The 115,343-nt window shown below is 75.1% G+C and carries 74 protein-coding genes and 1 pseudogene (1 of these 75 running past the window's edge); 37 read left to right on the top strand and 38 right to left on the bottom strand.

Going from position 1 to position 115,343, the window contains the following annotated elements; genetic code table 11:
- Positions 1-872, top strand: partial view of a DHA2 family efflux MFS transporter permease subunit gene (locus C8054_RS09205; RefSeq protein ID WP_233219552.1) — the 3' portion only. Its footprint begins 598 nt before the window's first position; only the last 872 of its 1,470 coding nucleotides appear in the window; its start codon lies off the left edge, out of view; its stop codon occupies positions 870-872.
- A 78-nt stretch (positions 873-950) separates the two neighbouring features.
- Here the strand turns inward: C8054_RS09205 and C8054_RS09200 are convergent, their stop codons facing one another.
- Positions 951-1,913: a YafY family protein gene (locus C8054_RS09200; protein WP_107156325.1), complete on the bottom strand. Its 963-nt coding sequence runs from the start codon at positions 1,911-1,913 to the stop codon at positions 951-953.
- Between the two features lie 56 nt (positions 1,914-1,969).
- On the opposite strand from C8054_RS09200, the gene C8054_RS09195 reads away from it, so the two are divergent.
- The 8 genes and pseudogenes from C8054_RS09195 to C8054_RS09160 all read left to right on the top strand — a co-directional run bounded on the left by C8054_RS09195 (position 1,970) and on the right by C8054_RS09160 (position 18,446).
- A complete protein-coding gene (locus C8054_RS09195) occupies positions 1,970-2,713 on the top strand; it encodes an alpha/beta fold hydrolase (RefSeq protein WP_107156396.1) in 744 nt (247 codons plus the stop codon).
- A 546-nt stretch (positions 2,714-3,259) separates the two neighbouring features.
- Positions 3,260-4,309, top strand: coding sequence for a serine protease (locus C8054_RS09190; RefSeq protein ID WP_107156324.1), 1,050 nt, complete (start codon positions 3,260-3,262; stop codon positions 4,307-4,309).
- A 187-nt stretch (positions 4,310-4,496) separates the two neighbouring features.
- Positions 4,497-4,713: pseudogene (locus C8054_RS33190) on the top strand (hypothetical protein); the annotation flags it as partial.
- Positions 4,714-5,148: 435 nt separating this feature from the next.
- Positions 5,149-6,003, top strand: a complete 855-nt coding sequence (locus C8054_RS09180; protein WP_233219551.1) for an SMP-30/gluconolactonase/LRE family protein — start codon at positions 5,149-5,151, stop codon at positions 6,001-6,003.
- Positions 6,004-6,030: 27 nt separating this feature from the next.
- On the top strand, positions 6,031-7,761 hold the full coding sequence (locus C8054_RS09175) for a PQQ-dependent sugar dehydrogenase (RefSeq protein WP_107156322.1): 1,731 nt from the start codon (positions 6,031-6,033) through the stop codon (positions 7,759-7,761).
- A gap of 138 nt (positions 7,762-7,899) precedes the next feature.
- The gene (locus C8054_RS09170; RefSeq protein ID WP_158273825.1) at positions 7,900-8,682 is read left to right on the top strand and encodes an SDR family NAD(P)-dependent oxidoreductase; all 783 of its coding nucleotides are present in this window, start codon (positions 7,900-7,902) and stop codon (positions 8,680-8,682) included.
- Positions 8,683-8,695: 13 nt separating this feature from the next.
- Complete coding sequence (locus tag C8054_RS09165; protein ID WP_107156320.1) at positions 8,696-9,535, top strand: SDR family NAD(P)-dependent oxidoreductase; 840 nt, start codon at positions 8,696-8,698, stop codon at positions 9,533-9,535.
- Positions 9,536-9,587: 52 nt separating this feature from the next.
- Positions 9,588-18,446 (top strand): non-ribosomal peptide synthetase, encoded by an 8,859-nt coding sequence (locus C8054_RS09160; RefSeq protein ID WP_107156319.1) that lies wholly within the window; start codon positions 9,588-9,590, stop codon positions 18,444-18,446.
- A 124-nt stretch (positions 18,447-18,570) separates the two neighbouring features.
- Here the strand turns inward: C8054_RS09160 and C8054_RS09155 are convergent, their stop codons facing one another.
- Positions 18,571-19,509: a transketolase family protein gene (locus C8054_RS09155; protein ID WP_107156318.1), complete on the bottom strand. Its 939-nt coding sequence runs from the start codon at positions 19,507-19,509 to the stop codon at positions 18,571-18,573.
- A complete protein-coding gene (locus tag C8054_RS09150; RefSeq protein WP_107156395.1) occupies positions 19,506-20,333 on the bottom strand; it encodes a transketolase in 828 nt (275 codons plus the stop codon). The genes C8054_RS09155 and C8054_RS09150 overlap by 4 nt, the downstream gene beginning before the upstream one ends.
- A 194-nt stretch (positions 20,334-20,527) precedes the next feature.
- Here C8054_RS09150 and C8054_RS09145 point away from each other — a divergent pair, with 194 nt between their 5' ends.
- Complete coding sequence (locus C8054_RS09145; protein ID WP_107156317.1) at positions 20,528-20,986, top strand: cobalamin B12-binding domain-containing protein; 459 nt, start codon at positions 20,528-20,530, stop codon at positions 20,984-20,986.
- Positions 20,983-22,290 carry a methylaspartate mutase gene (locus C8054_RS09140; RefSeq protein WP_107156316.1) on the top strand — a complete coding sequence of 436 codons (1,308 nt, stop codon included), beginning with the start codon at positions 20,983-20,985 and terminating at the stop codon, positions 22,288-22,290. The genes C8054_RS09145 and C8054_RS09140 overlap by 4 nt, the downstream gene beginning before the upstream one ends.
- 65 nt (positions 22,291-22,355) lie before the next feature.
- Here C8054_RS09140 and argF read toward each other — a convergent pair whose 3' ends face one another.
- From argF to C8054_RS09110, 5 genes are read right to left on the bottom strand one after another with little or no spacing between them, the layout of a single operon-like run.
- On the bottom strand, positions 22,356-23,336 hold the full coding sequence (argF, locus tag C8054_RS09135) for an ornithine carbamoyltransferase (protein ID WP_199199629.1): 981 nt from the start codon (positions 23,334-23,336) through the stop codon (positions 22,356-22,358).
- A complete protein-coding gene (locus C8054_RS09130; protein ID WP_199199650.1) occupies positions 23,333-23,533 on the bottom strand; it encodes an MbtH family NRPS accessory protein in 201 nt (66 codons plus the stop codon). The genes argF and C8054_RS09130 overlap by 4 nt, the downstream gene beginning before the upstream one ends.
- Positions 23,534-23,558: 25 nt before the next feature.
- Positions 23,559-25,424: a non-ribosomal peptide synthetase gene (locus tag C8054_RS31700; protein ID WP_158273824.1), complete on the bottom strand. Its 1,866-nt coding sequence runs from the start codon at positions 25,422-25,424 to the stop codon at positions 23,559-23,561.
- 2 nt (positions 25,425-25,426) lie between these two features.
- A complete protein-coding gene (locus tag C8054_RS09115; protein ID WP_107156313.1) occupies positions 25,427-29,476 on the bottom strand; it encodes a non-ribosomal peptide synthetase in 4,050 nt (1,349 codons plus the stop codon).
- Positions 29,473-32,817 (bottom strand): non-ribosomal peptide synthetase, encoded by a 3,345-nt coding sequence (locus C8054_RS09110; RefSeq protein WP_107156312.1) that lies wholly within the window; start codon positions 32,815-32,817, stop codon positions 29,473-29,475. Before C8054_RS09110 ends, C8054_RS09115 begins: the two co-directional genes overlap by 4 nt.
- A 166-nt stretch (positions 32,818-32,983) precedes the next feature.
- Between C8054_RS09110 and C8054_RS31695 the strand changes: the two genes are divergently transcribed.
- From C8054_RS31695 to C8054_RS09035, 14 genes are read left to right on the top strand one after another with little or no spacing between them, the layout of a single operon-like run.
- Entirely contained in the window at positions 32,984-34,153 is a 1,170-nt protein-coding gene (locus C8054_RS31695; protein ID WP_158273822.1) for an acyl-CoA dehydrogenase family protein, read from the top strand.
- On the top strand, positions 34,153-35,217 hold the full coding sequence (locus C8054_RS09095; protein WP_107156311.1) for an acyl-CoA dehydrogenase family protein: 1,065 nt from the start codon (positions 34,153-34,155) through the stop codon (positions 35,215-35,217). Before C8054_RS31695 ends, C8054_RS09095 begins: the two co-directional genes overlap by 1 nt.
- Complete coding sequence (locus tag C8054_RS09090) at positions 35,214-36,482, top strand: MFS transporter (RefSeq protein WP_107156310.1); 1,269 nt, start codon at positions 35,214-35,216, stop codon at positions 36,480-36,482. Before C8054_RS09095 ends, C8054_RS09090 begins: the two co-directional genes overlap by 4 nt.
- Positions 36,483-36,505: 23 nt before the next feature.
- The gene (locus tag C8054_RS09085; protein ID WP_107156309.1) at positions 36,506-36,676 is read left to right on the top strand and encodes a lysine biosynthesis protein LysW; all 171 of its coding nucleotides are present in this window, start codon (positions 36,506-36,508) and stop codon (positions 36,674-36,676) included.
- Entirely contained in the window at positions 36,669-37,517 is an 849-nt protein-coding gene (gene lysX / locus C8054_RS09080) for a lysine biosynthesis protein LysX (RefSeq protein WP_107156308.1), read from the top strand. Before C8054_RS09085 ends, lysX begins: the two co-directional genes overlap by 8 nt.
- On the top strand, positions 37,517-38,539 hold the full coding sequence (gene argC, locus C8054_RS09075) for an N-acetyl-gamma-glutamyl-phosphate reductase (RefSeq protein ID WP_233219548.1): 1,023 nt from the start codon (positions 37,517-37,519) through the stop codon (positions 38,537-38,539). The genes lysX and argC overlap by 1 nt, the downstream gene beginning before the upstream one ends.
- Positions 38,536-39,387: an acetylglutamate kinase gene (gene argB, locus C8054_RS09070; RefSeq protein WP_199199627.1), complete on the top strand. Its 852-nt coding sequence runs from the start codon at positions 38,536-38,538 to the stop codon at positions 39,385-39,387. Before argC ends, argB begins: the two co-directional genes overlap by 4 nt.
- Entirely contained in the window at positions 39,384-40,460 is a 1,077-nt protein-coding gene (locus tag C8054_RS09065) for a [LysW]-lysine hydrolase (protein WP_107156306.1), read from the top strand. Before argB ends, C8054_RS09065 begins: the two co-directional genes overlap by 4 nt.
- A complete protein-coding gene (locus tag C8054_RS09060) occupies positions 40,457-41,305 on the top strand; it encodes a GNAT family N-acetyltransferase (RefSeq protein WP_107156305.1) in 849 nt (282 codons plus the stop codon). The genes C8054_RS09065 and C8054_RS09060 overlap by 4 nt, the downstream gene beginning before the upstream one ends.
- Positions 41,302-41,898, top strand: coding sequence for a hypothetical protein (locus C8054_RS09055; protein ID WP_107156304.1), 597 nt, complete (start codon positions 41,302-41,304; stop codon positions 41,896-41,898). The genes C8054_RS09060 and C8054_RS09055 overlap by 4 nt, the downstream gene beginning before the upstream one ends.
- Positions 41,889-42,908 (top strand): BtrH N-terminal domain-containing protein, encoded by a 1,020-nt coding sequence (locus C8054_RS09050; protein ID WP_107156303.1) that lies wholly within the window; start codon positions 41,889-41,891, stop codon positions 42,906-42,908. The genes C8054_RS09055 and C8054_RS09050 overlap by 10 nt, the downstream gene beginning before the upstream one ends.
- On the top strand, positions 42,889-44,238 hold the full coding sequence (locus C8054_RS09045) for a DegT/DnrJ/EryC1/StrS aminotransferase family protein (RefSeq protein ID WP_107156302.1): 1,350 nt from the start codon (positions 42,889-42,891) through the stop codon (positions 44,236-44,238). The genes C8054_RS09050 and C8054_RS09045 overlap by 20 nt, the downstream gene beginning before the upstream one ends.
- On the top strand, positions 44,235-45,308 hold the full coding sequence (gene gntD, locus C8054_RS09040) for a guanitoxin biosynthesis L-enduracididine beta-hydroxylase GntD (RefSeq protein ID WP_107156301.1): 1,074 nt from the start codon (positions 44,235-44,237) through the stop codon (positions 45,306-45,308). Before C8054_RS09045 ends, gntD begins: the two co-directional genes overlap by 4 nt.
- 12 nt (positions 45,309-45,320) lie before the next feature.
- Complete coding sequence (locus C8054_RS09035; RefSeq protein ID WP_107156300.1) at positions 45,321-48,413, top strand: non-ribosomal peptide synthetase; 3,093 nt, start codon at positions 45,321-45,323, stop codon at positions 48,411-48,413.
- Between the two features lie 42 nt (positions 48,414-48,455).
- On the opposite strand, the gene C8054_RS09030 is transcribed toward C8054_RS09035, so the two are convergent.
- Positions 48,456-49,928, bottom strand: a complete 1,473-nt coding sequence (locus C8054_RS09030; protein WP_199199625.1) for an amino acid adenylation domain-containing protein — start codon at positions 49,926-49,928, stop codon at positions 48,456-48,458.
- A gap of 130 nt (positions 49,929-50,058) precedes the next feature.
- Between C8054_RS09030 and C8054_RS09025 the strand changes: the two genes are divergently transcribed.
- Positions 50,059-50,799, top strand: a complete 741-nt coding sequence (locus C8054_RS09025; protein WP_107156298.1) for a sulfotransferase family protein — start codon at positions 50,059-50,061, stop codon at positions 50,797-50,799.
- A gap of 48 nt (positions 50,800-50,847) precedes the next feature.
- Here C8054_RS09025 and C8054_RS09020 read toward each other — a convergent pair whose 3' ends face one another.
- The 3 genes from C8054_RS09020 to C8054_RS31955 form a co-directional block, all read right to left on the bottom strand.
- Positions 50,848-51,735: a LysR family transcriptional regulator gene (locus tag C8054_RS09020; RefSeq protein ID WP_158273821.1), complete on the bottom strand. Its 888-nt coding sequence runs from the start codon at positions 51,733-51,735 to the stop codon at positions 50,848-50,850.
- Positions 51,736-51,907: 172 nt separating this feature from the next.
- Entirely contained in the window at positions 51,908-53,041 is a 1,134-nt protein-coding gene (locus tag C8054_RS09015; RefSeq protein WP_107156296.1) for a CdaR family transcriptional regulator, read from the bottom strand.
- Complete coding sequence (locus C8054_RS31955; RefSeq protein WP_158273820.1) at positions 53,038-53,778, bottom strand: CdaR family transcriptional regulator; 741 nt, start codon at positions 53,776-53,778, stop codon at positions 53,038-53,040. Before C8054_RS31955 ends, C8054_RS09015 begins: the two co-directional genes overlap by 4 nt.
- A 24-nt stretch (positions 53,779-53,802) precedes the next feature.
- On the opposite strand from C8054_RS31955, the gene C8054_RS31950 reads away from it, so the two are divergent.
- From C8054_RS31950 to C8054_RS08990, 5 genes are all read left to right on the top strand, one after another.
- A complete protein-coding gene (locus C8054_RS31950) occupies positions 53,803-54,141 on the top strand; it encodes a hypothetical protein (protein WP_158273819.1) in 339 nt (112 codons plus the stop codon).
- 255 nt (positions 54,142-54,396) lie between these two features.
- Positions 54,397-55,314: a hypothetical protein gene (locus C8054_RS09005; RefSeq protein WP_107156294.1), complete on the top strand. Its 918-nt coding sequence runs from the start codon at positions 54,397-54,399 to the stop codon at positions 55,312-55,314.
- Complete coding sequence (locus C8054_RS09000; RefSeq protein WP_146179892.1) at positions 55,311-56,228, top strand: hypothetical protein; 918 nt, start codon at positions 55,311-55,313, stop codon at positions 56,226-56,228. The genes C8054_RS09005 and C8054_RS09000 overlap by 4 nt, the downstream gene beginning before the upstream one ends.
- A gap of 55 nt (positions 56,229-56,283) precedes the next feature.
- Positions 56,284-57,123, top strand: coding sequence for a helix-turn-helix domain-containing protein (locus C8054_RS08995; protein WP_107156292.1), 840 nt, complete (start codon positions 56,284-56,286; stop codon positions 57,121-57,123).
- A 135-nt stretch (positions 57,124-57,258) separates the two neighbouring features.
- Positions 57,259-57,591: a hypothetical protein gene (locus C8054_RS08990; RefSeq protein ID WP_107156291.1), complete on the top strand. Its 333-nt coding sequence runs from the start codon at positions 57,259-57,261 to the stop codon at positions 57,589-57,591.
- Between the two features lie 35 nt (positions 57,592-57,626).
- On the opposite strand, the gene C8054_RS08985 is transcribed toward C8054_RS08990, so the two are convergent.
- On the bottom strand, positions 57,627-59,156 hold the full coding sequence (locus tag C8054_RS08985) for a hypothetical protein (protein WP_233219547.1): 1,530 nt from the start codon (positions 59,154-59,156) through the stop codon (positions 57,627-57,629).
- A gap of 133 nt (positions 59,157-59,289) precedes the next feature.
- Between C8054_RS08985 and C8054_RS08980 the strand changes: the two genes are divergently transcribed.
- A complete protein-coding gene (locus C8054_RS08980; RefSeq protein ID WP_233219546.1) occupies positions 59,290-59,673 on the top strand; it encodes a hypothetical protein in 384 nt (127 codons plus the stop codon).
- Here the strand turns inward: C8054_RS08980 and asd are convergent.
- The 3 genes from asd to C8054_RS08965 form a co-directional block, all read right to left on the bottom strand.
- Positions 59,663-60,511 carry an archaetidylserine decarboxylase gene (asd, locus tag C8054_RS08975; protein WP_158273818.1) on the bottom strand — a complete coding sequence of 283 codons (849 nt, stop codon included), beginning with the start codon at positions 60,509-60,511 and terminating at the stop codon, positions 59,663-59,665. The two genes, C8054_RS08980 and asd, sit on opposite strands and share 11 nt — an antisense overlap.
- 54 nt (positions 60,512-60,565) lie before the next feature.
- Complete coding sequence (locus tag C8054_RS08970; RefSeq protein ID WP_107156289.1) at positions 60,566-63,637, bottom strand: BTAD domain-containing putative transcriptional regulator; 3,072 nt, start codon at positions 63,635-63,637, stop codon at positions 60,566-60,568.
- 306 nt (positions 63,638-63,943) lie between these two features.
- Positions 63,944-64,534 carry a hypothetical protein gene (locus C8054_RS08965; RefSeq protein WP_107156288.1) on the bottom strand — a complete coding sequence of 197 codons (591 nt, stop codon included), beginning with the start codon at positions 64,532-64,534 and terminating at the stop codon, positions 63,944-63,946.
- A gap of 7 nt (positions 64,535-64,541) precedes the next feature.
- Between C8054_RS08965 and C8054_RS08960 the strand changes: the two genes are divergently transcribed.
- Positions 64,542-65,717 carry a hypothetical protein gene (locus C8054_RS08960; RefSeq protein WP_146179891.1) on the top strand — a complete coding sequence of 392 codons (1,176 nt, stop codon included), beginning with the start codon at positions 64,542-64,544 and terminating at the stop codon, positions 65,715-65,717.
- A gap of 141 nt (positions 65,718-65,858) precedes the next feature.
- On the top strand, positions 65,859-67,343 hold the full coding sequence (locus tag C8054_RS08955; RefSeq protein WP_199199623.1) for an NADP-dependent isocitrate dehydrogenase: 1,485 nt from the start codon (positions 65,859-65,861) through the stop codon (positions 67,341-67,343).
- A gap of 123 nt (positions 67,344-67,466) precedes the next feature.
- Here the strand turns inward: C8054_RS08955 and C8054_RS08950 are convergent, their stop codons facing one another.
- Positions 67,467-70,334 carry an AfsR/SARP family transcriptional regulator gene (locus C8054_RS08950; RefSeq protein ID WP_107156286.1) on the bottom strand — a complete coding sequence of 956 codons (2,868 nt, stop codon included), beginning with the start codon at positions 70,332-70,334 and terminating at the stop codon, positions 67,467-67,469.
- A 185-nt stretch (positions 70,335-70,519) separates the two neighbouring features.
- Between C8054_RS08950 and C8054_RS08945 the strand changes: the two genes are divergently transcribed.
- Positions 70,520-71,374 (top strand): hypothetical protein, encoded by an 855-nt coding sequence (locus C8054_RS08945; RefSeq protein ID WP_146179890.1) that lies wholly within the window; start codon positions 70,520-70,522, stop codon positions 71,372-71,374.
- 115 nt (positions 71,375-71,489) lie between these two features.
- Here C8054_RS08945 and C8054_RS08940 read toward each other — a convergent pair whose 3' ends face one another.
- From C8054_RS08940 to C8054_RS08915, 6 genes are all read right to left on the bottom strand, one after another.
- The gene (locus C8054_RS08940; RefSeq protein ID WP_107156284.1) at positions 71,490-72,467 is read right to left on the bottom strand and encodes a hypothetical protein; all 978 of its coding nucleotides are present in this window, start codon (positions 72,465-72,467) and stop codon (positions 71,490-71,492) included.
- 177 nt (positions 72,468-72,644) lie between these two features.
- Positions 72,645-75,590 carry a tetratricopeptide repeat protein gene (locus C8054_RS08935; protein WP_107156283.1) on the bottom strand — a complete coding sequence of 982 codons (2,946 nt, stop codon included), beginning with the start codon at positions 75,588-75,590 and terminating at the stop codon, positions 72,645-72,647.
- Positions 75,591-75,657: 67 nt separating this feature from the next.
- Positions 75,658-77,736: a 2-oxo acid dehydrogenase subunit E2 gene (locus C8054_RS08930; protein ID WP_107156282.1), complete on the bottom strand. Its 2,079-nt coding sequence runs from the start codon at positions 77,734-77,736 to the stop codon at positions 75,658-75,660.
- Complete coding sequence (locus C8054_RS08925) at positions 77,733-78,638, bottom strand: thiamine pyrophosphate-dependent dehydrogenase E1 component subunit alpha (protein WP_107156281.1); 906 nt, start codon at positions 78,636-78,638, stop codon at positions 77,733-77,735. Before C8054_RS08925 ends, C8054_RS08930 begins: the two co-directional genes overlap by 4 nt.
- A complete protein-coding gene (locus C8054_RS08920; protein ID WP_107156280.1) occupies positions 78,635-78,868 on the bottom strand; it encodes an acyl carrier protein in 234 nt (77 codons plus the stop codon). Before C8054_RS08920 ends, C8054_RS08925 begins: the two co-directional genes overlap by 4 nt.
- A gap of 71 nt (positions 78,869-78,939) precedes the next feature.
- Positions 78,940-79,950: a 3-oxoacyl-[acyl-carrier-protein] synthase III C-terminal domain-containing protein gene (locus tag C8054_RS08915; RefSeq protein ID WP_107156279.1), complete on the bottom strand. Its 1,011-nt coding sequence runs from the start codon at positions 79,948-79,950 to the stop codon at positions 78,940-78,942.
- A 46-nt stretch (positions 79,951-79,996) separates the two neighbouring features.
- On the opposite strand from C8054_RS08915, the gene C8054_RS08910 reads away from it, so the two are divergent.
- The gene (locus C8054_RS08910) at positions 79,997-82,312 is read left to right on the top strand and encodes a lantibiotic dehydratase (RefSeq protein ID WP_107156388.1); all 2,316 of its coding nucleotides are present in this window, start codon (positions 79,997-79,999) and stop codon (positions 82,310-82,312) included.
- Here the strand turns inward: C8054_RS08910 and C8054_RS08905 are convergent.
- The 11 genes from C8054_RS08905 to C8054_RS08855 form a co-directional block, all read right to left on the bottom strand.
- Complete coding sequence (locus C8054_RS08905; protein WP_107156278.1) at positions 82,280-87,595, bottom strand: non-ribosomal peptide synthetase/MFS transporter; 5,316 nt, start codon at positions 87,593-87,595, stop codon at positions 82,280-82,282. The two genes, C8054_RS08910 and C8054_RS08905, sit on opposite strands and share 33 nt — an antisense overlap.
- The gene (locus tag C8054_RS33185; protein ID WP_107156277.1) at positions 87,592-91,962 is read right to left on the bottom strand and encodes a type I polyketide synthase; all 4,371 of its coding nucleotides are present in this window, start codon (positions 91,960-91,962) and stop codon (positions 87,592-87,594) included. The genes C8054_RS08905 and C8054_RS33185 overlap by 4 nt, the downstream gene beginning before the upstream one ends.
- A complete protein-coding gene (locus C8054_RS08895; protein WP_107156276.1) occupies positions 91,959-94,262 on the bottom strand; it encodes a lantibiotic dehydratase in 2,304 nt (767 codons plus the stop codon). Before C8054_RS08895 ends, C8054_RS33185 begins: the two co-directional genes overlap by 4 nt.
- Positions 94,259-97,762 (bottom strand): non-ribosomal peptide synthetase, encoded by a 3,504-nt coding sequence (locus C8054_RS08890; protein WP_107156275.1) that lies wholly within the window; start codon positions 97,760-97,762, stop codon positions 94,259-94,261. The genes C8054_RS08895 and C8054_RS08890 overlap by 4 nt, the downstream gene beginning before the upstream one ends.
- The gene (locus tag C8054_RS08885; RefSeq protein WP_107156274.1) at positions 97,759-99,417 is read right to left on the bottom strand and encodes a polyketide synthase; all 1,659 of its coding nucleotides are present in this window, start codon (positions 99,415-99,417) and stop codon (positions 97,759-97,761) included. Before C8054_RS08885 ends, C8054_RS08890 begins: the two co-directional genes overlap by 4 nt.
- The gene (locus C8054_RS08880; protein ID WP_107156273.1) at positions 99,414-101,768 is read right to left on the bottom strand and encodes a non-ribosomal peptide synthetase; all 2,355 of its coding nucleotides are present in this window, start codon (positions 101,766-101,768) and stop codon (positions 99,414-99,416) included. Before C8054_RS08880 ends, C8054_RS08885 begins: the two co-directional genes overlap by 4 nt.
- Complete coding sequence (locus C8054_RS08875) at positions 101,765-103,126, bottom strand: DUF6002 family protein (RefSeq protein WP_107156272.1); 1,362 nt, start codon at positions 103,124-103,126, stop codon at positions 101,765-101,767. The genes C8054_RS08880 and C8054_RS08875 overlap by 4 nt, the downstream gene beginning before the upstream one ends.
- Positions 103,117-104,286 (bottom strand): potassium transporter TrkA, encoded by a 1,170-nt coding sequence (locus C8054_RS08870; protein ID WP_107156271.1) that lies wholly within the window; start codon positions 104,284-104,286, stop codon positions 103,117-103,119. The genes C8054_RS08875 and C8054_RS08870 overlap by 10 nt, the downstream gene beginning before the upstream one ends.
- Positions 104,267-106,891 carry an amino acid adenylation domain-containing protein gene (locus C8054_RS08865; RefSeq protein WP_107156387.1) on the bottom strand — a complete coding sequence of 875 codons (2,625 nt, stop codon included), beginning with the start codon at positions 106,889-106,891 and terminating at the stop codon, positions 104,267-104,269. The genes C8054_RS08870 and C8054_RS08865 overlap by 20 nt, the downstream gene beginning before the upstream one ends.
- Positions 106,892-106,896: 5 nt before the next feature.
- The gene (locus C8054_RS08860; protein WP_107156386.1) at positions 106,897-107,904 is read right to left on the bottom strand and encodes a class I SAM-dependent methyltransferase; all 1,008 of its coding nucleotides are present in this window, start codon (positions 107,902-107,904) and stop codon (positions 106,897-106,899) included.
- 142 nt (positions 107,905-108,046) lie between these two features.
- Positions 108,047-108,838, bottom strand: a complete 792-nt coding sequence (locus C8054_RS08855) for a thioesterase II family protein (RefSeq protein ID WP_233219545.1) — start codon at positions 108,836-108,838, stop codon at positions 108,047-108,049.
- A gap of 105 nt (positions 108,839-108,943) precedes the next feature.
- Between C8054_RS08855 and C8054_RS08850 the strand changes: the two genes are divergently transcribed.
- Positions 108,944-109,747 (top strand): DUF1206 domain-containing protein, encoded by an 804-nt coding sequence (locus tag C8054_RS08850; RefSeq protein ID WP_107156269.1) that lies wholly within the window; start codon positions 108,944-108,946, stop codon positions 109,745-109,747.
- A 233-nt stretch (positions 109,748-109,980) separates the two neighbouring features.
- Here the strand turns inward: C8054_RS08850 and C8054_RS33070 are convergent, their stop codons facing one another.
- The 4 genes from C8054_RS33070 to C8054_RS08835 all read right to left on the bottom strand — a co-directional run.
- A complete protein-coding gene (locus tag C8054_RS33070) occupies positions 109,981-110,115 on the bottom strand; it encodes a hypothetical protein (protein ID WP_255562982.1) in 135 nt (44 codons plus the stop codon).
- Positions 110,112-112,745 carry a class III lanthionine synthetase LanKC gene (gene lanKC, locus C8054_RS08845; protein ID WP_107156268.1) on the bottom strand — a complete coding sequence of 878 codons (2,634 nt, stop codon included), beginning with the start codon at positions 112,743-112,745 and terminating at the stop codon, positions 110,112-110,114. The genes C8054_RS33070 and lanKC overlap by 4 nt, the downstream gene beginning before the upstream one ends.
- Positions 112,746-112,976: 231 nt before the next feature.
- Positions 112,977-114,158: a glycosyl hydrolase family 18 protein gene (locus C8054_RS08840; protein WP_107156267.1), complete on the bottom strand. Its 1,182-nt coding sequence runs from the start codon at positions 114,156-114,158 to the stop codon at positions 112,977-112,979.
- Positions 114,159-114,177: 19 nt separating this feature from the next.
- The coding region (locus tag C8054_RS08835) for a chitinase (RefSeq protein WP_107156266.1) at positions 114,178-115,343 on the bottom strand (1,166 nt) is incomplete at its 5' end.

The following is a 115,343-nucleotide window of genomic DNA, read 5'->3' as shown; positions in this document are numbered from 1 at the left end:
GCCTGACCTACGGGCTGATCCAGGGGCCGAGCGCCGGCTGGACGCACCCCGTGGTGCTGGCCTCGGTGGTCGGTGGCGCGGCGGCGCTGGCCGGCTTCCTGGCCTGGGAACACCGCTCGGCGACGCCGATGCTGCCCCTCGGATTGTTCCGCTCGGTGCGGTTCAGTGCCACCAACGCGATCACCTTCATCGTCTACGGTGCGCTCGGCGGCGCCCTGTTCCTGCTGCCCATCCAGTTGCAGCAGGTGAGCGGGTACACGCCGTTGCAGTCCGGCATCGCGCTGCTGCCGGTCACGTTCATCATGCTGCTGTTGTCGGGGCGTTCCGGCGCGCTCGCGGCCCGCATCGGCCCGCGCGTGCAGATGAGCGTCGGCCCGGTGCTGGTCGGTGTCGGCCTGGCCCTGCTCGTGCGCGTCGGCCCCGGCGGCACGTACGCCGCCCAGGTCCTGCCGGCGGTGATCGTGTTCGGGTTGGGCCTGGCCACCACGGTGGCCCCGCTGACCGCGACCGCGCTCGACGCGGCGCCGGCCCACCAGGCCGGCATCGCCTCGGCGGTCAACAACGACGTCGCCCGTGCCGCCGGCTTGATCGCCGTCGCGGTACTGCCCGCGGCCGCCGGCATCACCGGCGGTGAGTGGCAACAGCCGGCCCGGTTCTCCGCCGGTTTCCACACGGCGGTGCTGATCTGCGCGACCCTGTGCCTGGCCGGTGGACTGCTCGCGGCGCTGACCATCCGCCGGACGACCGGCGCGGCCGGCGCGGTCCCGACCACGCACCTGGTGCACTGTGCGCTGGACACACCACCGACAGCACCGGTCGGCCGGCCGTCCGCGACCGGCGCCGGCCGTCGGCCCGGCAGCCGCCGCTGGTGAGCTTGCGCGGTACGCGCGCCTTCGCGTCGGACGCGGACGTGTGGCACCCGGAATCGACGCTTCACCGCCGGGAACTGTCTACCCTCCGGCGTTGGCGGCGGTGAGCAGTCGGGCGGCCAGCGCCCGCACCTTGTTCTTGAGTTCGTCCGGTCGGTCGATCGTGAAGGACCAGCCGAGCCCGGCGAGCATCTGTGCCGCACCGTCGAGCCGTTCGACCCGGGTGGTGAGGCGTACGCCGTCGGGCACCTCGGTGAGCGTGCCGACCGACGGTGGGATCCGTCGCTGTGCCTGCTCCAGACTGGTGTGCAGCAGCACGGACATCTCGTGCGCGTACGGCACGGCTGCCAGACCGGAAAGGACCTGTGTGGTGGGGTCGAAGCCGGCCGGAATGTCGAACCGGCCCTGGGTGGGGCGGGCCGTCCCGATGCGGTCGAGCCGGAACGTGCGTACCGCCCGGCGGTCGTGGTCGTGACCGGTGACGTACCACCGGCCGGCGTGGAAGACCAGCCCGTACGGGTCGAGCTGCCGCTCGCCGGCCCGGCCGTGCCAGCTGGTGTAGGTGATGCTCACCGGTTGCTGGTGTCGGGCCGCTTCGGCGAGCACCAGCAGCACCTCGATGCCGGGCGGGGCGGGCTTCCGGACCGGTGCGGTGAAGTCCACGGTGTCCAGCAGCGAGTCGATCCGCCGGGCGAGGACGGCCGGCAGTACCCGGCGGATCTTCGCGGTCGCGCTCTCGGCGGCCGCGCCTTCGGCGGTGACCAGCCCGGCCCGGGTCGCGGCGACGAGCCCGAGCACGACGGCGACCGCCTCCTCGTCGGTGAGCATGAGTGGCGGCAGCTTGTATCCGGGCGCGAGCCGGTACCCGCCGTAGCGACCGCGCCGGGCCTCGACCGGGATGCCGAGGTCGGCGAGGTGCGCGGCGTAGCGGCGGACCGTGCGCTCGTCGACGCCCAGCCGACCGGCCAGATCAGCGACGGTGAAGCCGCCGCCGGCCTGGAGGATCTCCAGCAACGCCAGGACACGGGCGGTGGGCCGGGTCAAAATCGACCTCCTCATCCGGGCGGAATCTGTCCGGTATTGATCGTAGCGTGCACGGCATGACGACATTCGTACTGGTTCCCGGGTTCTGGCTCGGCGCGTGGGCCTGGCGCCCGGTCACCACCGCGCTGCGTGGGTACGGCCACGAGGTGTACCCGCTGAGCCTGACCGGACTGGGCGAACGCGCCCACCTGGCCCGCCCGGACACCGACCTCGACGTCCACGTCACCGACGTGGTCAACCTGCTGCGTTACGAGGACCTGCACGACGTGGTCCTCGTCGGGCACAGCTACGCCGGCGCGGTCGTGACGACAGCCGCCGCTGACCGCATGACCGACCGGATCGCCCAACTGGTCTTCGTCGACACCGGCCCGCTGCCCGACGGGGCGGCGAACGACGACTTCAACCCACCCCAGGAGCGGGAACGCAACGCGGCGGTGGTCGCCGAACACGGCGACGGCTGGCGGCTGCCTCCCCCGCCCTGGGCCGACCTGGCGGCGGGAGCAGCAGATGTGGACGAATCGGTCGTCACACTGCTCCGTGAGCGGTCGGTGGCCCAACCGTGGGCGACCGCCACCACCCCGGTACGGCTCACCGGGGCGTGGGAGAAGCTGCCCCGCCTCGGCGTGCTGTCGAGCTTCACCGCCGAGCAGGCACGCGGGATGGCCGCCACCGTGCCGCTGTGCCGGCACCTGGCCGGCGACTCGTGGCGGTACGAGGAACTGCCGACGTGGCACTGGCCGATGCTCAGCCGACCGGCCGAGCTGGCCCAGATCCTGCACCAGGCCAGACCGGCCGCATAGCTCGCGGTGCCCGGGCGACCACGCACCGAGGCCACCCGGGCACCGTTTTTCGGCACCCTGCTCGCCCATGCCGGCCAACGGACCCGACTCGCCGCCGTTCTGATCCGTAGGCAGATGACCAGAATCAATGTGTTTATCAGACATCGGCGCCGGCACACGCAGCCGATGCTCAGTACTAACCCGATAACGACAAACACCACGCTGGTCGGGAATTGCGGCGTGCCGCCATCCCACGAAAGCCGATGCGGCGGCGGGGTCGACGGACACGCCAACCGCTTCAACTCGTCGGGATCGTCACGGCCGGCCAAGCACCACCGGAGACCCGCTCTATAACGGCTGATGACGTTGATATTAATTCTGCCCTGCTTTGTTTGGCGTAATGTCGGGAGTAGCACCGCTTCACCCAACTCAGTCATGCAGGTCAATGTTTGCTCGCTTGGCGACATCTTCCTCCAGGTGTCATCCGGCGCATTTTGATGACCGCTGTCACGCTTTTCCGTCGTATCTTTCTGTCTCCCCCACACCCCACCCGGAGAGGCAGGGAGAATGTCCCGGAGACTGCTGAGCGGCCTCGCGCTGCTCACCGCGTTGTCAGCGGTGACGCTCACCACCGCGGGCGCCGCCCAGGCGAAGCCCGACACGTCCGACAAGGGCGTCGTCGGCGTCGTCGCGCAACTGAGCCCCGAGGTCGCCCGCACCGCCCACGGCACCGGCGTCGACGCCCGCGCCGCCGCGCTGGCCGCCTACTGGACCCCGGATCGGATGCGCGCGGCGCTGCCGGAGAGCGAGATCCCGGCGGTGAAGAACGCTCGCCCCGGCCAGTTCACCGGCGCCGCGAGCCGTCCGCAGGGCGCGACGGGCCGGGTGGCGCCGGCGCCGCCCGCGACCACGCCCCGAGCTGACCTGCCCGAGATGGGCACCAACGCCTACGACCCGGCATACCCGGTCGGGCACCCGACCGCCCGGACCACCGGCAAGGTCTTCTTCACGCTCAGCGGCCTCAACTACGTCTGCTCGGCCGCGGTCGTGAACACCGAGGGCAAGTCCTCGGTGTGGAGCGCCGGGCACTGCATGACCGGCAACCTCCAGTGGGCCACGAACTGGGCCTTCGTCCCGAACTACGTCAACGGCTCGGCACCGTACGGCTACTGGTACGCCACGGGGCTCTGGACCACCAGCGCCTGGTACAACAACAACGCCGACTTCGCCAACGACGTCGGCTCGGCGGTCATCGGACGGGTCAACGGCTGGCGGATCACCGACTACCTCGGTGGCCAGGGCATCGCCTGGAACCAGGCGGTCGGCCAGTACGACTACGCCTTCGGATACCCGCAGGCCTCCCCGTTCAACGGGCAGACCCTCTGGGCCGAGAACGGTCCGACCTACGATGGTGGCGGTGGCACCATCTACATGACGAACTACATGACCGGTGGTTCCTCGGGTGGCCCCTGGCTCATGGCGTTCGACGGCAACTGGGGCCTCATCAACGGACACAACGACTTCAAGTACAACAACCTTCCGCAGTACATGTATTCGCCGTACTACGGCAACCAGGTGGCGAACCTCTACAACACCGTTCGCAACATCTCTGCCTGATCCTGCCGGAGCTGCCCGCCGGGTGCGTCGCCACGCACCCGGCGGGTGCCGTCGTCAAGGGGCTCATCGCCGATGAAGGTGGGCTGCGAGGACGCTGATCCGGGATTGGTGCGGCGCCGCGTCATTCTGGACGGACGTCGCCGTCACGCTGGCCTCTGCCGCGCATATTTGAAGTCCAGGATCAGGGTTGTCCTACGCCGACCTGGAAAATCCACCCGCCGGAGGTCCCGAGCGGTTTTCCATGGTGAACGGAATCCTGCCCGTCAACCCGGGAGCTGATCCATCACGGTGCCGAGATTTCCCTGCTGCGCGGCCTCTACCGCCGACAGGACGGAGTCCCGGCCGGTGCCGTCCGCACGGTCACGCCGGGCGGTGCCGGCGGCATCGCCCGGCGCACGTCGTAGCCGGTCACACCACCGCGGGCCCTCACCGACCCGGTCAGGCGCCATCGGGCGCCTTCGGGGCATGTGCCGAAGTGATCGTGGGGATCTGATGCGGGGCGCCGCTTTCTCGCCTAAGCTGCGTCACGTAAACATCGATGCATGTCAATAGCAGCCCTTGGTGATCGAGGCCGGCTCGCTGGCAACCACGGGCCTCGCATTCGCCGACACCGATGGGAGTACCCGATGAACTGGCGTCCAACCACCGCCACACTCGCCGGCCTGTGCCTCGCGCTCACCCCCGCACCGGGTCCCGTCGGTGCCGCACCCGCACCCTCGGCACCTCGGCGTGCCGTTCATGTTAACGTTCACACAAATCCGCTCGCCGGCCCACCCGGCGCGCCCTCCGGGGTCTGCCCGGGCGGCACCGGATACGGCTCGCCCCTGCCGGCCAGCTCCGTGTCCGCGACGAAGATCCAGAGCGGGTTCTCGTTCCTCGAAGGGCCGGTCTGGATCGCCGACGGCGGCTACCTGCTGATGTCCGACATGGCCGCGGGCACCGGGCCGAACAACGTGCAGCCCGCCACGATCCGCCGGTTCACCCCGCCGGCGACCTTCGACACCTTCATCGCCAACGCCGGCAGCAACGGCCTGGCGCTCAGCCCCGACGCCCAGCAGATCATCGCCGCCACCCACGACCAGCGGAACGTCTCCGCGTACCGGCTGAGCGACCAGGCCCGCAGCATCGTCGCCGCCGACTACCAGGGCCGGGCGTTCAACTCACCCAACGACGTCACGGTCCGTTCCGACGGTGTCGTCTACTTCACCGACCCCACCTTCCAGCGCGGCAACCGACCCGACCAGATGAGCGGACGTACCAGCGTCTTCCGCGTCTCCGGCGGACAGGTGTCGCTGGTGGACGACCGGCTGCGGCAACCCAACGGCATCGCGCTCTCCCCGGACGGCGGCACGCTCTACGTGGGCGCCTACTCCGAGAACAAGATCTACAAGTACGTCGTCCAGCCCGACGGCGGCACCGGCGCCCGCAGCGTCTTCGTGAACTACCTCGGCGGTCCCGACGGGGTCACCATCGACTGCGCCGGCAACGTGTACTGGGCCTCCGGCTCGGACGGGCTGATCCACGTCTACTCGCCCGCCGGCGCGCAGCTCGGCACGATCCGCGCCGGTGGTGCCGGCACCACAAACGCGGCGTTCGGCGGGCCCGACCGGCAGACCCTCTACATCACCTCCGGCCGGACGAACGACTCCGGCCTGTACAGCGTGCGACTCAACGTCCCCGGCTACCCGTACTGACCGAGAACCCCGGGAAGGAAAGCACCCGTGCGGATCATTCCTCACCAGCTCCCCCACCGCGTCCCACTCGCCCTGCTGATCTGCGCCGGCACCGTCCTGACCGGCGTACCGGCCAACGCCGCGCCGGTGACCGGGAGCCGGCCGGCGGCCCGGCTCGCCGCCGACACCAGCCCACCCACCCGGCCGACCGGCCTGCGCAGCACCCGGCTGACCTGTCAGTCCGTCACGCTCTCCTGGTACGCGTCCCGGGACAACGTCGGCGTCGCCTTCTACGACATCTACCACGACGGCCAGCTCGTCACCTCGGTCTCGGGACGGACGCTGACCGCCACGCTCAGCGTCGTGCAGGGTGTCACCTGGGGCTGGTACGTCAACGCCCGCGACGCCGCCGGCAACGTCTCGCAGGCCAGCTCCACGCTCCCGGTCACCCCGCCGTTCTGCCAACAGGACACGTCTCCGCCCAGCACGCCGACCATCCTGGCCGCGACGGTCAACGGCACGGACGTGACAGTCACCTGGTCGGCCTCCACCGACAACATCGCGGTCACCGGCTACACCATCCTGCGCAACGGTATGGCGGTCGGCTCCACCACCGGCACCGCCGGCAACCCGCCGGCGACCACGTTCACCGACACCGGGCTGACGTCCGACACCGACTACCGGTACACCGTGACCGCACGGGACGCCCAGGGCAACGTCTCGGGGGCGAGCGCCCCGGTCACCGCGCACACCGGCTCGGGCTGCACCAGCCCGATCTGCGGCGCCACGGTGGTCACCACCGAGAAGGACCTGCCCTGGGGCCTGGTGCAACTGCCCGACGGCACGGTCCTCTACGGCCGGCGCGACCTGTTCGACATCGTCGCCATGAACCCGGACGGCACCAACAAGCGCAGCATCGGCACCGTGCCGAACGTGGCCGGCACCAACGGTGAGGGCGGCGTGCTCGGGCTGGCCGTCTCGGCCACCTTCACCACCGACCACTGGCTGTACATCTACCACACCACCACGACCGACAACCGGATCGTGCGCATCCGCTACGACGGCACGCTGCAAACCGCCACCGAGCAGGTGCTCGTCACCGGAATCCCACGCAACAAGTACCACAACGGCGGCCGGCTGCGCTTCGGCCCCGACGGCAAGCTCTACGCCGCCGCCGGCGACGGGCAGGACCCGGACGTGGCCCAGGACACCGACAACCTGGGCGGCAAGGTGCTGCGGCTCAACCCCGACGGCACCGTGCCGGCGGACAACCCCTTCGGCAACCACGTGTGGAGCTACGGCCACCGCAACCCGCAGGGACTCGCCTTCGACTCCCAGGGCCGGCTCTTCGAGCAGGAGTTCGGCAACAACGTCATGGACGAGACCAACATCATCGTCAAGGGCGGCAACTACGGCTGGCCCGCCTGCGAGGGCACCTCCGGCGACTGCGCCAACCCGAACCTCAGGGCCCCGGTCCGGACGTACCCGGTGGCCGACGCCTCGTGCAGCGGCATCGCGATCGTCCGGGACGTGCTCTACATCGCCTGCCTGCGCGGTAACCGGATGTACCGGGCGGAGATCAGCGGCAACACGCTCACCAACCTCCAGCAGTACTTCGTCGGGACGTACTTCCGGCTGCGCACCGTCGAACCGACGGTCGACGGCAACCTGTGGCTGACCACGAGCACCGGCGGGGACAAGGACAGCATCCCGAACAACAGCAACGAGAAGATCCTCAAGGTGACCCTCGGTGGGGCGGTGTCCGGCCCCACGAGCTGAGGTCGAGCCGGGAATCCGGCACCCGGGCCGTCCATGGTGCACCGGTCCGGCGGCGTCCTCCCCCGCCGCCGGACGATGCCGGCGAGAACACGCCACCGTCCTTGTAGCGCCGTCGATCCGATACCTACCGTGACGGCCATGGGCATCACGGACCTGCTTACCGGACAACATGTCGTCGTCACCGGCGGCGGTAGCGGCATCGGTGACGGCATCGCCCGACTCTTCGCGGCGCAGGGCGCGCGGGTCAGCGTCACGGACCTGCGGGCCGAGGCGGCCGCGAAGACCGCCGCGGCGATCGAGGCCGACGGCGGCACGGCCACCGCGATCACGCTCGACGTCACCGACGAGGACAGCGTCACGGCCGGTCTGACCGCCGCCCGCGCCACCCACGGGCCGGTCGACGCGGTCGTCAACTCCGCCGGCGCGTGGATCGGCGGCAGCGTCACCGAGGTCTCGGTGTCCGACTGGGACACGGTGATGTCGGTCAACGTGCGCGGCGCGTTCCTCGTCGCCCGCGGCGTCCTGCCCGAGATGGTGGACCGGGGCTCGGGCCGCCTCGTCATGATCAGCTCGGTGGCCGGCCTCAAGGCCACCCGGCGGGCCGGCGCCTACAACCCGTCCAAGTCGGCCCTGCTGGCGCTCACCCGCAACATCGCCATCGACTACGCCGGCTCCGGGATCCGCGCCAACGCCATCTGCCCCGGCGTCATCGACGGCACCGGCATGGACCACACCGTGCGGGCGTTCCGCAACGGATACACCGAGGACTACCAGCGCTGGGTCACCGAGCTGCACCCCCTCGGCCGGCTGGGCACCCCGGAGGACGTCGCCCGCTGCGCCCTGTTCCTCGCCAGCGACCAGTCCTCCTGGATGACCGGCACCTCCGTCGTGGTCGACGGCGGCTGCATGACCGGCTACTGACGCGGAGGACCGCATGCGCACCGCACGCTTCACCGACCGGGTCGCCCTGGTGACCGGCTCGACAATGGGCATCGGCCTCGCCATCGCCGAGGCGCTGCACCGGGAGGGCGCCCGCGTGGTGCTCAACGGCCGCACCGCCGAGCGCACCGCGCAGGCCGCCAAGGAGCTCGCCGGGGACGGCGCCGACCGGGTGCTCGCCTGCCCCGGCGACGTCGCCGACGAGGACGCGGTCGGCCGGGTGGTCGACACGGTGGTGGACCGCTGGGGTCCGCCCGACATCCTGGTCAACAACGCCGGCATCCCGACCGTGGGACACAGCGAGCGGCTGAGCCTCGCCCGGTGGCAACGTTGCCTCGACGTCAACCTCACCGGCACGTTCCTGTTCTCCCGCGCGGTCGGCGCGGCCATGGTGGCCCGCGGCACCGGCGGCGCCATCGTCAACATCTCCTCCGTCGCCGGGATCGGCGGGCTGCCCTACCGGGCCGCCTACGGCGCCACGAAGAGCGCCCAGATCGGCCTGACGAGCACGCTCGCCGCCGAGTGGGGCCAGCACGGGATCCGGGTCAACGCGGTCGCGCCGGCGTTCATCCGTACCCCGATGACCGAGTTCATCGTCACCGAGGCCGCCGCGGCCGACACCCCTACCGGCGACTGGACGCTGGCCGGGATCGAGGGCCGCACCCCGCTGGGCCGGATGGGCGAGCCGGGCGAGGTCGCGGACGCGGTGCTGTTCCTCGCCTCCGACCAGGCCACCTTCATCAGCGGCGCCACCCTGCCGGTCGACGGCGGGTGGACGGCGTTCGGCGCGTGGCACCAGGCAAGCAGACCGATGCCGCCGGCTCACCTCGACTGACCGACGGCGCATCGGCCGCGCCGACGACCGGCGCGGCCAGGGAGGTTCGTGGATGAGCAGCGAGTTGAGTGCGGTCCCCACCACCACCGCGGACCGGGAGCGGCTGCGGTCGCTGCTGCTGCGCCGCGCGCCGCGCCGCGCCGAGGTCGACGACGGGCCGGCGCCGCTGTCGGCCGGACAGCGCCGGTTGTGGTTCCTCGACCGTCTCCTACCGGACTCCGCGTTGTACAACGCGCCCCTCGGCTTCCGCGTGCGCGGACCACTGGACGTCGACGCGCTGCGCGCGGCGCTGGCGACCGTCGTGGACCGGCACGAGGCGCTGCGCACCACCTTCACCGAACGCGACGGCCGCGCCGTACAGGTCGTGCACGACCGGGTGGAGGTGCCGTGGCGGTCGGCGGACCTCACCGGGCTGCCGGGCGGGCACCGCGACGACGAGGCGCGGCGGTTGAGCGTCGACTCGGCCCGGGAACCGTTCGACCTCTCGGCCGGGCCGCTGCTGCGACTGCTGCTCCTGCGCCTGGCCGAGGACGACCACGTGGTCGTGGTGACCGTGCACCACGCCGTCGTGGACGGCTGGTCGCTCGCGGTGCTCTTCACCGAACTCGGCGCGGCGTACGAGGCGCATCGGGCGGGGCGGGCGACGCACCTGGCCCCGCCCCGGACCACCTACCGTGCGTACGCGCGGGCCCAGGACGCCGCGCTGGCCGGCGAGGCCGCGGACGCGTTGGCCGCGCACTGGCGTACGGTGCTGGCCGGCGCGCCGCAGGAGGTGACCTTCCCGGCGGACCGTCCCCGTCGCGACGAGCCGTCGTACCGGGGCGGCCTGTGCGGGTTCTCGGTCTCGCCGGAGACCACGGCCGGGCTGCGGGCGCTGGCCCGGGCACACGACGCGACGCTGTTCATGGTGCTGCTGGCCGGGTTCGCGGTGCTGCTCGGCCGGTTCGCCCGGACCCGGGAGGTGGTGGTCGGCTCACCGGTCGCCGGGCGCGACCACCCCGACCTCGAAGGTCTGGTCGGCTTCTTCGTCAACTCGGTGGTACTGCGCACCGACCTGTCCGGGGCACCGACCGTGGCCGAGATGATCGCCCGGGTCCGGTCCACGGCGCTCGACGCCTACCAGCACCAGGGCCTGCCCTTCGAGCGGTTGGTCGACGAGCTGCGGCCGGAGCGGCGGCTGAGCATGCAGCCGCTGTTCCAGACCAGCTTCCAGGTCTTCGAGACCTCGGCGGCGACCCGGCCCGACCTCGCCGGCTGCGTCACCGAGGACTTCCCGGTGGACACCGGCACCGCGAAGTTCGACACGTCCTGGCTGCTGACCCCGGACGGGAACGGGCTCACCGGGCAGGTCGAGTTCGCGCGGGACAGCTACGACGAGGCGACCGTGTCGGCGTTCACCCGCGCGTACGTGCGGGTGCTCGACCAGCTCGCCGCGGACCCGGACCGGCCGGTCGCCGACCTCGACCTGCTGACCGCCGAGGACCGGGACCGGCTGCTGCGCACCTGGAACGACGACCGGGGGCACCGACCGCCCGAGGGGCGTCCCTTCGTCCACCAGGCGGTCCACGCGCGGGCGTCCGCCGACCCGGACGCGGTCGCCGTACGCGACACCGACGGCACCGACCTGACCTACGCCGGGCTGGCGTCGGCGGTCGACGGGCTGGCCCGGGCGCTGCGCGGCGCCGGCGTCGGTCGGGGTGACCGGGTGGGCGTCTGCCTGCCCAGGTCCGCGGATCTCGTGGTGGCGTTCCTGGCCGTCCTGCGCGCCGGGGCGGCCTACGTGCCGGTGGATCCGGCGCAACCGGCCCACCGGGTGCGGCAGTTGCTGACCGACGCCGGGCCGCGGCTGGTGGTCTCGGCCGGCGCCGCCGCCGACCCGTTGACCGGGCTGGACGTTCCGGTGCTGGGTCCGCGCGCCACGCTCGACGGTCCGCCGGTCGACGTCCCGCTGCTGCCGGACGACGCCGCCTACGTGATCTACACGTCGGGTTCCACCGGCCGACCCAAGGGGGTGGTGGTCACGCACGGCGGACTGGCCAACTACCTGCACTGGTGCGTGGGGCGGTACCTGGCCGCACCCGGCGGATCAGCGCTGCTCACCTCCTGCGCGTACGACCTGGTGACGCCCGCGCTCTACGCGCCGCTGCTGGTCGGGCAGCCCGTCGTCGTGCTCGATCCCGAGCTGGACCTGACCCGGCTGGGCGAGACGCTGGCGGAGACGGCGCCCTACTCGTTCCTCAAGCTGACCCCGGGCCACCTGGACCTGCTTGTCGACCAGCTCGGCGCGGAACGCGCCCGGGCGCTGGCGCGGGTGCTGGTCGTCGGCGGGGAGGACCTGACGACCGACACGGCGGCGCCGTGGCTGGGCGGGGACGGACCGGAGCTGCTCAACGAGTACGGGCCGACCGAGGCGACGGTGGCCAACTGCACCCACCTGGCCACGCCGGCGGACCGGGGCGCGTCGGTCCCGATCGGCGTGCCGATCCCGCACACCACCCAGTACGTCCTGGACGAGCGGCTGCGACCGCTGCCGCCGGGCGCCGTGGGTGAACTGCACATCGGCGGCGTCGGGGTGGCGCGGGGCTATCTCGACCAGCCCGGCCCGACGGCGGCGGCGTTCCCGCCCGACCCGTTCTCCGGCCGGCCCGGCGCGCGGTTGTACCGCACCGGGGACCTGGTGCGGCAGCGACCCGACGGCGTAATGGAGTACCTGGGTCGACGCGACGACCAGGTGAAGATCAACGGCCACCGGGTGGAGCCCCGCGAGGTCGCCGCCCAGCTGCGGGAGCACCCGGCGGTACGGGACGCGGTCGTCACCGTCCGGCGGGACCGGGACACTCCGGCGCTCGTGGCCTACCTGGTGCCGGAGACCGGCGACGGCGGCGGGACGACCGCCGCCGCGGCGCAGCAGCAGCGCACCTGGCGCGAGGTGTTCGACACCTCCTACTCGGGTACGGGCGGAGCCGCCGACGACGCCTCCGACCTGGCCGGTTGGACGAGCAGCTTCACCGGTGAGCCGGTGGACGAGGCGGCCATGCGGGAGTGGGTCGCCGCCAGCGTCGACCGGATCCGGGCGCTGCGACCGCGTCGGATCCTGGAGATCGGCTGCGGCACCGGGCTGCTGCTGCGCGCGCTGGCCCCGGACGCGGAACGCTACCTGGGGCTGGACTTCTCCGCGGAGGCGTTGGCGCACGTGCACGACCGGATGACCCGGGCCGGCGAGCGGACCGACCACGTGGCGCTGCGGCAGCTCGCCGCGGACGAACTCGACCGGGTCGAGGAACGGTTCGACGTGGTGGTGGTCAACTCGGTGGCCCAGTACTTCCCGTCCGGGGACTACCTGCGCGACGTGCTGACCGCGGCGGTGGCGCGCACCGTCGACGGCGGCGCGGTGTTCGTCGGCGACGTGCGCGACCTGGGCGTGGCCGGTGTGGAGGCGACCGCGGTGGAGCTGTTCCGCGCCGCCGACGACGTGCCCGCCGACGAGGTGCTGCACCGCGTCCGCGCCCGGCTCGCCCGGGAGAGCGAGCTGCTGGTCGACCCGCGGTTCTTCACCCGGCTGGCGGCGGAGCTGCCCCGACTGCGCGACGCCGCCGCCGCGCCCCGACGCGGCCGGCTCGACTCGGAGATGACCCGGTTCCGCTACGACGTGGTGCTGCGGGTCGGCGCGGACGCCGACGACGACCGGCCCGACGACGGGCCACGGTGGACCGACTGGACCCGCGACGGTTGGTCACTGCGCCGGCTGGCCGCGGTCCTGGGCGCCGCCGACCCGCCCGCGCTGGCCGTCGCCGACGTGCCGAACGCCCGCACCGCCGACGCGGCGCAGGCGCTGGCCACCCTGGAGTCCGGCGTGGCGGCGCGCGCCGGCGACCTGCGGCACCCGGTCACGGCGGTGTCCCCGCAGGACGTGTACGACCTGGCCGCCGCGCACGGCGTCGAGGTGGAGCTGCGCTGCTCCCCGGGCTCGGGTGGCCGGTTCCACCTCCTGGTCGGCTGTCCGGGGCTGGCGCCGCCGCCGGCCGGCGGCCCGGTCGGCGCGCTGACCAACGACCCGCTGCGCGGCGCCGTGTCCCGCCGCTACGCCGAGCTGGTGCGGCCCTACCTGGCCGACCGGCTGCCGCCGGCCATGGTCCCGGCCACCTACGTGGTGCTGGACCGGATCCCGCTGACCGCCAACGGCAAGCTCGACCGCGCGGCCCTGCCGGCGCCGGCCGACTCCGGGGCGGGCCAGCGGTCGGTGCTCGCCCCACGCACCCCGGTCGAGGCGGCGCTGGCGCAGATCTGGTGCGAGGTCCTCGACCTGGCCGTGGTCGGGGTGCACGACAACTTCTTCGAGCTGGGCGGGGACTCCATCCAGGGCATCCGGGTGGTGTCCCGGGCGGTCGCCGCCGGCCACCCGATCACCCCGAAAATGATCTTCCAGTATCCGACGGTCGCCGAGCTGGCGCAGGCGGTCGGCTCCATCGCCCGAGTCGACGCCGAGCAGGGCCGCGTGGTCGGGCCGGTGCCGCCGACCCCGATCACCGACTGGTTCCTCGGCCACGGCGACCCGCGCGCCGACCTGGTCGTACAGCACGTCACCGTGCCGCTGCCCGCCGGCGCCGACACCGCGACCGTCGCGGACGCGGTGGCCCGGCTGCTCGACCGGCACGACGCCCTCCGGATGCGACTGACCCCGCACGGCCTCGACATCCCCGACGACAACCCGGTCACCGTGACCACGACCCCGGCGGCCCCCGACAGCCCGCACTGGCCCGACGTGGTCGCCGCCGCCTGCGCCGGGATCGACGTGTCCACCGGCCCGCTCCTCGCCGCCGTGCACGGCGACGGCGCGGTGCTGCTCGCCGCGCACCACCTGGCCGTCGACGCGGTGTCCTGGTCGGTGCTGGTGGAGGACTTCGCCCACGCCTACCGGGGCGCGCCACCCCCCGGCGCGAAGACGGTGTCGGTGCGGCAGTGGGCGGCGCACCTCGCGGACGCGGTCACCGACGGCGACTTCGACGCCGAGATCCCGCACTGGCGGGCGGTGGCCGGCGCGGCGGCGATCTCGCTGACCGGCGACGCCGGCACCTACGGCAGCGCCGCCGTGCACCGGTCCACGCTGCCCGCCACCGAGACCGCCGATCTGATCGAGAAGGTGCCCCGCGCCTACCGCACGCGGATCACCGAGGTGCTGCTGGCCACCCTGGCCCGCGTGCTGCGCGGATGGGCCGGCGGCGACGTGCTCATCGACGCCGAGGGACACGGCCGCGACGCCACCGACCTCGACCTGTCCCGCACCGTGGGCTGGTTCACCACGCTCTACCCGGCGCTGGTCCCGGTCGACGACCCCGGCGACCTGCGCGCGGCGCTGCTGGCCGCGAAGGAACACCTGCGCTCCAGCCCGTCCCGAGGGCTCGCCTACGGGGTCCTGCACCGGCTGGCCGGCGTCGACGGGCTCGCCGCGACCCCCCGGGTACGGTTCAACTACCTGGGCCGGCTGGGATCGGCCTCGGCGATCGGCGCCGAGCCGTTCACCGTGACCGCGCCCGGCACCTGGGTCTCCCCCACCCGGCCGCGACCGCACCTGCTGGAGGTCGACGCGGCGGTCATCGACGGCGAGCTGCTGATCAACTGGACGCATCACCCGCAGGCCCAGCCGACCGCCGAGATCGCCGCGCTCGCCACGCGCTTCGTCACCGAACTGCGGGCCACCGTCGCGCACTGCCTCGACCCGGCCAACCACGGCCGGACGCCCTCGGACTTCCCGCTCGCGGGCCTCGACCAGGCCACCATCGACCGCTACTTCCGCGACCGCGACATCGAGGACGTCTACCCGCTCACCCCGACCCAGGAGGGCATGGTCTTCGAGTCGGTCACCGCCACCGAGCCCGGCATGTACCTGGAGCAGGTCGGCTGGCGCATGCGTGACCTCGACGAGGCGCGTTTCGTCCGCGCCTGGGAGCAGACCGCCACCCGGCACGAGGTGCTGCGCACCGGCCTGGTCACCACCGGCGAGCGCACCTTCCAGGTGGTCCGCCGACGCGCGACGGTGCCGGTCACGGTGGTCGACCTGACCGGTGACCCCGACCCGGGGCGGGCCCTGGCCGACCTGCACGAACGGGACCGCGCCCGGGGGGTCGACCTGTCCGGCGGCGGCCCGCTGCTGCGGCTCACCCTCGCCCGGCTCGGCGGCGAGCACCACGTCCTCGTCACCAACCACCACGTCGTGCTCGACGGGTGGAGTTCCGCGCTGGTGTTCACCGAGGTGCTGCGCCGCTACGGCGGCACCTGGTCCGAGCCGGGCCAGCCGCCGCCCTACCGGCGCTACGTGGCCGACGTCCTCGCCCAGGCGGCCCGGCCGTCCCCCGCCGACGTCGACCACTGGCGCACCGAACTCGGCGACGTCCGACCCCGGTCGCTGGACCTGGGGGAACCCGATCCGGGCGCGACCGGCACCGGGGCGGTCGACGTCGACCTGCCGGCCGGACTCGCCGACCGGGTCGCCGACCTGGCCGGGAGGCTGCGGCTGACCGCCGGCACCGTCGTGCGCGGCGCCTGGGCGCTGCTGCTGTCCCGCTACCTGGCCAGCACCGACGTGGTCTGCGGGGTGACCGTCTCGGGTCGGGCCGGACTGGCCGACCCGGAGGGCATGGTCGGACTGTTCATCAACACCGTGCCCGCGCGCATCGGCGTGCCGGGCGGGGCGCGCGCGGACCGCTGGCTCGCCGACCTGCACGCCGCGTCGGGCCGCCGGCCCGAGGTCCACTCCGTCACCGACATCCGCTCCTGGGTGGGCCTGGACCCCACCGTCGCGCTGTTCGACACGGTGCTGGTGGTGGAGAACTATCCGATGGACGCCGGCCTGCGCGACACCCTCGCCGGGCCGGAGGGCGCCATGGCGGTCACCGACCGCACCAACTACCCGCTCACCGTGGCCGTGGAGCTGGGACGCGCCGCCGCGGTGCGGCTGCTGTTCGACCGCGAACGGCACCCGGAGGCGGCGGTGACGACCCTGGCCGCGCGGCTGGTGCGTACCCTCGTCACGCTGGTCGAGCAGCCGCACCTGCCGCTGTGGCGGATCGCCGTCGACGAGCCCGCCGACGCGCCGGGCCACCGGGCCCCCACCGCGCCCGACCGGCGGGCCGGCACGGCCGCGCGGGACTGCGTACCGGTGGTGCTGGAGCACGCCCGGCGGGCGCCGACGCACCCGGCGGTGGTGGCCGGCGACGCCACGGTCGACTACGCCACAGTGGTGTCCCGGGCCGCGGCGCTGGCCGGTGACCTCGCCCGCGCCGGCGCCGGCCCGGACGTGCCGGTCGCGGTGCTGGTACCGAAGTCCGTCGACCTGGTGGTGGCGCAACTGGCGGTGTGGTGGGCCGGCGCGGCCTACCTGCCGCTGGACCCGGACCAGCCGGACCGGCTCCGCCGCCAGGTCCTGACCCGCGCCGGCTGCACGCTCGGCGTGGGCGCGGTCGACTCGCCCACCCCGCGCGACGGGGTGACGTGGTTGCCGGCGGGCACGGTCGCGGACGCGTTCCCCGACGCGCCGGCCGTGCCGCACCCCGGGACGACGGCGTACGTGCTGCACACCTCCGGCTCCACCGGCGTGCCCAAGGGCGTCGCCGTGCCCCGGGGGGTGCTCGCCGCCCACCTGGAGGTGATCGTCGACCGGCTCGGCCTGCGCCCGGAGGACCGGGTGCTGCACCTGTCCCCGCCGACCTTCGACATCGCCGTCGAGCAGGTCCTCGGCACGCTCGTCGCCGGCGCCACCGTGGTGCTCGGCGATCCCCGGTCGTGGACGCCCCGGGAGTTCCTGACCCGGGCGGCCGGCCAGGGGGTGACCGTGGCGAACCTCGCCGCGCCGTACTGGCACCAGGTGGTCGAGGAGCTCGACGCGGACGGCGGGACGCCCGACGCGCTGCCCCTGCGCGCGTTGCTCCTCGGGGCGGACAAGGTGCACGGGGACGCGGTGGCCCGCTGGACGGGACGGTTCGGCGACCGGGTGGCCCTCTGGCACGGCTACGGCGTCACCGAGGCGGTGATCACGTCGACGCTCGGCCGGATCGACCCGGACCGGACGGGGACCCTCGCGGGCATCGGCGAGCCGCTGCCGTTGCGCTCGCTGGAGGTGCGGGACGTGCACGGCAACCGCGCTCCGGTCGGCGTACCCGGGGAGGTGTTCCTGTCGGGTCCGGCGCTGGCCCGCGGCTATCTGGCCGCGCCCGCCGCGACGGCGGCCGCGTTCGTGCCGGACCCCGACGGCGGGCCCGGCGCCCGGGCCTACCGCACCGGCGACCTGGGCCGGCGGCGCCCCGACGGCACCCTCGACCTGCTCGGCCGGATCGACGACCAGGTCAAGGTGCGCGGCCTACGGGTCGAGCCGGGCCAGGTGGAGTACGCGCTGCGCGACCACCCGGACGTCACCGGCGCGGCCGTGGTGGTGCACGCCGACCGGCTCGTCGCGTTCGTCACCGGCGTCGCCGACACCGCGGCGGTGCGGGAGCACTGCGCGCAGGTGCTGCCCGGCGCGCTGGTGCCGGACGTGGTGCTGGCCGTGGACGCGATGCCGCTGACCGCCAACGGCAAACTCGACCGGGACGCGCTGCGCCGGCGGGCCGCGCGGGCGGGCGCCCCGCGCGACGACAGCGCACCGGTGGGTGTCATCGAAAACCTGGTCGCCGACGTGTGGCGGGAGGTCCTCAAGGTGGACCGGGTCGCCCGCCGGGACGACTTCTTCCGGCTCGGCGGTCACTCGCTGCGGGCCATGTCCGTCGCGACCCGCCTCCGCGAGGCGCTGGGGGTGGAGATACCGGTGCGGTCCGTGCTGCGGCATCCCACCCTTGTGGACTTCGCCGCCGCGCTGACGGCCCACGTGTGCGCGGAGACCGGCATCGCCGACCTGGAGGCCGCCCTGTCCGGCGCGTGACCCCCGGCAGCGGCCCGCGCACGCAGGCGCGCGGGCCGCGCGGGCCGGCGCGGTCGGACCGCGGCGCGCCCGCGCGACGACGCCGCCGGCGTCAGGCCGGCGGCGTCGCAGGGTCGAACCCGGATCAGCGGCGCGCGAGCGCCCCCCGGATCGTGGTGGCCAACGACGCGGCGCTGACGCCCACCCGGGACAGAAGTTCCTCGTGCCCGCCCACCCCGCCGGCCGGCGGGCTGGCCACGCCCGCGCGCACCACCCGGCACGGCGCCAGCTCCGCCACGGTCTCGGCGACTGCCGAGCCGAGGCCGCCGACGGTGGAATGGTCCTCGACGGTGACCAGCAGCCGGCTGCGCACCGCCGCGTCGACCACCGCCGCGGTGTCCAGGGGCGCCACCGTGTGCACGTCCAGCACACCCGCGCCGACCCCGTCCGCGGCGAGCGCCCGGTGTGCGGCGAGGGCGACCTGCACCGGCACCGGCCCGGAGGCCAGCACCGTGACGTCGTCGCCGGGGGCCAGCCGCACCGCCTCGCCGATGCGCAGGACCGCGTCCCGCGGGTACACCGACGGCACGGCCTTGCGCCCCAACCGCAGGTACGCCGGCCCGGGGTGGTCGACCAGCGCGGCGACCAGCAGGCCGGTGGACACCGCGTCGGCCGGGGTCAGCACCGTGAGGCCGGGCAGCGCGCGCAGCGCCGCCACGTCCTCGCACACATGGTGGCTGCTGCCGTAGTGCCCGGCGGACAGACCGGAGTGGGTGGCGACCACCCGCACCGGCAGGCCCGGCGCCACCACGTCCAGCTTCAGCTGCTCGAACGCGCGGACGGCCGCGAACCCGGCCAGGGAGTGCGCGAACGGCATCTGCCCGGTGGCGGCCAGCCCACCCGCCGCGCCGATCATCGTCGCCTCGGCGATGCCGAAGTCCCGGTAGCGGTCGGGGAACCGTTCGCCAAGCGTCGTCCGGTAGCCCCCCACGTCGGAGTCCAGGCACCACACGTCGTCCCGGCCGGCCATCACCGCGCCGAGCGCCGCGATGTGCGCGTCCTTCTGCGACGGCGCGGCGCTCATCGGCCGGCCGTCAGTTGACGCAACGCCCGTGAGTGCAGCGCCTCGGTCAGCCGGACGTGGTGGCTGCGCGCCTGGCCCTGCATGAACCGGACCCCCTTGCCCTTGACCGTCCGCGCCACCACCGCCCGCGGCCCGGCGTCCGGGCCGCGCAGCGCCTCCCGCAACGCGGCGTGGTCGTGACCGTCCACGATCTCCGTCCGCCACCCGCACGCCGCCCACCGGGCGGCGATCCGGTCGGCGTCGCCGTCGGGCACCGTGCCGTTGATCTGGAGGCCGTTGCAGTCGGTGATCGCGAGCAGGCCGGGGGACGCCATCCGGCCGGCCGCCGCGGCGGCCTCCCACACCGAGCCCTCCTGCTGCTCGCCGTCGCCGAGCAGCACCACCGTCCGCTGGTCGGTGCCGGCCCGCTGCGCGGCCAGGGCGAACCCGAGGCCGACGGCGAGCCCGTGCCCGAGCGACCCGGTGGCGAAGTCCACCCCGGGCAGCTCCCACGGCGGATGGCCGGTGAGCCGGCTGCCGTCGCGACCGAAGCCGGCCAGCTCCGCCACCGGGAAGAAGCCGCGCAGCGCCAGCACCGCGTACAGGCCGACCGCCGCGTGTCCCTTGCTGAGGACGAACCGGTCCCGGTCGGGGGCCGCCGGGGCGCGCGGGTCGACCCGCAGGATCCCGCCGTAGAGGCAGGCGAGGATGTCGGCGCTGGACAGCGCGCCGCCGACGTGCGCGCCCTCGGGGCCGCACGCCATCTGGAGCACCTGCTCGCGGACCGCCGCCGCCAGGGCGACCGTGTCGGGGCAGGTGGGTGGTGCGAGGTGTGACCTGGACATGGTGCCCTCCACCCGTCGATGACCCCTTCCTATCACGGGATTCGTCGCGTTCCGGCTTCGTGCGTCACACCCTGACAATGCCGGCGACTGTTCGCGATCAGCGTTGAGACGGTCACGGTCGTCGATCGCGCCCTACCGTGGAAGCACGTCGACCGTGCCGTCCGGCAGACCGCTCGTCGGCGCGAGGAGGACCCATGATGAGACGTCCGCTCCCACCGGCCGAACGCACCGCCGGCCCTGTGGTCGTCAGCGGGGTGTCGTCGGACGCGCACACCTGGAACCTGGTGTTCCTGCATCTGCTCATCGAGGAGTGCGGGCACGCCGTCCGCAACCTCGGGCCGTGCGTGCCGCCGGACCTGCTGGTGTCGGCCTGCCTCGACGCCGTGCCGTCGCTGATCGTGCTGAGCAGCGTCAACGGGCACGGCCATCGCGACGGGCTCGACTCGATCCGGGCGGTGCGCGCCGAACCGCGCCTGGCCGGCGTGCCCGTGGTGATCGGCGGCAAGCTCGACGTCACCGGCGAGCTGGCGCCCGAGCGGACGCGCCGCCTGCTCGACGCCGGCGCGGACGCGGTCTGCACCGACGACACCGGGGTGCACCGGCTGCGCGCGATCCTCGCGAGCCGGCCGGCCCACACCCCGCTGGCAGCGTGACCGCCCACCCGTCCGCCATCCGGGCGCCGGACTTCGGCCCCCACGTGCGGGCCGTCGCCCGCACCGGAGGGACGGTCGTGCAGCCCCGCATGGGATTCACCGACCCGGCCCGGATGCGGGCCGGCCTACGGGCCGTGCGGGCCTGCCGGGCGGCCACCGTCGGCACCATCACGGTGGACAGCTACACCCGGGTCGGCGACCTCGCCGCCGCCGCGGCGGCGGTGGGCGACGACACCGAACTCAACGGCTATCCGCTGCTCACCCACCCGCTGCCGGTGACCCGGGCGGTCCTGGCCGACGTCGCGGGCATGCCGGTGCAGGTGCGGCACGGATGCGCCACCCCGGAGGCGATCGTCGCCGGGTTGGTGGCCGCCGGGCTGAGCGCCACCGAGGGCGGTCCGGTCTCCTACTGCCTGCCGTACGGGCGGACGCCGCTGACCGAGTCGGTCGAGGCGTGGCGGCGCTCCTGCGCGCGGCTGGCCCGGCTGCGCGACGACGGGGTGCGGCCGCACCTGGAAACATTCGGCGGCTGCCTGCTCGGGCAGCTGTGCCCGCCGTCGCTGCTGGTGGCGATGAGCGTGCTGGAGGCGTTGTTCTTCTGCCAGCACGGCGTCGACAGCGTGTCGGTGAGCTACGCACAGCAGGTGGACCACGCCCAGGACGTCGCCGCGGTCCGGGCGCTGCGCCGGCTGGCGCACGAACTGCTCCCGACCGAGGACCAGCACGTGGTGGTGTACGCCTACATGGGAGTCTTCCCCACCACCCGCCACGGGGCCCGCCGGGTGCTCACCGACGCGGCCCGGCTCGCCGCCGCCGCCCGCGCCGAACGGCTGATCGTCAAGACGGAGGCGGAGGCCTTCCGGATCCCCACGATCGCCGAGAACGTCGCGGCGCTGGAGGCCGCCGCCGACGCGGCGGTCGGGCCCGGCGACCCGGTCGTCGACGTCGACGAGGAGCACCGGATCCACCGTGAGGCCGCCACCATCGTGGCGGCCGTACGGGACCTCGCCGACGACGTCGGCACGGCGCTGCTGCGCGCCTTCCGGCGGGGCTACCTCGACATCCCGTACTGCCTGCACCCGGACAACGCCGGCGGCACCCGGGGCTACGTCGACGACCGGGGGCGGCTCGCCTGGGACCGGATCGGTCGGTTGCCCCTGGGCGGGCTGGTGCGGCCACGGCAGGGCCGACGGCCGACGGCGGCGAGCCTGCTGCGCGACCTCAACCGGGTCCGCGACCGGGCCGACGGGCCCGACGCGGCCGGGCTGCCCCCGGCCCGCCCCGGCGACGCGCTCGGCGACTGACCGGGCCGGAACCGTCAGGTGACGACCCGGCCGCGCCCCGCGGGGCGCGGCCGGGTCGGGCCCGGTCAGGTGTAGGAGCCGGCGAGCAGCAGGTGCAGGACCGCCTGCGCGGTCGGGAGCCGGTTCGCCGCCTGCTGCCAGACCACCGAGCGGGGCCCGTCCAGGACCTGCGCCGACACCTCCCGGCCCCGGTAGGCCGGCAGGCAGTGCAGCAACACCGCGTCCGGGCCGGCGAGCGCCATCTCGGCGTCGCCCACCCGGTAGCGCCGCAGGTCGGCCTCCCGCTCGGCGCGCAGGTGCTCCTTGTCCATCGGCACCCAGATCTCCGGATAGACGGCGTGGGCGTCGCGCAGCGCCTCCGCCGGGTCCTCCACCACGGTCACGGTGCCCTCCCCGCCGGCGGCCCGGGCACCGGCCAGCACGGCCGGGTCGGGGTGGTACGCGGCGGGCGCCGCGATCGTCAGCCGCATCCCGGTCATCACCGCCACCTCGATCAGGGAGTGGCAGATGTTGCTGTAGGCGTCGCCCACGTAGGCGACGCGCAGCCCGGCCAACCGTCCGAAGTGCTCGCGAAGGGTCAGCGCGTCGGCGAGCGCCTGGCACGGGTGGTGGTCGTCGGAGAGCGCGTTGACCACCGGCACGCTCGCGGCGCCGGCCAGCCGGGACAGGGTCTCGTGCGCGTGGGTGCGGATGACGATGGCGTCGGCGTAGGCGGACAGCACCCGGCCGGTGTCCTCGATCGTCTCGCCCCGCGACAGCTGGCTGTCCTCGCGACTGACCAGGACCGGCAGCAGCCCTAGCCGGTGCGCGGCGACCGCGGTGGAGACCCGGGTGCGGGTGGACGGCTTGTCGAACAGGCAGACCACCGTCCCGCCGGCGTGCCGGCCGCGCCACACCTCGGGCCGGGCCTTCACGTCCGCCGCGGCGTCGAGCACGGCGTGCAACCCGTCCCGGCCGAGGTCGAGCACCCGGAGGAAGTCCTCCGGGGTGGCCCGGTCCACCGTCGCCGCGCCGGACTGCGCGACCACAGTCGTCGGCGCGCTCACCGCGCCGCCTCCATCGCCCGCCGCAGACTCAGCGGCCGCATGTCCGTCCACACCCGGTCGATGTGGTCCAGGCACTCCTGCCGGGTGCCCTCGGTGCCGTCGGGCGTCCAGCCGGCCGGCAGTTCCCGGTCCGCCGGCCAGATCGAGTACTGCTCCTCGTGGTTGCGTACGACCCGGAACACGGTCTCGTCCATGATCCCTCCTGGTTGGGCTGGTGGATGGTCAGTTGGTGGCGTCGGTGCCGCTGTCCTGCCGGCTCAGCAGTTCCCCCACCTCGTCGGGCGACAAGGCGTCGACCATGAGGTGGATGCGGGCGATCTCGGTCAGCTCGTCGGGCGCCGGGTGGCGGTCACGGACCAGCTCGGCGAGGTCGGCGACGGTCTGCGCGTCGAACATCGCGCGCCCGGGGATGTCGAGGTCGAACGCGCTGCCGATGCGGCCGGTGACCTGGCCGGCGACCAGCGAGTGCCCGCCCAGGTCGAAGAAGTTGTCGTGCCGGGACGGCTCCACCCCCAGCACGGACGCCCACACCCCGGCGATGAACTCCTCCAGCGCGTCGACGGGCGCCGCGCCGCCGACGTCGGGCAGCGGCAGCGCCGCCACGTCGACCTTGCCGTTCGCGGTCAGCGGCACCGAGTCCACCAGGAGCCAGCTCGTCGGCACCATGTAGGCGGGCAGCTCGGCGCGGACCACGTCGGCGACCCGATCGGTGAGCCCGTCCCGGTCGGCGTCCGCGGCGGGCACGACGTAGCCGATGAGCACCTGCTCGCCGGAGGCCGCGGGGCGGACCGCGGCCACCGCGTTGGCCACGCCGGGCGTACGCAGCATGCCCACCTCGACCTCGGAGAGTTCCACCCGGTTGCCCCGGATCTGCACCTGACGGTCGGCCCGGCCGACGAAGGCGTACTCGCCGTGCTCGTCGCGGCGCATCAGGTCGCCGGTGCGGTACACCCGGCCGCCCTCGACGCCCGGGCGCGGGTCGGGCAGGAACGCCGCGGCGGTCAGCGCCGGCCGGTTGAGGTAGCCCCGGGCCACCGGCGCCCCACCGACGAGCAGCTCACCGACCTGGCCGGGCCCGACCGGCTCGCCGTCGGCGTCGACCAGGGACAGCCGCGCCTCGGCCAGCGGGTGGCCCACCGGCGGGGGAAGCGGCCCGGCCGGCGTCACCTCGCCCATGGTCACCGCGACGGTGGCCTCGGTCGGCCCGTAGGCGTTCCAGACGGCGTACGGGTGCCCCGGCAGCGGCCGCGACCGCAGCCGGTCACCGCCGGTCACCAGCACCCGCAACGCCAGCTCCGCCGGATCGGGCAACGCCATGATCCGCTCCGACACCGGCGTCGGGACGAACGCCACCGTGATCCCGATGGCGGCGAACCACTCCAGCAGGGCCGGCGCGTCGGTGCGTACCGGCTCCGGGGCCAGGTGCAGGGCCGCGCCGGCAGCCAGTGCCGGCCAGGTCTCCCAGACCGTGGCGTCGAAGGCCAGCCCGGCGAGGTGACTGGTCCGCTCACCCGGGCCCAGCTTGGTGGCGGCGAGGTAGGCGTCGGTCAGCCCGGCGAGGCTGCCGTGCTCCACCGCGACCCCCTTGGGCCGGCCGGTCGAACCGGAGGTGTAGATGACGTAGGCCAGGTCCCGGGCGTGCGGGCGGTGCCGGGCGGGCGGGTGCGGCGCGGGCTCGACGCCGGTCAGGTCGACCACCGCGACGCCGTCGGGCAGTTCCGCGGCGAGCGGGACGGCCACCGGATCGGTGAGGACGGCGGCCACGGCGGCGTCCTCGAGCATGAAGCGCAGCCGCTGGGGCGGGCACGCCGGGTCCACCGGCAGGTAGCAGGCGCCCACCCACCAGGCCGCGAGCGCGCCGGCGACCAGGTCGGGCACCCGGGGCAGCAGGATCGCCACCACGTCGCCCCGGCCGACGCCGACGGCCCGCAGGACGGCGGCGATCGCGGCGGCCCGGTCCCGCAGGTCACCGTGCCGCCACGGCGCGGCGCCCGGGTCGGCCGGATACACCGCCTCCTCGGTCTCCGGTTGGGTGGCGATCCGCTCCGGCAGCAGGATCGGGTGGGCGAAGTCCGGTTGCTCGTGCACGGTCACTCCTCGGGGTCGTCGCGCCCGACGAGGCGGGCGTGCAGCAGGTCGGCCAGTCGGTCGACCGTGGGCGGACGGAGCAGCGAGTAGTGCGTCCCGGGAAGCACCACCCGCTCGTGGTCCGGCGGCAGGTACGGCGTCCAGCCGGGCGCCTTGTCGCCGGAGTGGTCCGCCTGCACCAGCAGCGTCGGCCGCCGGTGCCGGGACGGGATGTAGGTGACGATGGCGGTGACGTGGTCGGCGAACACCGCTCGGCGGCGGGCCAGGTCGGCCAGCTCGAACCCGGCCGGCAGCGCGCCGGCGTCGAGCAGGAACCGGTGCAGGACGGCGTCGTGCTCGGCCGGGTCGAGCCGGGCGAACTCCTCGACGGTGGGCGTCGGCACGTCCAGTCCCAGGGAGGCCACCACGTCGCCGGCGAACATGGCGCTGATCTCGCCGGGGGCCGGGCCGGCCGACCGGGCCGGGCGCACCCCGGAGTCGATCAGCACGATGCCGCGTACCCGTGGGTCCCCCTGCCGGGCGACGGCGGCCATCTCGTGCGCCACCAGGCCCCCCATCGACCAGCCGGCCAACAGCAGCGGGCCGGTGTGCCCGGCGGCGCCCAGCACGTCCAGGTAGTGCCGGGCGAGCCGGCCGACACTGCGCATCGGCGGGCCGTCGTCGTCGATCCCGGGTGCGACGAGCGCGGCCAGGCGCGTGTCGCCGCGGGCCCGCATCACCCGGGCCAGGTCGGTGTAGCAACCGGCGGTGCCCGCGACGGCCGGCAGCAGCACCAGGTCCGCGACGCCGGCACGGCCGAACGTGATGATCGACCGGGCGGCGGTACGCGCCCGCCCGGCGGCGGCCGTCGAGTCGACCATGCCGGCCAGCCCGGCGAGGGTCGAGTGGGTGAACACGTCCCGCAGCGACACCCGCAGTCCGAGGGTGTCGCCGATCCGGTTGACCAGGCGGGTGGCGAGCAGGGAGTGGCCGCCGAGAGCGAAGAAGTCGTCCCGGCGGCCGACCCGGTCCCGGCCCAGCAGGTCGCGCCAGATGCCGGCGAGGGCACGTTCGGTCTCCCCGGCCGGCTCCTCGAACACCGCGACGGTCACGTCGTCGCCGGCGGGGGTGGGCAGGCGACGCCGGTCGAGCTTGCCCTGAGCGGTGCGCGGCAACGCGTCCAGCACCACGACGGCGGCGGGCACCATGTGCGTGGGCAGCCGGGCGGCGGTGTGCGCGATCAGATCGGCGCGGCCGACCGGCTCGGCGAGCACCACGTAACCGGTGAGCGTCGTGTCCCCGCCCGCCCCGGTCGCGTGCACGACCGCCTCACGCACCGCCGGGTGGTCGCCGAGCACGGCCGCGACCTCGTGCAGCTCCACCCGGTTGCCCCGGATCCGCACCTGGTGGTCGACCCGGCCGAGGAAGTCGACGCTGCCGTCGGGCATCCGGCGGGCGCGGTCCCCGGTGCGGTAGAGGCGGGCGCCCGGCGGGCCGTACGGGTCGGGCAGGAAACGGTCCGCGGTCGCCGCCGGCGCCCGCACGTAACCCAGCGAGACCTGCGGGCCACCGATGTAGATCTGCCCCGGGGCCAGCGGCGGCACCGGTCGCAGCGCGTCGTCCAGGACGTGCACGACGCAGTTGGCGAGCACGGTGGACAGCGGCACGACCGAGCGGTGCGTCAGCGGGTCGTCCGGGTCGACCCGGTGCACCAGCACCCCGACCGTCGTCTCGGTGGGGCCGTAGTTGTTGTACACGGCCACGTCCCGGTGCGCCGCGGCCAGTGCGCGCGCCCACTGCGGCGAGAACGCCTCGCCGCCGAGGATCAGCACCCGGGCCGGCACCGGCGCGGCCGACGTGTCGCCGCTGGTCAGCGCCGCCAGGTGGGAGGGGGCGAGCTTGAACTGCTCGGGCCGGTCGGCGGCGAACCGCGAGGCGAGTTCGGGGCCGTCCAGCGCGGTGTCCTTGTCCAGCACCAGGAGCGTGCCGCCGGTCGCCAACCCGCCGTACAGGAAGGTGACCGAGGAGTCGACGGAGAACGGCTGCACCGCGGCGTACCGGTGGCCGGGGGCGAAACCCCACAGGTCCGCCGTGGCGGCGACGTGGTGGCGCAGCGCGCCGTGCCCGACGGCCACGCCCTTGGGCGTACCGGTCGACCCGGAGGTGTAGATGACGTAGGCCCGGTCGTGGTCGGTGAGCGGGACCACCGGCAACGGCCCCGGGTCGGGGCCGTCCAGCACCGCCGGGTCCGGCAGCACCAGCGCCTCGACGCCGGGCAGCGCGCTGTCCGGATCGGTGACCAGCAGCGCGGCGCCGGCGTCGGCCAGGATGAGCCGCACCCGCTCCGCGGGCAGGTCCGCCTCCAGCGGGATCGGTGCGGCGCCGACGCGCCCGACGGCCAGCAGCACCGCCACCACCGGCGCCCCCCGGCGCATCCGCACCGCCACCAGGTCACCTCGACCGACGCCCCGCCGGCGCAGCGCGTGGCCCACCCGGCGGACCGCCCGGTCCAGCGCGGCGTGGTCGAGCCGGCGCCGGTCGTCGACCACGGCCAGCTCGTCGCGGCGCGCCGCGTGCTGGGCCGCGATCCGGGCCGGCACCGGCTCCGCCGGCACGGCGAGGTGCGGGCCCCGGCCCCGGGCGAGCGTCTCGGCGGCCTCCGCCGGGTCCAGCAGCGGCAGGTCACCGATGCGGGTCGTCGGGTCGGCGACCACGGCGTCGAGCAGCGTCAGCAGGTGCCGGGTGAACCGGACGATGTCGTCGGTGTCGAGCAGCTCGTCCCGGTAGGCCCAGACGGCGGCCGGCCGGTCGTCGGCGTCGGTGCCGATGGACAGTTGCAGGTCCAGCTTGGTGGTGCCCACGTCGATGTCGAGCCACCGGGCGCGCAGTCCGGCGAAGTCGATGTCGGGCTCCGGGGTGTTGTGCATGCTGAACATGAACTGGGTGAACGGTTGCCGGCCGGGTGAGCGGGGCGGGCGCAGTTCCTCCACCACCCGCTCGTAGGGGACGTCCTGGTGCGAGTAGGCGGCCAGGGCGGTGGCGCGGACCTGGGCGAGCAGGTCGACGAAGCGCTGGCCACCGTCGACGTCGGCCCGGACGACCAGCGTGTGCGCGAACAGGCCCACCGTGTCCTCCGACTCGGTGGTGGTGCGCCCGGCGACCGGGGTGAGCACCGCCAGGTCGGTGGCGCCGGTGTAGCGGTGCAGGAACGCGAAGTAGACCGTCAGGAACGCGATGAACGGGGTGGCCCGCTGCGCGCGGGCGATCTCCGTCATCCGCTCGGCCAGCCGCGTCGGCAGCGCGAACACGTACCGGGAGCCGCGCCAGGACGGCTCCGCGGACCGGCGTCGCGAGCTGGGCACGTCCGGGTCGGCGAGCCCGGCGAGCTGCGCACGCCAGTACTCGATCTGGTCGTGCAGCCGGGCCCGCGGCTCCGCGTCGTCGTCGACCGCGGTGACCGCCGCGTACTGCGGTGGGTCCGGGGGCAGGTCGGAGGGTACGCCGGCCCGGTGCGCGGCGTACGCGGCGACGAGTTCCCGGAAGAAGACCGCCCGGGACCACGCGTCGAACACCGTGTGGTGCACGGTCACCTGGAACACGTGCACCTGCTCGGCCAGCCGCAGCACGCTGGCCCGGAAGATCGGCCCGTGGTTGAGGTCGGCGGGCACGTCGCTCTCGGCGCGCATCGCGCGGGCCAGGGCCGCCTCGCGCGCCTCGGCGTCGCCCGCGCCGGACAGGTCGGTCAGCGGCATGGGGACCTCGGCCGGCGGCGCGACCCGTTGCACCAGTTCGTCGCCGAGCATGGCGAACGTGGTGCGCAGGGCGTCGTGGCGGCCGACCACCTCGGTGACCGCCGCGCGCAGGGCGGCCAGGTCCAGCGGGCCCTCCAACCGCAGGGCGAAGTAGATGTTGAAGACCGGGGACCCGGGCACGAGCTGGTCGGCCAGCCAGAGCGTCCGTTGGGTCGGCGTGGCGGGCGGGTGGGCGGCGCGGCCGGCGCGTTCGCGCAGCAGGCGCACCAGCAGCGCCCGCTTGTCCTCGGCCGACAGGGTGGGGTTCGGGACCGTGGTCATCCTTTCTCCTCCAGCATCCGGGTCAGCAGGGCGTCGACCTCGTCGTCGGGCAGGTCGGCGATCCGGTCGAGCAGGTCACCCTCCTCGCCGCGGGTGGCGGCCTCCTCCCGCCGTACGGCGTCGGCGGCCTGCCGTCGCGCGGCAGCCCGGGCGACGATCTCGGCCAGGCCCGCCGGGGTGGGGTTCTCGAACAGCGCCTGCAACGGGATGTCGATGCCGAGGCGGCTGCGCAGTCGGGAGATCAGCTGGGTGGCCTGGAGGGAGTTGCCGCCGAGGGCGAAGAAGTCGTCCGTCGGGGCGACCGCGCCGAGGCCCAGCACCTCGGCGAAGATCTCCCCCGCCGGGCCCGTCGCAGCCGGGTCGCCGCGCTCGTCGCCGGGCTCCGGCGGAGCGGGCAGCGCGGCGTGGTCGACCTTGCCGCTGGGCGACAGCGGCAGCGCGTCGAGCACCACGAGCTGCGCCGGCACCATGGTCCGCGGCAGGAACCGGGCCAGGGCGGCGCGGACCTCCGCCGGGTCGACGGTGACGCCGTCGGCCGGCACCAGGTAGCCGACGAGCCGGCGGGCGTCCCCCTCGCCCCGGGTGGTGACGGTCGCGGCGCGGACCCGGGGGTCACGACGCAGCGCCGCCTCGATCTCCCCCGGCTCGATCCGCAGGCCCCGAAGCTGGATCTGGGCGTCGACCCGACCCACGAACACCAGTTCGCCGTCCGCGCGCACCCGCACCAGGTCGCCGGTGCGGTAGAGCCGCGCTCCGGGCCGGTCGCCGACGTGGTCGGGCACGAACCGGTCGGCGGTGAGGCCGGGCCGGCGCAGGTAGCCTCGGGCCAGACCGAGCCCGCCGAGGTACAGCTCGCCGATTCCGCCGACCGGGGTGAGCGCGCCGTGCGGGTCGAGCACGTAGGCGCGCTGGTCGGGCATCGGCCGCCCGATCGGCGGGGACACCGGCTGCGGGCCGGTGCAGTCGTGCATCAGGCTCGCGCAGGTGGCCTCCGTCGGGCCGTACCCGTTGACGAAGCGCCGGCCGCCGGTGAGCCACCGCTCCACCAGGGACCCCGGGTACGCCTCCCCGCCGACGAACAGCAGCCGCAGGGACGGCAGCGCGTCGGCGTCCATCACCGACAGCATGGCCGGCGGCAGGTCGGCGACGGTGACCCGCTCGGCGCGCATGAGCGCGGTCAGCGCGCCCGGATCGAGCAGGGTGTCCTGGTCGGCGAGGCACAGCGCGGCGCCGGCGGTGAGGGTGGTGAAGATGTCGAACACGGAGACGTCGAAGTTCAGCGAGGAGAACTGCACGAGCACGTCGTCGGGCCGGAACGCGAAGCACCGGGCGCAGGTGGTGACGAACGCGGTCGCGCTGCGGTGCGAGACCAGCACCCCCTTGGGGGTGCCGGTGGAGCCCGAGGTGTAGAGCAGGTAGGCCGGGTTGTCGGGGTGTACGACGGGCAGGTCACCGGCACCGGTTTCCGCCGGCGTCGGGGCGAGCAGCTCCTGCGGGCTCAGCACCCGTACGCCCGGCGGCACCGGGGCGGGCGCGCCGATCACCAGCCGGGTGCCGGAGTCGGCGACCATGAACGCGAGCCGGTCGGCCGGGTAGGCCGGGTCCAGCGGCAGGTAGGCGGCGCCGGCCCGCAGGATGCCCAGCACCAACGCCACCTGGTCGGGGCCGCGGGGCACGCCGATCGCGACGACGTCCTCGGGTGCGACGCCGAGGGCTCGCAGGCGGCGGGCCACCGTGTCGGCGCGCTCGCCGAGGTCGCGGTAGGTGTGCGAGCCGCCGCGCCAGCGCAGGGCCACCGCATCGGGTTGCCGGGCGGTGGTCTCGGCGACCAGGTCGGCGAGACCGACCTCGGGGCGGTCCCCGGCCGGCCACGGTGAGCCGGCGGTGAGCAGCGCGTGTTCGGCGGGGCCGATCATCCGCAGCTCCGACAGGCGGGTGTGGGGCGCCTCGGCGGCGTGGTCGAGCAGCCGGGTGAGGTGGTCGAGGACCCGACGCACCGTCGCCTCGTCGAACAGGTCGGTGTCGTAGTCCGAGGCGAGTCGCAGGCCGTTCTCGTCGTCGGCGGCGAGCACGCTCAGGTCGAACCGCGACGTCTTGACGTCCAGGTCGACGGCAACGGCGTCCAGGCCGGGGAACGCGGGGGCGACGGCGGGGGCGTTCTGAAATGTCAAACTCACGGAGAAAACCGGATTTCGGCTCGTGTCACGCGGCAGTCGCAGACTCTCGACGACCCGTTCGAAAGGGACGTCGAGATGATCCTGCGCCGCCAGCGCCTTGTCCCGCAAGGCGTGCAGCAGTTCTTTATAGGTCGGGTTTCCCGAACAATCGGAGCGGTAGACGACGGTATTGAGGAAAAGACCGACCAGTGGTTCCAACTCGGCCCGGCCGCGAATGGCCGACGGCGCGCCGGTGAGAATGTCGGTGTGACCGGTGTGCCGGTGCAGCACCGCGTGCAGGCCGGCGAGCACGACCATGAACATGGTCGCCCCCTCCCCGGCCGCCAGGCTCCGCAGCCGGGCCGCGGTCGCCACCGGCACCGGGTGCTGCACCACCGCGCCCCGTCCGCCCGGCACCGGCGGCCGGGGCCGGTCGGTGGGGAACTCGACGCGCGGCAGCTCGCCGGCCAGCTCGCGCAACCAGTGGCCCAGGTGCGGGTCGTCGCTGCCCTCGGGCAGGCGCGCCCGCTGCCAGGCGGCGTAGTCGCCGTAGCGGCAGGGCAGTGGCGCGAGCGTGGACGGCCGGCCGTCGAGTTGGTCCCGGTAGGCGGTGGCGAGTTCGTCCAGGAGCAGGCCGCAGGACCAGCCGTCGGCCGCGATGTGGTGCACCAGCAGTACGAACAGGTGCTCGTCCGGGCCGTAGCCGATCAGGTGGGCCCGCACCGGGATCTCCCGGTCCAGCGCGAACGGGCGGTGCGCGAGGGTCACCGCCAGATCGGCGGCCGACGCGGCGTCGGCGGCCTGGTGGCGGGACAGCCGGCCGTCGACGGCGGCGGCCAGACGCGCCCGCGGACCGTCGGCGTCGGCATCGACCAGGGTGCGCAGCGGCTCGTGGCGGGAAATCACCAGGCTCAGCGCCCGGTCGAGCCGGGCCACGTCGACCGGGCCGCGCAGCCGCACGGCGACCGGGATGGTGTAGGCCGCGGTGCCCGGACGCATGCGGTCCATCACCCACATGCGCTCCTGGGCGAACGACAGCGGCAGCACCCCGGCGGGCCGGGGCGGAACTGGCGAGAATTCGCCAGGATCTGCCGACCCGGCCGCTGTCGTCAATGTTTTCGGATGCCCGGCGGCCGCCCGCAGCGAGTCGATGCGTTCCCGCAGTTCAGCTCGCGCGACCGGCATCCGCGGACGCGGATCAATTGTGTTCCTGCCGTCCTCAGCCACATTGTCTCCAGATTGGTGCGAGGGGTTGACACCACTTCTCACGAACCTAGATAGTCATTTTCGTCGCCATGTTGTCAAGCCCAACGCGAATCAGCGGGCGAAGCATTCGATGAGCGAGGAGTCCATGGAATTCCGAATAGACGCGGCCCAGCGGAACTTCCGCGACGAGGTGTGCCGGCTGCTGCGCTCGGAACGGTCGGCGAAGATCATCGGCAGCACCGGCCGGTTCGCCGACGGCGGTGACGCGCTGGCCTGGGAGCTCTACCAGGACCTGGGCGAGCGAGGGTGGCTCGCCGCCAACTGGCCGGAGCACCTCGGCGGCGTCGACCGGACCGTCCTCGACGCGGCGGCGGTCACCGAGGAGTTGCACTGGCACGGCGTGCACGACACCCTGCACGTGGTCACGGTGGACTTCGTCGGCTACTTCCTGCTGCTCGCCGGCACGCCGGAGCAGCGCGAGCGCCACCTGCCGGCGATGGCGGCCGGCCGCTCCTTCGCCTGCACCCTGCACAGCGAGCCGGAGGCGGGCTCCGACCTGGCCGCCCTGCGCACCACGGCGGTGCCGCAGCCCGACGGCGGTTTCCTGCTGACCGGCACCAAGCTGTGGAGCCTGTGGACCGACCGCTGCGACGTGGCGCTGTGTTCGGCCCGCGTGCCCACGCCCGGGGTGGAGCCGACCGGCGCTGACGGCATCACGCTGTTCCTGGTGTCGATGTCGGCCCCGGGCGTGCTGGTCGACCCCGTCGCGACCACCGCCGACGAGCAGTTCGCCGAGGTGCGGCTGCGCGACGTGCGCGTCGACGCCGCCGACGTGGTCGGGCAGGTCGGGCACGGCTGGGCGCTGCTCACCTCCGTGCTGGCCATCGAACGCACCGGCCTGGAGCAGTCCGCCAAGATCCGTCACTGGCTCGACGTGGTGGTCGCGCACGCCCGCGCCACCGGCGCGCTGGCCGACCCGGCGGTCGCCGACACCGTCGCCGCCCTCGACGCGGAGGTGGAGGCGGCCCGGTTGATGAGCTGGCGCTGCCTGAGCGACCTCCACCACGGCGCCCTCGACCCGGCCTACTCGGCCATGGCCAAGTACGTCGCCAGCGAACTGGCCGAACGCATCGCCGACCTGGCCGCCGACCTGGCCGGGGCGGACGTGGCCGTGCCCCGGTCGGCGGGCGCCACCGACGGCGGCTTCGCCGAGTGGATCCGCCGGGAGGCGCCCGGGGTGAGCATCTCGGCCGGCACCTCGGAGATGATGTTGCAGATCGTCGCGGCGTCCCGCGGCACGGGCGCGGTGGCGTGATGGACCTGACCGACACCGAGCGGGAACGCCGGCGGGCCCGCGCCCGGCAGGCGGTGCTGGCCCGGGCGGGCCACGAACCCGACACCTCGCCGCGCTACGCCGCGAGCGCGCGGTGGCGGCTGCTCGCCGCCGCGGGACTGCTTGATCCGAGTGACCCGGTCCCGGTCGACGCGCCCGGCGCGGAGGCGGTCGGCGCGGCCCTGCCGGGCTCACCGTACCTGGACGTGCTGTTCGCCGTGGACCTGCTGTCCGCCGCCGGGGACGAGCGGGCGGCGGCCCGGGTGCGGGCCGGCGTCGCCGGAGCGGCGGTGGCCGTCGACGAACGGCTCGCCGCCACGCCGGGCACCACCACCGGCACCGTCACCGTCGACGACACCCTGACCGGGCTGCTGCGCCACGTCCGCCACGCCGACCGGGCCGACCTGCTGGTCGTGGTCACGCCGGGCCGCGACGGCGCGGCGCGGATCGCCACCGTGCCCACGTGCGCGGCCGGGCTCACCGTGCCCGGCGGCCCGGCCGCCGAGGTGCGCCTGACCGCCGTGGCGGCCCGGCAGCGCGCGCTCGCCCCGTCCACCTGGCCGCGGCTGCTCGCCGCCGCCCGGGTCCGGCTCGCCGCGTACCTCGTCGGCATCGCCGAGACCGCCGTCGTCACCGCCGAACGGCACGCCGCCCGCCGTCGCCAGTTCGGCGCCCCGCTGGCCTCCTTCCAGGCGGTGTCCTTCCCCCTCGCCGCGGCGGCGGCGCGCACCGAGGGCGCCCGGATGCTCAGCCGGTACGCCGCCTCGACGGTGCACCGGGACCTGCCCGGGCACGAGGTGCAGCGGATCGCCGCCCAGGCGCTCGCCACCGCCGCACGGGTGGCCCGGACCGCGACCGCGCTCGCGTTGCACGTCCACGGCTCGGTCGGCCTCACCGACCGGGCGGACGTCGCCGACCTGCACCGCCACGTCCACGTGGACGCGCTGCGGCTGGGCACCCCGCGCGGCCTCGACCGGCTGGCCGGCGCGGCGTTGGCTGCGCACGACGGGCTCCCCCACCGCTTCTTCGGGGCGGATGACCGATGACCTGGGACGGATGGCAGCGACTGCGCCGGCCGCTGCGGCGCCCCGAGTTCCGGGTGCTGTGGTTCGGCGAGGTCAGCGCCGTGCTCGCCGGGGCCGCGCAACTGGCCGTGCTGTCCTGGCTCACCCTGGAACTGACCGGCTCGGGCCTCGCCCTCGGCGTCACGCTGCTCGTTGGCGGGCTCCCCCGGCTGGTGCTGATCCTGCTCGGCGGCGCGCTGACCGACCGGTTCGACCCGCGCTGGGTGATGGTGGCGTCCTACGGCGTCCGGGCCTCGGTCACCGCACTGCTCGCCGTGCCGGTGGCGCTGGGCACGGTGCAGCTGTGGCACATCCTGCTGGCCCGGTTGCTCTCCGGCGCGGTCGACGCGCTGTTCCTGCCCGCCGTGTCGACGATGGTGCCGTTGAGCGTGGAGCCCGACGAGGTCACCGCCGCCAACAGCGCCCACCGGACGGTCTTCAGCATCGGCACCATCGTCGGGCCGGCCGTCGCCGGGGTGTTCATCGGTGGGCTGGGCAGCCTGCCGCCGCTGCTGCTGTGCGCGGCGCTGTTCGCGGTGGCGGCGCTGCTGGCGCTACGGGTACGCCCCCGCCGGCCGAGGGAGGTCCCCCCGGCCAGCACCGGGCTGCTGCGCGCGGTCGCCGCCGGCAGCGGCTACGTCTGGCGCACCGGCGAGATCCGGGTGCTGGTCGTCCTGCTGCTGGTGCTCAACCTGGCGCTGACCGGGCCGATGAACGTGGGGGTGCCGGGCCTGGCCCGGGAGGTCTACGACAGCCCGCAGATGATGGGCTGGCTGTTCGCCGCCTTCGGTGTCGGCACCCTGGTCGGCAGCATGGCCGCCGGTGTCCTGCCCGCCGCGCCCCGCCCGGGGGTGCGCCTGGCGCTGCTCGGCGGGCTCAACGGCGCCGCCGTCATCGGCATCGGGATCGCCCCGGGCGCCCTCACCGGGCTCGCCTTCGCCACCACCGTCGGCGTCACCGGCGGCCTCGCCGCCGTACTCACCGCCGCCGCCCTCCAGTCCGCCGCCGCGCCGGAGTACCTCGGCCGGGTCATGTCCTGGTACGCGCTCACCGGCTACGGCACGGCACCCCTGTCCGCACTGCTCACCGGCGTCCTGCTCGATGTGTCGGCGGCCACCGCGTTCGTGGTCTGCGGTCTGCTCGCGCTCGCCGCCTCGGTCGCGAGCGCCGCCACGCCGGCGCTGCGCGGCGTACGCAGACGCGAGGAAGCCCCGACGGTGACCGCCCAGCGATCGACCGCACCCTGACCCTACCCACCCAAGGAGGAGACATGTCCACAGTCGCCTGCCCGGACTGCGCGGCCAGCGTGCCGGTGCCCGGGGAAGCCCTGGTCAGCGAGATCCTCGTCTGTCGCGAGTGCGACAGCGAACTGGAGGTGGTCGGCGTCGACCCGCCGTTGCTGGCGCGGGCGCCCGAGGTGGAGGAGGACTGGGGTGAGTGACGTCGACGTCGTGCTGGTCGCCTCGCGGATCCGGGCCGAGGAGCGCGCGCTGCTGGAGGCGCTGCGCGGCCGGGGCGTGCGGCACCACGTGCTGGACCCCCGCGAGCTGATCATCGAACCGACCCAGTCGCCGATCGTGGACGGCGTCGCCCTGATCCGGGAGATCTCGCTGACCTCGGCCCGCTACACCGCCCGCGCCCTGGAGGCGACCGGCTCCGTCACCGTGAACAACTCGTCGGTCATCGAGATGTGTGGCGACAAGGCGCTCACCGCGCTGGCCTTCGCCCGGCACGGCGTCGCCACCCCCCGTACCCTGGTGACCCTCTCCGAGCCCGCCGCCGTGCAGGCGTGCGACGAGATCGGCTACCCGGCCGTGATCAAACCGGTGGTCGGCTCGTGGGGCCGGCTCGTGGCCCGGGTGCCCGACCAGGAGACCGCCACGAACCTCCTGGAGCACCGCAGCCAACTGCCCGGCCCCCAGCACCGGGTGACCTGCGTGCAGGACTGGGTCGACAAGCCCGGCCGCGACATCCGGGTCCTGATCGTCGGGGACCAGCCGGTGGCCGCCATGTACCGCCGCTCGGAGCACTGGCGCACCAACGCCGCGCTCGGCGCCGAACCCGCGCCGTGCCGGCTCACCCCGGATCTCGCCAAGCTCGCCACCGACGCCGCCCGCGCGGTCGGCAGCGGGGTGCTCGGGGTGGACGTCGTGGAGGACAACGATGGCCGGCTCATGGCGCTGGAGGTCAACCACGGCACCGAGTTCCGGGCCCTCCAGTCGGTGACCGACGTCGATCTCGCCGACGCCATCGTCGAGCACGTGCTGGGGCTGGTCGAGTGATGCGGGCGACGGTGCTCGGGGCGGGCGGCTTCATCGGGGGTGAACTCGTGCGCCTGCTCCTCGACCACCCCCACCTCGACCTCGCCCAGGTGACCTCGACCCGGTTCGCCGGCCGGCCGGTCACCCGCACCAACCCGAACCTGCGCGGGCTGACCGACCTGACCTTCGTCGCGCACGACGAGATCGACGACTGCGACGTGCTGTTCTGCGCCGCCCCGCACCGCACCGCGATGTCGGTGCTGCCCGGCCTGCTCGGCCGGGCCAAGCAGGTGGTCGACCTCAGCGGGGACTTCCGGCTGCGCGACGGGGACCGCTACCGGGACCACTACGGGGTGGCGCACGGCGCGCCGGAACTGCTGGACACGTTCACCCCGGCGGTGCCGGAGCTGTACCGGGACCGGCTGCGCACCGCCGACCGGATGAGCGTGCCCGGCTGCATGGCGACCGCGGCGATCCTCGGGCTCGCCCCGCTGGCCGAGGCGGGACTGATCGACGGCACGGTGCTTGTCGACGCGCGCACCGGGTCGTCCGGCTCCGGGGCGAGCGCGTCGGACGCCGGCCACCATCCGGTCCGCAGCGGCGCCATGCGGGTCTTCGCGCCGGCCGGGCACCGGCACGAGGCGGAGATAGCCCAGGTGGTGGGCGTGCCGGTGGAGATGACCGCCACCGGTGTCGAGGCGGTGCGCGGCGTGCAGGTGGTGTGCCGGGTGCCGCTGGCCGGCCGGCCCGACGACCGGGCCGTGCGCGCGGTCTACCGGGACTTCTACCGGGACAGCCCGTTCGTCCGGGTGGTCGCCCAGCGCACCGGCGCGGTCCGCCTCCCGGAGCCGAAGATCCTCACCGGCACCAACCGCTGCGACGTCGGCTTCGCGCTGCGCCCCGACGGCGGACGGGCGACCGTCGTGGCGGCGCTGGACAACCTGGTCAAGGGCGGGGCCGGCGCCGCGGTGCAGGCGCTCAACGTCCGGCACGGTTGGCCCGAGACGACCGGGCTGGGTTTCCCCGGCCTGTTCCCGGTGTGACCGCCGTGCGTCCGCTCGTCGTCGTCAAGTCCGGGGGCAACGCCGGAGTGGACCCGGTCGGCATCTGCGCCGACGCCGCGGCCCTCACCGCCACCCACCGGGTGGTGCTCGTGCACGGCGGATCCGCCGCCACCGAGGCGCTGGCGGCGCAACTCGGCGTGCCGCAGCGCTTCCACACCTCGGCGTCGGGGGTGCGGTTCCGGCACACCGACGCCGCCAGCCTGGACGTGCTCACCATGGCGATGGTCGGGCGGGTCAAGCCGACGCTGGTGACCGAACTCGACCGGCACGGAGTTCCCGCGGTCGGGTTGACCGGACTCGACGGCGGGCTGCTGCGCGCCGCGCTCAAACGCGACCAGGTCGCGGTCGTCGCCGGTCGCCGGATGCTGCTGCGGGGCGGGCGCGGTGGGCGGATCACCGAGGTCCGCGCCGATCTGCTGCACCGTCTGCTCGCCGGCGGCTACCTGCCGGTGGTCTCACCCCCGGCGCTCGGCGCGGACGGCGCGCCGGTGAACGTCAACGCGGACCGGGTGGCCGGCGCCCTCGCCGCCACCCTGCGCGCCACCGCGCTCGTGCTGCTGACCGGCGCCCCCGGCGTGCTCGCCCGCCCGGAGGACACCGAACCGCTGCCCGAGGTCCTGCTGCCGCCGGGCGACGGGGCGGTCACGCTGCCCGGCGTACGCGTGGAGGGCGGCATGGGCCTGAAGCTGATCGCGGCGCGCGAGGCGCTCCGCGGCGGGGTCGCCACCGTGCTGGTGGCCCACGGCGGCGTCGACCGCCCGGTGCGGCGGGCGCTCGACGGCGCCGGCACCCGGGTCCGCCTCGCCCACCCGGAGGTGACCGCGTGAGCCCCGACATCGACCCGGTCGGCCTGCTGCACGGCATGCTCGCGATCCCGTCCCCCTCCGGCGCGGAGACCACCCTGGCCTGGTTCCTGCGCGACCAGATGCACGCCGCCGGCCTGTCCGCGCGGGTGGACGACGTGGGCAACCTGGTGCTGCGTACCGGGACCGGCGAGGGTCCCACCGTCCTGCTGCTCGGACACCTGGACACCGTCCGCGACGAGATCGCCGGCCCGGTGCCGGTGCGCCGCCAGCACGGCGTGCTGCACGGCCGGGGCGCGGTGGACGCCAAGTCGCCGCTGGCGGCGATGCTCTGCGCGGCCGCCGCCCGGCGCGCGTTCCCGGGCACGCTGCTGGTGGTCGGCGCGGTCGGCGAGGAGACCGAGGAGTCCCCCGGCGCGTGGCACCTGACCCGCACGCTCGCGGCGCCGCAGGTGGTCGTCATCGGCGAGCCCAGCGGCTGGTCCGGCATCACCCTGGGCTACAAGGGACAGCTGATGGTCGAGTACGAGGTGACCTGCCCGTCGGCGCACTCGGCCCACCCGGGGGCCAAGGCGGCGCACCTGGCGGGCGAGTTCTGGCAGGCGGTGGCGGAGCGGTTCCCCGCCGTCGACCCCGGCGAGGGGCTGTTCCACCACACCACCGCGACGTTGCTGCGGGCCAGCGGCACGATCACCCACGCGCGGCTGCGGGTGGACCTGCGCACCGCCCCGGGCACCGACCCGGACGGCCTGCTCGCGTGGCTGACCGAGCGGGCCCACCCGGGCAAGGTCCGCGCCACGAGCAGCGTGCCGGCCGTGGTGGGCCGGCGGTCCACCCCGCTGGCGCGGGCGTTCGCCGCCGCGGTGCGGGAACACGGCGGCACCCCGACGTTCAAGGTGAAGACCGGCACCTCGGACATGAACGTGGTGGCCGGGAGCTGGCCGGTGCCCATGGTGGCGTACGGGCCCGGCGACAGCTCGCTCGACCACGCCCCGAACGAGCAGGTCTCCGAGCGGGAGTACCTGCGCGGGATCCAGGTGCTCGGCAGCGCGCTGGACGCGCTGCCGGGCCTGCTCGACACCGGCGGTGGCCGATGACCCTCACCCTCACCCCCGCCCCGGGCACCGCCGCGTGCGTGACGCTGGTCGCGGAGCTGACCCGGGCCGCGTACACCGGCTCCGATCCGGTCGACGGGCTGCCGGTCCCCGACGGCGCGCGGGACACCGCGGCGTCGGTGGCGGCGCAGGTCGACGCCGGTTGCCGGCTGTGGCTGGCCCGGCTCGACGGGCGCCCGGTCGGCGCGTTGCGCAGCAGGCCCGTCCCCGACGCGGTGTCGCCGACGCACCGCGTCGAGCGGATCAGCGTCCTGCCGGCCTGGCGTGGCCGGGCGGTCGCCGCCCGGGCGCTCGCCCTGCTGGAGGACGCGCTGGCGGCCGAGGGGATCCACCGCACCGAGGTGCACGCGGTGGTCGAACGGGGCCTGGCCCCGGTCTATCCCCCGCTGGGCTACCTGCCGGTCGCGCACTGGCCCAGCCCGGACAAGCCGTTGAGCGAGGTCACCCTGCGCCGCGAGCTGCGGCAGCCGCGTACCCCGGCGGTGGCCCGACCCGCCCGGGAGCCGGCGATCGGCTGGCCGGTGTCCTGGTTCGCCGGCCCGGCGGGCTTCCCGACACTGGCGGTCTGCACCGGGCGGGGACCGGTGGCGACGCGAACGGCGGCGCACCGCCGGCTCGCCCGGGCGGTGGCGGGCGACGCCGCCTGGCGCGGGGTGGACGTGTGGCCGGTGGACCCGGCCCCGCTGCTGACCGCTCCCGTCCGGGCCGCCGCGGTGGCGCTCTGGCCCGCCGCGCCGGCCACCGTCCGGGCCCATCTGATGCCCCGGGACCTGCACCCCGACGCGCTCGCGCTGTGGCGCAGGATCAGGAAGGAGACGACAGGATGACAGTGGCCGCCGGCACCGGACGGCATCGCGTGCTCGACCTCACCGACCACCTCGACTCCACCGGTTTCACCCGACCCGACGCGACCGACGCCGGGGCGCTCAACATCTGGGGCAACACCTTCGCCACCGGGGACCTGCCCGCCGGGCATCCCCACTGGCTGGTCGACGGCGTCCCGTTCCGCACCGCCGAGGCCGGCGGCCCGGACCACCTGCGCTGCCGCGGGCAGTACCTGGAGGTGCCGATCGGCCGCTACGACTGGCTGCACCTGCTCGCCACCGCGGAGCGGCGCACCGAGGACCCGGTGCTGCTGCACTTCGCCGACGGCGCGGTCGACCCGGAGTGGCTGCGGGTGTCCGACCTGTGGCCGGGCGGGCAGGCGCACTTCGGTGAGGCGCCGGCCCTGCGCGGCTCGCGGCTGCACTACCCGCGGCACGTACAGGCCGACATGCGCCCCACGCTGTGGGCCCAGCGGGTCGCGGTGCCCCGGCGGGCGCCGCTGGTGGGCCTGCGACTGCCGGAGAACCCGGCCCTGCACGTGTTCGCCGTCACCCTCGAACGTCCGCCCGAGTCGCCGGAGGCGTCATGCGCGTAACGCTGGACGGGTACGAGCCCTGGTGGTTCGAGCTCGGAAACTGTCTGCACTCGTCCGTGGCCGCGGTGCTGCGGGCACGGGGCGTCGCACCGCTGCCGGTGCTCGGCGCCCACTGGGGCTTCCGCTACCGGCTGGGCGACGCCCGGCGGGAGGAGTACTACCTTCCGCTGCCGCGCTGCCGGTCGCTGGTCGGCGCCCTGCTCCCCTACCATCCGGTCCGCTCCACCTGGCACGAGCCCGACGACGAACAGCAGGCGTGGGAGCAGATCCGCGAGCAGATCCGCGGCGGCGGCGCGGCGGTGGTGGCGGTGGACAACTTCCACCTGCCGTTCCGCCCCGCCTACCACGACGTGCACTCCAACCACCTGGTGGTGGTGCACGGCTTCGACGACAGCACCAACCAGGCGCTCGTCCTCGACGCCGTGCCGCCGGTGTTCCACGACTGGCTGGACCTCAAGCACCTCGACGCCGCCCGCGGCTCCACGAACGTCGGCGTGCACCAGCGGGACATGTTCTTCGCCGACGTCCCGGTCGGCCGTCGCTGGTTCGACATCGCCGTCGACGGCCCGATCCGCGACGACCCGGCCCGGGACGTACCGGAGTCGTTGCGGCGCAACGTGGCCGGCTTCGCCGCCGAGGACCCGTTCGGCGAGCAGGTGGGCATCGCCGGGCTGTCGGCCTTCCTGGCCGACTCGGCCGACCGGCACGAGGCCGGGGTCGCCGGTGTGGTGGACGAACTCTTCACCGTCGCCGGCCCGCACCTGGCTTCCACCGCGCTGCACGCCGCCTACCTGCGCCGGGCCGGCCGGGCGCGGGAGGAGCCGCGCTGGCGGGAACTCGCCCGGCGCGTCGACCGGGTGGCCCACCACTGGTCCGCGCTGCGGATCACCGCCGCGGCGGCGCGGGGCGAACCCGGGCAGGCGCCGCTGCTGCGCAGACGTGCCCGAGCCCTCGTGTCCGACCTGACGATCGCCGTGGAGGAGTGCGCCGATGTCGCCCGCGCCCAGTGACCTGGCCATGTTGGGTGGCGCACCGGCGGTCCCGCGCGGGCTGCCAGCGCCCCGCTGGCCGGTGGTGACCGACGCCGACGAGGCCGCGGTCCTCGATGTCCTGCGCGACGGCGCGCTGACGTCGGTGGGCAGGGGCGACAACGAGGTCGCCCGGCTGGAACGGGAGTGGGCCGCCTACTGCGGGGTCGGGCACGCGGTGGCCACCAGCAACGGCACCACCGCGCTCGCGCTGGCACTGGCGGCCCTCGGGGTGGGGCCGGGCGACGAGGTCGTCGTCCCCGCGTTGAGCTTCGTCGCGTCCGCGCTCGCCCCGACGCACGTCGGCGCGGTGCCGGTCTTCGCCGACATCGACCCGGAGCACTACCTGGTCGACCCGGCGGCGGTACGGGCCGCGGTGACCCCCCGCACCGCGGCGATCATGCCGGTCCACCTGCACGGCCTGCCCGCCGACATGGCCGAGCTGACGGCCGTGGCCGGCGGGCACGGGCTCGCCGTGGTCGAGGACGCCGCCCAGGCGCACGGCGCCCGCTACCGGGACACCCCCGTGGGCGGGCTGGGCGACCTGGGGGTGTTCAGCCTGAACGCCAGCAAGAACCTGCCCACCTGCGGCGAGGGCGGCCTGATCACCACCGACCGGCCGGAGCTGGGCCGGCGGGCGTTGCTGCTGCGACAGTTCGGGGAGGACCTGAACACCGACGAGCGCGCCTACGTGTCGGCGACCGCCGGGTTCAACGCGAAGCTCAGCGCCGTCCAGGCGGCCTTCACCCGCTCGCAACTGGCCCGCTTCGAGGCGACGGCGGCCGGCCGCGAACGGGCGGTGCGCCGGTTCCTCGACCGGCTGGGTGCCCTGCCCGGGCTCGTGCCGCCGCGCGCGCTCGCCGACCGTACGCACGCCTGGCACCTGCTCCGGTTCCGGATCGACCCGGCCGCCGCCGGTCTGGACGTGCCGGCGCCGCGACTGCGGGCCGCCCTGCAACGGGCCCTGCGGGCCGAGGGCGTGCCGGTGGGCCCCTACCAGGTCGCGCCGCTGCCGGCGCAGCCCCTGTTCGCCGACGGCGGCGGATGGCGTCCCGCGTTTCCGCCGGTGCCGGTGCTGGACCCGGCCGCCACGCCGGTGGCGGCCCGAACGATCGAGGAGACGTTCGTGTTGCAGAAGGTGCATCTCGACCCGGGCAACGACGGGTTGCTCGACCGCTACGCCACCGCGGCCGAGAAGGTGTGGGAACACCTGACGGTGCTCGCCGAATACGCCGACCGCATGGAGTACCGGCCGCCCTGGGCGCGGCCGGCGGGCCGGCGCGTCCGGCCGGTCGCGGAGGGGGCCCGATGACCGCCGCGACGACCGCGCCGGGGCCGGGCACGTCCACCGCCCCGTACGTGGTGCGCCTGTCGGCACGGGACGTCACCGCCGTCGACGCGCTGCTCGACGAGCTGACCCGCCGCCACGACTCGGTGGAACGCGACGAGGTGCTGGACAGCGCCGCCGTGTGGGCCGCCGAGCTGCCCCGGGGCCTGCGCGCCGGGCTGCGGGAGTTCCGCCTCGCCGAGCCGGCGGGCGTGTGCCTGGTCCGCGGCTACCCGCTCGACCAGGCGGCGATCGGCCCCACGCCACGGCACTGGCGGGACCTGCCCGACGTGCGGAGCACCCGGCGCGAGGAGCTGTTCCTGCTGCTGTGCGCCAGCCTGCTCGGTGAGCCGTTCGGGTGGGCCAGCACCCAGCGGGCCCGGGTGGTGCAGGACGTGCTGCCGATCGCCGGCGACGAGAACGCTCAGCTCGGCTCCTCCAGCGAGACGGAGCTGACCTGGCACGTCGAGGACGGGTTCCACCCTTACCGGCCGGACCACGTCGGGCTGATGTGCCTGCGCAATCCCGACGCGGTGCCGACCACTTACGCCGGGGTGCGGGACCTGCCGCTGCACGAGCTGCCGGTGCGGGTGCTGCGCGAGCCCCGGTTCGTCATCCGGCCCGACGAGTCGCACGTGCTCGACCCGGACGACCCGGACCTGCGCGACAGGGCGCCCCGGTCGCTGCTCGAACGCTCCCGGGACCGGCTCGCCCGGCTGCACGCCGCACCCACCCCGGTGCCGGTGCTGTTCGGGGACCCCGACGAGCCGTACCTGCTGATCAACTCCTACTACATGCGGGCGGTGCCGGGCGACGAGGAGGCGGCGGCGGCCCTGGCCCGGGTCGTCGACCTGCTGGGCCGGCGGATGGTCGGGGTCCCCCTGGCCCCCGGCGACGTCTGCTTCCTGGACAACTACCAGGTGGTGCACGGCCGGGCCGCCTTCACCGCCCGGTTCGACGGCAGCGACCGCTGGCTCAAGCGGGTCAACGTCACCAGCGACCTGCGCAAGTCCCGGGACAGCCGCACCAGCGCGCGCTCCCGGATCGTGTACTGAGAGGAGGCTGCTGTGCGGACCGCGACCACCCCCGCCGTCCCGACCGGCACCGGCCCGGGATACCCGCGCGGCGACACGCTGACCGCGCTCGTCGACCGCTGGGTGCGGGACACCCCGACGGCGCTCGCGCTCGTCGACGGCGACGTGCGGCTCGACTACGCCGACCTCGACCGCGCCGCCGAGGTGACCGCCGGGCTGCTGCACCGTCACGGCGTCCGTGCCGGGCACCGGGTGCCGGTGCTGCTGCCCCGCAGCGCCGCCTTCGTGGTGACCGCGCTGGCGGTGATGCGCCTGGGCGCGGCGTACGCCGGCGCGGACCGGCACTGGCCGGCGCCGCGACTGTGCCGGGTGCTCGACGTGCTCGACTGCCCGGTCGTGGTGGGTGACGACGTGCCCGCCGAGGTCCTCGGGCCGCACCGGCGGCTGGTACCGGTCCCGCAGCCGCCCGACGCGGCCCGGTCCACGCCGGACCCGCGGCCGCCGGTGCGTGTCCGAGGCACCGACGCGTGCGCGGTCACGTTCACGTCGGGGAGCACCGGGGAGCCCAAGTGCATCCCGCAACCGCACCGGGGCATCGTACGGATGGTCGACGTCACCCCGCTGCCGCCCGGCCCGGCACCGGTCAGCCTGCACAGTTGCGCGCTGCCCTGGGACCCGTCGCTGCTGGAGATCTGGAGCGCCCTCACCCGGGGCGGCACCTGCGTGGTGCTACGCGACCCCTACCTGACGCCGGACGGGCTGCGAGCCGTCACGCGGGCGCACGGGGTGGACACCATCGTCGCGCCGACGTCGGTGTTCCACCTGCTGGTCGACGAGGCCGTGGACTGCTTCGCCGGTCTGCGCACCGTGCAGGTCGGCGGCGAGGCGATGTCGCCGCTGCGTGCGGGACGGTTCCTCGCCGCGCACCCCGGCACCGTGCTGCTCAACCTCTACGGCCCGACCGAGTCGTCGGTGGTCACCACCGCCCGGCAGGTGACGCCGGAGGACTGCGCCGACGCCGAGGGGGTGCCGATCGGCGTCCCGATCGCGCACACCGGGGCGCACGTGCGCGCCGACGACCGCTGGTGCGGGCCGGACGAACCGGGTGAGCTGCTGATCAGCGGCGACGGGCTGGCGCACGGCTACCTCGGTGCGCCGGAGGCGGAGTCGGCCGTGTTCGTCGAGCTGGACCTGCCCGACGGGCGGCGGCACCGCGTCTACCGCACCGGCGACCTGGTGCGCAGGTCCGCCGACGGGGTCCTGCGCTACCTGGGCCGGCTCGACCGCCAGGTGAAGATCCGCGGATTCCGGGTCGAGCCGGCCGAGATCGAGCGGGCCGCCGCCACGCTCGACGGCGTCGCCTCCAGCGTGGTGGTGCCGCGACCGCACCCCGACGGCGGCTACCGGGACACCGTGCTCTGCTACGTCCCCCACGCCGGCGGCGGACCGGAGCCCGACGCGGTCCGCGCGCACCTGGCCGCGCAGTTGCCCGCGCACCTGGTGCCGGGCGCGGTGGTCGTGGTCGACCACTATCCGCTGACCCCGATCGGCAAGGTCGACGAGGCGGCGGTGCTGGCCCTCGCCGTCGCCCCCGTCCGCCCCGACGACGGCCCCGCGCTGGACGAGACCGGTGAACTGGTCGGCCGCATCGTCGCCGAGGTGCTCGCCCGGCCCGCCGCGCCGGCGGACGAGAGCCTGTTCGCCCTCGGCGCCACGTCGCTGGACGTGGCGCGGATCTGCGCCCGGCTCACCGACCGCACCGGGGTGACGCTCGCGCCGTCGCAGGCGATGCGCACCCCGACCGTACGCGGCCTGGCGGCCCAGCTCACCGACCCGGCACGGCGGACACCGCCGCCGTCCACCCCGGCGCCGCCGCGGCAGCCGACCCCCGAGGTGGCGCTGACCGGCGCCCAGACCGGGTTCGTCCTGCTGCACGACTGGGACCCCACCGATCCCGGGCCGCTGTGCCCGACGGTGTGGACGCTGACCGGCCCGCTCGACGCCGCCGCCCTCCGCGACGCCGTGGCCGACCTGCACCACCGGCACGACGCGCTGCGCCACGCGTACCGTCTGGTGGGCGGGCGCGGCGTCGCGGAGCCGGTCGACGCGCCGGCCCCCGAGCCGCGGCACCTTCCCCCGGCGGCGGACCTCGACGGCGCCCTCGCGGCCCTCACGCCGGCGCTCACCGCGCCGCTGGACCCGCCGAGCGGTGTGCTGTGGCGGGTGGTCCACGCCCCGTGCGGGGACGGGACCGCGCTGCTCGGTGTGTGCGTGCACCACGTCGCCTACGACGGCTGGTCGCACAGCGTCCTGGTCGACGAGCTGGGCGCCGCGTACGCGGCGCGGCGGCGCGGCGCGGCACCCGACTTCGACCGGCCGGTGCTGGACCTGCCCGGGCAGCTGGCCGCCATCGCCGGCCGCACCGCCGGCGCGGACCTGGACCGGCAACGCGCCGACGCCGCCCGGGCGCTGCGGGACCTCCCGGAGCTGCCGCTGCCCCGGCCGCCGGCCGGTCGGCGCCGCGACGTGCGGGCCGCGGTGCGCGAACTGCCGCCGGAGACGCCGGCCGCGGTGGGCCGGGCCGCGCGGGACGCGGGGGTGGCGCCGCTGGCGGTCTGGCTCTCGGCGTACGCGCGGACGCTGGCCGCGCTGACCGGCGCCACCGACTTCGGCGTCGGCATCCCGGTGGTGCACCGGACCGGGGCCGCCCTGGAGAACTGCGTCGGCTGCGCGATCGGAACGGTGTGCGTGCGGGTGCGGGGCGGCTCGGACGCGTCACTGCGGCACACCGGCGACGCCGTGCGGGCCGCGTTGTCCTGCCAGGACGTGCCGTTCGACGAGGTGGTGCGGTTGGTCAACCCGCGACGGACGGCCCGCCCGCCGCTCTACCAGACGGTGTTCGCGTTGCAGAACGTGCCGTACCGGGACCTTCGCCTGCCCGGCGTGACGGTCGAGCCGTACCTGACCCCGTTGGTGCCGCCGATGATGGAGCTGGAGACCGAGGTGCGGATCGCCGGGCGCCGGGCGCACGTGGTGGTCAACGGCCATCCCGACGCGGTCACCGGCGAGTTCGTCACCGACCTGGCCGAGCGGTTCGCGGCCGAGCTGACCGCCACCCGGCGCTGAGCGTGCCGGCCCGGCCGGAGGGCCGGGCCGGGCGGTGCCGGGTCAGCGGCGGGTCGCCGCGGGGGCGTCCAACGCGGCCCGGTCCACCTTGCCGCTGGCGGTCACCGGGAACGTCTCGTGGGCGAGGAACCGGGACGGAACCAGATGCGCCGGGAGCACCGCCGCGGTGTGGGCGCGCAGGTCCGCCGCCGAGGCGGGCATCCCCTCCGCGAGCTGCACGTGCGCCACGAGGATCCGGGCCTCGCCGCGGCTCGGCGCGGTCACCACGCACGCGTTGACCGCGGGGTGGCTGCGCACCGCCGCCGCCACCTCGCCGAGTTCCACCCGGTAGCCGCGAACCTGCACCTGGTCGTCCTGTCGCCCGAGGTGGTACAGCGTGCCGTCGGCGGCCCGGACGGCCCAGTCGCCGCTGCGGTACCGGTCCCCGCCGGGGAAACGCGTCGCGGTCAGCGCCGGGTTGCCGAGGTACCCGTACGCGACGCCGGCGCCGTGGACCACCATCTCGCCCGGCGTGCCGTCCGGCACCGGCCGCCGGTCCTCGTCGACGAGTTCGACGGCCAGGTGGGGCAGTGGCCGACCGATCGGGGTGGCCCCCGGCAGCGGGGGCACCTCGTCGCCGGTCAGGAACGTGTGCGTGACGTGCACAGTGGTCTCGGTGATGCCGTACATGTTGGAGACCCGGCAGCGCGGGGCGTGGCCCTGCCGCCGCCAGTCCGCGACGACGGCCAGGTCGGCGGGCTCCCCGCCGAGCACCAGGTGCCGCAGCGCCGGCAGGGTGCTCCCCTGCCGGCGGGCCGCGTCGACCAGGTAGCGGAACGGGGTGGGCACCTGGCTGCACACGGTGACCCGTTCCCGGTCCAGCAGCGCGAGCAGCCGCCCCGGGTCGTAGGCGGCGGCCTCGGGAACGATCACCGCCCGGCCGCCGTGCAGCAGCGCGCCCCAGATCTCCCAGACGCTGAAGTCGAAGCTCGTCGAGTGGAAGACGCTCCACACGTCCCGGTCGTCCACCTCGAAGATCGGTACGCAGGCAGCGAACAGGGCGAGCACCTGCCGGTGGCCGACCATCACCCCCTTGGGCTGCCCGGTGGAACCGGAGGTGTGGATGACGTACGCGGTGCCCGGCGGCAGGGCGCGCGGAGGCGGGCCGCCGTCCCGCGTCACCACGCGCAGGTCGGTCCCGTGCTGGGTCACCGAGTGGCGCACGGCGGTGTCGGCGAGCAGGAACGCCTGTCGGGCCTCGGGGTAGGCCGGGTCGACGGGCACGTAGGCGCAGCCGGCGCCGAGGATGCCGAGGATGCCGACGACGGCGTCCGGACCACGACCGACGCGCAGGGCCACCGGTTCGCCGGCGCCCACCCCCGCGGCCCGTAGCCGCGCGGTCAGCCGCGCGGCGCGGGCGGCCAGCTCGGCGTAGCTCGTCGTGGCCCCGTCGCCGCCGAGGGCGATCGCGTCCGGGTGTCGGCGGGCGGTGGCGGTGAACGTGTCGTGCAGGGTGTCCGCGTAACGAAGGTCCACGGTTCCATCCCACCAGCGCGGGTGCCGGCGCGGCAGGTTCCACGGCGAGGCTGGCGACATGTCGTCAGCCAACGGCGGCCCGCGACGCCGGGACCGCACACTGGACGCCACCGCAGGAGGGGAGTCCACAATGGGAGCGGAGCCCGACCAGAGGCTGATCGCGTTGTGGAGCGCGCCGCGCTGCCGGTCGACCGCGTTCTACCGGATGGTGGCCGAGCGAGGTGACCTGCGGGTGGTGCACGAGCCGTTCTCCTACCGGGCCGAGTTCGGCACGGTGGAGGTCGGTGGGCGCAGCGCGCGGACCGAACCCGAGGTCCTGGCCGCTCTGCGCGCGTTGGCCACCGGCGGGCGGGTGTTCTTCAAGGACACCACGGACGAGCGTTACCCGGCCGTGCTCGCCGACCGGGCGTTCCTCGCCACCGCCACGCACGTCTTCCTGATCCGGCACCCCGCCCGCACCATCGCCTCGTACCACGCGGTGAACCCGGAGGTGACGCTGGACCAGATCGGCTTCGGGCACCTGCGGGAGCTGCACGACGCGGTGGCCGCGGCCGGCGACCGGCCGCCGCTGGTCATCGACGCCGACGAGATGGTCGCCGACCCGGCGGCGGCCAGCGAGCTGTTCTGCGCCCGGGCCGGTCTGCCGTCCCGGCCGGATGCGTTGAGCTGGTCGGCGGGGCACCGCGCCGACTGGGCGCCGACCGAACGGTGGCACGCCGGGGTGGCGTCGAGCACCGGCTTCCACCGGCGCGACGGGGACTACGGCGACGTGGTGCGCACCGATGCCCGCCTGCGCGCCTACCTCGACCACCACGAGCCCCACTACCGGGCGTTGTACGAGCGACGGGCGCGGCTGGTCCGGCGGCGGTGACCGCGTCCCGGCCGCACCGTCGCGCGGCCGGTCCCGACGGTGGCCCGTTCAGGTGCTGACGCGGTCGACGAGTTGGTCGGCGAGGGCCTCGCACCGGGCGGCGGCGGCGCCGTCGCGCTGCCACCGCAGATAGGTCCGCAGGCTGAGGTCGTCCTCCACCGCGCGCCGGACCGTGCCGGTGGGGGTCGGGGCCCCGGCGACGGTGAGACCGACGGCGGTGCCGAACCGTTGCAGTGCGGCCGCCTCGTCGTAGGTGGCGAGCTGGTGCAGGAAACGGGGGGTGTAGCCGGCGACCGCGGCGACCGCGGCGGCGGCGCTGTCCGCCTCGTTCCGCGACGGTGGGGTGATCCACCGCTCGCCGGCGAGCTCCCGCAGGGTGAGCGCGCCCCGACGGGCGAGCCGGTGCTGGGAGCCCATGCTCACCTGGGCGGCGGTGGTGGTCATCGGCAGGGCGCGGATCGACGGGTCGGTGCTCGGGCCGGGGTCGGCGGTGCCCTCCCAGCGCGAGTGCACGAGCAGGTCGATCTCGCCGGTGCGTAGTCCCTCGGCGGCGGTGGCCGAGTCCGCCGTCCAGCGCACCGAGAGCAGGGCGGTGTCGACGCGGTCGAGCAGCGTCACCGTGGCGGGGGTGACGGTCCCCACCATGCCGACCCGCACGGTGGGCCGGTCGGCGGGCTCGACGGCCTCGGAGATCTCCTGGCAGGCCGATTCGAGCGACTCGGTGAGGTCGTCGACGCGCAGCAGGAACCGGCGTCCCAGTTCGGTGAGGGTGACGTTACGGGTGTCCCGGCGCAACAACTGGACGCCGAGGCCACGCTCCAACCTCTTGACCCGCGCCGACACCACGGGCTTGCTGATGTGCAGGCGTTGCGCTGCCCGGGTGAAGGACAGGTCGGTCGCCACCGCCCGGAACGTGACCAGGTCTTCCCACTGCATCCAAGACTCCCTTCCCGGCCCTACGTCTGCCGGTTGCACGCGGGAGGCCCTCCGTCGACTCACCTTTCGGAGGGGCCTCACTGACCGATCGGCTGATCCAGTATCAGCCGATCCATCAATTAGCATCCATCCGCAGATTGTTGGCACCGGCGCGGCGCATCTCGGCACTTGCTCAACGGCCGCGTCCGCCCGGCACGCCCAGGGCCCGGTCGAGGTGCAGGGCCGCCGAGAGCAGGCGGATCCCGAGCACACCGGTCGGCGCGATGCCGGTGAGCTCGTTGATCCGCTTCAACCGGTCGGTCAGCGTGCCGCGGTGGATGTGCAGCGCGGCGGCCGTGCTCCCCCGATCCAGGTCGTTGTCGAAGAGCACGACCAGCGTGCGCAGCAGCTGCGGTTCCGCGCGTAGCGGGGCGAGCCGGGCCCGCAGTTGCGCGACGAGGTCCTGGTCGTCCTCGTAGGAGAGTGCGAGCAGCAGCTCACCGCTGCGCCGCACCGGCCCGAGGTAGCGGCTCGACCGGGGCCGGCGGGCCCGTTCCGCCTCCAGCAACGCCGTCGGTATCTCCTCGACCCGGCGGGCGTGGGCGCAGCCGGCGGTCCGACCGACGACCAGCCCACCCAACTCGGAGACCAGGCCGGCGACCGATTGTTCCGCGCCGCGTCGCGCCCCGGCGGTGCCGTCCGCCAGCGGCAGCATCACCACCACGTAGTTGCCCGACGGCTCGTACCGGGCGTAGGCCTCGCCCCGGTCGGCCACGCCCAGCAGCCGCTCGACGACCTGCGGCCCGTCGCCGACCAGGCCCACCGACGCGACCAGGTAACCGCCGGGCGCGTCCCGCCGGTCCGGGGGCAACCGGCCGGCCAGCAGGTCCAACGCCCCGGCGCGGTGGTCCACGATGGCCCGCCGCCGGTTCGCCGGGTGGTAGACCTCGGCGAAGACGGCCCCGACGCGCCGGTGGATCCCGAGGATCCGCAGGGTGAGCCGCTGCGCCGCGTCCGCGTGCCCGGGCGGGCACCGGGTCCACACCTCGGCGAGCAGCGACTCGACGACGGTCCGGCTCGCCTCGACCAGACTGGCCAGCGGCACCAGCGCCCGCACGCAGTGCAGCGCCACCCTCGTCGCATGGCGGCGCAGGTGAGCCGTGATCGGATCGATCGCGGCGGCGGCCAGGAGCAGGACCGCGCGGAGCATCTCCGGATCCGTGCGGGACACGTCGGCCAGGAGTGGCACCCGCTCGCCGGCCCGCCGCAGCGCGAGGTGGTGGGCGGGGTCGACGCCGTGCCGTACCAGTCGGCGAAGGTCGGTCACGGCCGGGAGTCCTCCGCCTCGGCCGCCAGCGCGGCGGCGAGCACGGCAACGCCCCGGACCGAGAGCGGGTCCACGCCGGTCAGTTCCCGGATCCGGTTCAACCGGTACGTCAGCGTCTGCCGGTGCACCCCGAGCAGTTCCGCCGCGCGGGCCCGGTGCAGGTCGACCCGGTACAACGTCCGCAACGTCCGCCGCAGCTCGGTGCCGGCCCCGAGCGGGGTCAGGACCGCGCGCAGGCCGGCGGCGACCTCCGGCAGCCGCGCCACACCGCGGTCGACCGCCAGGTCCTCCGGGGCGTGCAGGACCTCCGCCAGGTCGGCGGCGACGGCGAACGGCCGCAGCCGCCGGGACTCGCGCACCGCGTCGGCCACCTGGCGCTGGGGGCGGAACACCCCGACGGCGGGCACGCCGACCATCGGCAGCAGCGCCCGCAGGGCGTCGCTGATCCGGCTGCGGGCCGCGTCGACACCTGCCGCCGCGCCGGTCACCGGGGTGAGCAGGACCAGCTCACCGCGATCGTGGTGCCAGAGCAGGTCCCGCCGGCCGCGCTCGGCGAGCGGGCCCACCACCTCGGGCACGCCCGGCAGCGCGGCCACGAGGTAGCCGTCGACCGGCTGAGGAAGACCGCAGGCGGCCGCGAGGTTCGGCGTCAGCGACCCGTCGAGCAACGCCCGGGCGACCTGCGCCGCGGCCGGCACACCGGACCGGACGGCCGACTCGTCGAGAAAGAGACCCAACAGTTCCGGGGAAAGATCCCGCCAATGTCGGCCGGCCCGATGGAGCGTTTTCACGAACGCGTCCGGTCTGGTCAGATCGGCATCGCGGCAGCGGATCGCCACCGCACGACTGGCGCACATTTCCTGACAACGGATGAATTCGGCCAGGGACAAACCTGCGGCGGCCAAAGCGCGGACCCCCGCACGGATGCGATCCACATCGGCAGGCGTCAGCGGGGTCGGGTCCATGGCGAGCAGGCGCATTCCCGTCGCCACGGCGGCCAGCAGATCTCGCCGCGCCGGCTCCGGGAGCTGGGCGATTGCCGCGATCTCACCGGCGACGGCGGCGGTGACCCGCGCACTCGAAGCAAAAGTGGGATGTGACATCCCTGATTGCGACCCTCGGCCCGACAACCATTCCGGCACGGCACACTCCCGCATGTCCGCGTGACACCTGGCGACATCGGGTCACGAGTCCGGTGTCAGTTAACCCGGCACGCACGGCGAACGAAGGCACAACGGTGCCAGTGGCAGAGACCTGCCGGAAACCGGGCCGGACCGAACGATGTCGACGCAGGTCAACCACGTATGTCGAATGACCGCTTGCACAGGCGCGAGAACGGCACTCATAGTTGGTGCGTGAGGGGTGACGAGGGAACCGGATCGGCGCCCGTCTTCGACGTCTCGCCGTCCGCCGAGGTCTGGTACGAAGCCCTCCTGGGCAGCACTGTCCACCTCGACCCGCCGGCCGAGCCCGTCGACCTCCTCGACGCGGGGCTGATCGACCCGGCGACCGGGCGGCCCCGGGACACCGGCCAGGCGGTGACCGCGGCCCGGATGCGCGCGGCGGCCGCCGTCCGCGGTGCGCAGACAACGGTACTGGAGGCGTTCGCGCGGTCGGTACGGCCAGCAGCCGACGAGCCCGTCCTCGTCCGGCGGGTCCATCCCTCCCACGCGGTACGCGTCGCCGTCGCCCGCAGCCACCACGCCCGGCGGCAGGTGCGGTTGATGGACGGCCCGCCCGGCGCACCGACGACCGCGGCGCGGATCCGTATGATCACCCGCCTGCCGGTCGGCCGGTTCCGCGTCCTGCACCGGGGTCGCCATCCGTTCGCGGGAACCCGGTCGTCGTCGGGCCTGGCGGCGCCCGCCCGGTTCGGCAGCCCCTCCCCGATCCGTTTTCTGCTCCTCGACGATCCCGTTCCGACCGCCTGGCTGTGGCACGAGCCGCCGGTCGCGCCGGCGTCCGCGCGGTCGTCCACCGGGCCGGACCCGGCAGCGGAGATGCTCTGCACGACCTCCGCGCCGGTCCTGCGGATGCTGCGGACGCTGTTCGACAAGCGCTGGGAGGAGGCCGCGGGCACCCCGGCCCGGCGAGGCCGCACGACCGACGAGGACGTCCTGGCCGCGCTCGCCGTGCATCCCAGCGACGACGACGCCGCCCTCGCACTGGGCATCTCGGTACGCACGTTCGCCCGGCGGGTCCACGACCTGATGCGCCTGCACGGCTGCGCGACCCGGTTCCAGCTCGCGCTGACCGTGGGCGGAACGCCGTGACCCATTCCGTGGAACACGCCCTGCGGGTGCTCGGCGTCTCCGGCGCGGCGGCGCGCAGCTATCCCGCGCTGCTCGACCGGCACCGGATCCCGCTCGACGAGGTCGACCCGGAGCAGCGCGGCGCCCTGACGGAGCTGGTGGACGCCGGCCTGGCCGTCGAGTCCGGTGGCGTCGTCACCCCACGCAATCCCACCGCGTCGGTGAAGGTGCTGGTCGACGAGCGGCTCGCCGGCATCGACCGGGCCGCGCGACGCCTCACCGACCTCTACGAGCAGTTCGGGCGGGCCCCCGGGCCGGGCGAGCACGGCGTGGAGCTGGTCGACACCGCGACGGCGTCGACCCGCCTGCGCGCCGCCGTCCGCCGCGCCGGCCGGCACGTCCGGGTCCTCGACAACGAGCCCTTCGTGGACCTCGAACCGGCCCCCGTGCCGATCTCCGTGGTGCACACCGCCCAGTCGTTCGGGCGGCGGTACCGGGCGTTCGCGCCGTGGCAGGCCGGCAGCGCGCACGACGGCCGGGCCCGCCGGTTCGAGGGCCGGCTGCTGGACACGCTGCCGATCCGGCTGCACCTGGTGGACGACGAGACGGGCTTCGTGGCCGGCCCGGCGGGCGCGTTCGTCGTCACCGGGCGGACGCCGGTGCTCGACGCCCTGACGAACGTGTTCCTGGTCTGCTGGAACCTGGCCGCGCCGGTGTCGGCGGACGCGCCGGAGGACCCCCGGGCCCCGCTGCGCGCCACCGACCGGCGGCTGCTGCTGATGCTCAACGGCGGCCTGTCCGACGACGCGATCTGCGACGCCCTGGGGATGGGCCGACGCACGCTGTACCGACGTCTCGGTGTGCTGCGGGCGAAGACCGGGGCCCGCAACCGCTTCCAACTGGCCACCCGGGCGGTACGCGAGGGATGGATCTGATGTCGCCGCGCGCCTCCCCGCCAGGGCACGGCCCGTCCCGCCGGACGAGCCACCGGTGACCGTGACCGCCGGCCGGGACGCACCGGAGCCGCCCGCCGTCGACCGGCCGACGCCCGGACCGGCGCGGCACCCGGAGGCGATCGCCGCGGTGCGGCTGGCACAGCGGCGGGCCACCGACGCGGTCACGGTGGCGGGCCGCACGGTGCTCGACGCCTTCGACGCGTTCGCCGCCACCGAGGAGCGGGCGCGGCAACCCACCACACCGGTCTCGCCGACCGAGATGCTCGGCATGCTCTCGCCCGGCAGGGGCACCCACCTGCGGGTGCTGGAGGCCACCCCGTACGACCCGACGTGCGGCGACCACCGGCTGGAGATGAAGCTGCACCTGCTGGCCGGCGGTACCCGGGTCGATGCCCTCTACGCCGGCACCGCGCTCGACGAGCAGCGGCTGCGCGCCGAGATCCGGCCGCTGCGCGCCGCCGGCGCACGGGTCCGCACGCTGCCCACGCTGCCGGCCACCGTACTGATCTTCGACGAGGTCGCGTTCCTGGTCCATCCGGACAACGACCGTGGCGGCGGACCGACCCGCGGGGTGCAGGCACTGTGGCCGGGGCCGCTGCACTCCGCCGTCGACGACCTCTTTCAGGCGCTCTGGCGCCGCTCGGCGGTCGTGCGCGATCCCCATCTCGGGCCGGAGGAGCCGGCCCCGGAGACCGTCCTGCTGCTGCGCCTGCTCGCCGAGGGGTTGTCCGACCAGAAGGTGGCCGCACGGCTGGGCATCTCACCGCGTACGCTGCACCGGCGGCTGCACCGGCTCATGGCGGTGACCGGCACCACCACCCGGTTCCAGCTCGGGCTCCAGGTGGCCCGCCTCGGGTGGCTCACCACCACGTGACCGCCGCGCGGCGGGCCCGACGCGGCCGATCGCGAACAGTGGGGTCGTACTGTTCGTCAATCCCGGCCGCCGATCATCCGAGCGACGACTACCGTCGATGGCAGGAACGGTTCGGTCGATCCGGGGAGGGATCGCATGGATCTGGTCTTGTCACAACGCATCGGCCACCCGGTCGGCGCCTCGTCGCCGCGCCCGGTTCCGCCCCGACGGGCGCCGGTGCCCGAGCACCTGGTGCCGGTGCTGGCCCAGCTGCTGACCGGCGCCCCCGACACCTCGGCGTGCCGCAAGCTGAACATGTCCCCGCGCACGTTCAGCCGCCGGGTCGCCGAGCTCCTGGACCACATCGGTGTGGAGAGCCGCTTCCAGGCCGGGGTGGAGGCGGTGCGCCGCGGGTGGATTCCGCAGATCCTCGACCACTCACAGCGGACGGCCGCTGCCGGCGTGCGGCGCACGCCGGCCCGGCGATGAGGGCCGGGCCCGCCCGCCATCTCGGTGGTCCGGTGCTAGCCCTCGGTGGGGCTGTCCAGGATGTGTTGTATGTGATCGACCGTCAGGGCCGGGTTGGCCGCGGCTGCCTCGGCCAGTTCGGGATCGTTGAGAAGCGCGGTGACCCGCGGTGCCGGCAGGCGTGGGCTGCCTGCCATCGCCTGTCGCACGGCGGCGTCCGGGTCGGTGCTGAGTCGGTCGACGAGTTCGGGGTCGGCGTGCGGGTCGAGGGCGACGAGCCGTCGTACCGCCGGGTCCGGGTTGTCGGCGAAGCGGGCCAGTCCCTCGGTGGGGAACTGTGGTAGCTCGCTGAGCCGGTCCCGGCCGCAGCAGTGGTACTCCAGGTGGCAGCGCAACAGCAACGTCGGCGGCGCGGCCGGGTGGTGCTGGGCGAGCAGGACCCGTACGCCCAGGTCGGTGTCGTCGGCGAGCATGGTGACGACGTCCGCCGGCAACTCGGCGTTGCGGGCCGCTCGTCGGCGCAGCAGCGGATTGACCGAACGGGCCCACCGCAGCGCGTCGGTGATCTTCTGCGCGGCGTCGTCGGGATACGGGACCCACCGGCAGCGGACGTCCGCGGAGCCGAAGTGGCCATCGTCCGGCACAGTGGTCACGTCGATGTCGATGCCGGCCCGCTGCCGCTCGGTGAGGCCGGGATGGGTGGAGACAGCGGTGCGGACCTCGACCGCTGGGTCGGCGGCGAGCCTGACGAGGTGGTCTCCGGTCAGGTCGGCGCGACCGGTGACTCCCTGCCGGACCGACGGGTCGGGGTGGCGCAGCAGCGTTTCGACCACGTCCGGCGGGACGCTCGGGTTCCCGCCCATCACCCGCAGCGCAGCCGTGTCGCCGCTGGCCAGCACCTGATCGATCAGCGCCCGGGACAGTGGACGCTGAAGCACGGACCAGAATGCGTGACAGTGCTGATCCGGCAGATCCGCAGGCTCCATCACCCGCTGCCAGAACGCGACGGACGCCACCGCGGCCGCCCGTACGTCGGGCACCTCATCCTCCAGCAGCGCCTGGCGCGACCGCTCGTCCAGCCGGTACCAGGAACCGGCCGCGAACCGGCGCACACCCGGCCGGGGGTGCGCGGCGGCCAGCCGGAACAGACGCCGGTCATACCCGGTCGCCTCGAACAACTCGCCGATCAGTTCCGCTCGGCTGAACGGCATGTCGGAGGGCGGGGCGTCGAGCTCGGTCAACAACCTGACCAGCACGTCGTCGGGCAGCGGCTCCTGACCGGGTCGGCCGAACGCGCGCGTTCGCACCCGCCACGCCGGGTCGGCCAGCAGCGTGGCGCGTGCCAGGGCGTCGACTTGCGGATGGGCAGCCAGCGCTCCACGGATCCTGGGCGAGGGATGGTGCAGCATCGCATCCCGCACCGGCGGCGGCAGCTCACGGCGGCGGCGTAGCCCATCGCACACCTGCTCCGGCCACGAATCCACCAGCCGCAACAACACGTCGACCGGCGCTGCCGGGTTCCTCGCCAGCCCTCGCAGCAGGGGTGCCGCAGACGCACACCGATCCAACCAGGCATCACCGATCATCGACTGCACCTTACGCCCACGCTTCTGGTCGAGGCATCCGCTCGTCGGCAGATCCACGCCACTCAACGGCAGATCAGGGCATCTGGTCATCGTCTACAGTGGCCGAGATTCGAGACATGGCGGGAGCGTGGGGATGAGCCTCGACATCTCGGTATGGATACCGGACGACGACGCCTACGCCGGCCGGAACGTCGTCGTGGATCCGCCGGGCACCAGCACCGAGGTGGGAGCTGAGAGCTTTCGCCATGAGCTGTGGGGCTCCGCAGCCGCACGGCGTCTCGGCGCGACGTTCCTGCCGCAACTCGCTGACATCACGGTCGAGAACCGTGGGAATCTCCAGGTCCCGCCCGGCCGACTCGACGCCTTCGAGCAGGAATGCGTACTCCTGGCCGAGCACGTCGAGCTACTGGCCGCCGCGACTGGATACGACGCGGATCGCATTCTCCGTCACCTGGCCAACGTGCGGCACGCTGTGGAGCGTGCCAAGGCGGTGAACGGCGGCGTCATCATCTGGTAGCGGCATCAGCGGCGGCCGGCGCACCGAGTCGCTCACCCATCCGTACGGTCGCGCCGATCGGCAGCGGCTCGATGGTCCCGGCGTCCCGAGAGCAGGCCAGGACGACCGTGGACCCGAACTCGAAGTGCCCCAGCTCGGCGCCGGCCGACGCGGGAAGCGCCGGATCGTAGCGACGACGGCGCACCTCGCGCCGTCGGGCGTTGGTGTGCAGGTCGTCGAAGGCCAGACGGGTCATCCCCACCATGGTGGCGCCGACGGCGACGATCGCCATCCGCCCGCCGCGCTCGCCGTCGACCTCGATGACGATGCGCTCGTTCACCGCGAAGAGGTTCGCCACGTTGGCCACGGCGGCGACGTTGACCGGCCAGAGCTCACCGGGGATGTAGGTGGCCGCGGTGACCTTTCCGGACAACGGAAAATGAATGCGGTGGTAGTCCTTCGGCGAAAGGTAGAACGTGGCGTACGTGCCTCCGTCGAATCTGTCCGCCAACTCGCGGTCACCGAGCAGCGCGGTGAGGGAATAATTGCGTCCCTTGGCCTGCACGAGCGTGTCGGACTCGATGACTCCGTATGCTCCGACGGTGGCGTCGACCGGGGAGACAATGGCGTCGGCCGCGAGCGGACGTGATCCCGGCCGGAGCGTACGGGTGAAGAACGCGTTGACGGACGGGTACTGCTCAAGGGGGAGAGCCGCCTCCTCCGGCCGGGCACCGAAGACACGGCTGTAGGTGCGGTACGCCGGGCCGCGCCACCGGACCGGAACGGTGCGGGTGGCGAGCCATCCCGCGCCGCGACTGATCGCGTGCTTCGGGATGACCGAGAGGACAAGAATGAGCATTCGGCCGAGCATCGCGGAACTCTAACACGACACCAATTGTCGAGATCGGGTGCGTCAACCCGGAATGGTGTCGACGGGCTCGGACCCATTGTGCGTATTCAGCTGGCCGACGCCGGCCGCCCGATCTGCGTCGGGCTGCGGCCCGCGCACCGCCAACGCGGCCTTCTCCAACAGCTCGTAGCCGTACTCGCGGGAGATGGCCAGGGCCCGCGACGCGTACGCCCGCGCCTCGTCGTCCCCGGTCCCCCCGCGCAACCGGTGGGCCCGAGCCAGACCGATCAACGCCTGCGCCTCGGCGTGCCGGGCCCCGTCGCCCCGGGCCAGGGCGAGGACCTGCCCCAGGCGGTCGATCGCCGGATCGGCGTCGCCGGCCCGCAGGTCGAGGTCGGCGCGGGCGAGCAGGGCGTGCGCCTCGACCCACCGGTCACCGACCTCGCGGGCGATCCGCAGCGCCTCGACCGCGTCGCGTCGCGCCCGGTCGAGGTCACCGGTGGCCCCGTGCACCGCCGCCAGCAGCCGCAGGGTGTCGGCCTCGCAGCTACGGGCGCCGGCCCGCCGGTGCGTGGCCAACGCCCGCCCCAGATGGACCGACGCCTCGTCGTAGCGGCCGAGCAGCAGGTGGGCCTCGCCCAGGCAGCCATGCGCCGTGCCCTGCCCGTGCCACTCGTCGACCCGGCTCTCCAACTCGATGACCTGCTCGCAGTAGGTGACGGCGTCGGCCAGCCGACCCTGCTGGAGACGGATGTTGCCGAGATTGGCCAACCGCGCCAGACGGCCGGCGAACCGGCCGATCCGGGTGTCGATCTCCAACGCCTCAAGGCTGTAGCGGGCGGCCAGGTCCAGCCGGCCGGTCTCGAACGACACGTGGGCCAGATTGCTCAAGGCGCTGCCCTCGCCCTCGGCCCAGCCACCGCGTCGGGCGAACCCGAGCGCCCGCCGGAAGTCGTCGAGCGCGTCGGCGTACCGGCTGGTGGCCAGCAGGACGGTGGCCCGGCTCAGATGGGCGGCGGCCTGCCCCAGCGGATGGTCGTCCGCCCGCGCGTACGCCAGAGCGGCCTCGGTGACCGGCAGCCACTCCGCCGACGGCGAGGTGAAGTCGAGGTGCCAGCGCAGGTGGTCGGTGAGTCGCCAGGCGGCCGTCCGGTGCTCCGGCCCGGCGGCCATGACGGCGGCGATCATGTTGTCCCGCTCGGCCTCCACCCAACTCCGCGCCTCGGCCGCGGTGGAGAACCCGACCCGGTGCCGTGCGCTCACGCCGGACGGCAGTGGCAGCCGCACGACACTCGGATAGAGCAGGCCGGCGGCGACGTCCATGGTGGACAGATAGTGGTCGTACAGTCGGTCGAGCGCGGCCCCCCGGTCGGTGTCCTCGACCGAGCCGCGTCGCCGGGCGTAGAGGCGCACCAGGTCGTGCCAGCGGTAGCGGGCGGGAGCGGACTGCTCCAACAGGTGGGCCCGGGCGAGGGCGTCGAGCAGCGGCTCCACCTCGGCCACCGGCACGTCGGCCAGGGCCGCGGCGGCCGGCGGGGTGACGACATCTCCCGGAGCGGCGCCCAGCAGCCGGAACACCCGGCGGGCAGCCGCCGGCTGCGCCTCGTACGACAGGTCGAAGGCGGCCACGGTGGCGGTCGTGGTGTCGCCGGGAACACCGAGCACCGCCAGCCGGTCACCGGCGGCGAGCCGCTGGTTGTACTGGCCGATCGGGGTCAGCTCGGCCCGCAGGTTGGCGGCTGCGATGCGCATGGCCAGAGGAAGGTAGCCGCACAGTCGGGCGAGTTCCGCCGTGTCCCGCCCGGCCGCCCCGGGCAGCAGCATGGCCAGCAGGTCGTCGGCCTCGTCCGGGGAGAGCACGTCCAACCGGAGCCGGGCCGCGCCCTCCCGGGCGGTCAGGCCACGCAGTTGCTCGCGGCTGGTCACCAGCACCACGCACCCGGCTCCCCCGGGCAGCAGCGGACGGACCTGGTCGGCGTCGGCGGCGTTGTCGAGCACGACGAGGATCCGCCGCAGGGCGGTCACGCTGCGGTAGAGCCCGACCGCCTCGTCCGGCTCCGCCGGGATCTGCTCCGCCGGTACGCCCAGCGCCTGGAGGAAGTGGACGAGCGCGGCCATCGGTGTCACCGGCGGCCGTGGTGAGCTGCCGCGCAGGTCGACGTAGAGCTGACCGTCGGGAAACCGGTCCCGCTCCGCGTGCCCCCAGCGGACGGCCAGAGCCGTCTTGCCGACCCCGGCCAGCCCCGTGACGACCACCGGCGGCGTGGGCCGCTGGCCGGCGAGGGCGTCCAGGGCCGCCAGCGGATCGCGGCGGCCGGCGAAGTGCGTGGCCACGGCCGGCAACTGCGCCGGGGCCACCGGCCGGACGGCGGGCGCGGCGAGGCTCCGGTCGTCGGTGAGCACGGCGCGTTCCACGTCCCGCAGCTCCGGGCCGGGCTCGATCCCGGTCTCGTCGACGAGCACGTCACGGACCCGGCGGTACGCCTCCAGCGCCTCGGCCCGCCGCCCGCAGCGGTACAGCGAGACCATCAGGTGTCGGCAGAGCCGCTCGCGCATCGGATGCGCGTCCGCGAGCGCGGCCAGTTCCTCGACGATCTCCGCGTGCTGGCCCAACTCCAGTTGCGCGGCGAAGCGTTCCTCGTACGCCGCCAGTCGGAGCTGCTCCAGGCGGGCCGACGCCGCCGAGACGGTGAGCGTCTCGGGCACGTCGGCCAGCGCCGGGCCGCGCCACAGCGCCAGGCCACCGGACAACTGGCGTACCCCGTCGGCGACGCGGCCCTCGGCGACCTCCCGCTTCCCGGCGCGCGCCATCCGCTCGAACACCTGGACGTCGATCGTGTCCTCGCCGGTCACCAGCTCGTAGCCGGCAGCACGGCTGACCACGTCGCCGGCCCCACCGGCCCGCAGCAACCGGCGCAGACGCATGACGTACCCGTTGACGGCGCTGGCCGCCGTCCGGGTGGGACGGTCACCCCAGATCTCGTCGACCAGTCGATCCCGGCTCACCGGTTGCCCGGCCTCGGCCAGCAGCACGGCCAGCACGACGCGGTGGTGCGGCGCCGTGACCGGCGCCCACTGCGCGCCGTCCCAGATCCGCACCGGCCCCAGCGCTCGTATCCGCACGACCAGTCCCACCGCCTCATCGCGGATTCATCGACGAATTATCACCCGTGGCTACGTTCCACGCGAGGCGTAGGAGCACCGACCGGCGTCGTGCGCCCGCGCCGGCCGACCGTACGAGAGGAGACGCCAGCTCATGACATCCGCGTTGCACCGAAGGGCGAGGGCATCGGGCGCCGTCACCGCCGCCCTGGCGACGGTGGCCGTTCTCGGCCTCACCCTGGGGATCGGCGTCCACGTCACCCCTCCCGAGCCACTGACCGTCCGTCCGGTGGCGGCCCAGGCCGGCGCCGACCCGGGGATCTGCACCCGCGACATCACCTACCGGGGCGTGCTCACCCGCTGGACCTTCGACCCCTGTGTCCCGGACGGGGAACCGCTGCCCGCCGACGTGCACCGGGCGTTGGTGGAGGACTGGCAGGAGGTGAACGGCTGTCCGTCGGCGACCCCGACCACGACGGCGACCCCGGTACGGCGGACCGTGACCGCGGAGCCGGCCCTCGCCGGGACGACGGCGTCGGCCTCCCCGAGCGGTTCCACCGGCAGCCCGAGCGCACCGGCGAGCACCAGCGCGAGCGCGAGCCCGAGCAGCAGCTCCTCGCCGTGCGCCAGCTCGTCGCCGGGATCGAGTGGCAGCCCGAGCGGTTCCCCGTCGGGCAGCCCCAGCGGGTCGCCGTCGACCAGCCCCAGCGGGTCGACCAGCCCCAGCGGGTCCCCGTCCACCAGCCCCAGCGGATCCACCAGCCCCAGCGCCTCACCGTCGACCAGCCCCAGCGGGTCGACCAGCCCCAGCGGGTCCCCATCCACCAGCCCCAGCGGGTCCCCGTCCACCAGCCCCAGCGGATCCACCAGCCCCAGCGGATCGCCGACGAACAGTCCGCCGCCCACCGGCCCGCCCACCGGCCCGCCCACCGGCCCGGTGGATCCGCCGCCCAGCCCGACACCCGGTCCGCCGTGTCCGGGCAACGCGGCCGACGAGAGGCTGGGCGAGGCGCGCAAGGACCGCTACTGCCCGCCGAACCGCAACCCCGCTCAGCCGGTGGTGCTGGTGGCCACCGGAGACTCGGTCACCTCCGCCCACCTGCAGTTCATGAACGCCTTCCCGATGGGCGCCTGCGTGGGCAACACGAGAGCCGACTTCCGCGGCATGCCCGGCAACGACATGCTGTTCAGCTACGCCGGCAAGTACGCCGTCAATCGCAACCAACGGGTGGTCGAGTACTACAACTTCGCCCGCACCGGCTACGGCACCCAGCAGATTCTCGGCGCGGCCCCGGGACACCAGGACGCCTGCCAGAACCCCTGGGCCCGGAACTGGCCCCCCGTCGACCTGGCCACCCGGGCCATCCGGCAGGCCAAGACCGACCGGAAGGCCGCCTACTTCGTCAGCACCGGCGGGGTGAACAACACCACGTGGACGGGGCTGCTCAAGGCCCTTGCCAGTTGCGGGCTGATGGACCACTACCGCGAACTGATGCAGCGGTACTTCACCGAGCACAAGCTGCCGTTGCAGGCGCAGATGGACTGGTTCGACCGGGCGGGCAACTACACCGCGAAGGCCAGGGTCATCGACGGCGGCGCGTGTCACGGCAAGATCGTCGGTGACGTCACCGGGATCAGGTACATCCACCACCGGATCGAGGTTCCCACCTGGGACGGCCCGGCCCTCTACCAGCAGATCAAGACGGACGTCGAGGAGATCGTCGAGGAGGTGCTCGGCGCCGGCGCCGACAAGGTGGTGTGGATGGGCTACTACGACATCAGCCCGGCCCGGTTCGACGTCGGCCGGCTCGCCGAGCAGTACCGGGTGAACCTCGCCCAGGAGCTGCACGGCTACCTGCCGGGTCAGATCCCCTCCCAGGAACGGGACCTGATCGACGACCCGGGCTGGAAGGCGACCGTCGCGCAGTGGACGAACCAGCTCAATCTGGTGATCCGCACCGGGCTACCGGCGGACAACCCGAGGGTGCGGTTCGCCCCGGCTCCGGCCCTCGGGGTCAACGACCTCCAGAAGACCGCCTTCGGCGGATCCCCTCACCCCAACGAGTCGGGTCACGACAAGCTGGCCGCGGCGCTGGACGCGACCTTCAACTGACCGTTGTGCCGACCCGGTCGGGGCCCGTCACCACCAGGTGGCGGGCCCCGACCGGGAGGTGGCCCGACGACAGCCTCCCCCAACATGCGTAAAGTTTTTCGTGTATAGTGCTTCGCATATTAAGCGTGAGGGGGTCGGACAGTGACGACGCTGGAGCAGGGAACCGGCCACGGCTCGGGCGCGGCACCCGCCGTGCCGGTGACGGTGGCCCGCGGGGACGGGATCGGTCCGGAGATCATGGCGGCCACCCTGCGGGTGCTCGACGCGGCCGGGGCCCGCCTGGCCGTGGAGGAGATCCAGATCGGCGAGGCGGTGTACGACCGCGGCCACACCGCCGGCATCGACGCGCACGCCTGGGAGTCGCTGCGCCGGACCAAGGTGTTCCTCAAGGCGCCGATCACCACTCCGCAGGGCGGCGGGTTCAAGTCGCTGAACGTGACGATCCGCAAGTCACTGGGGCTGTTCGCCAACGTCCGCCCATGCGTGGCGTACGCGCCCTTCGTGCCGACCCGCCACCCCAAGATGGATGTGGTGATCGTGCGGGAGAACGAGGAGGACCTCTACGCCGGCATCGAGCACCGCCAGACCAACGAGGTGACGCAGTGCCTCAAGTTGATGTCCCGACCGGGATGTGAGCGGATCGTCCGCCACGCGTTCGACTACGCCCGGCGTCACGGCCGGTCCAAGGTCACCTGCCTGACCAAGGACAACATCATGAAGCTCACCGACGGCCTGTTCCACCGGGTCTTCGACGAGGTGGCCACCGAGTTCCCCGACCTCCTCACCGAACACCTGATCGTCGACATCGGCGCGGCTCGGCTCGCCGACACCCCCGAGGCGTTCGACGTCATCGTCACCCCCAACCTCTACGGTGACGTGCTCTCCGACGTCGCCGCGCAGATCGCCGGCTCGGTCGGCCTGGCCGGCTCGGCCAACATCGGCGAACACGCGGCGATGTTCGAGGCCATCCACGGCTCCGCGCCGACGCTGGCCGGCCGGGACGTCGCCAATCCGTCCGGCCTCCTGCTCGGCGCGGTCATGATGCTGGTGCACATCGGCCAGGCCGACGTCGCCGAAACCGTCCACAACGCCTGGCTGGCCACCCTGGAGGACGGCGTCGTCACCGCCGACATCGCCGGGCCGGAGCGCGCGCCGGTCGGTACGAGAGCATTCGCCGACGCGGTCATCGCGCGGCTCGGCCGGCAACCGGCGGCCCTGCCCTCGGTCACCTATCCCGCCGGGTCGCCGCGGCCCACCGGCACGGCCACCGCGCCCCGCCCGGCTCCGGTGAAGACGATGGACGGCGTCGACGTCTTCCTGCACCACGAGGACCGCGATCCGGCAGCTCTCGCCGCCCTGCTCCGATCGGCCGCCGAAGGCGCCCGACTGCACCTCCAGATGATCACCAACCGGGGTGTGAAGGTGTGGCCGGACGGCATCCCCGAAACCTTCTGCACCGACCACTGGCGGGTGCGCTTCCAGTCCCCTCGGCCCGGCGCCGCCGGCCGCCGCGACGTGGTGGACCTGCTCGACCGGCTCGACCGCGCCGGGCTCGACTTCGTCAAGACCGAGGGCCTCTACCGCTTCGACGACGAGCCCGGCTACTCCTTGGGCCAGGGCCAGTGACGACCAGGCCGGGCCGGGAGATGAGCCGGTCGGCCGGACCGCCGGGACGGGCCGGCCCACCACCGCGTCCACCCGACACGGCCGGGTTCGGGCACCACGGCCCGCGGTGACGACGCGGCGGCGCTAGCGTTCGCCGACGCCCGCCGAGGCCACCGGGACGGCCGGCGCGGCCAGCTTCGCCCGGGGTCGGTCGGCGTCCGGATGGCGCAGCTCATCGAAGATCGTCAGCGCCTCCCGCCACGCCCGGCGGGCGGCGTCGAGGTCTCCGGCGGCCCGCAGGCTGTCGCCCAGGTTGTCCAACACCTCCGCCTCGTCGTACCGGTCGCCGAGTTCCCGGTGCAGCGCCAACGCCCGCCGGTAGCAGTCCGCGGCCCGGTCATGGTCGCCCAGGCCGTGCCGGACGTAGCCGAGGCTGTCCCAGGTCAGCGCCGCGCCGTGCCGGTCGCCGTTCTTCTCGTGCAGCCGCAGGGCGGCCCGGCAGCAGCGCAGCGCCGGCCCCGGCTCGTCGAGCCGGGCGTGCATCCAACCCAGGTTGTTGAGCGCCTTCGCCTGCCCGACCCGGTAGTCGGCGGCCCGGTACAGGTCGAGGGCCAGCCGGGTCTCGTCGAGGGCCGCCCGCAGCCGGCCCTGCCGCGCGAGCACCCAGCTCACCCCGAGGTGCGTGTGCGCCCGGCCGGTGTCGTCGCCCAACTCGTGGTAGAGCTCGAGGTCGCGACGGTAGTGCCGGTGCGCCGCCTCGTGCTCGCCCGACCAGGTGCAGGCGATGGCGAGTCCCCGGTGTGCCAGGGCCTGACCGGCCAGGTCGTCCCGGCGCACCGCCGCCGCCAGAGCGGTCCGCTGCGCGGCGGCCAGCTCGGGCCAGTGTCCACTGCGGTCGAGATAGGTGGTGAGGGCCGCCGCCAGCGTCCACGCGTGCCGGTCCAGGCCGATGCTCGCCGCCTGCTCCACGCACGCCAGCAGGACGTGGTGCTCGGCGGCGAACCACGCGGTCGCCCACGCGTGCTCCGGCCGGTCACCCACCGTCACCCCCGGGTCGGGCGGCGGCAGTGCGGCCGGCCGCGCCAGCCGGTACGGGTCGAGCAGGTGGTCGGCCGCGTGCGAGGCGTGCAGGTAGTGGTCGAACAGGCGACGCCGGGCCGCCTCCCGCTCGGCGGCCGGGTCGGTGTCGTGACACAGCTCCGAGGCGTACGCGCGGAGCAGGTCGTGCATCGCGTACCGGCCGGCGGCGCGTTCGGTGAGCAGGTTCGCCCGGGTGAGCCCGGCCAGCAGCGGGCCGACCCGGGCCGGGGGCAGCCCGGCGAGGCTGGCCACCGCCGCCCGGCCGGCGTCCGGGCCGGGGTGCAGCCCGAGCAGCCGGAACAGCCGGGCCGAGTCGGCGTCCAACGCGCGGTACGACCAGGAGAAGACCGCCCGTACGTCGGTCGCGGGGTCGCCGGTGGCCAGCGCGGTGAGCCGGTCCGGGTCGGTGTCCCGCAACTCGGTGGCGAGCGCCGCCAGCGGCACGTCGGGCTGCCCGACGGCGCGGGCCGCGACGACGGCGAGGGCCAGGGGCAGACCGGCGCAGCGGCCCACGATCTCGTCCAGCGCGGTGGGGTCGCGCCCGGCCCGGCCGCGACCGAGCCGACCGGCCAGCAGCTCCCGGGCCTCGGCCGGCGGGAGCAGGTCCAGCGTCACCGGATGGGCCCCGTCGCTGACCACCAGCCCGGTGAGCCGGTTGCGGCTGGTCACCACCACCAGGCTGCCCCTCGATCCCGGCAGCAGCGGTCGCACCTGCTCGTCGTCGCGGGCGTTGTCGAGCAGCACCAGGACCCGGCGGTCGGCGAGCAGGGTCCGGAACAGCGCGGCCTGCCCGGCCAGATCGGTGGGCACCCGCTGGGGCGACACGTGCAGCGCCTCCAGGAAGCCACGCAGCGCCTCGCCCGGCGGCACGGCCCGCCCGTCCAGGTCGAACCCGCGCAGGTTGACGTAGAGCTGCCCGTCCGGGTAGCGGTGCGCGACCCGGTGGGCCCAGTGCACCGCCAGGGTGGTCTTGCCGACCCCGGCGGTGCCGGCGATCGCGGAGATGACCACCGCCCGACCCGGCGCGCGCTCACCACCGTCCGGGGTCGCCCCCGACGGTTCGGCGGGCAGCAACGCGTCCAGTCGGCGCAGCGCCGCCGTCCGGCCGGTGAACCAGGCGGGGTCGCCCGGAAGCTGCGCCGGGGGCGGGCCGGCGGGCGGCGCGGGTACGGGTTCGGGTGCCGGCCCGGCCGGGGTCTCCCCCCGCAGCACCCGCAGGTGGGCCCCACTCAACTCGGGGCCCGGCTCCACACCCAACTCGTCGACCAGCTGGCGGCGGGTCTCGGCGAAGACCCGCAGCGCGGCGGCCCGCTGGCCGCAGCCGGCCAGGGCGAGCAGGTAGCCGGCCACCAGTGGCTCCCGCAGCGGATGCTCGACCACCAGGGGACGCAACACACGCGCGGTCGCGGCGAACCGGCCGAGGCCGAGTTCCACGGCGGCGAGCCGCTCGTACGCGAGCAGCCGCTGCTCGTCCAGGCCGGCGACGGCGTCGTCGACGAAGACGCCGGCCGCACCGGCCAACGCCGGCCCGCGCCACAACGCCAGCCCGTCGCGCAGCAGCCGCGCCGCCTCCGCCCGCCGGCCGGCCGTCTCCTCGGCGCGGGCCCGTTCGACCGCCGCGGTGAACTCGGCGAGGTCCAGCTCGGTCCCGCGCACGGTGAGCCGGTAGCCGCCGCCCTGCGTCGCCAGCAGGTCGGCCGCGCCCGCGTCCCGCAGGGCCGCCCGGATCCGGGAGACGCAGACCTGCACCTGGGTCCGGGCGCTGGCCGGCGGATCGTCGCCCCAGAGTGCCGACACGAGCTGCCCGAGGGGCACCAGCCGGCCGGCGTTGAGGAGCAGCAGCGCGAGCACCGCGCGTTGCTGAGGGCGGTCGATGGGAAGGACCCGCCCACCGGCGGTCACCTGGACGGGACCGAGGAGGGACCACCGCATGGCTTTCCCCGTCAGTCGTGGTCGGACGAACCCAGTCTATGGACGGCTCGGCCGGCGTGGCCGGCGACAAGCGGTCGGATAGCGGACGGCAAGCGGCCCCGCCCAGGCTTTCCCCAGCCGCCGGCCCACGGGTCCGGCGGGAGGCGGGCCGGCGCGACGCCGGCCGAGACGACAGGGAGAGCGAGATGCGGGTAACCAAGGGACGGGGCGCGCTGACGGTTGTCGTGTCGACGGCTGCCGTGGTGGCCGGCCTGGGCTGGGCGGCGCCGGCCTCGGCGACGCCGGCGGGGTTGGCGACGGTCACCCAGTCGGTGGCCGAGAGCAGCGCGGACAAGTCGGCGCTCGCGTCCTGCCCGGCCGGCAAAGTGGTCACCGGCGGCGGTGGCTTCCTCACCGCCGGCTCGTCGGCCGCCGGACGGGTCGGGCTGGACCGGCTGGAGCCACTGTCGAACGGCACCGGGTTCATCGCGACGATGCGGGAGGTGGGCCCGGTCAACTTCGTCGGCGACTGGGGACTCCAGGGCCTCGCCCAGTGCGCCACCGCACCGGCCGGCTACCAGGTCGTGGCCACGACCGGGGCGGTCGGGACGGCGCTCGTCACGGCGAGCTGCGGGACGAAGAAGGTCATCGGGATGGGCGGGCGGATCAACAGCGGCCTGGGCGACGTGGTGCTCGACCAGGTGGTGCCCTCGTTCGACCTGACGTCGGTGACCGTCCGGGCGGTCGCGGTGCAGGGCACCGCGCCGGCCGGCTGGAGCGCCACCGCGATCGCGGTCTGCGCCACCGCGCCCGCCGGGCTGGAGCGCATCTCCCTGATCGGGACGAGCGCGAGCAACCCGTCCGACAACAGCATCGCGGCGTGCCCGGCCGGCAAGGGCCTCTACAGCGCCGGCGCGGACATCAACGCCGGCAACGGCCAGGTGCTGCTCACCGCGGTCAACATCACCGGGGGGAACACCGTGCGGACGCGGGCGGACGAGGACGCCGACGGCTTCGCCGGCACGTGGAGCCTCAACGCGTACGGCATCTGCGGAAGCTGACCCGGCGGTCGGGGCGGCACGGTCACCGGATCGGGCCGCCCCGACACCGCGTGCCCCCTGATCCACGGCGTCCCCCGGGCGGGACCGGCCCGCCGGCCGGTCCCACCCGGACGGGTCAGAGCCCGCCCTCGCTGAGCCGCCGACGGTAGCCGCGGGCGCCCTCGGAGCCGACGTTCTCGTTGACGTCCACGCCGCCCGGGTTGGTCTGCACGTGGTAGTACGTGGCGCCCCACAGGTTGCCGGCGACCGAGTTGTCGAAGTGGATCAGGTTGGCGTACTTGTAGCCCTTGTCGTACTGGGAGATGGCGGTGGTGCGGATCGAGTACTCGGTGCCGATCACCCGCTTGCCGGGCCAGATCGACGCGGCCCGCTGCAGCGTCTCGGCGTAGGTCAGCTCGTTGACGGTGCCCTGTTCGGTGAAGCTTCCGTTGCTCGGGTTGCTGTAGAAGTGGACACCGACGAAGTCGCACTTGGCGATCGCGTCCCGGTAGTTCTGGTTGCCGTACCAGTCGTCGGGCCGCACGCCCTTGTTCGGTGACAGGGCGGTGCCGCAGATCAGCGCGCCGGGGAACTCCGCCCGGATGCGGTCGATCGTGGCGCTGAGGCACCAGCCGTAACCCCAGATGTCGCTCACCCCGATGTTCGGCTCGTTACCGAGCTCGATGATGCACTTGCCGGCGCCGGACCGGATCCGCTTGTACTCGAAGAACCGCGAGTTCCGGATCTCGCTGACCGCGTTGTTCGCGTCGATCATGGTGTTCGTGTCCCCGGTGACGGTCCGCACGATCAGGTGGTCCGTGGCGCCGCACGCGGTCCAGACGTGGTCCGGGTTGGCCGCCCAGCCACCCGCCAACCCCCACCCGGTGACGACCTTGGCGAGGTTGGCCGACTGGTTGGAGATCGCGGTCAGCCAGGTCTGGTAGCCGTCGGTCAGCACCGGGCCGTGCGCCCGGTAGAACGGCGCCGCCGAGGCCGGCTGCCCCGCCCCCAGGTACGCGCCCACGCCGACCGCCGCCGCCGCGCCGCCGGTCAGCCGGATGAGCGACCGCCGGGACAGCCCCCGACCCGGCCGGCTCTTCTCGTCCTCGTCCACTGGTGTCTCCTCACGCATCGATGCGGACGTGGCCGGGCGGTCGCACCACCGTCCGGGCCACGTCCGCGGTCCCGTACCGATCCCGGTCGACGCCGGGCCCCACCACCATCCGGCCGGGCCGGTATAGCGGTGGTATACGGGCGCGGCGAGCAGGGCGTACGGGCGGACCGGCGCGGCTCAGCCGCCGCCCGCGGGGATGGGCGGGGCGGCCAGCAGCCCTCGGGTCCGGTCGATCCAGAGCGCTGCTGCCATCCGCTCGAAGATCCGCAACGCCCCGCGCAGGGCGTCGCGGGCCTCGTCGGGCCGGCCCCGCGCCAACTCCAGCCGGCCGATGCTGAACAGCGCGTAGCCCTCCCATCGGACGTCCCCGCCGGCGCGGAAGACCGCCAGCGCGGCCGTCAACTCCCCGGCGGCCTCCTCGTGCCGCCCGAGCCCGGTCAGCGCGTCGCCGAGGCCACGTCGGGCGTACGCCTCGCCGAGCGCGTCCGCGACGTCGGCGAACGCCGCGTGGCAGTCCCGGTAGGTGGGCACGGCCCGCGCGAAGCGCTCCTGGTCGACCTGGGTCATCCCGAGACCGAGCAGCGCCGCCGCCTCGCCCAGCCGGTCCCCCAGCGCGGCGAAGTCCGCCCGGCAGCGCAGGAAGCACTCGGTGGCCTCGTCGTAGCGTTCCTGGTCCAGCCGGATGCTGCCCAGCGTGCGCCGGGCGTACGCCTCGCCGTCGCGGTCGCCGAGCGCGGCGAACGCGCGCAGGCACCGCTGGGCCGCCGCCGCCGCGTCGGACAGCCGACCCAGGCCCCGGTACGCCACCGACAGCCCTCGCAGCGTCTCCGCCGTGCCGCGTCGGTCGGCACCGGCGACGAACAGCGGCAGCGCGGCACGGTAGCGGGTGATCGCGGTCCGCGCGTCGCCGCGTCCCCAGCCGGCGTCGCCGAGCCCGCGCAGCGCCGCGGCGCGCTGGAGGTCGTCTCCGGTCCGTCCGGCCAGGTCCAGGCAGCGGCCGAAGTGGTCGGCGGCCTCGGCGAAGCGGCCCCGGTCCCGGTAGAGGTCACCGAGGCGCTGGGTGAGCGCGACCTCGACGGCGACGTCCCCGGCGCGGCGGGCCGCGTCCTGCGCCAGCTCGTGGGTGGTCCGCCAGGCCTCCCATTGGGAGCGTTCCTCCAGGAACCGGGTCAACGACCGGGCCAGACGCCAGGTGACCGACCAGGCGCCGGCCCGGTGCGCCTGGCGGACGGCGGCCACCAGATCGGCCTGCTCGGCGGTGAACCAGCACCGCGCCTGCTCGGCGTCCGGGCCGGTCAGCGCAGCGGCGGCGCGTTCCGCCGGCGTCAACCAGGCCCGCAGCGCCGAGTCGACGGCCGACCGCCGCACCGGTTCGGGCTCGGCGGCGGCCATCTCCGCGGCGTAGACCCGAAGCAGGTCGTGCAGGCGGTAACGGTCCCCGGCGGACGACTCCAGGAGTTGGGCGTCGACAAGCGACTCCAGCAGCCGCTCCGCGCCGGTCGGCGTGGTGCCGAGCAGGGCGGCGGCCAGCCACGCGGTGACGGTCGGCTGGTCCAGCAGGGCCAGCAGGCGGAACGCGCGGTGGGTGTCCGGGTCCAGGCCGTCGTAGCTGAGCTGGAAGCTGGCCCGTACGTCGAGGTCCCCGGCGCGCAGTTCGTCGAGCCGCCGTCGGCTGTCGGCCAGGCGCCCGGCGAACGCGGCCAGCGTCCAGTGCGGACGGGTGGCCAGTCGGGCGCCCGCCACCCGCACGGCCAGCGGCAGCCGACCGCAGAGCCGCACCACCGCCGCGGCGTCGGCCGGGTCGACCCGCGCGCGGTCCCGGCCGGCGGCGGCCAGCAGCAGCGTCACCGCCGCCTCCGCGTCCAGCACGTCCAGCGGCAGGTGCCGGGCGCCGACCAGGCCGGCCAGCGGGGTGCGGCTGGTCACCAGCACCGCGCAGCCGGCGCCGCTGGGCAGCAGCGGGCGGACCTGCGCCTCACCGGCAGCGTCGTCGAGCAGCACGAGCATCCGGCGGTCGGCCAGCGCGCCGCGGTAGAGGTGGACGCGCTCGTCGAGGTCGCCGCCCGGCGGCGGGGCCGGCCGGCCCAGGGCGCGCAGGAACTGCGCCAGCACGTCGGCCGGATCGACGGGCCGTTCCCCGTGGCCGTGCAGCCGCACGTGGAGCTGCCCGTCCGGGTAGTGCGGTCGGAGCAGGTGCGCGGCGTGCACCGCCAGGCTGCTCTTGCCCACCCCGCCGGCACCGGACACGGCGTGGATGCGCAGCGCGCCCGCCGTACCGCCGAGGTGGCGGGTGATCTCCGCTACCTGCGCGGCCCGCCCGGTGAAGTCGGCCAGGTCGGCGGGGAGCTGGGCCGGGCCCGGCTCGGCCGCGCGGTGCCAGGACAGCCGGGCCCCGAGCGCCCGCAGCGTCGGACCCGGCGCAACCCCGACCTCGGCGGCGAGCAGCCGACGGAACTCCCGGTACGCGGTGGCCGCGTCGGCGTGACGGCCGGCGGCGAGCAGCCCGCGCAGCTCGTGCTCCCGCAACGGCTCGTGCAGCGGGTGGTCGACGATCAGCCGCCGGGCCCGGGGCAGGACGGCGACCGGCCCGTGCAGGCGGGCCTCCACCGCCAGGGACTCGTCGAGCGTGACGAGGTGCCGGCGTTCCAGCAGGGTGGCCTCCTCCCGCAGCAGGCCCCGGTCGACCAGGTCGGCCAGCGCGCGTCCCCGCCACGTCGACAGTCCCCGCCGGTAGGCGTCGTGGGCCGCCGGCAGGTCGTCGGCGGCGGCGGCCCGTCGGGCGGCGTCCACCAGGTCGTCGAACTCGGCGGCGTCCAGCCGGTAGGCCGCCCGGTCGAGCCGGTAGCCGCCGTTGCGGTGGCTGAGCGCCGTGCCGAGCAGCTTGCGGAGCTGGTGCACGTAGAGCTGGAGGTTCTTGACCGCCGACCGTGGCGGGTCGTCCGGCCAGAGCGTGTCGACGAGTTCGGTGACGGTCGCCGCCCGACCGGCGCGCAGCACCAGCGCGGCCAGCAGCGCCCGCTGCTTGGGCGGACCGAGCGGCACCGCGTCGCCCCGGTCGGTCTCGGCGGTGCAGGGGCCGAGGACGCGGACAAGCATGCTGATCACCCCGTCGGAGGCGGTCACCGACCACTCACGGTGCTCCGCGACGGAGTTTAGATCGCCTGTCGACGATGCGTCCGGGTCCGCCCGGTCACCGGCGCAGGGCGGCGGCGAGCGCGGCCAGGTACGCGCCGGCCCGCGCCCCGTTGACCAGCCGGTGGTCGTAGGCCAGGCCGAGGTCGGCGGTGGTCCGCTCGCGTAACCCGCCGTCCGCGTCGAGCACGACCTCGCGGTGCACGTCGGGCACCGACAGCGCGCAGGTGACACCGGGCGGGATGATCGGCCGGGCGTGGGTCACGCCCGGGGTGTCGTTGAGCGCGACCAGGAAGTTCATGTCGGCCATGTCGTCCTCGCCGAGCCGGTTGCGCAGCGCCCGCATGCGCAGCGCGACCACGGTGTCGGCGAGGTCGCCCAGGTCCAGCTTCGCGGCGTCGCGGATCACCGGCAGGAACAGGCCGGTGCCGACGTCGACGGTCAGCGCGATCGCCGGCTGCGCCGCGTCGCGCACCCGGCCGTCGCCGGTGAGCGTGGCGTACAGGTCGGGGAACCGGTCGTGCAGCGCGGCCACCTCGGCGATGACGAGCTCGGTGAGGCCGACGTCGGCGCCGGTCTCCTCGGCGGTCCGGCGGGCGTACCCGAGGGCGGCCGTCACGTCGACGCGCACCACGGTGAACGCGGCCGGGATCTCCCGGTGCGAGGTCGCCACCACCTCGGCGACGCGGCGTTGCGCCGGTGACAACGGCCGTCCGACCGGCGACGCCATCGGCGGCCGGGCCGCGACGGCCCGGCCCGGCGGCGCTTCCGGGGCCGGCGGCGCTTCCGGGGCGGGCGCGGTCGGGGCGGGCGCGGCCCCGACCGGCAGGACGCGGCCGATGACGCCGCCCGGGACGCAGTCCGCCCCGGCGGCCACGTCGTGCCGCAGCACGCCGGCGTGCGTCGCGGCCAGCTCCTCGATCGCCTTGGCGGTCTCCACCGCCGCGATCGGCTCCCCGACGCCGACGGTGGCGCCGGCCGGCGCCAGCCACTCCAGCAGCAGGTAGCTCTCGTCGGTCGGGTTGAGCGTGGGCACCCGCACCGGGACACCCGGCTCGGTGGTACCCGCCGGACGCGACCCGGCCGGCGGCGGGTCGACGCCGGCCGCGCGCGGCGCGGCGGGCCCGCCGGCCGGAACCCGCATGATCCGCTCCAGGATGGTGTCCGCGCCGAGCAGGACCGCGCGTTCCAGGTGCGGGGCGGACGGAATGACCCGGTCGGCGGAGCTGACCAGCTCGACCGGCCGGCGTAGCAGCGGCCACGCCTCGGCGTGCAGCCGGGCGGCGACCTCACCGCCCCAGGTGCCGCCGGCCGTGCTCTCCTCGGCGACGATCACCCCGGCCGCGCCGTCGAGCACGCCGCGCAGCCCGTCCACGTCGACCGGATAGAGCCGGGCCGGCACCAGCACCTCGACGGCGCGGCCCCGCCCGGCGGCGTCCCGCGCGGCGGCGATGGCCCGCTCGGCGACCCCGCCGGGCGCGATGACGAGCGTCGGCGCGGTGTCGACGGCCGGGTCGTGCACGCGGGCCCAGTTGCGGTCCGCGCCCCGCATCTCGACGGCGAAGCGGTCGTCGACGCGGCCGTCGACGTACCGGCGGCGGGTGTAGAGGATCTTGTCCTCGAACAGCATCGCCGGTTCGCCCCGGCGCAGCGCGGCGGCGAGCACGTCGGCCGCGTCGTGCAGGGGCGACAGTTCGAAGAGCGCGAGGTGCGGGATGCCGATGAAGTGCTTCTGCACGCTCTGGCTGTGCGTCGCGCCGTAGCCCCGCCCGCCGCCCACCGGGCAGCGGACCACCACCCGCATCGGGGTGCGCTCGCCGTACATGCTGACGGACTTGGTGAGGAGGTTGAGGATCGGGTCGAACGCGAGACCGGCGAAGTCGCCGAACATGATCTCGACGATCACGGTGTCACCGCAGAGCGCCAGGCCACCGGCGACGCCGGTGATGCCGTTCTCGCTCAGCGGCGTCGACAGCACCCGGTCCGGGTAGGCGGTGGACAGCCCCCGGGTGGCCTTGAACGCGCCGCCGTACGGGTCGGCGACGTCCTCACCCAGCAGCCAGACCCGGTCGTCGGCGGCGAACAGCTCGTGCAGGGCGCGGTTGAGGTTCTCGCTCACCCGTTCGGCGCGGGTCACGCCACGCCGCCGCTCACCAACGGCCGGGACAGCACCTCGGCCGAGACGTCCGCGACCCGCCGCCGGGCCCGCGCGTCCACCGCCGAGAACTGCTCCGGGTACGCGGTGGCGTAGCGCTCCAGCCAGTCGAGCCGCCGCAGCTCGCGCAGCTCGTCGGCGTCGCGGGAGTCGTCGCCCTTGCTGTGCGGGCCGAGCCGGACCGTGTGCTGCACCAGCACGTGCGGTTGCCGGGCGGCGCGGACCCGCGCGACGTGCGGCGCGGCGCCGGCCCGCACCTCGTTGAGGTCGAGCGAGTCCGACTCGCTGACGGTGATCCCGAACCCGGCCACCCGGCCGGCGATGGTGCCGGCCAACTGCGCGGTGGTCGGCGTGGACTGGGCGATCCGGTTGTGCTCCACCACCACCAGCAGCGGCACCCGCCAGAGCTGCGCCATGTTGAGCGCCTCGTAGACCGCACCCTCGCCCCAGGTGCCGTCGCCGACGTAGGCCGCCACGATCCGGTCCTGCCCGGTGCGGTTGAGGTGCAGCCCGACGCCGACCGCGGCGGGCAGGCTCTCCCCCTGCACGCCGGTGGACAGGAACCCGTCCCGGCGCAGGTGCTGGCTGCCGCCGTGCCCGTGGCACACCCCGCCGTCCCGGCCGAGCAGTTCCGCCAGCAGGCCGTGCGGGTCGGCGCGGTGGGCCAGGTAGTGCCCGTGCCCCCGGTGGTTGCTGAACACGAAGTCCCCGGTCAGCAACGGGGCCAGCGCGACCGGGATGTGTTCCTGGCCCAGGCAGGTGTGGGTGGTGCCGGCGAGGTGGCCGTCGGCGTACAGGCGGAGCAGCTCCTCCTCGAAGCGGCGGATGAACAGCCCGGCGTCGAGGTCGGCGTCGCCGAGCGGGGACGGCGCGACGGCAGTCATTCCTCGACGCCCCGCCGCGCCAGCAGCGCGCGCAGGTCCGCCACCGACCGCACGGTCCGGATCTCCCGCGGGGTGATGGTGACCCGGTAGGCGTCCTCGACCGCCGCGACGATCTGGAGGTGCCGCAGGCTCACCCAGGCGGCCGTGGTGGCCGGCCCGGTCTGCGCGTCGACCTCGTCGACCGGCAGCTCCAGCACGTCGGCGACGAGCCGCACCAGCCGACTGGACATGCCGTGTCCCTTCCGGAACGGGTCCTCCGGCGGCAGCGGCGGCGCGCTGGCACAGACCGGATGATCGATGCCTATACCGCGATGATGGTACAGGCCCAGTGCATGCCCCGGCCCAGCGAGATCAACGCGACCCGGTCGCCCTCGACCAGCTCCCCGGCGGCCAGCAGGCGGCTCAGCCCGAAGAGCTGGTCCGCGGCCCCGAGGTGCCCGTGCTCGGCGGCCAGCTCCCGGTTGGTCCGGGCCAGCGGCACGCCGTGCGCCTCGGCCAGCGACGTCATGGCCCGCTCGTTGTCGCCGACCAGGATCAGCCGCGCCAGGTCGGCGACCGCGACACCGGCCCGGGCGCAGGCCCGCTCGGTGACCCGCACGGCCCGTTCGTCGAGCTCGCGGGCGAACTGCGCGAACTGCTCGGCGTCGTAGTCGAAGAACTCCATCACGTGCCACCCGTCGAGGGCGGTGGGCGGTTCGCCGCCGGACCCGAAGGGCGTCGCCGCGCCGCCGCTGTCGAGCCGGTGGAACCCGGCGTAGCGGCCGTCGGTCACGGCCTCGGTGGCCAGCCAGCGCAGCCGCGGGTGCCCGCGCCGGGCCACCGTGGCGACCGCGCCGTCGGAGAACACCATCGGCTGGGTGTCCATCCGGTTCCAGTACGCCTCACAGGTCCGGTTCGCGGCCACCACCAGCGCGGTGGCGTACCCCGGGTGGGTGGCGAACCGGCCCGCGACGGTGTCGAGGCTGAGCACGCCGGTGGTGCACGCCTGGGTGAGCAGCACCGCCTCGGCGTCCACCAGGCCGAGCCGGTGCGCCAGGTCCGCGGCGGCGTCCCAGTAGAGGTGTTCGGTGACGTCGGTGACGGCCAGCACCAGCAGGTCCACCTCGGCGGCGGCCAGCGCGGCGGCGTCGAGCGCCCGACGGGCGGCCCGCTCGGCGAGGTCGGTCACGCCGACCCCCGGGGCGGCGCGGTGCACCTGCCGGTAGCCGTAGCCGAGGACCCGCTGCACGTCGTCGGTGTACTCCCCCACCACGTCCGCCACCGGCGCCGGATCGCCGAGCGCCTCCCCGAAGGACACCAGCCCGAAGCTCATGTTCGCCCGTCCCGCCGTGGATCCCGTCGATGCCTACCATTGCCGGGTGCCCCGAGAGCATCTCACGCCCCTGACCGGAACCCCGTGGCACGTCTGGCGTTCCGCGCTGCTGCGCTCGGCCGGCTTCCCGGCCGCCGGGATGCGCCGGTTCGCCGCGCCCGCGCTCGCCGCCGTCGCCGACGCCCACCTCGCCGGGGCCTGCGACGAGGCCACGTTCGACGCCGCGTTCGACGCCGCCGCCGCCGAGCTGGGCCGGGCGGTCCACGACGTCGCCCGGGACGACGCGTTCCGCACGGCGCTCACCTGGCAGAACCCGGCGGTGCTGGTGGCTGTCGACGCGATCCGGCGGGACGGCCCGCACGCCCCGCGCAACCTGCGCCGGCGCCACCGGGAGGAGGTGGTGGCGAAGTACTGGCAGCGCTACTGCCTCAAGAACGACACGGTCGGCTTCTTCGGCCCGATCTGCTGGACCGAGCTGGGCGGTCCGGGTCCGGTCGTCACCGTACGGCCGGGTCCGGCCCTGACCCGGGACCGCCGGGTCTTCCTGGAACGGTGGGGGCTGGACGCGCTCGGCGCGGCGTTCGCCCACACGGCCGGCGTCCGCGACTGGCTGCCGGTGCGCCTGTCGCCGGAGTTGACGCTGCGGGACCGGGTGCTGCGGCACCCGCACCGCGCGCCGCAGGCGCTGCCGGCGGGGACGGCCGCGCTGCTGGCGCTGGCCCGACGGCGGCCACGGGTCGGGGACCTCGTCGCCGGGGTGCTCGCGGACCCGGCCAGCGGTTTCCGCCGCGCCGCCGACGTGCACGCGCAACTCGACGCGCTCGCCGGCAGCGGCGTGCTGCGGATCGGCTTCGACCTGCCGGTCGACCTCACCGCCGAGGACGCGCTGCGTGACCAGCTCGCCGCGATCGGCGACGACGCGCTCCGCGCCCGGCTGCTCGGCGAGCTGGCCGAGATCGGCGCGCTACGCGACGCGGTGGCCGCCGCCGACGACCCCGACGCGCTGGCCGCGGCGATGTCCACGCTGGAGCGCCGGTTCGTCGAGCTGACCGGCCGGCCCGCGCGGCACCAGCCCGGCGAGGTGTACGCCGGGCGCACCCTGTGCCATCTGGAGACCGTACGCGACCTCGACATCCGTTTCGGCGACGCGCTGCTGCGCCGGCTCGCCCCGCTGGAGCCGCTGCTGCTGTCGGCGCGGTGGCTGACGGCGGCGATCGGCGACGCGTACGCCGACGCGCTGGCCGCCCTCCACCGCGACCTGTCGGCCGACGCGGGGAGCCCGGACGTGCCCCTGGCCGACCTGTGGTTCCACGCCCAGGCGGTGGTGTTCGGGGCGGACCCGCCCAGCGCCGCCGTCACCGCCGACTTCCTGGCCCGCTGGGCGACCGTGCTCGGGCTGGCCGACGCCGACCCCGACGCCCGCGAGTTGCGCTTCGACGCCGCCGAGCTGACCGCCCGGGTCGCCGCCGCGTTCCCCGCCACCGCGCCCGGCTGGGCCGCCGCCCGGATCCACAGCCCGGACGTGCACCTGTGCGCCCCGGACGAGGCGGCGCTGCGGCGCGGCGACGTCACCGTCGTGCTCGGCGAGCTGCACGTGGCCCTGGCCGCGTTCGACACGCACTTCTTCGCCCACGGCCACCCCGATCCGCAGCGGCTGCGCGACGCCATGCGCGCCGACCTGCCCGAGGGCCGGGTGCGGCTGCTGGCCCCGGTGGACTGGCCCCGGCACACCGCCCGCATCGCGGAGTGGCTGCACGGACCGGCCGACGCGCAGCTCGGCTTCACCGGCGCACCCGGTGCCGACCCGGACCGCCTCGTGCCGATCACCGACCTCACGGTGCGACCCGATGCCGACGGCGGCCTGCGGGCGTACGCCGGGGACGGGCGGCAGTGGCCGCTGCTGGAGGTGTTCGCGCCGCTCGTCGACCACCAGGTGTTCGACACGTGGAAGCTGGCCGGGAACGCCGGGCACACGCCCCGGGTCACCGTCGACGATCTGGTGCTGGTGCGGGAGACGTGGCGCACCACGGTCGGCGCGACCGGGCTGCACACGGTGAAGGGCGAGCGGGCGCGCTACCTCGCGGTGCGGCGCTGGCGGCGCGCGCTCGGCCTGCCCGAGCAGGTCTTCGTCCGGGTCGACACCGAACTCAAGCCCACCTTCGTGGACCTGACCAGCGGCGTCTACACCCGGCTGCTGTGCACGCTGCTGCGCGGCGCGCACGAGCGGGGCGGGGACCGGGTCGGGTTGACCGTCACCGAGCTGCTGCCCGGCCCCGGCGACGCCTGGCTGACCGACGCGGCCGGCCGGGCGTACGCCTCGGAGCTGCGGCTACAGATCGTCGACCCGGCGCAGTCGCGGTAGCCACTCGGCCGCGTCCGCCGGGGCGTCCGGGGTCTCGGTGTCGAAGTGGCGCAGCCGGCGCATGCCGTAGGCGCCCGCCGCCACCACGGCCAGCGCCAGGCCGGACACCACGAACGCGAACCCGAGCCCCCGGCCGGGGCCGGTCCCGATCAGCGCGCCGACGCTGCCGGCCAGGGCGCCGCCCGGGGCGAACATCGGTTCGAGCACGGCACCGCTCAGCGGCACCAGCACGGCGAAGCCCAGCGGCAACGTCGCCCAGGTCAGTGTCTGGATGATCGCCAGCACCCGGCCGTGGAACCGCTGCGGCACCTTCACCTGGATGAGCGACAGGTAGATGCCGTTGTGCAGGCCCAGACCGAGGCCCACGCCGAAGCTGCCGAGCGCGATCAGCGGCAGGCTCGGGCGTACGCCGCTGAGCACCAGGCTGATCGCGACCCCGAACGCGATGGCGATCAGCGCGGGCATCCGGCGTCGGGTCGGTCCGCCCCAGACCGCGACCGCCAGCCCGCCCAGGACCGCGCCCAGCGCCTCGGCGAACGCCACGGTGCCGACCTGGCCCATGGTGCCGAACGCCAGCACCATCGGCGGCACCAGCAGCAGGCTGGCCAGGCAGAGGTTGTAGAGCGAGAAGAAGCCGAGCATGGCCCGGAAGCCCGGCTCCGCCCACGCCATCCGCGCCCCGCCGACCAGTTCGGCCAGGAACGGCTCCTTGCGGCGGCGGCCGAGCAGCCGGGGGAAGCGCACCACCGCGAGCACGCCGATGGCGACCGTGTAGCTCACCATGTCGATCAGCAGCACCCCGGTCAGGCCGATGGCCGCGAGCAGGCCCGCCGCCAGCAACGGCACCGCCAGCGAGCTGAGCCCCACGGCGAGCTGGGCGATGCCGTTGGCGTGGCCCAGGTAGCGCTTCGGCACGACCTGCGGGATCGCGGCCAGGTAGGTGATGCGTTGGAACACCGACGCCGCGCCGAGCACACAGACCAGCGTGTAGACGGCGGCCAGCCCCAGCCGGTCGGTCCACAGCAGCGTGGCCAGCAGCGCCTCCGCCGTCACCGCGACCGCGCAGGCGGCGATCAGCACCCGACGCCTGTCGAACCGGTCCGCGACGGTGCCGGCGACCGGCAGCGCCAGCAGCGCCGGCAGGTAGGCGATCACCCCGGACAGGCCGAACCACAGCATCGACCCGGTGCTCAGGTAGACCCAGACCGGCACCGCCCACTGGGTCAGCGCCGAGCCGGTGGCCGAGACGAGCTGGCTCGCGGTGAGCGCCAGGAACCGGCGTATGCCGGGCTGCACCCCGGCCTCGACGGCGGCCGGGTCGGCGCTGGTCGCGGCGAGTTCCCAGCCGTCACCGGCGACCGGAGCGGGCGCGGTGCCCGGCGCGGACAGACCCGGGTGGGTGAGCACCTCGGCGAGCGCCCGGGCCCGCTGCTTGACGAAGTAGTGCCCGGCCTGGTCGAGCACCACAAGCGCGGTGGAAGCGCCGAGGAAGCCCCACTCGCGGTAGCGCTCCTCGTAGTACTCGGTGAGCACGTCGTGGGTGCCCACCACGGAGATCACCGGCGCGGGGACCCGGACCGGCTCGGCGTCCAGCCAGGCGGTGAACCGCTCCTGCGCCTCCGCCGCCTCGCGCCGTACGTGGTGGACGAACCGGTCGACCTGGGCCGGGTCCAGGTCGGCCAGCTCGGCGCCGATCGACCGCAGGAACGTCTCGTAGCGCCGGTCCGCGCCCCGCGCGTCGACCCAGTCGACCAGCCGGCCGAGCATGTTGTCCGGCCGGGCGGTGGGGAACACGCCACCGGCGTAGATCGCCTCGATCGGCCGGCCCCGCTCGTGCAGCCGCCGGGCGATGCCGGTCAGCAGCGCGCCGCCCACGCAGTGGCCGTAGAGGACCAGCGGGCCGTCCACCCGGTCCTCGATCTCGGCCACGCACCGCTCGACCAGCTCGTCGAAGGGCAGCTCGGTGTCGTCGACGCCGACGTCGTGCCCGGGCACGGCCAGCGAGTAGAGCGTGTGCCCGGGCGGCAGTTCGTCCGCGAGCGGCTGGTAGATGCTGGCCAGCCCGCCGCCGTAGGGCACGCACACGTAGGACCGCACCCGCTGTGCCGCCGGCACCGGCCGGGTCAGCTCGTAGAGGAGCGGACGCCGGCGGTCGTCGGCCGGACCGTCGATCAGCGCGGCCAGCCCCGCCACTGTGGGGTGCTGGAACAGGTCCATCACGCCGACGTCGACCGGCCCGTACGCCGCGCGCAGCGTGGCCAGCATCCGGATCGCCAGCAGCGAGTGCCCGCCGAGGGCGAAGAAGTCGTCGTCGAGGCCGACGTCGGCGACCCCGAGCGCGTCCTGCCAGGCGGCGGCGACAGCCCGTTCGACAGCTGTGACCGGTGGGCGGTGCGCCGCGTCGCCGCCGCCGTCGGGCACCGGGTCGGGCAGCGCGGCGATGTCCAGTTTCCCGTTGGCGGACAGCGGCAGCGCGTCCAGCGGCACGAACGCCGACGGCACCATGTAGTCCGGCAGCCGCCGCCGCAGCGCCTCCCGCAGCGCCGCCGGGTCGACCGCCCCGGTGCCCGCCGCCGGTGTCACGTACGCGACCAGGCGCTGACCGGCGGGGGTGGCGCCGCGGACCGCGACGGCGGCGGCGCCGACGCCCGGCTGCTCGCGCAGCACGGCGGCGATCTCCCCCGGTTCGATCCGCAGACCTCGCAGCTTCACCTGGTCGTCGAGGCGACCGAGGTACTCCAGGGTCCCGTCGGCCCGCCAGCGGGCCCGGTCGCCGGTGGCGTAGAGCCGCCCGCCGGCCGGGCCGAACGGGTCGGGGCGGAACGCGTCGGCGGTGAGCCCGGGCCGGCGCAGGTAGCCCCGGGCCACCTGCACCCCGCCGAGGTGGAGCTGCCCGGCCACCCCGACCGGCACCGGCCGCATGGCCCGGTCGAGCACGTGGGCGCGCACGTTGCGGATCGGCCCGCCGATCGGCACCCGGGTGACGGCGGCCAGCGCGGCGGGCGTGGCCGCCCAGGCGGTCACGTCGATCGCCGCCTCGGTGGGCCCGTAGAGGTTGTGCAGCGCCGCCGCCGGGAGCGCGGCCACGGCCCGGCGGGCGAGGTCCAGCGGCAGTTCCTCGCCGCTGCACACGATCCGTCGCAGCGAGCCGCACCGGGCCAGCTCGGCGGCGTCGGCGGTGGCCAGGAACGCGTCCAGCATCGACGGTACGAAGTGGATTGTGGTGATCCGCTCGCGGGCGATCAGCTCCCGCAGGTACGCCGGGTCGCGGTGCCCGCCCGGCGTGGCCAGCACCAGCCGCGCGCCCACCACGAGCGGCCAGAACACCTCCCACACCGACACGTCGAAGCCGATCGGCGTCTTGTGCAGCACCGCGTCGTCCGGCCCCAACGCGAAGGCGTCCTGCATCCAGTCGAGCCGGTTGACCACGCCGGCGTGCGCGTTGACCACGCCCTTCGGTCGCCCGGTGGACCCGGAGGTGTAGATCACGTAGGCCGCGTTGCCCGGCCCGGCGGCGACCCGGCCGGCCCCCGACCCCGGCCGGTCCGGACCGGTCAACGGCAGCACCACGCCCGCGCCGGCGAGGCCGGTCGGCACCTCGTCGGCGAGCAGCACCTCCGCGCCGGCGTCGGCCAGCATGAACGCCAGCCGCTCCGGCGGATGGTCCGGGTCCAGCGGCAGGTACGCCGCGCCGGCCCGGTGGACGCCGAGCAGCCCGGCGACGAGCCGGCTGGAGCGGAGCTCGTGGACGGCGACGACCGACTCGGGCCCCACCCCGTGGGCGGTCAGCCGCCGGGCCACCCGGTCGGCGGCGGCGGACAACTCGGCGTAGGTCAGCCGGGTGTCGCCGTCGACCAGCGCCACCGCGTCCGGCGTGCGCCGGACCTGGGCGTCGAACAACTCGGCCAGGGTGCTCCGGCGCAGCGGGGCGGCGGTGTCGTTCCAGCCGGTCACCACCAGGTCCCGTTCGGCGTCCGACATGACCGGCAGCGCACCCACCCGGGTCTGCGGCGACGCGACGGCGGCGGCGAGCAGCAGCAGGTAGCGGTCCGCGAACGCGGCCATGCCGGCCGGCTCGAACAGCGCGGTGTCGTACTCCAGCCGCAGCTCGTCGCCGGCGATCTCCAGCGACAGGTCGTCCATCGCGCCGCCGAACGCCGCGCCGCGCCCGGTCGGCAGGTGGTGGAACGTCACCTGGTAGAGCGGCGGCAGACCGGGGTCGCGGCGCACCGCCAGGTCCTCGACCAGCTTCTGGAACGGCATGTCCTGGTGGTCCCACGCGTCGAGCACCACCCGGCGGACCCGGCGGACCAGCGTCCGGAACGGCGGATCACCGGAGACGTCGACGCGCAGCACCAGCATGTTCATGAACATGCCGAGCAGTGGTTCCAGCTCGGCGCGGTCCCGGCCGGCCACCGGCATGCCGACCACGACGTCGTCGCTGCCCGACAGCCGGTGCAGCAACGCCACGAACGCGGCGAGCTGCACCATGAACGGGGTGGCGGCGGTCTGCCGGGACAGCTCGGGCAACGCCTCCGCCACGCCGTCGGGCAGGGCGCGGCGCACGTCGGCGCCGTGGAACGCGCGCGTCGACGGGCGCGGGCGGTCGGTGGTCAGCCCGTGCACGGCGGGCAGGCCGGCCAGCGTCTCCCGCCAGTACGCGCGCAGCTCGCCCCGGCGGGGGCCGTCGAGACGGTCGCGTTCCCAGGCCGCGTAGTCGGCGTACTGGACGGGCAGGTCGGGCAGGTCCGGCGCGCGACCCGCCACCGCGGCGGCGCACAGTTCGGTCAGCTCCGTGCGCAGGTTGAGCAGCGACGTGCCGTCGAGGATCACGTGGTGGCCGGCGAAGAGCAGCCACCAGGTGTCCGCGTCGAGCCGCAGCAGCCGCGCCCGCCACAGCGGCAGGCCGTCCATCGGCAGGTCGAGGCGGGCGTACTCGGCGACGATCCCGGCGCGGACCCGCTCCCGCTCCGACGGCGGCAGCCCGGACAGGTCGGTCACCGGCAGCTCCACCGGCACCGTCGGGTGGACGTCCTGCCGGAGTTCGCCGTCCACCAGGCACAGCGTGGTGCGCAGCGCCTCGTGCCGGTCGGTGACCGTCCGCAGCGCGGCGAGCGCCTGCTCCGGGCCCGCCCCGGCCGGTAGGGTGACCGCGTCGGTCATCGTGAACAGCGGCTGCCCCGGGCTGAGCTGGGCGGTGAACCAGACCCGCTCCTGGGCGTACGAGGCGGCGGCGCGGTAGACGCCGTCGACCGGAGTGAGGTCCGGCGGCGACTCGGTCACGCCGGCCGCCCCGGTCGGCGCAGGCGCGGGATCGGTGTCTCCGCCGCCGTGGCCGGCCCGGTGGCGCGCAGCGCCTCGATCCGGGCGGCCATCGCGGCGACCGTCGGCGCGTCGAACAGCACCCGCATGGACAGTCGGGCGCCGACGGCCTGGCGGATGCGCAGCACCAGGTGCGCCGCCACCAACGAGGTGCCGCCGAGCCGGAAGAAGTCGTCGTACGGGCCGACCTCGGCGACGCCCAGGACGTCGCGGAAGATCCCGGCGACGGTGGCGGTCAGGTCGCCGTCGACGGTGGTCGCGGTGGCGGTGGTCGCGGTGGCGGCCGAGGCGAGCCGCCGCTCGTGGCCGGCGACCGCGGCCACGGTGTACGCGCCGATCGCGACCGAGCCGGCGCGACTCTCGTCGAGGACCCGCCGCGCCGCCGCCGTCGCCGCCGCGGCGGGCAGGCCGTCGTGGTCGGGCACGCCGTCCTCCCGCCACGCGCCCCAGCCCAGCGCCACCACCCGGGTCGGCCAGCCGTGCGGGGCGCGGGCGTACGCGTCGAGGAACGCGTTGGCCGCCGTGTCGTCGACCCGGCCCAGGCCACCGGCGAGCGCGGTCACCGAGGCGCTGAGCGCCACGAAGTCCAGCGGCAGGTCACCGAAGACCTCGCGCAGCACCAGCGCGCCGGTGAGCTTCGGCCGCAGCTCCGTGGCGGCCTCCGCCAGCCGTGACCCGGCGGCCGGGCCGGTGTCCGGCCGCCGCGCGGCGTGGACGATGCCGTCGAGACCGCCGAGGTCGCGCAGCACCTCGACGCGGACCGCCCGCATCGCGTCCGGGTCGGCCACGTCGGCGGTGAGGTGCCGCACCCGGGCGCCGGCCCGCTCCAGCGCCTCGATCCGGGCGGCCGGCGGCGCGGTGGCGCGGCTCACCAGCACCAGCCGCGCGCCGGGCCGGGCCAGCTCGGCGGCGAACGCGCCGCCGACCTGGCCCGAGCCACCCGTGATCAGATACCGCCCGCCGTCCCGGACGACCGGCGCGGAGCCGGCCCGACCGCCGGCCGGCACCGCCGCGAACTCGCGCGTCCAGCGACGCCCACCGAGCCGCAGCGCGACCGCCTCGGCCCGGTCGACGCCGAGCAGCTCGTCGGCCAGCGGGTCGACGGCGGGTTCGCCCGGGTCGGCGTCGATCCAGTGACAGCGCAGCCGTGGGCGCTCCAGCGGCGCCGAACGCACCACCCCGGCGACCGTCGCGTGTTCCGGGCGCAGCAGGTCGGCACCGGTCACGTCGGCCACCCCGGCGGTCACCACGTCCAGCTCCACGTCGGTGTCCGGCAGCGCCTCCAGCAGCGTCAGCAGCGCGAGGTAGCCGTGGTCCTGGGCCGCCGACACGGCGGCCACGTCGGAGCCGGCCGGGTCCCCGTCGAGCGGCCAGGCGTGCACGACCCGGCCGGCGCGCTCGTCGTCGGCGCACTCGTCGAGCAGCCGACGGTGGTCGGTGACGCTTGTCGGCCGCACCTGGTAGCCGTCCGGGTGGACCGCGAAGGCCGGCCCGGGGCGGACCACCGTGACGTCGACGCCGCGTTCCCGCAGCCGCTCCGCCAGTGCCGTGCCCCGCCGGCCCGAGGCGAACAGCAGCAGCGCGGCCGGCACGTCGGCGGGTGCCGCGGCGGGCAGCTCGCGCCAGAGGGGAACCTCGACGACGCCGTCGTCGTGGCGGCGGTCGGCGGCCGGCGCGGCGGGCGCCACGGCCGCCGGCGCTGGCGCCGGGTCGATCCAGTGCCGGGTCCGCTGGTACGGGTAGCCGGGCAGGGACACCCGACGCGGCCGGCCGGGCGTGGGCAGGTGGACCGGCACCCCGGCGGTCCACAACCGGCCGGCCGCCTCGTGGGCGGTCTGCCGGTCGGTCAGCCGCTCCCCCGGCGCGGGCAGCGTGCGCAGCGGTGCGCGGGCCCCCGGCGGCAGGCTGAGCCGGGCCAGCCCGGCGAGCTGGCGGCCGGGGCCGCACTCCAGCAGCAGCCACCCGTCGGGCGGGCCGGTCGCCGCGAGGGCCGCCACCGTGGCCCCGAAGCGCACCGGCCGGCACAGTTGCTCCGCCCAGTACGCCGGGTCGGTGAGCTGCGCGTCGGTGAACGGCGCGGCGGTCGCCGCCGACCACACCGGCACCGTCGGCGCCCGGCGCGGCACGGCCGCCACCAGCGCCGCGAACTCGTCGCGCACCGGCTTCAGCAGCGGCACGTGCATCGCGTACGGCGTGCGCAGCGGCGTGCAGCCGATGCCGCGCTCGCGCAGCGTGTCGGCGAACGCGGTCACCGGCTCCGGCGCGCCGGCCAGCACGCAGGTCTGCGGCCCGTTGCTGATCGCCACCGCGACCCCGGCCGGCAGCAGCGGCGTGATCTCGTCGGCGCCGCGCTGCACGGCGAGCATCCGGCCCTCCGGCGCGGCCCGGACCAGCCGGCCCCGGGCGGCGGCGAGGCGCACCGCGTCGGGCAGGTCGAAGACCCCGGCGACGGTGGCCGCCACCAGCTCGCCGACGGAGTGGCCGAGCATCGCGGCGGGCGTGACGCCCCAGTGCCGCCACAGCGTCGCCAGCGCGTACCCGACCGTGAACAGCGCGGGTTGCAGCACCTCCGGCTCGGCCAGTCGCTCGTCGGCCCCGGGTCCCGCACCGACGAGCAGCTCGTGCGGGTCCCGGCCGAGGACCCGGGCGCACTCCTCGACGGCGGCGGCGAAGACCGGCTCGGTCGCGGCCAGCTGCGCGCCCATGCCCGGGTGCGCCGAGCTCTGGCCGGAGAAGAGCAGACCCACCCGGGGCGGGTACGCCGCGTCCCCGTCCCCCCGGCGTCGCGGATCGGTCAGGGCAGCCGCCGCCCGGGTCCGGTCCACCGCGACCACCGCGGCCCGGTGCCGGTACGTCGGCCGGCCCTCCCGCAGCGTGTACGCCACGTCGCGCAACTCCAGCTCCGGCCGGTCGGTGAGGTGGGCGGCCAGCCCGGCGCACGCCGCCGCCAGCGCGGCCGGGGTCGCGGCGGACACCTGGAGCAGCTCCCCGCCGCCGTCGTCCGGTTCGGTGGGGTCGAGCGGTGGGGCCTCCTGGAGCACCAGGTGCGCGTTTGTGCCGCCGAGGCCGAGCGAACTGACGCCGGCCCGCAGCGGGCGCTGCTCCGCCGGCTCCCACTTGGTCAGCGTCGACACCACGTAGAACGGGCTCGCCGCGAAGTCGATCTCCGGGTGGGGCCGGTCGTGGTTGATGCTGGGCGGGATCAGCCGGTGTCGCATCGACAGCACGGTCTTGATCAGGCCGACCACGCCGCCGGCCGCGCTGAGGTGACCGATGTTGGCCTTCGTCGAGCCGACCCCGCACCAGCCCCGCTCGGCGGTGCGCCGCCCGTACGCCGCGCTCAACGCCGCGATCTCGATCGAGTCGCCCAGGACCGTGCCGGTGCCGTGCGCCTCCACGTAGCTGACCGAGCGCGGAGCGACGCCGGCCACCGCGAGGGCCTGCACGACGACCTCCACCTGGCCGGTGACGCTGGGCGCGGTGAAGCCGGCCTTGGTCGCGCCGTCGTTGTTGACCGCGTTGCCGATGATCAGCGCCCGGATGTCGTCCCCGTCGGCCCGCGCGTCGGACAGCCGCTTGAGCACGACGACACCGACGCCGCTGCCGTAGACGGTGCCGTCGGCGCGGGCGTCGAACGGGCGGCAGTGCCCGTCGGCGGAGGTGTAGCCCTCGTCCGCGACGTACCCGACGGCGTGCGGCAGCTCCACGCAGACGCCGCCCGCGAGCGCCGTGTCGCACTCGCCGTTGCGCAGCGCCTCGCTGGCCAGGTGCACCGCGACAAGCGACGACGAGCAGGCGGTCTGCACGGTCATCGCCGGGCCCCGCAGACCGAGCCGGAACGACACGCTGCTGGCCAGGTAGTCCGGCTTGTTGCCCAACGACACCCGCAGCTCACCGGCGTCGGCCAGCGCGCGCGGGTTCCGCCGCACGTTGAGCCACTGGTAGAGGTCGGCGTTGCCGCCCGCGTACACGCCGATCTCGCCGTCGTAGCGGGCCGGGTCGCAGCCGGCGTCGGTCAGCGCGGCGTGCGCGTGTTCCAGGAACAGTCGCTGCTGCGGGTCGGCCAGCTCCGCGTCGCGCGGGCTCATCCCGAACAGGCCGGCGTCGAACTGGTCGACCTGGTCGAGCACGGCGGCCACCGGCACGTACGCCGGATCGTCGAGTTCGTCGGCGGCGACGCCCCGGGCCAGCAGTTCCGCGCGGCTGAACCGGGTGAACGACTCGGCGCCGTCGACCAGGTTGCGCCAGAACCGCTCCGCCGAGGCCGCGCCCGGCACGCGCAGGCTGAGCCCGACGATCGCGATCGGCTCCACTGTCTCGTTCGTCACGGCATGACCTCCGGCTCGGCGGCATCGCGGATGTGCAGGCGCAGCTCGCTGACGTAGTGGCGGCCCCGGCCGTCGGGCAGCCACGCCTGCGCCGGCGTGGGCAGCACCTCGGTCACCGTCACCGGCACGTCCGCGCCGCCCGCCCGCCGGGCCGCCCGCAGCATCAGGCAGAGCCGGTTGGCGTAGAGCGGGCTGGTCAGGTCGACGTACTCGGGTTTCAGCTCGGTGGCCACCCGGACGAAGACCCGCTCCGGCAGGCCCAGCGCGGCCCGCCACCGGCGTACCGCGAGGTAACGGTGCGCCGGGTCGACGGCGTCGGTCAGGCCGGTCGCCCCGACCGTGACGCGCCACGTCTCCCGGGCCAGCACCAGCCGGTCCACGGTGACCCGGGGGCTGTGCGGGCGTTCGGTGATGAGTTTGAACGCGTCGCCGGCGTGCACCGCGATCAGGTCCGAGAACACCTCGACCAGCGGCCAGCGGGTGCCGTCGGGGCCGGTCGCCACCAGCACGCCGGCCACCTCGGAGACCACCGCGGCGTTGGCCGGCACCAGCCGGTCCCGGCCCGCGCCGGGGGCGTCGGCGAACGCGAGCCGGTGGTCGTCCGGCCCGAACAGGGACGCCGCCAGCCGGCCGCCGACCCGGGGGAAGTCGACCGGGTAGACCGGACGCAGCCGCGCCGGGCCCAGGTCCGCCGCGTACGCCCGGCGCAGCCGCGCCAGGTCGGGATGGCAGTGGGTGAACAGCTCGGCGTTGAACGTCGCGTACGCGGCGTGCAGCTCGCCGAGCACCGCGACGTACTCGGCGTCGGGTGACGCCGCGACGAGCTGGAGGTCCGGGCTGTGGATCCGGCCCGCGCTCCAGCCGGGACGGGTGGCCGGGAACTCCGCGGCGACCCGGGGCGCCAGCTCGGCCGCGTCGACCGTCAGCCGCGCGGTGCCGGCCGGCAGGTCGGCGAGCCGGAGCACCCGTTCCCAGCGGGCGGCGAAGTCGCGCGCGACCCGGTCGGCGGGCCGGTCACCGGGACCGAACAGCGGGCCCTGGGCGACGAACCACAGGTCCCCGAGCCGGACCGGCCCGTCACCGCTCAGGTCGTCGTGGAGGTCACGCAGCGCGTCGCCGTACGCCGTGGCCAGCTCGGCGGTGAGCCAGCGCGCGGCCCGCAACGGCAGGTCCAGCGCCGGGGCGAGGGCGTCGAGCAGATCCAGGCCGACGGTGAACTCGACGTCGCGGACGGTCTCCTCGTGGCACAGCGCCCGCCCGGCGTAGTTCTGCCCGGCCCGGCGGCGCGGCGGCCGGCCGGTCAGTGCGGTGAACTCGGTGTCCAGGGCGGTCAGCGCGGCGGCCAGCGCGGCGGGGTCACCGGCGGCGTCGGCGACGCGGTCGCGGGCGGCGGTGAGCCGGTCCAGTCCGGCGCGGGCCGGCTCCCGGGCCGCCGGGTCGCCGACGGCGTCGATCCGGGCGCGCAGGCCCGCCTCCGCGGCGAAGCCCGGCGGCAGGTCGAAGTCCCAGCGCAGCAGCCCCCGCTCGGCCAGGTGGGTGAGGAGCAGGAACCCCTCCTCGGGCCGGCGCACGCCGGTCTGCTCGTCGCGGACCAGGTCGTCGACGACCTCCCGGGCGGGGCGGCGTCCGTCGCAGCGGGCCAGCGCGATCGACTCGGTCAGCGACACCGGGGCGGGACGCTGGGCGGGCCGGTGCACGACCCGCCCGTCGAGGTGGACGTGCGGCGCCAGCGTCGGGGCCAGCCAGGACCGCAGCAGCGGGTCCGCCACCAGCCGGTCGGCGTACGCGGACAGCGCCCAGTGTTCCAGGTGGACGACGCGCCGGCGGAGCAGGCCGGGGCCGGGCCGGGCGGTGACGGCAGCCGGACCCGGCGCCACGACGCCCCAGCTCACCGGGCCGAAGAAGCCGATGGTCTCGCACTTGGCGACGTAGCGCTGCCAGTAGCCGGCGACGACGTTCTCCCGGCCCCGGCGGCGGACGTTGCGCGGCCCGTCCGGGCCGTCGCGGACCAGCCCGTCCAGCGCCACCAGCACGTCCGGGTTCTGCCAGGTGACGGCCTCGCGGAACAGCGGGTCGGCGGCGATCCCGCACACCGCCGCCGAGGCCGCCCGGGTGGCCTCGGCGTACGCGGCCGGGAACGCGGCGTCGTCCACCTGGCCGGCGAGGTGTCGGTCGGCGGCGGCGGCGCACTCCGGGGCGGCGAAGCGGTCCAGGCCGTCGGCCGGGAACCCGGCGCCGCGCAGCAGCGCGTCCCGCCAGACCGACCAGCCGGTGTCGCCGAGGGGTACCAGGTGCGTCATGCCGGCTCACCCGCCCCGGCCGGCCCGTCGGCGGTCCGGCGCAGCACCCGCTGGCGGCGCACCGCGCCCCGGCGGGCGGCCCGTTCCACCGCCGCGTCCTCGGCGCTGTCGCCGGGCGACCCGGCGGCGGCGTGGCCGTTGTCCAGGTGCGCGGCGAGCGCGCGGACGGTCGGGTGGTGGAACAGGTCCACCACCCGCAGGTCGGTGCCGAGCAACCGGTTGAGCTGCCGCTGCACCACGGCGACGGCCAGCGAGCCGCCGCCGACGTCGAAGAAGCTGTCCGTGGCGGCCACCTCGGGCACGCCGAGCACGTCGCACCAGACCGACGCGATCCGCCGTTCGGTGGCGGTGGCCGGGCGGGCGGCGACCGCGCCCGGCCGACTCGCGGCGCGGGTGACCGGCGCGGCCCGGGGCACCCCGCCCGGGCTCCCGGCGGGAACGGCAGTCCAGGCCGGCAGCTCGGAGACCGGCCGGCCGGGATCGGCGGCCCCGGCGCGCAGCATCCGCTCCACCTCGCCCAGCACGGCCACCATCAGGTCGCCGCCGTAGACGTCGGGGTTGAACACGATCTCCACCCGGAGCTGCCCGTCCCGGGTCACGCCGTACAGGGTGAGGTCGAACGGGGACCCGGGCGCGGCCACCGGCACCGGCTCGCTGGTCAGGCCGGCCAGGTCCAGTTTCGGCTCGTCGAACGTGTACATGTTGAACAGCACCTGCACCAGCGGGCTGCGGTCCAGCAGGCCGCCCAGGCCGAACCCGCCGACGACGCGTTCCACCGGCGCCTCCGGGTGGGCGAGCGCGGCGAGCAGCTCGGCCCAGGCGGCGCGGACGTGCGCGGCGAAGCCGGCCTCCGGGAGCGGATGCAGCCGCAGCGGCGCGATCTCGATGAAGAACCCGACCATCGGCGCGAAGTCGGCCGCGCGCCGGTCCACCGTCGGGGTGCCCACGAGCAGGTCGGGCAGGCCGGTGCGGCGGGCCAGGACCAGCGCGAACGCGGCCAGCACGGCGGCGGCCGGGGTCGCGCCGAGCCCGGCGGCGAGGTCGGTCAGGGCGGTGGTGGCGGCCCGGTCCAGCCGGGTGCCGACCGTCGCGCTGGCGTACGTCTGCTCGGCCGGCCGTTGCCGTCCCCCGGGCAGCTCCACCACCACTGGCGCGCCGTTCAGGTGCGCCAGCCACCAGTCCAGGTCGGACGCGCCGCGACGCCGGGAGCGCTCCTCCCGCCACGCGACGTAGTCGCCGTACGTGGCGGCCAGCGGCGGCAGCGGCGGCCCCTGCCCGAGCGCGGCGCGGTAGGCGGTGGCCAGGTCGGCGTGGAACAGCGACTGGGACCAGCCGTCGAACACGGCGTGGTGGGCGTAGACGGCCAGCACGTGCTCGTCGACGCCGGTCCGGATCAGCTCGGCCCGCCACAGCGTGTCGGTGGCCAGCGCGAACGGCCGCGCCGCGCCGGCCGCGAGGTGCGTGGCGAGGTCCGTGCCCGGCGGGAGGTCGCGTACCGGCAGCGGCACCGGCGTGGGCGGGTCGACCACGGCGTACGGGACGCCGTCGGTGTCGGGGATGCGCCACCGCAGGATCTGCTGGCGGTCCGCGACGGCGGTCAGCGCGGTGGCGAGCGCCGCGACGTCGAGTCCGCCGGTGAGCCGTTCGGCGAAGGCGACGTTGTAGGCGGACGCGGCGGCCGGGAAGTAGCGGTCGAGGAACCACAGCCGGCGCTGCGCCGGGGACAGGGCGGGCGGCCGGCCCCGGACGGCGGCGGTCGGGTCGGTCCCGGCGGCGGCGTCGACGCGGGCGGCGATGCCGCGCAGCGTCCGCCCGAGCAGCACGTCCTCGACCGCGACGTCCCGGCCCAGCCGCTCCCGCAGGTCGGCGACGAGCCGCATCGCGGCGATCGAGTGTCCACCGTGGTGGAAGAAGTCGGCGTCGCGGTCGACGGCCGGCGCGTCCAGCAGCGCCGACCACGCCCGCGCGACGAGGCGTTCGGTGTCGGTCGCCGGCGCCTCGCCGGTCGGTGCCGGCTCCGGCGCGGCGGCGGTGAGCGCGGCCAGCCGGTCGACGTCGATCTTGCCGTTGATGGTGACCGGCAGCGCGGGCATGGTGTGCATCCGCGCCGGCACGGCCGCCGCCGGCAGCAGCCGCGCGCAGTGGGCGCGCAGCTCGGCCACGTCCAGGCGGGTCGCCACGTACGCGACGAGCTCCGGCCCGCCGGGGCCGCCGCGTGCCTGGACACTGGCCAGGTCGACGTCGGGGTGGCGGCGCAGCACCGCCTCCACCTCGCCCAACTCGATGCGCTGCCCGCGGATCTTGACCTGCCGGTCGGCCCGGCCGAGGAACTCCAGGTTCCCGTCCGGCCGCCGGCGGGCCAGGTCACCGGTGCGGTAGAGGCGCTGCCCGGGCCGGTCGGTGAACGGGTCCGGGACGAACCGCTCGGCGGTGCGCGTCGCGTCGAACAGGTAGCCCCGGCCGAGACCGGGCCCGCCGGCCAGCACCTCACCGATCTCGCCGGGACCGACCTCGCGGAACCGGTCGTTGACGAGGTGGACGCGGTGGTTGGCGGCCGGCCGGCCGATCGGGATGGGCCGGGTCCACACCCCGCTGCCCTCGAACCAGGTCACCAGCACGGTCGCCTCGGTCGGGCCGTAGACGCTGACGAACCGCCGGCCGCCCTCGGTCCACCGGCCCACCTGCTCCGGGCCGGTCGCCTCCCCGCCGGTCATCACCAGCCGTACGCCGGGCAGCCGGGCCGGGTCCAGCAGCGGCAGGACCGGTGGCGGCAGCACCACCACGTCGACGTCCTGCTCGGCGCAGACGCGGTACAGCCGGGTCGGGTCGGCCCGCTCGGCGTCACCGGCCAGCACGACGGTGCCTCCGGCGGCGAGCGGGGCGAGCAGGTCGGCCACCGACGCGTCGAACCCGATCGAGGCGAAGGCCAGGCAGCGGGTCGAGGGGCCGAAGCCGGAGAACTCCGCGATGCCGGTGACCGCCTCGGTCAGCGCCCGGTGCTCGATCACCGCGCCCTTGGGCCGCCCGGTCGACCCCGACGTGAACATCACGTACGCGGTGGTGGCCAGCGTGGCAGGCGTCGGCTGCCAGGGCGCCGTCGCGGTGGGTACGTCCCGCACGGCGTGGTCGGCGAAGACGCCGGGCGCGACGGCCGGCGCGCCCACCACGACGCGCAGCCGGGCCTCGGCGGCCAGCTCGCGCAGTCGCGGCGCCGGCAGCGCCGGGTCGAGCGGAACGTAGCCGGCGCCGGCCGCCTGCACGCCCAGCAGCGCCACCACCAGGTCCGGGCGACGGTCCACGCAGACGCCCACGAGGTCGTCCGGGGCGATGCCGTCCGCGCGCAGCGACGCGGCGAGGGCGGCGGCGCGGCCGACCAGGTCGCCGTAGCTCAGCGTCCGGTCGCCCTGCGTCACGGCCGGCGCGTCGGGCCGCCGGGCGGCGTGCCCGGCGACCAGGTCGGGCAGGCACACCTCGGGATAGGGCAGGTGGGGACCGGTCATCGCGTCGCCTCGATCCAGTGCCGGGTCCGCTGGAACGGATAGCCGGGCAGCGGCACCCGCCGCCCCCGCGCCACCGGCGGGTCGCCACCGTCGCGCCAGGACCGGGTCGCGGCGTCCTCGGCCACCTGCCCGCCCCGGGCGAACGCGGTGAGCTGCGCGACCGCCTCCGGCACGTCGGTGCAGCCGACCGCGCCCCGGTGGGCCAGCCGCCGCCGGCCCACCGCCAGCGTGTACGCCACGTCCGCGACCGCGAGGTCGCCCTCGGCCAGCCGCGCGGCCAGCCGCCCGGCCATCTCCCGCAGCGCGGCCGGGTCGGCCGCCGACAGCCCGAGCACCACCCGTTCGGTACCCGCCCCGGCCATCTCGTCCCGACCGCTCCCGGCGGGGGCCTGCTCCACCAGCACGTGCGCGTTGGTGCCGCCGAGGCCGAACGAGCTGACCCCGGCCCGCCGTGGCCCGTCCCACGAACGGGTCCGCGCGGTGACCTCGACGCCCGCCGCGGCCAGGTCGACGTCGCGGTGCGCGCCGGTGAAGCACGCCGTGCCCGGCACCTGCCCGGTCCGGACCGCGTACGCGGCCTTGATCAGCGAGATCACGCCGGCGGCGGCGTCCAGGTTGCCGACGTTGCCCTTCACCGAGCCGAGCAGCAGCGGGGCCCGACTGCCCCGCCGGGCCCGGACCAGCGCCTCGACCTCGATCGCGTCACCGACCGGCGTGCCGGTGCCGTGACCCTCCAGGTAGCCCACGTCGGCCGGATCCCAGCCCACCGACGCCAACGCCTCCGCCAGCACCGCAGCCTGCCCGGCCATGCCCGGCACGGTGAAGCCGGGCCGGTCCGCGCCGTCGTTGTTCACCGCCCACCCGGCCAGGACGGCGTGCACGTGGTCGCCGTCGGCACGCGCGTCGGCGAGCCGTTTGAGCACCACCGCGCCCGCGCCGTTGCCGAACACCTGCCCGGTGGCCGCCGCGTCGTAGGGGCGGCACACCCCGTCGGCGGCCAGCAGTCCGCCCGGCCGCAGGCGGTAGCCGGCCTGCCGGGTCGACACCACCGCCGCGCCACCGGCGACCACCACGTCGCAGCGGTAGTCCAGCAGGCTCTGCGCGGCCTGGCAGACCGCTACCAGCGAGGTCGAGCAGGCGGTCCGGACCGCCACCGCCGGCCCGGTCAGGCCCAGCGCGAACGCGGCACGGGTCGGCAGGTAGTCGCCGTCGGCGCCGGTCAGCACGTCGTCCCAGTCCTCGGCCAGGTCCCCGGCGGCGGGCCGCAGAGCCGGGCTGCCCAGCAGGTGGTGACGCAGGTAGCGGTTGGGGCCGCAGCCGGCGAACACGCCGATCTGGGCCGGGTCGCGGTCGGGATCGATGCCGGCGTCCTCCAGCGCGTGCCAGGCCACCTCCAGGAACAGCCGGTGCTGCGGGTCGAGCAGCGCCGCCGCCCCGGCCGGGTAGCCGAACAGGCCCGCGTCGAACCCCGCCAGGTCGTCGAGCCGGCCGAACACCGGCACCCAGTCGGGGTCGGTGGGCGCGCCGTCGGCGGCGGTGAGCCGGCGTACCGACGCCGTGCCGGCCAGCAGGTTGCGCCACAGGGTGACCGCGTCGTCCGCGCCGGGCACCCGGCAGGCCAGCCCCACCACCGCGATCCGGTCGTCCTCACTCATGTGTCGCCCTCCCCCGGGCCGCCGCCCCGCGCGGCCCGGCGCCGCGCCATCCGGCGGCCGACCGCCGCCAGGCGACCGTCCTCCGGCCCGCCGACCGCGCCTCCCGCCGTCAGGTGCGCGGCCAGCGACGCCACCGTCGGGAACTCCACCAGCCGGGCCAGCGGCACCCGCCGCCCGAGCTGTTCCTCCAGGTGCTTCTGCACCAGGGCGAGCTGGAGCGAGTGGCCGCCGGCGGCGAAGAAGTTCACCCCCCGGTCCACGGTGGGCAGTCCCAGCACCGCGCGCCAGCCCGCCGCGATGGTCTCCTCGACCGGCCCCGACGGCGGCCCACCGGCGGGGCCGTCGGCCGCCGCGTCCGGGTCGGGCAGGGCGGCCGGGTCGAGCTTGCCGGTCGGGCCGGTCGGAAGGTCCGCCACCGGCACCACGGCCCGGGGCACCATGAAGTCCGGCAGCACCGCCGCCAGCCGCTCCCGCAGCACCGCCGGCCGCGGGTCCGCACCGCCGGCCGGCACGACGTACCCGATGATCTCCTGCTCGCCGGCGCCGGCCGCGCCACGCCGCGCCACCACGGCCGCCCGGCCCACCCCGGGCAGCCCGGCCAGGTGGGCCTCGACCTCACCCAGCTCCACCCGGTAGCCGCGGATCTTCACCATCCGGTCGCTGCGGCTCAGGAAGACCAGCGTCCCGTCGGGCAACCGCCGGGCGACGTCCCCGGTCCGGTACGCCCGCACCCCGTCGTGCGCGGTGAACCGGGCCGCCGTCAGCTCCGGCAGCCCCAGGTAACCGAGCGCGACGTGCGGGGTGCGCACGACGACCTCGCCGGTCCGGCAGGTGGGGCGCCCGGCCGGGTCGGTCAGCACCACCTCGACGCCCGGCAGCGGGTGCCCGATCGGCACCACGGCCCGCTCCGGTCGGGCGTCGGGCGGCAGGTGGTGCTGCGTGGCGAAGCTGATCTCGGTGGTGCCGTACCCGTTGACGAACACCACGCCCGGCGCGAACGACCGCCGGGCCAGCGTCACGTCGTGCCGGGTGACCTCCTCGCCGCCGAGCAGGACCGCCCGGACCGACGGCAGCCGCCCGCCGTCGCCCAGGCTCGCCACCAGGTAGCGGTAGACGGTGGGGGTGGAGTGGTAGACCGTGACGCGCCGGTCGGCGAGCGCGCCGGCCAGGTGACCGAGGCCGTGCGCCCGCACGTCGACGGGGACGGCGGCGGCCCCGGACAGCAGTGCGGCGAACGTGTCGGTGACCGCCATGTCGTAGCCGAACGAGGTGAGCACGCTGGTGCGGTCGTCCGGCCGGACGGCGAAGTTGCGCACGTGGTTACGGATGCCGAACAGCACGTTGCGGTGACTCTGCACCACCCCCTTCGGCCGCCCGGTCGACCCGGAGGTGTAGAGCACGTACGCCGGGTCGTCCGGCCGGGCCGGGCCGGTCGGCACCGGCGGGCCGGACCCGGGAACGCCCGGTCGCAGCGGCACCAAGGGCACCGCCGGCAGCCCGGCGTCGGCGGCCAGCGTGGCGGCGAGCCGCGCGTGCGCGGAGTCGGTGACGACGGCCCGTACTCCGGCGTCGCGCATCATGCCGGCCAGCCGGACGGTCGGGAACACGGGGTCCAGCGGCACGTACGCCGACCCGGACGCCAGCGCCGCGAGGATCCCGGTGATCGTGGCCACCCCGTGGCGGCACAACACCGCCACCGGCGCGGGCGGCGTCGCGGGGTCGCCCGGCCCGGTCAGCGCCGCCGCGGTCGCGGTCACCGCCGCGCCGAGGTCGCGGTAGGTCACCGTCGCGTCGTCGGCCAGCACCGCCACCCGGTCCGGGTACGCGGCGACCACCGCGGCGAACGCGGCGGGGATCGTCTCCCCGCGTACGGCGTCGGCCTCGGTGCCGTCGCCGCCGTGCAGCCGGCCCAGGTCGGGCGCCGGACGCCGTTCGTAGCGGGCCACGCGCAGCACGTCGGCCGACGACGCGTCCGGGTCGAGCGCGGACAGCACGTCGGCCAGGTCGGCGCGCAGGTCGTCGGCGTAGTCGTCGGGCAGGCCGGTCAGCGTGCCGGCGCGCAGGTCGGGGTCGACCCGGACGACCGCGTCGGGGGTGACGCCGGGCGACGCCGGGCGCAGCGCGCGCCACAGCTGGCGAATCGGGGCGTCGACGGTCAGGTCCAGCGTCACCGGCTCGTCGCCGTGGCCCAGCGTCACCACCTGGACGCCGGTGTACCGGCGGACCAGCAGCGCGGTCGCGGTGAGGACCACTGTGGCCGGCTCGACCCCGGCGGCCCGGGCCCGCGCGACGAGTCGCTCGGCCGGCCCGGCGGGCAGGCCGAGCGGGTGGGCGGCCGGCGTCGGACTCACCGTCGGCCCACGACGGCCGCCGCGACGTCGGCGACGGTCGACACCTCGGCGTCCGCGTCGGCGACGGTGAAGTCGTCGGCGTAGCTGCCGGTGCCGTGCACCACGATGTCGCGTCCGGCCGGCACCAGACCCCGGTCGACGGCGTTGCAGACGCCGGTCAGCGCCATCACGATGGACCACTCCCGCAGCCGTCCGGGCTCGTCCGGCAGCACGAGCCCGGCGTCGGCCAGCCGTCCCCGGACCGCCGGGTAGCGCTCGACGCACTCGCGCCGCGACACCACGATGCCGTCGCCGCCGTACCGGTCGATCAGCGCGTTCATCGAAGGGGAGGTCACCGGGCGGTGGGTGTAGAAGGTCGGGTCGAGCACCTCGGCCGGGTCGTCGGTGACGGCCGGGAAGCGCGGGTCCTTCTCCTGCGTCCAGGCGTCCAGGCTCTCGTCGCGGGTCCAGGTCGGGACGTTGTCCCGCGCGAACGAGCCGTGGCGCAGGCTGAGCACCATGTCGGGCGTGCCGAGGTGCTGCACGAGCAGGAAACCGGGACGGTCGTCCGGGTCGGCCCGGCCGGCCGCCTCCAGCACGTCGCGGCCGAGGTTGTAGCCGAGCAGACCGAACGCGCTGGAGACGGCGTGGGCGTGCCAGCGGGCGGGGGCCCCGCCGGTCGGGGCGACCTCGGCCTCGAACGCGGCCCGGGCCGCGTCGGCCACCAGGTAGTTCTTCAGGTCCAGCGTGTACCAGAGCGTGACGCCGTGCTCGTCGTGCAGCCGGGCGGCGTACGCGTCGACGAACGCGCGGCCGAGCGCCTTCACGCCCTCCGGGTCGTCGCCGGTGTAGCGCAGCAGCGGGTTGAGCCGGCGGGCGACCGGGTCGGCGGCGAGCGCGTCGTGGCGGAACTTGTGCCGGGTCGCCCGCGGCGCGAGCACCACGATGGCGAGCTGCTCGGGCGTGACCAGCCCGGCCGCGTACGCGCGAGCCACCGCGTCACGCAGCGCGACACCCTTGTTGGCGGAGGTCGGGGTGACGATGCGCAGCCGGTCGCCGGTACGCCGGATGTGTTCCACCGCGCGGGCGACGATCACCAGGGACGCGAACGTCTTGGTGGTCCGGGTGCCCGGGTTGCCGGTCAGGTCGAGCAGGTGGAGGCGGTGGCCGCCGTACTCACCGAGCGGGGCCCAGCGCACCGTGGCGGCGGCGTAGAAGTCGCGCACGGCCGGGGTCAGCTCGGGCAGGTCGAAGCCGGGCGCGAAGCCGGGCGTGCCGGCGGCGTCGCCGGGGACCGCGCCGCACCGCCGCACCGCCGAGGCGATGACGTCCTGGTAGTCGGTGATCAGGTTGCGGGCGGTCGGGGCGGTCACGGACATCGGGCTTCCTCCCACACACTCCGGGCACGGGCCGGTGCCGGCGGCACCGCTCGCAGGTGGTCACGCAGGGCGGTGAACCGGGTGAAGACCTCCGGCAGCTCGCCGGCGTGCCAACCGCCGGCCAGGTCCGGCCGGTACGCCGCCAGCGCCACCCGGGCCCGCTCCGGGTAGCGCACGTGACCGTCGTCGACCTCGACGCCGTCCCGGCGCCCGGCGGCGGTGTTCCAGGCCGACGCGTGCGCCACGTCGACGCCGGCCGGCAGGCGCAGTTCGGCCCGGCCGTCGCGCAGTCGGACCGGATAGCCGCCCGGCAGGCCCAGCGGACCGGGCAGGTTCGCCACCACCTCGTCCACGCCGACGGCCAGCGCCGCCACCACGGCGGCCCCGGCATGCCCGGCCAACGCGTTCAGCTCCGGGCGGGGCAGCGCGCGGTAGCCGGCGAGCAGCGTCGTGACGTCCGGGACCTCCCGGCCGTCCAGCCAGGCGCGCACCTCGGCGGTGTCGTCGGTGGCGGCCGGGTCGGGCGCGGCGAGATGGGCGTGGTGGCCGAGCACTGCCAACCGCCGGGGTCCGGGGCCGCCCAGCGCGGCGTCCAGGCAGGCGGCCAGCGTCGCCACGTTGCCGATGCCGCAGAGCACCGGCCGCCCGGCCGCGGCCAGCAGCGGGTTGACCGCGTCCGGGAAGGCGGCGTTCACCAGCGACGCGTCCGGCGCGCCGGCGGCCAGCGCGGCGGCCAGCCGGGACACCAGCTCGGCCTGCAACGCCAGCGTCACCCCGAACCCGGCGGCGGTGACCAGTTCCGTCCAGGCCGACGGCGCGTGCGTCCGCTCGTACGGCGACTGGGCCGACGCGGCGCAGACCAGCACGTCGGGCCGGAGCCGGGCCATCGACGCGGCATCGGCGGCGTAGCCGGCCCCGGGGTCGGTGGTGGACGGGGTGAACGGCCGGGCAGTGAACCCGACGGCGGTCCCGGCGACAGTGGCCCGCACCTGCGCACCCTGGGCCAGCCGGTCCGCCGCGGCCGGGTCGCGGGCCAGCACGGTCACCCGGAGCGGGACGGGGGTGTGGATCGCGGCCAGGGAGTCGCAGAGCGCGCGGGCGAGCCGGCCGCCGCCCACCACGACGACGTGCCGGGACGCGTCACCGGGCGGCGCGGACATCGCGTCCCCCGTCGGTGACCCGGGTCAGCCAGTCGGCGAACGACCCGGCGCGCAGGCAGCCCGCCGGGCTGACCTCGAGGCCGGCCATCTCGCGCACCCGCACCGCCACCCGCAGCGCGGTCAGCGAATGCCCGCCGAGGGCGAGGAAATTGTCGTCGTCGTGGACCGCGTCGACGCCGAGCGTGACCCGCCACGCCTCGCGCAGCCGGTCGGTGAGCACACCGCCCGGTTCGGCGGCGGGGTCCGCCCGCGGTCGGGGTGGCGGCGGCAGCTCCCGCCGCGCCACCTTGCCGTTGGGCAGCCGGGGCAGGTGGTCGACGAGGACGATCTGGTCCGGGCGCATCGCCGACGGCAGCGCCGACGCCAGGTAGCCCTGGAGCTGGGCGGTGGTCAGCATCTGGTCGGCGGGCTCGGCCCAGGGCGACCCGGTCGGCGGCTGCTCCCCCGACCGCACCGCGTAGAGGTAGCTGACGTCGGCGTCCGCGCCGACGTTCCAGTCGCCGATCTCGTGCACCGTGAACCCGGCCGCCGACAGCAGCTCGCGGGCCGGTGGCGCGGTGACGCTGCTGCGCTCGACCTCCAGGCACACCTGGCCGATGCGGGACCAGTGCTCCGGGCGCACCCCGCGCAGCACGCTCAGCTCGGCGCCCTCCACGTTGACCTTCAGCAGGTCGACCCGGTCGAGCGCGAACCGGTCCAGCAGCTCGGACAGGGTCACCGTCGGCACGGTGTGCGCCACCGGGGTCAGCCGGCGGCGTGCGTCCGCCAGCAGCGCGGCCCGTTCGGCGGCGTCGGCGGCGCCGCCGCCGTGCCGGTAGTGCGACCGGACCAGCTCCGACGCCGCCCCGGCCCGGTCGGCGCCGAGGCCGGACAGGTAGCTCAGCTCCGGAAACGAGATCAGCTCGGCGGTGCCGGCGACGTCGGTCACCGCCGCCTCGACGACGGACGCCGACGCGGCGTAGAGGCCGAGGTTGGCCCGCAGGTACGGCAGCGTGTCCGGATTCGGTTCGACAGCGACCAGGCGTACGTCGCGGGCCTGCCGGGTCGCCCAGAGCGCGAACAGGCCGATGTTGGCGCCCACGTCCACGACGACCGCGCCGTCACCGAGGCGGACGCCGAACCGGGAGTACTCCGCGTGGTCGAAGATCTGCCGGTAGAGGAAGACCGCCTCGTCGGGCGAGGCGGCGGTCACCGCCATGCCGTTGGGCAGCCGGAACCGGGGCAGCCCACCGACCGTCGGGGCGCGTCTCGGCCGGGGCACGACGTAGCCGACCAGGCGCGGCCCGGCGTCGGCGTCGGGCACGGTAACCACCACCGCGTCGTGCACCGCGGGATGCTCGCGCAGCACGGCCGCGACCTCGCCCGGTTCCACCCGCACGCCCCGGACCTTGACCTGGTCGTCGACCCGGCCCCGGAACTCCAGGAACCCCTGCGGCGCGACCCGCACCAGGTCACCGGTGCGGTAGAGCCGGCCGCCCGGCCGCTCCGGGTCGGGCCGGAAGCGTTCCGCGGTGAGCGCGTCGTCGCCCAGATAGCCCAGGCCGACCGCCACCCCGCCGAGCCACAGCTCACCGGTGTCCCCGTCGGCGACCGGCCGGCCCTCCTCGTCGCGCACGTGGGCGACCACGCCGTCGACGAGCCGGCCGATCGGGGCGATGCTGCCCGCGTACGGCTCCGCGCAGTCCCAGTAGGACACGTTGATCGAGGTCTCGCTCGGCCCGTACCCGTTGAACAGCCCGCACGGCAGCACTTCCCGCAGCCGCCGGACCAGCCGCATGTCCAGCGCCTCACCGCCGCAGAGCACCCGCCGTAGCGTCCCGCAGCCGGCGAACTCCGGCTCGTCCAGCACGTGCCGCAGCATGGTCGGCACGAAGTGCGCGGTGGTGACCGCCTCCCGCCGGATCAGCCGGACCAGGCCGAGGCTGTCGAACGGCAGCCCCGGACCGGCGACGACCACGACGCCGCCCGCGACCAGCGGGGAGAAGATCTCGTGCACCGACGCGTCGAACCCGATCGACGCCTTGTGCAGCACCCGGTCCTCGGCGGTGAAGCCGAACCGCTGGTGGCCCCAGGCCAGCCGGTTGACCAGCCCGGCGTGGTGCAGTACCGCCCCCTTCGGCCGGCCGGTGGAACCCGAGGTGAACAACACCAACGCGGCCTGTTCCGCGGGCGGCGCCCAGCCCGCGCGGTCCGGCGGGTCGAGGCCGGCCCCCACCCCGGCGGTACGCACGTCGCGCCAGAGCGTGCCCGCCGGTGCGGCCACCGTCGCGGGCCGGTCCGCGTGGAGCACGACGCGCGGGGCGGCCAGGGCGAGCATCTGTTCGGCCCGGCCGGAGGGCAGCTCGGGATCGACCGGGACCGCGACCGCGCCCGCCCCGAGCGTCCCCAGCAGCGACGTCACGTAGTCGGCGGACCGGTGCAGGTGCAGGGCGACCCGGTCGCCCGGCCGGACGCCGGCCCGGCGCAGCAGCTCCGTCGTCGCGTCGGCCCGCTCCCACAGTCGCGCGTAGCTCAGCTCGCCGTCCGGGGCGACGACCGCGATCCGGTCGGCGTCCGGGCCGGTGGGCCGGTGCACCAGATCGGTCAGGTAGCGCGGATCGGACATGGTGGTCACGCCGCCCTGGTCGCGGTCGCGACGATCGCCATCCGGGGCACCTCGGCGACGAACTGCCCGTCGGCCCGGTAGACCACCGGCCGGGCCGGGACGCCGTCCCGACCGCCGATCGCGGCCAGGTAGCCGGTGTGGTCGAAGTGGTGGGTGAGCAACCGCCACACCGCGTCGTCGCCGATCGTCGCGAAGAAGTCCCGGACGCCGTACATGTCGCCGACGTAGTCGCGCATCCCGGCGTACGCGGCCCGCTCGGTGTCGGCGCGCACGATCAGCGGGTCGTACAGGTCGACGACGCGCACCGGCAGGTCGGCGTCGGCGAACAGGCCGGCCAGCTCCGCGCGGGTGAAGTGCCGGTAGTCGTGGCCGCCGGCGGCGTGCGGATGCACCACCTCGGCGAAGAACCCGGCCATCGGGCTGGACTCGTCGAAGTCGTGCAGCACGATCCGGCCGCCGGGGCGGACCACCCGGGCCGCCTCCGCCACCGCCGGTGGCCGCTGGTGCGCCGGGATGTGGTGGGTGCCGTACGCCAGCAGCACCGCGTCCACGCTGCCGTCGCGCAGGAAGAGGAAGTGCGCGGCCTGGCGGACGGCGGGCAGGCCGTGCGCGAGCGCCCGGTCGACCATGTGGCCGGACACGTCACCGGTGACGAACGACAGTTTGGACTCGAAGCAGGCGGACTGGCTGCTCGCGGCGCGGGCCACCGTGCCGTCGCCGCCGAGCACGTCCAGGATCAGGGTGACCGGCTCGGCGTCCGCCGGGGTGGCCAGCTCCAGCAGGCGCCGCATCCCGGTCCAGCGCACCAGCGTGTCGCGCTGGGCCCGGCGGTACGAGTCGCCCCGGCCGGTGGAGTCGGTGTCGAACTCGCTCACCGTGGCGGCCAGTTCGGCCAGCGCCTCGGCCGCGCCCGGCCGTCCGAAGTCGAGCATCCCGCGCAGGTGGGGGTGGAGTGCCGCCACCGCGTGCAGGTAGTCGCGCAGAACCAGGGACGGCAGGTACGGCCGGCTCATCAGCACCTCGGCGCGCGCTACGGTGTGCCGCCTCGGCAGCGGCGTTCCTCGACGAAGGAATGGCGAACTCTAGCACCGCGTCTCGTCGATCCACCATGTCCGCCGGCCGGCTTCGTGGAAGCCCTCGCGGACCGGTGGGTCCTTACCTGTCCTTTGTCGCGGTATGCGCCGGAGCGGTGTGACAGGTGACGATGCGTCGCATCAGGTCCAGGATCTCCGACCGGTGCTCGGCCAGGAAGAAGTGCCCCCCGGCGTACACGTGGACCCGCGGCGGGGCCGCGCAGTCCCGCGCCCACCCGGCCGCCCGGTCCGGGTCGACGTGCTCGTCGCGGTCGCCGAGCAGCACGTGCACCGGCAGCTCCAGCGGCGGTCCGGGACGGTAGGCGTACCGCTCGGACAGGGCGAAGTCGGCCCGGATCCCCGGCAGGATCAGCTCCATCAGCTCCCGGTCGGCCAGCAGCGCGGCCGACGTGACCCCGAAGTCGCGCAGCGCCTCGATCAGGTCGGTGTCGTCGAGCTCGTGGCAGCGCCGCGCGACCCGCCGGGTCTGCGGCCCCTCGGCACCGCTGACCAGCAACGCCAGTGGATCGGGGCCGCCCCGGCGACGCAGCTCCCGGGTCACCTCGAACGCCACCAGCGCGCCGAGGCTGTGCCCGAACAGCAGGAACGGGCCCGACGCCCGCTCGGTGACCGCCGTCGTCAGCTCCGCCACCAGCTCGGTCAGATCGTCGACGGGCGGTTCGTGCAGCCGGACCCCCCGGGCCGGCAGCTGCGCGACCCGCACCGACAGCTCCGGCGGGGCCGCCTCCTGCCAGGGCGTGAACGACGCGGCGATGCCACCGGCGTACGGGAAGACGAACACCTCGGCCCCGCCGGCCGTCGGAGTCGCCGACTCGAACCAGCGGTCCGCGCCGCCCGCGCTCCCCAGGGACATGACCACGAGCATAGACACGACCGCGTCGCCGCCGGGGTGCGCCGCCGCGAACGGCCTCACCCTCGCCCACGTTTCGCCGGAGCCGCTACGGGTGAATGTCGGCGCATGTCATCGCTGTCCTCGCGGGCTCGCGGCACCGTCTCCCGCGCCGCCGACAATCCCACGCTGGAGCGTCTCACCCGGGCCGGCTTCGTCGGCTACGGCATCCTGCACCTGCTCTTCGCCTGGGTGATTGTCCGGGTGGCCTCCGGCGGGCCGGCCGCCGACGGCGACCAGTCGGGCGCCATGCAGGAGATCGCCGACGAGCCGTTCGGCCTGGCACTCATCGCGGTGATCGTCGTCGGGCTGGTGGCCATGGCGCTCTGGCAGGTGCTGGAGATGCTCCGGGAGCGCCGGCCGAGCGAACGGCTGGCGTCCGCCGGCCGGGCCGCGTTCTACCTCTACCTCGCGTTCAGCGGGGTGAAGGTGCTGCGCGGCAAGAAGTCGTCCAGCGCCGACACCCAGCAGGACACCGCCGAGGGTCTGCTCGCGTCGAGCGGCGGCCGGCTCACCGTCCTCGTGGCGGGCCTGGTCCTGGCCGGGCTCGGGGGATGGTTGGCGTTCGTCGGAGTCACCGGGCGGTTCGAGAAGCACCTGCGGGTCGGCGAGATGGCGGCGGCGACCCGGCGGCTGGTGCGCCGGCTCGGCACGGCCGGGTTCGTGGCCAAGGGGCTGGCGTACGGGATCGCCGGGGTGCTGTTCGTCCTGGCGGCATGGCGGTACGAGCCGGACCGGGCGCGCGGGCTCGACGCGGCGCTGCGGACGCTGGCCGGCGAGCCCTACGGCACCGCGCTGCTGCTCGTGGTCGCGGCCGGGTTCGCGGCGTACGGGCTGTTCGCGGTGACCGAGGCGCGCTTCCGCAAGGTGTGAGCCGGGGCGCGCGCCGGCACCCGGGGCCGGCGGCGCACGGGTGCGGGCAGCGGTGCTGTCGCGGCAGCACGTCGACGGACCGTCATCGACCGGCCCGGACGCCGGAACGCGAGCACTGTCCGTGCCCGGACACTGGCGGTCGGGCGACAGCGACGGCAACGGCTCCCGGGGGCGAGCCGTGCGACGGTCGTCCCCGGGAGCCGGTCGGCCGGGCGTGGACCCGGACGGGGCGGCTAGTCGCCGCAGCCGACCCACACGCTGTACGTGCTGTAGTCCCGGCAGTAGAAGTAACTGAAGGTGCTGGTGGGCGCCTCGGGCGCGGGCTCCTGCTCGACAGTGACGCCCTGCAGGTTCAACAGAAAGTTCATCTCATCACCCCCCTCCGCTCTCGTCGCGGCACCGTCCCGCCGAGAAACGGCAGGACGGGGACAGGTTCACGCTGCGCGGCGGCCCAGAGCACGAGGAGGACGCCGGCCGTACCGGTGGCCAGATCGGTGGACAGCCGTTCGAGCTGGTCCCCCGGGAAGGCGAGACCACCGCGATAGGCCACGGCGTGCCAGGAGAACGCGGCCACGTGCCGACGTACGAGGTCGGCGACGGTCATGCCGCCGCCGTCCGCGGCGACGACGGGAACGTCGGAGGAGTCCAGGCCGAGCAACAGGGCGAGCAGCCCGGCCCGCCCGTTGAACAGGCCGGACTGGACCGTGAACTCGGCACACGCGGCGCGGGTCAGCTCGCCGAGCACCGTCCCCAGCTCGTCACTCGGACGATGCCGAAGGAACTCCCGCAGCACCATCGCCATGCCGGCGCTGCCGGCGGCGAGGTACGGCAACACGCGCCACCCGTCGTCCACCTGACGCGACCCGTCCGGCATCAGGACGCAGCGGCCCAGGTCGTGCCGCAACCAGCGCTCCGCCGACTCCAGGTGGGCGCGGTCACCGGTCGCCTCGAACAACCTGACCGACAACAACGCGACGCCGCTGGCTCCCCGCAGGAGACCGGCGGCCGGACGGTTGCCGGCGGCGGCCCGGCCCGCGTCGCGGTCGTCAAGCCGCGACGCGATGTCCAGCGCGGCGGTCGTCCAGCGCCGGTCACCGGTCGTGGTGGCGAAGTGCAGATAGTTGAGACCGATGCCGGCGAGCCCGTCGAACAGGTGACTGGACAGCAGATCCAGCCCGGCGGCCCGGGGCGCGCGGTCGAGCAGGGCCAACGCCTCCTCGTGCCGGCCCAGCCCGTCGAGGACGTGGCACACGCCGTGCAGACCGTCGTAGAAGCCCGGCGCCAGCGCGCTCCGCTCGTCCCACGCCCGGCGTACGAGCCACTCCTCGTGCTCGGGAAACCGTCCGACCCCCGTCCGGTGCAGGACGTGCAGCACACCCGCCGCGCCGTAGGCCAGCCCGAGACCGCCGACCTGGAACTGCTCGATGTCCCCCGGGAACAACCGGTCCCGCCGACCGGGGGTGGCGGTGGCGAGAATGCCCGTCGCCAGGGCGGCGCGGACGCGGGTGAACGGCACCTCCGGCGTGTCCAGGTCAGCGGGGACCAGGTCCGGCGACGCGGCGGACACCGCATCCTGGTCGTCCCCGGTCAGGTCGAGGTTGGCCAGCACCTCGGGCCCGAACCCGGCGGGCAGGTCGAAGCGCCGCGTCGCCGCGGTGACGAGGTGCGCGGCCTTGCCCGGCGCGAGCGGCAACACGGCGGTCAGCGGAAGGAACATCGACAGTTGCAGGCACCCCAACGCGTACCGGTCCGCGGCGACCCCGGTGCGACCGTCCGCGGCGACGTAGCCGGGCGCGCCCATCGCGGGCCGGGCGCTGTCGTCCGCCCCGGTGGCGAGCTCGAAGTCGATGAGCCGGACCGCGCCGTCCGGCTGCACCATGACGTTGTGCGGATGCAGGTCGCCGAAGACGACCCCGCGACCGTGCAGGTCCGCGAGGACGTCACCCACCTTCCCCAGCACGTCGAGCGCCCACCGGACGTAGTCCCGGATCTCGTCCGGACCGGTGCCCGCCCGGGTCAGTGGGTACCGCGCGCTGAACTCGCGGCCGAGCGTCCGCCCCTCGATGAACTCCTCGGCGAGGAACACGTGCTCCCAGCAGGTGAACTTCTCGTACAGGGCCGGGACGCAGGGCAGCCCGCGCAGCCGGGCCAACATGTCGGCCTCGCAGTCGAGTCGGTGCACCGCGTCCCGGCCGAGCCCGTCGATGCCGGCGTGCGGTCTGCCCTCCCGCAGCACGACCACCCGGTCCGTTCTGACGTCCCGGGCCCGATAGACGCCGCCGCCGTTGGAGAAGTGCAGCACACCCTCGATCTCGTACGGGAACTCGTCGGGTCGCGTCTCCTGCCGGCCGCGCTCGTCCACCGCCGGCCGGAGGAAGGCCGGGACGTCGACCCAGGCGGGCACCGAGAAGGCGGGTTCCCGCCGGTCGGGCACGAGCGTGCCGTCCGGCTGCCGCACCGCGAGCACCCGCGAGCCGTCGGCCGTCGTGACCCGGCGGGGCGCGAACCCGCCGAAGCGCACGAACAGTGGACCCCGGTCCCACCGCAGATCGCTGAGGATGTACGGGCCGGGTTCCCCGTCGAGCCGCGCGCCGAGGCGGCGGAGCGCGGCCTCCAGCTCGTCGGTGTCCTCGGGATAGATCGTGATGAACTTGCCGCTGGCCGCCCGGTCCGCGTACTTCGAGTTGCGCAGGGTCAGATCGAGTTCGGTGCTGAGAAACTTGTACGCGAGTTGCGCCTGCTGGCAGTACGTCCAGACGGTGTCGAGAATCCGTCGGGCGTTGTCCAGCGTCGCGGACACGTGGATCTTCCACCCCTGCGTCGCGACGAGCCCTCGGGGCGGCGTCACCATCGTCCACCCGTCCCGGGTCGACAGGTTCCACCCCGGCCCGGCCCGCAGGTCCGTCCCGAAGCGGTCCCGCCGGGCGCCGCCGTCCGCACCGGGTCGGTCGTAGAAAGTCGGATCAGCGATGCGGTAGTACTGATACCGGTTGTCCATCGGCCCTTCACTACGTCAGCCACGGCACGCACCAGCATCGTGAGCCCTGCGCGGCACCCTGATCGGGGTTCGACAGCGATCGTGGCACACGGTCACATGCTTCGATACCCCAGAAGAGTGCCGCCGCTGGTCGGAGGCGGTGGTCCCCCTACCGGGTCCGCAACCGGCGGGTGAGGTCTCCGGTGTCGGGTTCCGCCTGGTCGCCGAACCGTCCACCGGAGACCTCCGGGCCTAGAAGCCGGCGGAGATGCGGCTGAACTCCCAGTCGCTCTGGGCGATGCCGCTACAGGTGGAGACCACGCCCCCGCCGGCGCAGCCGCGATCGCGGTTCACCGCCCAGAAGGTGAATCGGGCGAGGCCGCTGCTCCTGGCATAGTCACGGATCCGCGTCCAGGTCTCCGGTGTGGTGACCTCCTGCTGGTCGGACAGACCGTTCATGCCGGAGATGCCCATGTGGGCGTACGCGGTCTGGTCGTTCCAGCCGAACGTGGACTTCAGTTGGTTCTTCAGGCCCTCCGCGGCGTTGCGGGTGCTGGTGTACATGTCGCTGCCGCCGCCGAAGTCGAACGGCATGATGGTGAAGACGTCCACGTTGGCGTTCAGCGCCCGGGCCTGGTTGATCAGCCGGACGCCGTGCGCGTTGGGACCACTCGTGGTCGTCCCGAAGGTGAGGATCGTGGTGACGCCCGGGTTGTTGCGCTTGATGATGCCCAGCGCGCTCACGATGCGGTCGGCGACCACGTAGTTCTCGAACTCGTCGTAGTTCTCGATGTCGATGTCGATGGCCTTGAGACCGAAGGTGTTGATGACCTTCTGGTACGCCCCGGCGAGGGCCTCGGGGGTGGCGCAGTTCGGGCCGAGCTTGTTGCCCTGCCAGCCGCCGATCGACGGGACGATCGTCGCGCCGGCCGCCTTGGCCTGGTTGATCCAGGACTCGTGGACGCCGCCGGTCAGGCCGCCCTCACCGTCCCAGACCGGGTTGCAGCCGTTGGCCAGCACGAACGCGACGGTGAACGCGCGGACGCCCTGAGCGGTGATGGTCGAGGGCGCCGGCGGGTTGCCCCAGCCGGGGTAGACGTAGGGCGACGCGGCCATCTTGCCGGCCGGCGGCGGGTTGGTCGGGCCGGTGGGCGGCGGGGTGGTCGGGGTGGTGCCGCCGCCGCAGGCACCCTGGTTGGCCCAGACGTCCCACTGGCCGCTGTGCGTGGCCGGGTTCTCGTTCTGGGTCCACCACTTGGCCTGGTAGTTGACGCCCTGGTAGGACGCCTGACCGCCGCCGACGTACACGGCGGACGACGACCAGGCCGGGTAGCAGGCCACGGCCGCGCTCGACGTGGACATGGGGACGATCGCGATCGCGGTGGCGGTGACCGTGACGGCGGCCAGGGCCAGGATCTTCTGCCTGAGTTTCATGACACGCTCCTGCGGGGGTTCAGGGCAAGGTGGTGAGGTGCGGGCGGACGGTGTTGGCGAATCCGTTGCCGTTGGTGACGTCCCAGTTGATCGACCACGTCATGGCGCCACGGATTCCGGGGTAGGTGCGCGGCGGCTTGACGGAGCCGCAGTTGGTGCCGAGGGCGAGGCAGTCGAGGGCCTGGTTGACCACGGAGGGGTTGACGTAGCCGCCACCGGCCGCGCTCGGCGCGGCCGGCAGCCCGAGGGACACCTGGTCCGGTCGAAGGCCGTTCTCGAGCTGGATGCAGGCGAGCGCCACGAGGAAGTTGACCGACCCCTGGCTGTACGCGGCGGTGTTGTCGCAGCCGAGCATCGCGCCGGAGTTGTAGAACTGGGTGTGGACGACGGTCAGGATGTCCTTGATGTTCAGCGCCAGCTGGAAGTACTGGCCGCCGGTGCTCTGCATGTCGATCGTCTGCGGCGCCATCGTGATGATCAGGTTGGCGCTCGTCCGGTTGCGGATGTCGCGCAGCGCCTGGGCCATGTACGTCGCGTTGACGCCGTTCTCCAGGTCGATGTCGACGCCGTCGAACCCGTAGGTTCCGATGAGGCCGACGATCGAGTTGGCGAAGTTCGTGGCGGCACTGGAACTGGCGACCGAGATGGTGCCGCGCTCGCCGCCGACCGAGATGACGACCTTCTTGCCCCGCGCGTGCAGGGTGGCGACGTCGTTCTTGAAGTCGGCGTTGGTGTAGCCGCCGAGCGAGGCGCTCAGGCCCGCGTCGATGCCGAAGGACACCGCGCCCGGTGTGCTCGTCGCGTCGGCGAACGCGACCGCCACGAGGTCGTAGTTGGCCGGCACGTCACGGAGCCGGATCTCCTGGGCCGGGTTGTCGAAGTTCTGCCAGTACCCGGTGAGGAAGTGCTTCGGCAGCTGACCGTTGCCGGTCGGCGGAGGCGTGGTGGGTGGTGGGGTCGTGGGCAGTGGGGTGGTCGGGGGTCGCGTGGTGGGCGGCGGTGTCGTGGTCGGGGGTGACGTGGTCGGCGGCGTGGTGCCGCCGCAGGCGCCCTGGTTGGCCCAGACGTCCCACTGGCCGCTGTGCGTGGCCGGGTTCTCGTTCTGGGTCCACCACTTGGCCTGGTAGTTGACGCCCTGGTAGGACGCCTGACCGCCGCCGACGTACACGGCGGACGACGACCAGG

The organism is Micromonospora sp. RP3T (genome assembly GCF_003027925.1).
In the GTDB taxonomy this organism is placed as follows: domain Bacteria; phylum Actinomycetota; class Actinomycetes; order Mycobacteriales; family Micromonosporaceae; genus Micromonospora.
The sequence above is the reverse complement of the archived record's forward strand: the minus strand, read 5'-3'. Positions and strand labels throughout refer to the sequence as shown.

Bases quoted from the DNA above. Each gene is read 5' to 3' on its own strand.
- C8054_RS08920 (WP_107156280.1), bottom strand. From the start codon at position 78,868: ATGTCCAGTCGGCTGGTGCGGCTCGTCGCCGACGTGCTGGAGCTGCCG.
- argC (WP_233219548.1), top strand. From the start codon at position 37,517: ATGCGGGCGACGGTGCTCGGGGCGGGCGGCTTCATCGGGGGTGAACTC.
- C8054_RS33070 (WP_255562982.1), bottom strand. From the start codon at position 110,115: ATGAACTTTCTGTTGAACCTGCAGGGCGTCACTGTCGAGCAGGAGCCC.
- C8054_RS08895 (WP_107156276.1), bottom strand. From the start codon at position 94,262: ATGACGCACCTGGTACCCCTCGGCGACACCGGCTGGTCGGTCTGGCGG.
- C8054_RS09025 (WP_107156298.1), top strand. From the start codon at position 50,059: ATGGGAGCGGAGCCCGACCAGAGGCTGATCGCGTTGTGGAGCGCGCCG.
- C8054_RS31950 (WP_158273819.1), top strand. From the start codon at position 53,803: ATGTCGGCCGGCCCGATGGAGCGTTTTCACGAACGCGTCCGGTCTGGT.
- C8054_RS09195 (WP_107156396.1), top strand. From the start codon at position 1,970: ATGACGACATTCGTACTGGTTCCCGGGTTCTGGCTCGGCGCGTGGGCC.
- C8054_RS08855 (WP_233219545.1), bottom strand. From the start codon at position 108,838: ATGTCCCTGGGGAGCGCGGGCGGCGCGGACCGCTGGTTCGAGTCGGCG.
- C8054_RS09155 (WP_107156318.1), bottom strand. From the start codon at position 19,509: ATGAGCGCCGCGCCGTCGCAGAAGGACGCGCACATCGCGGCGCTCGGC.
- asd (WP_158273818.1), bottom strand. From the start codon at position 60,511: ATGCTCATTCTTGTCCTCTCGGTCATCCCGAAGCACGCGATCAGTCGC.
- C8054_RS09085 (WP_107156309.1), top strand. From the start codon at position 36,506: ATGTCCACAGTCGCCTGCCCGGACTGCGCGGCCAGCGTGCCGGTGCCC.
- C8054_RS09090 (WP_107156310.1), top strand. From the start codon at position 35,214: ATGACCTGGGACGGATGGCAGCGACTGCGCCGGCCGCTGCGGCGCCCC.
- C8054_RS08945 (WP_146179890.1), top strand. From the start codon at position 70,520: ATGCGGGTAACCAAGGGACGGGGCGCGCTGACGGTTGTCGTGTCGACG.
- C8054_RS08980 (WP_233219546.1), top strand. From the start codon at position 59,290: ATGAGCCTCGACATCTCGGTATGGATACCGGACGACGACGCCTACGCC.
- gntD (WP_107156301.1), top strand. From the start codon at position 44,235: ATGACCGCCGCGACGACCGCGCCGGGGCCGGGCACGTCCACCGCCCCG.
- C8054_RS08865 (WP_107156387.1), bottom strand. From the start codon at position 106,891: ATGTCCGATCCGCGCTACCTGACCGATCTGGTGCACCGGCCCACCGGC.
- C8054_RS08950 (WP_107156286.1), bottom strand. From the start codon at position 70,334: ATGCGGTGGTCCCTCCTCGGTCCCGTCCAGGTGACCGCCGGTGGGCGG.
- C8054_RS09095 (WP_107156311.1), top strand. From the start codon at position 34,153: ATGGACCTGACCGACACCGAGCGGGAACGCCGGCGGGCCCGCGCCCGG.
- C8054_RS08850 (WP_107156269.1), top strand. From the start codon at position 108,944: ATGTCATCGCTGTCCTCGCGGGCTCGCGGCACCGTCTCCCGCGCCGCC.
- C8054_RS09060 (WP_107156305.1), top strand. From the start codon at position 40,457: ATGACCCTCACCCTCACCCCCGCCCCGGGCACCGCCGCGTGCGTGACG.
- C8054_RS08985 (WP_233219547.1), bottom strand. From the start codon at position 59,156: ATGATCGGTGATGCCTGGTTGGATCGGTGTGCGTCTGCGGCACCCCTG.
- C8054_RS09160 (WP_107156319.1), top strand. From the start codon at position 9,588: ATGAGCAGCGAGTTGAGTGCGGTCCCCACCACCACCGCGGACCGGGAG.
- C8054_RS08885 (WP_107156274.1), bottom strand. From the start codon at position 99,417: ATGAGTGAGGACGACCGGATCGCGGTGGTGGGGCTGGCCTGCCGGGTG.
- C8054_RS09165 (WP_107156320.1), top strand. From the start codon at position 8,696: ATGCGCACCGCACGCTTCACCGACCGGGTCGCCCTGGTGACCGGCTCG.
- C8054_RS09145 (WP_107156317.1), top strand. From the start codon at position 20,528: ATGATGAGACGTCCGCTCCCACCGGCCGAACGCACCGCCGGCCCTGTG.
- C8054_RS08875 (WP_107156272.1), bottom strand. From the start codon at position 103,126: ATGTCCGTGACCGCCCCGACCGCCCGCAACCTGATCACCGACTACCAG.
- C8054_RS08925 (WP_107156281.1), bottom strand. From the start codon at position 78,638: ATGACTGCCGTCGCGCCGTCCCCGCTCGGCGACGCCGACCTCGACGCC.
- C8054_RS09190 (WP_107156324.1), top strand. From the start codon at position 3,260: ATGTCCCGGAGACTGCTGAGCGGCCTCGCGCTGCTCACCGCGTTGTCA.
- C8054_RS09110 (WP_107156312.1), bottom strand. From the start codon at position 32,817: ATGCCGGTCGCGCGAGCTGAACTGCGGGAACGCATCGACTCGCTGCGG.
- C8054_RS09045 (WP_107156302.1), top strand. From the start codon at position 42,889: ATGTCGCCCGCGCCCAGTGACCTGGCCATGTTGGGTGGCGCACCGGCG.
- C8054_RS09150 (WP_107156395.1), bottom strand. From the start codon at position 20,333: ATGTCCAGGTCACACCTCGCACCACCCACCTGCCCCGACACGGTCGCC.
- C8054_RS08990 (WP_107156291.1), top strand. From the start codon at position 57,259: ATGGATCTGGTCTTGTCACAACGCATCGGCCACCCGGTCGGCGCCTCG.
- C8054_RS31695 (WP_158273822.1), top strand. From the start codon at position 32,984: ATGGAATTCCGAATAGACGCGGCCCAGCGGAACTTCCGCGACGAGGTG.
- C8054_RS08890 (WP_107156275.1), bottom strand. From the start codon at position 97,762: ATGACCGGTCCCCACCTGCCCTATCCCGAGGTGTGCCTGCCCGACCTG.
- C8054_RS09020 (WP_158273821.1), bottom strand. From the start codon at position 51,735: ATGCAGTGGGAAGACCTGGTCACGTTCCGGGCGGTGGCGACCGACCTG.
- C8054_RS08840 (WP_107156267.1), bottom strand. From the start codon at position 114,158: ATGAAACTCAGGCAGAAGATCCTGGCCCTGGCCGCCGTCACGGTCACC.
- C8054_RS09115 (WP_107156313.1), bottom strand. From the start codon at position 29,476: ATGACCACGGTCCCGAACCCCACCCTGTCGGCCGAGGACAAGCGGGCG.
- C8054_RS08915 (WP_107156279.1), bottom strand. From the start codon at position 79,950: ATGAGCTTCGGGCTGGTGTCCTTCGGGGAGGCGCTCGGCGATCCGGCG.
- C8054_RS08870 (WP_107156271.1), bottom strand. From the start codon at position 104,286: ATGTCCGCGCCGCCCGGTGACGCGTCCCGGCACGTCGTCGTGGTGGGC.
- C8054_RS09170 (WP_158273825.1), top strand. From the start codon at position 7,900: ATGGGCATCACGGACCTGCTTACCGGACAACATGTCGTCGTCACCGGC.
- lanKC (WP_107156268.1), bottom strand. From the start codon at position 112,745: ATGGACAACCGGTATCAGTACTACCGCATCGCTGATCCGACTTTCTAC.
- C8054_RS09050 (WP_107156303.1), top strand. From the start codon at position 41,889: ATGCGCGTAACGCTGGACGGGTACGAGCCCTGGTGGTTCGAGCTCGGA.
- C8054_RS09055 (WP_107156304.1), top strand. From the start codon at position 41,302: ATGACAGTGGCCGCCGGCACCGGACGGCATCGCGTGCTCGACCTCACC.
- C8054_RS08860 (WP_107156386.1), bottom strand. From the start codon at position 107,904: ATGAGCCGGCCGTACCTGCCGTCCCTGGTTCTGCGCGACTACCTGCAC.